The sequence below is a fragment of the Streptomyces sp. RKAG293 genome (assembly GCF_023701745.1).
Lineage (GTDB): Bacteria > Actinomycetota > Actinomycetes > Streptomycetales > Streptomycetaceae > Actinacidiphila.
The window spans coordinates 7,125,242-7,239,618 of sequence record NZ_JAJOZB010000001.1 but is presented as its reverse complement, the minus strand read 5'-3'; the positions used below and the strand labels follow the sequence as shown (position 1 = coordinate 7,239,618).

Here is a 114,377-nt window from a genome sequence, read left to right as displayed (position 1 = left end):
GTGCGAGACCTGCTCCGGACCTGGCACGGCGTCTCGCTCGACCAGACCCTGCGGACCGGCTACGCCCGCTACCGCTACTTCGGCGTCTCGGCGCTGGGCCGCACCCCTACCGCGGACTCCCGTGTGGCCAGAACCGGAATCCAGCCATACCGGGTCACCGAGCCGCTGCTCTGGCTGCTCAGCGAGTTCGGCTCAGTCCCCAAGCAGGGTCGGGGATGAGATGGCCTTTCAGCAGCTCTACTACACCTCTTGCGAGCACGGGTTGAGCGGCTTCTCCGGCTATCAGTTCAACGCTGTGAGCGAGCACGCGACCGAGGATGTCAGACGCAGGGTCGAGGCGCTGAGCCTCTACGAGCCGCCGAAGGCACTGGCCTACTCGGAGACCCCGGAGGAACTGGCGCGCTGCCCCGTCAACCTGTGCTTCGTCCCGGGAGACGAGGTCAGTGTGGCGACGTGCGTCCGCTACGTGGGCCAGGACCCGTCCCACCGGTTCGGCAACTACTTCGCCCATGCGCTGAGCAGTCCCGCGTTCGAGGCGGACCTGGGGTCGCTGCTGCCGATCGAGCTGTGGGACGCGCCCTTCTGGTCGTCCCTGCCGACCACGGACAGCCGTCTGCCGGAGTTGTCGGCGCCGCCGCCTTCCGGCCGGTTGACGCCCGGGAGCGTCCGGTGCTTCCTCGCCGGCCATTCCTGTCGCACCCTGCTGCCGCTGCTGCTCGCGGCGGTGATGGCGGCCTTCTCCGAGCAGCGGTCAGTACTCGTGGTGGACGCCACCACCGAAGACATCGCCCACTGGTTCGCCGCCGTCAGTTATCTGATGCCACCACGGCTGGCCCGCAGGCTCGCCTTCGCCACCTATCTCAGCAGGCCGGACCGCAGCCGACTGCACCTGATGGGGACGGTGCCCGGAGCCCGCTCCGGGATCGCCCCCGAGAACCGGTCGGAGTATTACGTCTTCGACTTCACCGCCGGATTGCACCCCGATCTCGCGATCCCCCCGCTGGCGCGGCTGCTCGCCGGGATCGACGTGGACGAGGCCCGCTCGTTCTGGTCCTGGACCGAGGAGTACGTCGACGGAACCGAGCGGGAGCCGGTGCACTGGTATCCCCCGGCGGTGGCCGCGGCCGCGGCCAGCAGCGCGGAGCTCGGCGCCGAGGACATCGCGGCCGTGGTGCACTGGCTGGCCGGGGCCGACCACCTGTCCGGGCCGATCAGAGCCGCAGTCGCCCTGGACGTCTACCGCCGCGGTGGGCTCACGGTCGCGCAGCTGGAACTGCTGGGCGCGGTCTGTCGCCGGGCCGGCGACCAGGCGCTGCTGGAGCAGGTGCAGTCGGACCTGCTGGAGATCCGACTGTGCCGCTACCTGGAGCGCTCCCCCGAGGCCGAACGGCCCACCCCGTACACGAACCCGTCACTGCGGGAGCTAGCACGCTCACGCTGGGGCGAACTCCTGGTTTCCGCACGGCCTGCGGAGGCGGTCCGCCTGCTGCACTGGGCCCTGCTGAGCGACCTCTGCCCGGACAACGCGCTGGTGGCCAGAGCCAGCGAGCAAGCCCTGCTGGGATTGCTGTCCACGGCGGTGACCGACGCAACGATCAAGCAACTCGCCGGCGAGCTGGGCGACCTAGCGCGGCAGTGGTCCGCGTTCCGCCGCGGCGTCGTCGGAGCGCTGGACCGGCAGTCCCTCGACCGACCGCACCAGTTCCCCGCGCTGTTCGACGAACTGCCGGAGGGGCTGCTACAGGAGGACGACTTCCAGGACCTGCCGACGCTGCGCGAGCAGTTCCTCATCGCCGGTGCAAAAGGAAGCGGCGCGAACCGGATGCGGCTGCTGATCCGGCTGCTCGGGCTGCGGCCGGCGGGCGTGCTCGAGCAGAAGACCCTGGAGCAGCTGTGGCCAAGGCAGCGCTGGACCCGCGCCGAAGCGCTGGCCCTGGCCCTGGAGCTGCCTTCGCACATCCGGCCCGGCAAGCTGGTGAACTGCTGGTTCTCCGCGGTCCTCCGGGCCGAGTCGCACGACGATGACGACCTTCGCACGGCCCTGGCCCTGTGCCGGGCCATGGCGCCCCGCTCCAAGGCCGACTGGCTGGACCAGGCAGGACGGCGGGCGGTCGAGGCGGTGATCGCCTGCGACGACCGGCTCGAGGGGGCCGCGAACGCGAGCGAGTTGCTTCCGGTGCTCAAGGAGCTGACGGCAACGGCAGCGCCGCTGGTGCGGTCACTGGTGGAAGCGCGCCTGCCCAGGGCCCTGCTCTCGCGGCCCGCCGAAGTGCAGGACATCCGACGACTGCTGACCAGTCAGCACCACACCGTCAGCCGGTCGTACCTGGAGCTGGCAGTAGATCTTCTGCGCGCGCCCGAGTATCCCTCCGTGGATCACGTGCTGGCCCTGGCGGACTGCCGCTGGTCTCCGATCGCTGGCGGCTCGGACGCGTCGGACATGCTCATCCGACAGATCCTGCTGAGAGTCGTGCCCACCTCATGGCCGCGCGACGCGCTCCTGGTCCTCGCGGGGCCGGCCGCCGGCATCCACCCCGAGTACGGCCAGTGGCTCAGGGACGCGGCCGCGCAACGGGGCCCCAAGCCGAAGCGCCTACACCTTCCCTCCTTCCCCTTTGGCCGCAAAGGGACGAAGCGGTCCGATCAGGCCGCCCCCGAGGAAGGATGACGACCGGATGGCCGAATTCCTGACGACTGTCCTGCTGGGCGCGCTCTACTGCGTCGGCCTCGCGCTCTTCGCCGCGTTCGCGCCGGTGCTGGTCCTGGGGCAGGCGCTGGTCCTCGTCGCCGTCCTGATGAACAACCACCGGCAGGTCGTGCACGGGGTGATCCGACTGCGGACGCCCAAGTTCGAGACGATCGCCCCCTACCTACCCGCGACCGAGGCCGAACCTGCCTTCCGCCAGTACTTCTTCGGACCGGCGACCCGCGACCTCCACCAGATCGCCACTCTGACCAGGATCCGCTACGGGCGCGAGGTCGACGACCAGTTCCGGAAGACGTACGCCCGCTATGTGCTGGACGACGACCTCTCGCCGCTGTGGGGCGTACCGGTCTGGACGGCCATGGTGCTGGGGCTGCTCCTCGGCGCCCTCGTCGGCGCAGTCCTGACCGCCCTGCTGGTCCTGGCCCAACTGCTCCTGGTGCTCCTGCTGCAAGGCGCCGCGAGGACCGCGGCCGGTTCGCTGCGCTCCCTGGACCGCGCGCTACTCAAGGCCAGGAGGCTGCATGAGGGACTGCTTTGTCCGCACTGCTACGAGCGGGTGCTGCTGCCGGTCTACCTCTGCTCGTCCTGCCCCAATCGGCATGCGGACCTCAGGCCCGGCCGCTATGGGATCGTCCGCCGGCGCTGCGGCTGCCGGGTCCTGCTGCCCACCACCACGGCCGGGGGCCGTCATCGGCTGCAGGGGTACTGCACCTGGTGCGACGAGCCGATGAGCGCCGAGGCGGGCGGTGTGGTCGAGTCGGTGCTGCCCCTGGTCGGCGGTCGCGCCGCAGGAAAGACCAGGCTGATGGCGGCGATGCTGACGTCCCTGCACGACACCGCCGCGGCCGGGGGCCGGGCCGTGGTGCCGGCCGACCGGGAGACCCTGGAGCACTACACGGTGCTGCGCGAGGTCCTTGCCATCAACGGGCACACCATGGGTACCCAGCGAACCCTCCCCTCGGCCCACTCCGTCCTGCTTGGCCAGCGCAGTTCCAAGCGGCTGGTGCATATCTTCGACGCGGCAGGCGAGTTGCTGACCACCAGGGAGGACTCGGACGCGCTGCGCTACTGCCGACACGCGCGGATCTTCCTGTTCGTTCTCGACCCCCTGGCCGTGGAGGCGTTCTGGAACGGGCTTTCGCCCGTCGAACGGTCCCGGGTCGACCCCACCCTGGCTTCCGACGTCCGACCTACGCTGATCTTCGAGCAGACGGTGAAAGCGGTCCTGTCGATGGGCACGGACCTGCGGCGGTGCCGGCTCGCCGTCGCCGTCAGCAAGCGGGACCTGCTGGTGGGGTCGGTACCGGAAGGCGGCCTCGACACCGACGGGGCCGTCGCCGACTGGCTCGACCACCGACTCGGTCTTGGGCCGCTGATCCGTTCCATGCGCCAGGAGTTCGGCGAGGTCCGCTTCTTCCTGACCGCCGCCGTGGTGGACCAGCAGGGCCTGACCGACTTCAGCATCAACGCCCTGGCCGCCTGGTGCCTTGACGGCAGACCGCCGACGGCACACCGCTGATTCCCCGGACAAGGAGCATCCCCACCACATGTCTGGCGAGCACGTGTCGGCGCACGACGCGAACATTCCCCCGGAACGGATCGAGGAGGTCCTGGCGGCGGACCGCAGGGCCCTGCTCCGCGCACCGGCCGGCGGGGGCCGCTTCACCGCGTTGGGCAATATGGCGATGAGTCACTATGCCCGCTACCAGATCCGGGGAAGCGCCCGCGACCTGGACTCCGCCATCGACTACACCCGGAGGGCACTGGCAGAACTGCCGCGTACGGCCGGTCTGCAGGAGCAGCGATGGGACGTCATGGAGAACCTCGGCAGCCTGCTGTCCACCCGCGATACTCCCGCGGACCGGCGGGAGGCCCGGCGGCTGTTCACCGAGTGCCTGCGCGGCAGGGCCGCGCCCGGCACCGAGGCCCACGCCCTGCTGCGCGGACAGCTCGGCCTGCTCGCGATGTCCGACCTGCTGGCCGACGGCGATCCGGCGGCAGCCGACCGCTGCGTCGACGACCTCAGGTACGCGGTGCGGTTCCTGCCCGGGGAGAGGCCGGAGCAGCTGATCTACCGCGCCAACCTGGCGACCGCGCTGCTGAACCGCTACCAGCGGGCGGAAGGTGCGGACGACGACCTGGACGCGTCGCTGGAGCTCTTCGACGGCATTGTCGCCGAAACCTCCGCGAGCAGCACCGTCGACCTCGACGGCCTGGTACCCGGCCTGGTTGCCTCGCTGCGGGTGAACCTCCCCGCGCTGCTCCATGTGCGCTACATGGTGCAGGGGCGTCCGGCCGACCTGGAACGTGCCAGGAGCCTGGCAGCGGGTGTGCCGGACTCGGCGGCCGGTGTCGGCGCCTGGCAGCTACAGGGGGAGGCGCTCAACCTGGAGGCGAACATCGCCTTGGCCGAGTACACCAGGACCGGCGGCATCAGCGAACTCGAACGGGCCCTGGTCGTCCAGCGCAGGGCGCTGGAGTCGCTGCGGCCGGGTGACCACCGGCTGGTGGACACGCTGCTCAACCTCAGCTTCCTGCACCACCGCAGGCACGGGGGGCTGCTCAGAACCGACAGGGTCCGGGCCCGAACGGATCTGGCCGAGGCCCTGGCCCTGGCCCGACGGGCCATGGACGCACCGCTCACCGCCAGGGAACTCCCACTCGTGCGCGGCATGCTGGGCAGCGTCCTGCTCAGCTGCTGGCTGCTCGGTTCCGTCCCGGAACCCGCCGCCCTCGACGAGGCAGAGGCCCTGGTGAGGTCCACGATCGAGGACCCGGCCTGCGACCACCGCACCCGGACGAGCATGCAGGGGACGCTGGCCGACATCCTGACGGCCCGTGCCGTCAGGGACGGCTCCACGGCCGACCTCGCTTCGGCGCTCGAACTGCTGTATGGGGTACGGGAGGAGAAGGAGGGCGCAGCGCAGGCCATGGCCACGGTCGGCATCGCCAAACTGCTCCTGGACCGGGCCGAGGCCACAACCCGCCCCGGGCACTGGGCGGAGGCCAGGGCGGAGGCCGCGGACGCCTGCCGGGCGCTCGCCGGGCGCTCCGCGTGGAACACCTTCGAGCTCGCTCGGAAGTGGGGGAACGCGGAATGGCGGGCCGCGGGCCGGGCGGTCGCCGGATCCGGACTGGTCGACCTGGACCATCTGGACCACGCCGGGGTCGCGTTCGGCCTGGCTGTCGAGTCCTTGCACCAGATCGCCGGCGCCCAGCTCCTCAGGGAGCACAAGGAACACTCGGCCCGCACCGCTGCGGGGGTGAGCCTCCGCTGCGCCTATGCCCAGGCGGCCGGAGGCTCCGCCGAGGGCCTGCGGCGCGCAGTGGTCACCCTGGAGACGGGCCGTGCCCTGATGCTGTCGGAGATGCTGGAGCGGGAACGGGGCGATCTGGAGCGCCTTCCCGGACTCGGCCACGGCGGCTTGCTGGCAGAGTACCGGTCCTGTGCCCGACTCCTCGCCGCGCTCGAAGGACAGATCCTGACCGGGCCCCCGCCCGCCGGGCCGGGACTGGCGGGGGCTGATCCGCTGCCGGCGCTGGACGAGGCGCGTCGAGCCCTGACCCGATCCGTCCAGCAGGTCCAGCAGGTGCTGGGGTACGAGGACTTCATGCGTCCGCCGCGGTTCGAGGCACTGGCCGCCGTCGCCCGCAACGCGGGTGAGCCGCTGGTCTATCTGGCCGCCACGGACCTCGGCGGAATGGCGCTGCTGCTCCGGCCCGAGGACCCGGACCGGGTCGTCCTGGTGGCGCTGCCGCACTTCACCTCAGACTTCGAGGAGGAAGTCGCCACGGCCTGGAGGTCGGCCACTGCGGAGGAGGCCGACGAGGACGCCGCGGAGGAGGTCTGCGACGCGCTCTCACTCAGGCTGTGGACGGGGGTCATGGGCCCAGTGGTGAAGGTGCTCGGCGGCTACGCGGGCGCGGTGCTGATCCCCACCGGTCGGCTCGCGACGGTCCCGCTGCACGCCGCAGGGACGTCCGATCCCGGCGCGGTCACCGGGCGCCGCCATGTGATCGACCATCTGGCGATCCGTTACGCACCCACCATCCGGGCTCTCGGCACGGCCCAGCAGAGGCTCCGGTGGCTGCCCGACCGTGAACTCCGACTCCTCGCCGTACAGGAACCCTCCGCCGCCGGTCTTCCCGCCCTGGACGCGGCCAACGACGAGGTGGCTGCGGTCTGCTCCTGGTTTCCCGGACGGGTGAGCGCGATGCTGGACGGCGGGTCCGCCACTCGGGAGCAGGTGCTGGCCGCCCTCGGCGACGCCACGGTCCACCACTTCGCTTGCCACGCCTTCTTCGACCCGGCCCACCCACTCGACGGTGGCCTGATGATGGCGGATGAGGAGCGGATCACCGTGCGCGACCTGCTGGCCTCTGGGAGGATCAGCAGCCGACTGGCCACGCTCTCGGCCTGCGCCACCGGCGTGGTCGACGGCGAACTGCCGGATGAGGTGGTGAGTCTGGCGACGGCTGTGCTCCAGGCCGGCGCGGCGGGAGTGCTCTCCTCGCTCTGGGAGGTCGACAGTTCGGCGACAACGGCGCTGATGACCCGGTTCTACGAGGGATGGCGACGCGACCGGCTCCCGCCGTCCCAGGCCTTGCGAAGGGCGCAGCTGTGGTTCCGCGACTCCGACAACGCTGCCAAGCACGCCGCCCTGCCCACGGTGGAGATCTTCGCACCGCCTGCCGACATGTCCGCGGAGACGCATGCCGCCTGGGGCGCGCAGCGCGAGGACTCCGGGCCGCTGTCCTGGTCGGCGTTCTTCCACACCGGAAGGTAGCCAATGATCATCTCCTACGCCGCCCTGTTCGTGGCCCTGGCCTTCGTCCTGCCAGGAGCGTTGTACACCTGGGGCTTCGAGCGGACGCTGAGCTCCTGGGGCGACGCCGCCACCGACCGGATCATCCGCTTCCTCGGCAGCTCGGCGGTCTTCCATGTCCTGGTGGCCCCGCTGAGCTGGTGTTTCTACCGCTACGAGATCTTCTCGGGGCGGCTGGCCCATGGGCAGGCGTCGCTGTGGCTGTGGCCGTCGGCCATGCTCTACCTGCTGCTTCCGACCGCGGCCGGCTGCGCCGTGGGGGTAGCCACCCGCCAGGGGGCGCGCTGGTCCCGGCTGATCACCGGGGACGCGCCGGCGCCGCGGGCCTGGGACCATGTGTTCTCCAGCGGGCGCAGCATCTGGCTGCGCATCAGGCTGAGCGACGCCACCGGGGACGACGGCGGGTGGATCTTCGGCCTCTACGCCCAGAAGTCGACCGAGCCGGGGCCTTTCACCTATGACTCCTTCGCATCTGGATCCGGTCAGGACCGTGATCTGTTTCTGACCGATATCGCCTGGCTTGACGGTACTTCTGGACAACCGCTCCGTAACCCCGACGGAATGCCTAGACTCCGGGGAGTCGGCATCCTCATCAACTGGGATCAGATCGTCTATACGGAGGTGATCTGGGGATGAGCACGGAGCACGAATCTTCCGAGGAGCCGCAGCAGCCCGCCGTCGATCCTGCCCCGGTGCCACGCCGTCGCAAGGACGGCAAGCGCGGGTACCGGGCACAGCAGGACCGGCGGGGTCTCCGTCCGCCGCCGCCGCTGACACCGCCGCCGCCCGTGCCGCCCGTGCCGCCCGGCGCACCCAACCCACCGCCACCGCCGCAGACCAACTGACGATCCCAGTTCCACAGCCGGTACGCCGCACCCGGACCGTCGGATGGAGCCGCCGATGACCACCACCCGGTACAGCCTGGACCGCGCCCGCGCACTGCTGCGCCAGGCCTCCTGGGGGCCCGGTGACGTCGAGGCGGCCGTCCTTGTCCACGACCTGCTGGAGGAGGCGGCGCCCGAGGCTGCGGCGCCCGAGGCCCGACAGCTCAGAAGCCGACTACTGCTCCAGCCTCCCGAACGCCTGGACGCGGTCGGCGGACCCCTGGCGACGTTCCGCAGGGCGTACTTCACCGATTCCTTCCTGGACGTTCCACCCGGCGCACTGAAGCTGATGCGTTCTCTCGCCTATCTCACCCTGATCCGGTACGGCCAGTTCGCCACCGGTGACCGGAGCTTCCTGGACACCGCCATCGGCCACGCCCGATGCTGCCGCGCGGTATGGGGGCAGGCCGCCGAATCCGATCGCAGGGCCTTCGGGGACACGATCGACCACGTCGCATTCGCCTTGGCCGCCGCCCTCAGCACCCGCTATGACCAGGACCGCGAACTCGAGGTCCTGCGGCAGGCCCAGCCGGGCCTGCCGGACGTGACCGAAGCCCTCTCCGTGCTGGACGAGGTGGTGACCCGCCACCGCAGCCGTCCGCTGCCACCGGATCCGGCCGTGCTCGCCCAGGCCGCCGCGATACGCGGACGACTGCTTCTCTACCGGTTCGAGGGCGGCTGGGAGGACCTGGACGGGGTCGAGATGGACCGGGCCGTCGACGACCTGACCGGGGCGAACGCCGCCGTCACCGCCCAGGACCCCGGATCCGACGCGACGCGGCTCGGCGGCAAGGCACTGCTGGCCGGCCTGCTCCTCTCCCGTCGGCGACCCGGGGACCCGAGGCGGGCCGAGCAGCTCCTGACCGAAGTGCTCGGAGCTCCGGGGGCCATCGACCCGGTCTTCTTCGCCGGAGTCCGGCTGAGCATGGCCACTGCGCAGATGCTCATCGCCGAACAGGAAGGGACCCCGGAGGCGCTGCGCAGGGCCCGGGAGGCCTACGCCAGGGCGGGTGCAGCGGGACTCAGGGCCCAACCGAAGGTCGCCTGGGACGCCGCCACTCAGCACGCCGGCTGGGCACGGTCGCGCGGAAGGGCGCTGGAGGCCGCTCGCGCCTACGCCGAGGCATTCCGCGTGATCCCCCTGCTCATCGCGGCCCAACTCACCAGGGAGGCCAAGGAACTGATGCTCTCCCTCGCGGCGGACGCTCTGTCGTACTGCGCGCGCGAGTTGATCCGCTCCCAGGACCCGGAGGACTGGACCGAAGCGGTGCTGGCCCTGGAAGGGGCACGGAGTGTCCTGCTCCGCGAGGCCATGGACTCCCCGGGCCCGCGCGCCGTCCTCGGACCGTCTGAAACGGCCGATGCCTCGGCGGCCCTGGACTACCTGGCCGAACTGCTCAGCGAAGCAGCCGAACTGCGGGCCGAGGAACTGTCCGGCATCGAGGCCTCGTCCGATCTGCGCCTGCGCATGGCACGCTGCCGGCAGGAGATCGAGCTGGCCGCGACCAGAACAGGGCAGCACGTCCCCGAGTGGACCGCGCCGAGCTGGCAGCAGGTGGTCAGCTCCGCTGCCGTTCCCCTGGTCTACCTGGTGGCAGCGCCTAGCGGCGGAGGCGCCCTGGTGGTGCGCGGAGGCGAAGGACCCGAGGCGGTCAGGCCCGTCCCCGTCGATCTGCCCGACCTGACCCGTGGAGCGGTACTGGAACTCCTGGCCGTGCTCCGGAAGGCCGAGGAGCTCGAAGACGATCAGGTGTCGCCGGAGTACGGCATGACATGGGACCAGCTGTCCCAGCGGGTCGTCCAGGAGCTCTGGGACCGGGGCATGCGCGCTGTCTCCGAGGCCCTGGGGCCATGCGACCGCGCCGTGCTGCTGCCCGGCGGACTGCTGGGTATGCTGCCCCTGCACGCGGCCGGGATGTGCTCCGGCGAGGACAGCTCCCGGTGGTGGTTCCTGCTGGAACGCACAGTACTGTCTTACGCCCCGCATGCCCGCGCACGGCAGGCCGCGGCAGCGGCCTGGTCTCCCCCGAAGAACATCCTGCTCGCCTACCCGGCTGCTCAGGGCGATCCGGGTGATCCGGATCAGCCGGTGGTGAACGCCGACGCGGAAATGGCGGCCGTCAAGGCGTGCTGCGCAGGACGGCTCGCCGTCACAACGCTGCTGCCGGAGCAGGTCTGCCGGAAGACGCTGCTGCACAGCGGCTTCCGGGGGCCGACGTGGTGCACTTCACGGGCCACGCCGGCGCCCTGCCCGATGATCCGCTGGAGAGCGCACTGAGCCTCGGCGAGGAGCAGCTCACGGTAAGGGACGTCCTGGCCGGGGGCAGCCTCAGGGCCCGGATGGCGGTTCTTTCGGCCTGTCAGACCTCCGTGATCGGCGACGCGCTTCCCGACGAGGCGGTCGGACTGCCCAGCGCGCTGCTCCAGGCCGGGCTGAGCGGCGTCGTCGCCACTCAGTGGGCCGCCTACGACTCCTTCACCCTTCCCTTGATCAGCGCCTTCTACGACGAATGGCTGCGCCGCGGCGCCCACCCGGCCGTCGCCCTGGCCCGCGCACAGCGGGCCTGCCTGCGCGGAGCCGGCGACCCGAGCCCGTTCGCCTGGGCCAACTTCAGCTACACCGGATTCTGACGCCGCGGGCGAGGTCACCCACCGAGCTTGTGGTCGTACTCCGCCGGGCTGAGCAGGACAAACTGGAACACGAGGCCCGCGACAGCCGGCTCCAGTAGCCGTGTCTGAGGACTGACGGGGCTGCGCCCTGGATGGAGGACACGGGTTTGTTTTGCTATGCGGCGGGTGTCAGGGTAGCTGAATTTCGCTGCTCGTCCCGGAATTCCGCTGATGCTCGGGGTTCCTCGCGGCAGTAACGGTGAGACCGGAGAGGATCTTCGGCAACATAACAGGTTAGGTGCAAAGGTCGTCGAAGTTGGGCGAAGCCAGGTGGAACAGCACGTCCACTGTTACGCTCCGGACCAGGCCCCTGACTATCAGTCAGCTTGATCGCCTGCGCTGGGGATTTTACATGAGTCCAGCTGAGATGCGGTCAAGGGTCGAAGAAATTCCGACTGAACTCGCGACGCTGAAAGCATTGCCAAGGCCGTCGTGCGAGATGGGCACGATGATGAGGGCGGCGCCAGACCGATCCGGCAACGAATCAACACGAATCCATGGAGGCAGTAATGGCTACGGCCGAAGAGTACGCCAGGGTCCTCGGCAAGGCGGAATTGGTCGGGCTCGGCAAACTCACCAAGAGCGAGCTTGAGCTGCTGCGACGCATCTACAAGGAGTCGGGGCCGCGCGGCAACCGCGCGCGGAAGGTCATCGACGGCTAGGAGGATGACCGGCGACGTGCGCGTGGAGGCGCTGCGGGCGGCGGAGGCTGCACGGTGTCAGGACTCTGCTCGCCACAGGTCCCCTTGAACGTCAACTCATATACGGAGAGCGATCGTTGACCGACGCCATCTGACCCCCCGCCACATTCGACAACCAGTATCGGCGACCCCGGTTCGACTTAGGGACCGCCGGCCATCTCGTGCGCAGCCTGGTGGCACACACTTCACGAGTACAGCGTTCGACGCGACGTCTCCACAGCAACGATTGCGTGACCTGGGGCGAGGAGAGAGCAATGGGATTGTTTTCGAGCGATGAGCAGATCAACCTGAGTCCTCCCGGACTCGTCCCGGTGAGTGCGTGGGTGAGCGAGCAACTACCCGATTCTGGCGAGTACTTGTTGGGCCTCCTCGGCTTCCTGTCACCGGAATCGTACGAGCTGGCCGCTGCGGAGATTCAACGCGTTCGGCACGCCAATGGGGCGATCACCGACCACGGAATGAAAGACATCAGGTTACGGGACTGGAAGAGCGGCCCGCTCACCCTCCTCGTCGGACTTCGAGTTAAGGAGTGGATCATCACCGGCGTCTGGGCGTCCTACGGCCTCGGAAGGAGGCAGCGCCGGGAGGTCACCACCATGGTCGAGAACCTCGTCCATGAGCAGGGCGTCCCCGCAGCCGCAACCTGGGCCGTCGCCAGTCGGCCCAACGGACCTGATGTGTCGTACCTCGCCGAGCAACTGTCCGCCGCGTACGACGAGGGAGCCAGTCACATTACGAACGGCGATGTCATCAAAGCATTCCGGAAGTGGCGCAGGTAGTCCCTCTTCTCGGCTGCCCGACCGGGGCGGCGACGATGTCAGGCTTCGGGGATCGACCGCCCGAAGTTCTCCGGGGTGATGCCCGTGGGCTCGGGCCCGCCGCGCACGCCGGTGTCGAGCGTGTCGAGGGCTGCGAACTATTCTGCGATGAGTTCGCCGAAGCCGTTGCTACGGTGCCTGACCTGCCCTAACTTCGCGAACCGCGATACTGCCTTCTACCGAACTTCGCAGAGGCGAGGTTGTCGGAGCCATCCGTCCCCACGGTGACCCTGGTCGGGGCACAGTGCGACAGACGCGCAAACGACGCTGCGCGAGGCGAGCACCTATTCGGCCCGGTTGAGGGTGGACTCCTCCGCCGCGTGTGCGATGCCAAGGACGCGGAGCATGTCCGCCGTGACCACACGGTAGGCGTTGCCGAGCTTCAACACCCGGCACGGGTAGGTTCCTCGCTTCGCGAGGGCGTAGCCGGCGGAGCGTCCGAGGGCGAAGGCGCGGTTGGCGGTGTCCAGGTCGATTGCCGCGGGGAGCCTCAGAAGCTCGTCCCGCGTGGCGGGACCTTGGGCCGTGGCCTGTGTACTCATGACGTGCTCCGCTTCGATCGGCCAGCTGCATGGGGAGGAATTTGTACCATGGAGTTGCAGTTACACATTTTTGCAGCATAAATTGTCCCCATGAAGCCTCTGGATTGGTCAGCGCAGCTCACCACCCGGGTCGCTGCAGCGATCCGCAGCGCCCGCAAGGCCGCGAAGCTCACCGTCGCGGAGCTGGCTGAGGGCTGTGCGGCTCTTGGTCTGCCCGTGGCGGGCACCACGATCACCAACTTGGAGAACGGCCGGCGACACTCGGTGGACCTGGCCGAATTTCTTGTCCTCGCAAGGGTGTTGGGCATCCCGCCGATCATCCTGCTGTACCCCCTCGGCACGGCGGGCACCGTGGAGGTGATGCCGGGCGAGGAGGTATCGACGTGGGATGCGGCAGCGTGGTTCACCGGCGAGGAGCCCATCGCCACGGCCGCTGCCCAGGGCACGCCACGCGACCTCCTCGACACCTTCCGGTCTCACAGCGATGCTGTCGTCGCCGCGCGCGTGTCGACGAATCTCGCGAAGGACAGGCGACAGAAGGCGAACGTCACGCTGGATCCCGCCCGGCGCGAGACCCTCCTGGAAACGGCCGCCGGCTACGAGCAGCTCGCGTTCGACGACTGTCGCGAGCTGCACCAGTTCCGTTCAACGATGCGCGAGCGCGGTCTCATGCCGCCGGACCTGCCTGCCGAGCTGGCCTTCATCGACGACGTTGACTCTGGGAGGGCCAAGTGAACCGCTGTCCGAGCCCCGCCCGTACGCGGGCGGTTGCACGGTCAAGGCCATGAGCTGGCCGCCGCACCTATGAACCGACGCTTCAACACGTCCACCTCTTCACGCGAGCTGCGCCCCCACCACAGCCGTGCCCCACCTGGCGCAGCTGCCGTGGCCGTACATCTCAGCACCAGGGAAGAGACGTGAAGGAACCCATACGCAAGATCACCCACAAGGACGGGCGCAGTCGCTATCGGCTTGTCGTGGACATCGGTCACGACGCCGAGGGAAAGCGGCAGCAGCTGACCCGGACCTTCGATACCAAGAAGGATGCCGTCACCGAACTCTCCCGCATCCGGCATCAGCGCGACGCCGGTACCTACGTCGCACCGAGCAAGATGACGCTCGGCGACCTTCTCGACATTTGGCTCAAATCCGCGACACGTGATGTCGAGGAAGGAACAGCCTCCAACTACGCCAACGCGATCCTTCCCGCGCGCGTCCACTTGGGGCACAAGGTGCTCCAGACGCTGACCGAGGAGGACATCGAGGGCTTCATCGACTGGATGGTCACCAGCGGACGGCGACGTGGTGGGAAGCCGGGCAGCGGTCTCGGGATCCGGGCCGTGCGTCTGACGCTGGGACGGCTGCGGGCGGCGCTGACCCTCGCCGTGCGGCGCGGGCTGGTCGTGCGAAATGTCGCCGAGCACGTCACCGTCTCACGGGAGGCGAGGCTCAAGGCGACCGCCCTCAAGGTGTCGTGTCCCCCGTGGAACGAAGTGGAGGTCAAGGCGTTCCTGGAGGCGATCAAGGACGATCGGCTGTTCGCCGCCATGATGCTGGCGCTGATCGCCGAGCGACCCGCGGAGGTGTGCGGAGCGCGTTGGGCCGAAGACGTGGATCTCGATGGCGCCGAGACCATTTCCGTCGGCAACACGCGGACCATCGTCTACGACCGGAGCCTGGCGAAGGGCGAGCGCAACAAGGTGGTGGAGAAGTCCACCAAGACGGAGGCGGGCAAGCGGACGCTTCCACTGCCGGCACCCGTCCTGAAAGCCCTCAAGGTGTTCCGTGATCTGCAGGCCAAGGAGAAGGCCGCGGCCGGCGCCACCTACGAGGACAGCGGCTACGTCCTCGTGGACGAGTTGGGGCGCCCGTGGAAGACGGACAAGCTGCGGCGTGAGGCGTACCGGTTGATGAAGCAGGCGGGCGTGCGCAAGGTCCGGCTGTACGACGCGCGGCACGCGTGTCTGTCGTGGATGGCGAACAACGGCGTGCCTGACACGGTGGTCTCGGCGTGGGCCGGGCACAGCGACCTGTCGTTCGCGAAGCGGTTCTACGTGCATCCCGATCCGCAGAGCCTCAAGGCAGGTTCGGAAAAGCTGGTCGAACTGCTGGGCTGATGCCGGCGGAAAACGGATGTGAGAAGTTGTGAGACGCACGCCCTTGAAAACGATCAAGGGCCCCGTCTCACCGAAGTGAAACAGGGCCCTGACCTGGGCTTGAAGCCCGCATGCACCGTCGGGACGACAGGATTTGAACCTGCGACCCCTTGACCCCCAGTCAAGTGCGCTACCAAGCTGCGCCACGTCCCGGTGCTCGGTCGTTCTGGGGTTGTTTCCCCGGGCTGACCGCGCATGAGAACAATACCGCACTTGGGGCGGTGTCTGCTCACGCCTTGGGGTCGGCGGGGCGATCTTGGTGGGGAGGGGGGTGGGGGGAAGTTTGAGTAGGTGTACTCATGTGGCGTGGGCCACAGTTGTTCAGGCTGGGGGCATGACGAATCCGATTCAGCAGCAGACGACGGCGGCGTACTTCGCGCAGGCGGCCATTTCGTTCGGGATCGCGCTGGGGAGCATGGGGCTGGGGGTGGCGTACCTGCCGGTCGGGGCTTGGGTGCGGGCGTTTCTGGGGGTGGGGCTGATGTATTTGGTGACCTCGGCGTTCACGCTGGCGAAGTGCGTGCGGGACCGGCAGGAGGTGGGGCAGGTGGTCAGCCGGGTGGATCAGGCGCGGCTGGACAAGCTGCTCGCGGAGCATGATCCGTTCCGGGTGGACGGGGTCTGAGGCCGGGCCGCCGCGGGCGGGCGGGCGTTTCCGGGGTGGGGGCCGGGGCAGACGCCCGTTCGACGAGGGAGGTCGGGCGTGGATGCTTCGATACGGCGGGCCCGGACTGCGGGCCGGGCCGCGGCAGGCGGTAGTGCGGTCGAGTGGGCGGCACGGTGGGGGATCGCCACGCGTGGCGTGATCTACGTACTGATCGGCGCGCTCGCGATCCAGGTCGCCTTGGGCGGCAACGGGAAGCAGGCGGACCGCGGCGGCGCCGTCGAGCAGATCGCCGGGCAGCCGTTCGGCAAGGTCATGGTGTGGGTGGTCGGGCTCGGGCTGGTGGGCATGGCGCTGTGGCGGCTGTCCGAGGCGCTCTTCGGGGCCGCCGGTCCTGACGGGCACAAGACGTCGAAGCGGCTCGCCTCGGGCGGGCGGTTCGTGTTCTACGGGCTGGCCGCGTATTCGGTGATCGCTTTCGCACTGGCGAAGAGCGCCTCCGAAGGCGCCAGCCAGGGCGGATCGAGCGACCAGCAGTCCAAGGACTGGACGGCGAAGGTGCTGGACCTCCCCCTGGGCCAGTGGCTCGTGGGCGCCGCCGGGGTGGCGCTCGCCGCGGCCGGTCTGTGGATCGTGGTCCGGGCCGGGCAGCGGAAGTTCCGTAAGCATCTGAAGCTGGGCGAGATGTCCCGGCGGACCCGTCAGGTCGTCGAGTTCCTGGGGGTCGCCGGCGGGGTCTGCCGCGGTGTCGTCTTCGCGACGGCCGGCGGGTTCGCCGTGGCGGCGGCCGTGAAGTACGACCCGGATCAGGCCAAGGGGCTCGACGACACCCTGCGCTCCTTCCGGGAGACGCCGGCCGGGCCCTGGCTCCTCGTCGCCATCGCGGTGGGGCTCGCCCTCTTCGGCGCGTTCTCGTTCGCCATGGCACGGTGGCGCAAGATCTGACATCTCCTCCAAGTCTCCGGTCCAAGTCTCCGGCCATCCTCTTGCGAGGCTCTGAGCTGCGGTGATCCATCTTCTGGCCAAGCGTTGCGATCCGGTGCGGGCTTCCGCACCGGGTCGCTTCCGCGTTGGCCGCCTGACCGCCGAGTACCTCTCGTGGCTGACGGCCCTCAGTCTCAAGAGGGGGGTTCCAACCGTTCTCGCGGGCGATCCGGTGGCGGTTCGCGGCGGCCAGGATGGGCAGGAAGAGCCCGGTACCCAGGGCGTCACCCAGGGAAGGACCTCTCCGCATGGCCACCAAGAAGCCCGTCGTCCTCGGACTCGCCGTCGGCGGCCTCGGCCTCCTCGTGGCGGCGGCGCTCACCATGCCGCAGGTTGTGGACTGGTACCAGGGGCGCCACCTGGCGGAGGCGGAGTACTCGTCGGGCAGCGAGGCGAAGAAGTCCCGGGACTCGGTTCCGCGCTGGCTGCCGGATGAGGCGACGGCCGTGAAGTACCGGATGTCGACCACGGGCGGCGACCGGCTGCTGAGGGCGACGCTCGCCGACGGGAAGTTGCCGGCCGGATGCAAGCAGGGCGCGGGCAGCGGGCGGGCGCACCTCCGGGCCGACTGGTTCCCGAAGGGGACGGACAAGGAGGGGACCGCGGCGTGCGGGGCCTACAACGTGGTGCTCAAGGGCACCGATCTGTATGCCTGGCAGGACCACGCCGATTGGGTGAAGGCGAAGCAGGCGGGATCCGACGCGCCGTAGGGAGCGGAGATTTCCTGTTTACGTCGGTATGTCCCGGGGCTATGTGGCCGCCGTCGATGCGGCTGAAGCACCCGAGGAGTTCCCGATGAGACGCGCACTGGCCGTGGCCGCCGCCCTGACGGCGGGCTGCTGATGCCCGGCACCATCACCTGCGCCAACACCTGCCCGGCCGTCCCACCGTGGATGCGGTGACGGGGGCGGGGCGGGGCGGGGGCCGGGGGCTGGGACGTCTGCTCAGGGTGTTTCCCGTGGGGCCGGGAGCGGCGTGCTTTCCGGTTCCGGCAGCGTCTTCGGGTCGGGCGCGCCTGGCGGAGCGGGTGCGCCCGACGGATCCGGGGCGGGCGGGCGTACGTCGTCGCCGGTCTGCGGGCCGGCCGGATCCGCGGGGCGGGCCCGCGTGCGGTTCGCGCGGCGGACGGCGTCGTCGGCACTGTTCTGGGCGCCGAGCGAGCCGAAGTAGAAGCCGGCGACGGTGGCGAGCACCGTCATCAGCGACGTGACGATCGTCTTGCGCAGGTCGCCGGAGTCGCCGCCCGAGGAGAGCATCGCGACCGCCAGGGCGAAGCTGACGAGGGCCAGGATCAGTACGGCGATGATGCTGCGGGTCAGGCCGCGCACACCGCGCGGTTCGCGCAGGTCCCGCAGCAGCTCACGGACGTCGCTGCTCGTGGCCGCCTGGCCGATCAGCTCGTCGGTGAGCTGCTGGCGCCAGGCGGTGGCCCGGCGGACGTCGATGATCAGGGGCAGCACCGCGATCACGGCGATGATGATGACGACCACCGCGATGAGAACGAAGGCCCATGGCCCCTTGAGGCCCGGGATCGGTTCGGCGGCCGCGAATTCCGCGCCCGCAAGTCCGTTCATCCGCATACCCGTTGCACTCATGCCCGCCCCGTACCCACCGTGATCGAACCCGTACCCCTGGTTCCCGGTGGGGGATGATCCCAGCGGCCGACATCAATCGTCAACCGCGCCACGGGAGTTGGCGCGCGGGTGCTGGCGTGCAGGGGGCTGGCGTGCAGGGGGCTGGTGCGTAGGGGTCTGGCGGGTAGGGGTCTGGTGTGGCCGGGGCTGGTGCGCGGCGAAGTACGCGGCCAGGTCGGCGGCGAGCGGCGGTACGGTGCGCGGGGTGCCGCCGTCACGGAGTGAAGCGGTGGCCTGGACTCCGGCGGCGACGCCATCCGGGCCGCGACGGGTGAGGTGTCGGTGGGTCCGCCGTCGCGCGCGAAGCGCAGGAACTCGTCGATGAGGAGTGGGTCGGCGCCGCCGTGGAAGGCGTTGTCCTGGAGATCGGGGACGGGGTGGACGGCGTCGGCCTCCGGGCGGTGTCCGGAGCGGCGCGCGTTCCAGACCTTGACCTCCGCTCCGGGCCCGTCGCCGAAGTTCTCGAGGCGGCCGGCATCGCCGATGACGGTGTAGTTGCGCCAGTAGTCGGGGGTGAAGTGGCACTGCTGATAGGCGGCGAGGACGCCGTTGTCGAGGCGCAGATTGACGAGGGAGACGTCTTCGACGTCGATCACGGGGTTGAGATTCCGCTGGGAGCGCGGCGGCCAGTTGTCGTCGTCGAGCCAGCCGGCCGCCTTGGGCTCGCCGGGGGCGCGGCGGTCGGCGTCCGGCGCGCCGTAGACCATGAGGTCGCCGAGCGCCTGGACCTGGCGGGTGTACCCGCCGGCGAGCCAGTGCAGGACGTCGAGGTCGTGTGCGGCTTTCTGCAGGAGCAGACCGGTGGTGCAGCGGCGTTCGGCGTGCCAGTCCTTGAAGTAGAAGTCGCCGCCGTGACCGACGAAGTGCCGTACCCAGACGGTCTTGACCTCGCCGATGTCCCCGCGGGTGATGAGGTCGCGCATGAGCCAGATGACGGGCATGTGGCGCATGTTGTGGCCGACGTAGAGGCGGGTGCCGGTCTCGTACGCCGTGCGCAGGATCGCGTCGCAGCGCTCGACGGTGATGTCCAGCGGCTTCTCGACGAGGACGGGCTTGCCGGCGCGCAGCGCCTCGCAGGTGAGGTCGGCGTGGGTGTGGTCGGGCGTGAGGACGAGGACCGCGTCGATGTCGGCGGAGCCGAGAATCGTACGGTGGTCGCCGGTCACGGCCGCGCCCGGGAAGCGGGCTGCCGCCTCGGCGCGGACGGCGGGGTCGAGGTCGGCGACGGCGGCCACGCGAGCTCCCGCGCCCGGCCGGTGCGCGGTTTCGGCGAGGCTGCCGCGCAGGCCCAGTCCGATGACGCCGATGCGGAGGTCGTCGTCCGGCCGGCGGGACCCAGGGGCGTTGGCGCGATGCGCGACCAGAGCCGGAGCGTTGCCGGGATGCGCGGCGGGGGCCGGAGCGTTGGCGCGATGCGCGGCGGGGGCTGGATCGCCCGGCGGTTGGGAGTTGGTCATGGGCGGTCCCTTCGGAAGAGCCCCGCGCGAGCCGGGCAGGAACGGGAACGACGAGAACGACAACGGCGAGAGCTGTGACGACGAGAACGGTGAAGACGAGAGGCGAGGGAACAGGAGGAGCGGGAACAGGAGGGACGGCCCACCCCCATCCGGCCGCGATTCGCAGTCGGCACATAGGGTTGGCCTCAACCTAGTAACCGCTTACCATCTCGGTCAACACCTCACCTCGGAGCTGATGTGACCTTGCCCCCCTTCCTCACGCTGCCCCCCACCGACCGCGTGCGTTCGCCCCGCACCGGCTGGACCCGCGCGCACTGGGAGGCGGTGGCGGACCGGATGCTCGACGGGCTGGTGCCTTACGCCTCCCCCGGCTTCGCGCAGTACCGGCTGCCCGGCCGCAACAGCTGGTCGGGGGTGGTGTCCGACGGACTGGAGGGCTACGCGCGCTCCTTCCTGCTGGCCGCTTTCCGGATCGCGGGGGCCGGCGGCGAGGTGGACGCGCGGCTCATCGAGCGGTACGCCGCCGGGCTCGCGGCCGGTACCGATCCGGACAGCGGTGAGGCCTGGCCCGCGCTGACCGACTGCTCGCAGCAGATGGTCGAGGCGGCGTCGGTGGCGATCGCGCTGCACGAGACGCGGCCGTGGATATGGGACCGGCTCGGCGAACGGGTCCAGGCGCGGGTCGTCGACTGGTTCTCCGGTTTCGTCGGGCACCGCACCCACGACAACAACTGGCGGCTCTTCCAGGTGGTGTCCGAGCAGTTCCTGGCCTCCGTCGGCGCACCGTTCAGCCAGTCCGACATCGACGGCGGGCTGGACCGCATCGAGGACTGGTACGTCGGAGACGGCTGGTACACCGACGGGGACGGCCGCAACTTCGACTACTACATCGGCTGGGCGATGCATCTGTACCCGCTGCTGTGGGCGCGGATCGCGGGGGAACCGGACGGGGAACGCGCCAAGGTCTACAAGGAGCGGCTGTCCCAGTTCCTGGCCACCTACCCGCACTTCTTCAGCGGCGACGGCGCCCCGGTCCACCAGGGGCGTTCGCTGACGTACCGATTCGCCTCCGTCGCCCCGGTGTGGATGGGGGCGCTCACCGATGCGACCCCGCTGGAGCCGGGAGTGACGCGGCGGCTCGCCTCCGGGGTGCTGCGGCACTTCGTGGAGCGCGGAGTGCCCGACGAACGCGGGCTGCTGTCGCTCGGCTGGCACGAGCCGTTCCTTCCCACCACGCAGGGGTACTCGGGCCCCGGGTCCCCGTACTGGGCGAGCAAGGGCTTCCTCGGACTGCTGCTGCCCGCCGATCACCCCGCGTGGACCGAGCGGGAGCTCGCGCTCCCGGTCGAGGAGGCCGACCAGTACACGGCACTCCCCGCGCCGGGCTGGCTGCTGCACGGCACGAAGCACGACGGGATCGTCCGGCTCGTCAACCACGGCAGCGACCACTACGGCTTCGAACCGTCCGGCGGCGCGGACGACCCGCACTACGCCCAGCTCGGCTACACCACGCACACCGCGCCGAACGCCGCCCCGCACGCCTGGCGGCACCGCGTCGACAGCCACCTCGCGCTGGTCTCCCCCGACGGCACGCCCTCCCACCGCGGACGGATCCACCCGCTGACGGCGACGGGCCGGACCGCGTCCTCCTGGCACACCGTCACCTTCCCGGCGGGCGACGGCGTCCCGGCCGACGGCGGGTCCAGAAGCGAAACCGAGCCCGGAACCGCGGAGTACCGGATCGAGACGGCGAGCGTTCTGCACGGACCGTGGGAGGTCCGCGTGCACCGCGTCGAAGCCCCGGCCGGGGTGACGGTCCGGGAGGGTGGTTACGCGGTCGCGGGGACGGAGCTGCCATGGGGCGAGAGCGGCCGGGGGTGGGCGTGCACCCGTACCGCGGACGGGCTGTCCAGCGCGCTGGTCGGACTGTACGGCTGGGACGAGGACGGTGAGGGGTCCGCCGCGGTGCACCGCGAGGTGGAGGCGAACGCGTTCGGTCCGCACTCGGCCGCCCCGTGCCTGAGCTCCGGGCCGCACCCCGGCGGGAGCAGCGTCCATGTCACCCTCGTCGCGCTGTCGGGCGACTCGGTCCATCCGCGGGCGCTGCGCGAGGCGGTCACCGTGACGGTCCTCGAGGGTGACGGCGGCACCGGCGTACGGGTCTCGTTCCCCGACGGAACCGTGCTCACGGTCTGACCCGCCGTCCACCGCACCGCACTGCACCCCGCCCACCCCACCTCACCCCAAGCCACCCCACGCCGTCCGGCTCGGCCGCCCGGCCCGCCGATTTCACCATCGGGTTCCGCTGCCGCCGACCGAGGGGGCAGGCTGGTCCTGTGCCCTCGATCGGTGGGCGGCGCGGGGGTCCATGCCCCGGGTCGTGCGGTCGTGCATGTCCGTTGTCATTGATGTCGATGATGTCGAAGTCCGGTGTCGTCCAGGTGAGGAGCAACTCCCATGCACGAGGCGCTGCGTCCCGCGGCTGTCCCCTACTACGAGGACCCCTCCCCCGGCAGCGGCGCGTTGCCGCCGCGCGCCTGGTGGAGTACGTCGGACGCGCGGTACGTGAGCCTGAACGGGGCGTGGCGGTTCCGGCTGTCGGAGACCGCCGACGCGCACGGTGACGACTTCGCCCGGCCGGAGTTCGACGCCACCCGCTGGGATCTGCTGCCGGTGCCGGCGCACTGGCCGCTGCAGGGACACGGCTCGCCCGCGTACACGAACGTGGTGTACCCGTTCCCCGTCGATCCGCCGCGCGTTCCGACCGAGAACCCGACGGGCGACCACCGGCGCTCCTTCGACCTGCCGGACGACTGGCCGGGCGGGGCGGCGCTGCTGCGCTTCGACGGTGTGGAGTCGTGCGCGCGGGTGTGGCTCAACGGTACGGAGCTGGGCACGTTCAAGGGCAGCCGGCTGCCGGTGGAGTTCGAGGTCGGGGAGCTGTTGCGGCCGCGGGGGAACGTACTGGCGGTGCGCGTCCACCAGTGGTCGTCCGGCAGTTATCTGGAGGACCAGGACATGTGGTGGCTCCCGGGGATCTTCCGGGAGGTGACGCTGATCGAGCGGCCGGAGGGTTCGGTCACGGACTTCTTCGTGCACGCCGACTACGACCACACCACCGGCACCGGAACGCTGCGCGTCGACTGCGAGCCCGGTGGCAGCGTCAGCGTCCCCGAGCTGGGCCTGGACCTGGCGACCGGGGAGAGCGCGACCGTGCCCGTCGAGCCGTGGTCCGCCGAGATCCCGCGCCTGTACGACGCGGAACTGGCCACGGAGGGCGAGCGGATCCCGCTCAGGATCGGCTTCCGGACGGTGACCGTCGGGGACGGCGTGTTCCAGGTCAACGGCCGCCGGATCCTCCTGCGGGGCGTCAACCGGCACGAGTTCCACCCCGATCACGGCCGGGTGCTGGATCTGGAGACGATGCGGCAGGACCTGGTGCTGATGAAACGGCACAACATCAACGCCGTCCGCACCAGCCACTACCCGCCGCATCCGGCCTTTCTCGACCTCTGCGACGAGTTGGGGATGTGGATCGTCGACGAGTGCGATCTGGAGACCCACGGCTTCGAGGTGATCGGCTGGCGCGGCAATCCGGTCGCCGACGAGCGCTGGACCCCGGCCTTGCTGGACCGGGCCGCGCGCATGGTCGAGCGCGACAAGAACCATCCGTCCGTCGTGATGTGGTCGCTCGGCAACGAATGCGGGACCGGGCGGGGGCTGTCGGCGATGGCGTCGTGGATCCGCGACCGCGATCCGGACCGTCCGATCCACTACGAGGGCGATCCGTCCTGCGCGGACACCGATGTGTACTCGCGGATGTACGCCGACCACGCCGAGGTCGCCCTCATCGGACGTCGCACCGAACTCCCTCTCCCCGATGCCGAGTTGGATGCGAAGCGTCGCTCCCTGCCGTTCGTTCTGTGCGAGTACGCGCACGCCATGGGCAACGGCCCCGGCGGGCTGAGCGAGTACCAGCGGCTCTTCGAGACGCACGAGCGCTGCCAGGGCGGGTTCGTCTGGGAGTGGATCGACCACGGGCTGCGGCAGCGCACCCGCGCCGGGGTGGAGTTCTTCGCCTACGGCGGCGACTTCGGCGAGGATCTGCACGACGGGAACTTCGTCTGCGACGGGCTGGTGTTCCCCGACCGCACTCCGTCGCCCGGTCTGATCGAGTACAAGAAGGTCATCGAGCCGGTCGGGATCGACGGGGACGGCGCGGCCGGCATCGTCCGGATCACCAACGGGTACGACTTCGCGGATCTGTCGTCGCTGTCGTTCCGCTGGACGTACGAGGTGGAGGGCGAGGCCGTCGACTCCGGTGATCTGGAGGTCCCGGCGCTGGCGCCCGGCGCGGCCGTCGAGCTGAAGCTGCCCCGGGCGCCGGGCGGCGGATCCGGCACCCCGGCAGGTGACGGTGAGGCCTGGTGGACGGTGCGGGCGGCGCTCGCCGACGACACGGGCTGGGCACCCGCCGGGCACGGGGTGGCCTGGGGCCAGTTCGCGGCAGCGGCGCCCGCGACCCCCGTGGCCCCTGCAGCCCCTGCAGCCCCTGCAGCCCCGACCGAAGCCGCACGCACCAAGGCACCGCGCCGTGCCGAGGGCGGTGTCGTGCTGCTCGGGCCCGGCACGTTCGACGCCGCCACCGGCGCGCTCAGGTACCTGGACCACTTCCAGATCGCCGGAGCGCCGCGGCTCGACGTGTGGCGTGCGCCGACCGACAACGACGCGGGTTCCGGCCGGCATCCGGACCTGCAGTTGGACCGGCGGTGGCGGGAGGCCGGTCTGCACCGGATGCGGCACCGGCTCGACGGGGTCACGGTCGGCGCCGACGCACTGACCGTCACCACCCGGGTCGCACCGGCGGCCGGGGACCTCGGCCTGCGCACCGTCTTCACCTGGACGGCGACCGACGACCGGCTGCGGCTCACGGTGGACGTCACCCCGGAGGGCGACTGGACCGTCCCGCTGCCGCGGATCGGGCTGCGCCTGGGCGTCTGCGGCAGCCTCGGCGGCGTCGAATGGTTCGGCGGCGGTCCCGGCGAGGCGTATCCCGACACGCGGGCCGCGTCCCGGATCGGGCGGTACACGAGCACGGTCGACGCGCTGCAGACGCCATACGTCAGGCCGCAGGAGAACGGCGCGCGGGCCGATGTCCGCTGGGCGCGGCTGCGCCGCGAGGACGGGCAGGGGCTGCTGATCACCGGCGACCCGGAGTTCTGGTTCTCCGCGCGGCGCTGGCCCGGGGAGCAGCTCGACACGGCGGAGCACACCTACGACCTCACGCCGTCCGAGACGATCTGGCTCAATCTGGACCATGGGCAGCAGGGCATCGGCAGCGGGTCCTGCGGGCCGGGGGCCCTACCGCAGCACTGGCTCACCGCTGCCCCGGTGACCTTCTCCTTCACGTTCGGCGCTCTGGAGACCACATGATCCGTCCCTACCGCCCCGCGGACCTGCCCGCGCTCTACGACATCTGCGTACGCACCGGCCAGGAGGGCGAGGACGCGCGGCCGTACTACCCCGACCGCGATCTGCTGGGGACGATCTTCGCGGCCCCGTACGCGCGGCTGGAGCCGGAGCTGACCTTCGTGGTGGACGACGGGCAGGGCACCGCGGTCGGCTACATCCTGGGGACGGCCGACACCGCCGCCTTCGTGAAACGGTTCCGCGGCGAATGGCTGCCGGAAGTCGCGGGCCGCTACCCGGAACTCACCGGCCCGGTGCCGGCCACCCCGCACGAAACGATGGTCGACCTGCTGCACCGGCCGGAGCGGATGCTCGTGCCCGAGCTGGCGCCGTATCCGGCGCATCTGCACATCGATCTGCTCCCCGAGCACCAGGGTGCGGGCCACGGGCGGGCGCTGATGGAGACGTTCCTCGGAGCGCTGGCGGCCGCGGGCGTCGGGTCGGTGCATCTGGGGATGGCCACGGCGAACGTCCGGGCCCGGTACTTCTACGACCGCATGGGCTTCCATGAGATCGCGGTACCGGACCCGGGGCCGCTCACCTACCTGGGGCGTGCCACTTCGTAGTCCTCGGCACCACCATCAGCACCGTCAGTACCGCCCGTTCCGTCAGCACCCTTGGTCTCAGTGTCCGAGGCCTTGGATGCTTCGGGTGCGGCATCCGGAGCCGCGTACTGCGGCCAGCCGCCCGCCGGCGGTACCGCGATCGAGCGCCACCACCAGTCGTCGGGGAGATCGGCCGAGGGCTCGAACGGCGCGCCGGGACGCGGGGTGGCGATCTTCGCGCCCCGCTCCCTGGCCGCCGCGAGCGTGCCCTCGGCGGGGTCGGCCCACGGGTGCGGGGCGAGGTTGAACGTGCCCCAGTGGATCGGCAGCATCGCTCCGTGGGGCGTGCCGCCGGACAGGTCCACGTGCGCCTGCATGCCTTCCGCGGGCGTCATGTGGATGTCGGGCCAGAACTCGCTGTAGGCGCCGATCTGGATCATCGTCGCGTCGAACGGGCCGTGCTGCTCGCCGATCTCGGCGAAGCCGGGGAAGTACCCCGTGTCGCCGCTGTGATAGATCCGGTGGTCACCGCTCGCCACCACCCAGGACGCCCACAGGGTCTGCTGGCGGCCGCGCAGGCCACGGCCGCAGAAGTGCCGGGCCGGGGTCGCGGTCAGCGTCAGACCGTCCACCTCGGTCGACTCGTTCCAGTCCAGTTCGTGCAGCCGCTTGGGGTCGATGCCCCAGTGCTCCAGGTGGGCGCCGACGCCGAGCGGCACGGCGAAGACCGTGTCCGTGCCGACCAGCGCCTGGATCGTGGGCATGTCGAGGTGGTCGTAGTGGTCGTGCGAGATGACCACCACGTCCACCGTGCCGAGCGACTTCAACGGGACCGGCACCGGGTGCACGCGCTTCGGACCGGCGAACGCGAACGGCGAGCAGCGGTCGCCCCACACCGGGTCGAAGAGCACCCGGCGGCCGTCGATCTCGGCCAGCACCGTCGAGTGGCCCATCCACGTCAGCCGCAGCCCCGACGCCGGCGGCGCCGCCAGGTCGGCGAGCGTCGTCGGATGGACCGGCACGGGGGCGGCGGGCCTGCGCAGCGCCCGCGCCTCCTTGCGCATGTTGCCGGGCAGCGCCTTGAGCAGGCCCCCGCTGGGCGTGGAGCGGGCACCCACCGGGTTCTGGAAGACGCCGTCGGCGTAGTTGGGTGACGCGAGAATCCGCTCCAGTCGCGCGCCGACCGGATCGGCGCCGAAAGCAGCAGGTCGCAGTGCGGTGAGGCGGGAACCGGTCACGGCACCTCCAGCAGGGGGGCGGTCAGTCGATGTCACCCTGCCAATTCTGCCTTGTCAGGCGTCCGTCCCGAAGCGGCGGCTCCCGCCGACCGACCACACATCGGTGATCAGGCCGTCGGAAACGGCCAGAATGTCGATACCGCTCACCGAGATCACACCCGCGCCGTCCGGGTCGGGACGGGTGGCGCTCCAGCGGCAGCAGACCTGGCCGGCCGGCCCGCCCTCGGCCGTGGCGGCGAGGTCCACGAGCGCTGCGCCATGCATGCGGTAGACCAGTCCCGGCTTGGCTTCCCGGTGGGCGGCGACGAACGGGACCAGGCCGCCGGGACCGCGCAGGGCGTCGGTGTCCGTTTGCGGAATGGCGTTGCCGAAGTGGATACGGAAGCCGGGGGTGAGGATGCGCTCGGCGACGGGGAAGTCGCCGTTCCACAGGTCCGTCCAGTCCTCGAACAGTCCGATGCCGAGCCGGCGGAAATCGGTGCCGGTGGTGTCGGTGGTTCCATTGGTCGCAGTGGTTCCGGTGGTGCTGGTGTTCAGGTCGACGGTCATGTCCGTGCCTTCCTTCTCGGTGTGATCACCATCTTCGAAGGGGCCGGCGACACCGTCCTGTCGGTGTTTACAACGTGCCGTCGGACTTTCCGGGACCGGTGCCGACCAGGTCCGCGAAGCCTTCGAGACCGATCAGCTCCCAGCCCAGACCGTCCAGCTCCGCGCGGTCGATCCGGCGCGGCGGCGCCGTCTCGTCCAGCGCCCGCACCTCCTGGATCCGGTCCATCCGGAACCCGCGCACCGCCTCGCGCAGCCGGCACCAGGCGATCAGGTACCACTGCTCGCCGCCGAGGAACCCGAGCGGCTCCACCAGCCGCTCGCTGGCCACGCCCTCCCGGTCCTCGTACGAGAGCCGCAGCACGCGGCGGCTGGCCAGCGCGTCCTGCAGGACGCGCGGAACGGTGGCGCGCCGTTCGTCGCGGGCCAGTACGTGCACGCGGTCGGCGAACTCGCCGGTCGCGGCGCGCTCCCGGGCGGGCATAACGGCCAGCACCTTCTGCAGCGCGCTGCGCGCGGCTCCTGCGAAGGGCGTGCCGTCCAGCGCGTGCAGACCCACCGCGAGGGCGGTCGCCTCCGCGGGGGTGATGGTCAGCGGCGGGAGCGTCTGCTCCTTGTCCAGGACGTATCCGCCGGTGCGGCCCGGTTCCGCGTAGATCGCCACGCCGGACTGCTGCAGCGCGCTCAGGTCACGTTCGATGGTGCGGCTGCTCACCTCGAAGCGCTCCGCGAGCCACCGGGCGCTGCGCGGGCGGGGCGCAACCGCGCGCAACTCCTCGACCAGGGCGTACAGCCGGTCGGTCCGGTTCACAGCGTGCCGCCCCGTCTCGGAGGTGTCATTCCACCACCGGACTGTAGGTCAGCCCGACATGGTCCTGCACCGGCAGGTAGCCCAGCCGCCGGTAGAGCGCGTTGCTGGTGGCGTTGGCCAGGTCGGTGAAGAGCAGCACCTCGTCCACTCCCGCGTCGCGAGCCGCCCCGCTGACCGCGGCGGTCACTCCGGCCGCGTAGCCGCGGCCCCGGTGCCCCGGCGGGGTGTAGACGGCGACGACGCGGACCATCCCCGCGAGCGGACGGGTGATTCCGGCCATCGACACGGGAGCGCCGTCGACCTCCCACACCGTGACGCCGCCATGGCTGAGGCGGTCGTCGACGAACGTGGCGGCGTTCAGGCCCTGTTCCTCGATCTCGGCGGCGAAGGCCTCGTACCACTCCACCAACAGCTCCCGGTCGCCCGTACCCGCGGTTCTGGCGCGGCCGGCCGGGGCGGGCTCCGGCGGCGCCAGCTCTCCGAGCCGGAACAGCCGCAGGTTCTTGTCGAGTTCGGCCGCCGCTCCGGTACGGGACCGCCAGGCATCGGCGAAGGCCGCGGCCGTGTCCCGTTCCCCCCGGATGCCGGTCAGCGCGCGCCCCATCCCGTCCCACACGCCCGCCAGCTCCGCGAGGGCGTCCGGCGGCCCCTGGGTCAGGAGCGGCGGCAGCGGCGGGGTCTGCAGGAAGGCTGCCGCGACGGTCCCGCCGGCGTCCTGCCACCACCCGAACAGCGGCGGGGTCTCCCCGTACGCGTCGAGGCCGCGGTGCCGCAGCCCTTCGGCGACGGTGATCAGTACGGTGTTCTCCACCGCGCGCGCCCGCAGGAAGCCGCTCGCGGCCGTCAGGAACGCGTCGAGATCGTGTGCCGTGTGCCAGCTCATGCCGCATCCTGCCCCGCGCGCCACCGCCCCCGCACCACGTTTTCGTTGCGCCGCGCGGTGGCAGATCTTCCGCCGCACGTGTCAAAGGTGCAGGTCAAAGGCGTTCACTCCGGCCGATTGGTGGCGCAACACAACGGCAACACCACTTCGACCCGACCCTCGGTATGGTCCCTGGGAACGCGGCGCACCGACACCGACACCGCCGCCGCCGCGGCCGTCGGACCGCAGACCGCGGACCCCCACAGTCCACAGACCGCAGATCCCGGAACCAAGACCTCAGACCGGAGAGCCCGATGCCCGCCGAGCGCACCCGTGAGCACACCGCACCGGTGGCCGCCGCGCGCCGTCGCCGGTTGCGGGCGGACCAGGCCCGGCAACTCGCCGACCTGCTGCGGCGGCAGGTGCTCCTGCAGGGGTTCCCGGCCGGGCTGCTGCCGCACGAGGACGCGCTCGGCACCGACTACGGCGTCTCCCGCAACACCGTCCGCCAGGCGCTCGACCTGCTGCGCGCCGAACAGCTGGTGGCGCGGGTGCCGGGCGTCGGCACCGTCGTGGTCGGCGCCAAGTACCCGCACGGTCTGGACCGGCTGATGGGCCTCGCGGAGACGCTGCACGAGCACGGGCGGGTCACCAACGAGGTCCGCACGATGGCGCCGGTCCCGGCGCCCGCGCCCGTCGCCGAACGGCTGCGCCTGGAGGGTCAGGACCCGGACGTGCTGTACATCGAACGGCTGCGGCGGCTCGACGGACTGCCGCTCTCCCTGGACCTGACCTACGTCCCGATGGACGTCGGCATCGAGCTGCTCAACGCCGACCTCGAGAACACCGACATCTTCCGGCTGCTCGAGGAGATCACCGGACAGCCGCTGGGCACCGCCGAGATCACCCTGGAGGCCGTCAACGCCGACGCGCACTCCGCCGCCGTGCTCCAGTCCCCGCGCGGCGCCGCCGTGCTGATGCTGGAACGGCTCACCCATCTGTCCGACGGCCGCCCGGTGGACCTGGAGTTCATCCGGTTCCGCGGCGACCGCATCACCATGCGCGGCCTGCTGCACCGCTCCGTCTGACCGCCCGCGCCCTTTCATCCTTTTCATCCTTCGTCCATCTTCCTGTTCTTCAGGTCCTCCGAGGAGACAGCCATGCCTGTCGTACCCCAGCGCGCCGACGTACCGGTGACGATCGACGAGTCCAGGTGCATAGACGGCTGCACGCTCTGCGTCGACATGTGCCCGCTCGATTCGCTCGCCATCAACCCGGACACCAACAAGGCCTTCATGCACGTGGACGAGTGCTGGTACTGCGGCCCCTGCGCCGCCCGCTGCCCCACGGACGCGGTCACCGTCAACATGCCGTACCTGCTGCGATGAGGGGTCTCACGATGAGAGGTCCCGCGACCAAGGGCTACGCGACGCGCGGACGGGTCCGTACGTATCTGACCGCGGTGGCCGTCACCGGCCTGCTGCTGCCGCTGGCCGGCTGCGGCGGGGACGCGGGCGCGGACGGTGGCAGGACCGTCACCGTCTCCGTCGGCTACCAGTCCAAGACGATCAACACGGTGACCGCCGGGACGCTGCTGCGTTCGCTCGGGTACTTCGAGCGCGCGCTGGGTGAGCTGGGCAAGCGCGACGGCGTGACGTACAAGGTCGACTGGCAGGACTACGCGACCGGTGCGCCGATCACCGCGCAGATGATGGCGGGGAAGGTCGACATCGGCTCGATGGGCGACTATCCGCTGCTGATCAACGCGGCGCGCGGCAAACAGATGAAGGCGCCGACCAAGCTGGTCTCCGTCACCGGGTACAACCTGCGCGGCGGCCTCAACATGGTGGTCACCAAGCCGGACTCGACACTGTCCTCGCTGGCGGACCTGCGCGGGAAGAAGGTCTCGACGAGCGTGGGGTCCGCCGCCGACGGCACGCTCGTACGGGCTCTGCAGAAGGCCGGCATCGACGCGGACAAGGACCTGCACAAGCTCAACCAGCAGCCCGCGGTGGGCGCGTCCGCCCTGCAGTCCGGCGGCGCCGACGCACTGTCGCAGTTCGTCGCCTGGCCGGGCCTGCTGGTCTTCCAGGGCAAGGCGAAGCCGCTGTACGACGGTGCCGCGCTCAACGTGCCGACCCTGCACGGCGTTACGGTCCGCGCGGCCTTCGCCGGCCAACGGCCCGCCGTCGTCGACGCGTTCCTCACCGCGCAGCTCCAGGCCACGCAATACCTGCACGAACACCCGCTGACGGCCGCGCAGCAGGTGGCGAAGGCGACCGGGCTGCCGCCCGAGGTCGTGTACCTCTACAACGGCGCCGGCGGTATCGCCACCTTCGACCCGACGCTGAAGCCGCAGCTGCTGAACGCGCTCAAGCAGGACGTGCCGGTGCTCGCCTCCGCCAAGCTCGTCGACTCCGTCGACGTGGACGGCTTCACCGACGACCGGTATCTGCGGCGGGTCTACGGCGCCGGATACGCCAAGTCCCTGGCGTCCACGGCCAATCCGGCGCCGGTCAGCGGCACCGACCCGGTGTGCGGGGGTCAGGCGACCGATCCGGCGACGGCGAGCGAGAGCTGGCTGTCGGGCGAGGACCGCACGACGGCGTTCACCACGCCGAGCTGCCTGCTGCGGTACGTCAAGCAGCACCCGGGGAAGGTGCGGGCGGGTTACGTTCCGGACGCGCTGACCGGCACCCGCTGGTTCGCCGACTCGTCGGTGTGGGCCGAGGACCCGGCCGCCGCTCCGAACGCCCGCTTCCAGCCGTTCACCACGCCTGCCGACGCCCATGACTGGATCGCCGGCCACCCCGGCACCCGGCTCGTCAGCTATGACGCCGCGCTGCGGGAGTCGCCATGACGACGGCGACGGCATCCGGGACGATGGCCGCGACGAAGCCGGCCGGGTCGGGACGAACCCGGGTCGGGCGGCTGCCGTGGGGGCGCTACTGCGTGCGCGTGGCCTCGCTGGTCGCGTTCCTCGGACTGTGGCAGCTGCTGACCGCCCGGCGCGTCCATCTGTGGGTGCACTTCGAGCAGTTGCCGACGGTCGTCCAGGTCGGGCGGGAGTTCGGCACCCGCCTGACGGGCGGACCGTACTGGCAGGACCTCGGCGACAGCCTGGTGCGGATCGTCACCGGTTTCGCCCTCGCCGCCGTGCTCGGTGTGACCGTCGGTACCGCGATCGCACGGTCACGGGTCGCCCGCGACGTCCTCGGCCCGGTGTTGGAGGTGCTGCGGCCGATCCCGGCGATCGCGCTGGTGCCCGTCGCGATCCTGCTGTTCCCGACCAATGAGCAAGGCATCGTCTTCATCACCTTCGCCGCCGCGTTCTTCCCGATCCTGGTCAGCACCCGGCACGCGGTGCGGGCGCTGACCCCGGTGTGGGAGGAGGCCGTGCTCACCATGGGCGGCGGCCGGTGGCGGGTGCTCGCTCAGGTGGTGCTCCCTGGCGCGCTGCCGGGCATTCTCGGCGGGCTGTCGGTGGGGATCGGGGTGTCGTGGATCTGTGTGATCTCCGCCGAGATGATCTCCGGTGAGTACGGGGTCGGCTACCGCACCTGGCAGGACTACACGGTCGTGGATTACCCGGGCGTACTGGTCGGCATGGCCACCATCGGCGTCCTGGGGTGGATCACCTCCGCCGCCGTGGAACTGCTCGGGCGACGGGTGACGCGCTGGCTTCCGCGGACCGAATCCGGCGACCACGACCGGACGGGCTGCCGGACCGGATACCGGGCTCCGGGCGCCCTGCGGCGGACGGCCGTGGCCGAGTCATCCGTTGCCGAACGTGAGAGCAGGAAGGTGCACCAGTGACCAACACCCGTGTCAGTGCGACTTCGCCGGACTCCCTGCCCAGTCCGGCGCCGCCCGGTGTCCGGCTGACGCTCGACGACGCCACGATCGGCCGCTCCGGCAGGCCCGTCCTGGCCGGGCTCGGGCTGGATGTCGCGCCGGGCGAACTGCTCACGGTCGTCGGCCCGTCCGGTTGCGGCAAGTCCACGCTGCTGCGCACGCTCGCGGGCCTGCTGCCCGTGCTGGCCGGGCGGGTGACGCAGGACGGCGTGCCGGTCGGCCGGCCCGGCGCCGACCGGGCGCTGGTCTTCCAGGAGGACGGCCTGCTGCCCTGGCGGACCGTTCGCCGGAACGTGGAACTGCCGCTCGCCATACGGCGGGTGGGGCGCGCGGAACGCCGTACCCGGGCGGCCGGCTGGCTCGGGCGCGTCGGGCTCACCGGCCGTGAGCAGGAGCTGCCGCACCGGCTCTCCGGCGGGCAGCGGCAGCGCGTCCAGCTGGCCCGCGCGCTGGCGGGTGAGCCGCGGGCGCTGCTGATGGACGAGCCGTTCGGCGCGCTGGACGCGCAGACCCGGGCCGGGATGCAGCAGTTGCTCGTCGAGGTGCTGCGGTCGTCGCATGCCACCGTCGTCTTCGTCACGCACGACGTGGACGAGGCGGTGTTCCTCGGCGACCGGATCGCCCTGCTCGGAACGGACGCCGACCGTCCGGTGCGGCTCCTGGACGTCCCGCACCCGCGCGAGCGCGCCGCCCACGGCGAGCCGGGGACCGTCGCGCTGCGGCGTCAGGTGCTGCAGTCCCTCGGCACGTGAACTCCGCCCGCAACGCCCCCGTACAGCACCCGCCCCGTACCTGAACCGCCCCTGAACCGGCATGTGAAAGGCCCCCGATGGACATCCCCGCACTCCACGACGCCGAGGAACTCCGCTGCGACGTTCTCGTCATCGGCGGTGGCACGGCCGGCACCATGGCGGCCCTGACCGCCGCAGAGAACGGCGCGTCCGTGCTGCTGCTGGAGAAGGCGCACGTCCGGCACTCGGGCGCGCTGGCGATGGGCATGGACGGCGTCAACAACGCCGTCATCCCGGGCAGTGCGGAACCCGACGACTACGTCGCCGAGATCACCCGCGCCAACGACGGCATCGTCAACCAGGTGACCGTCCGGCAGACCGCCACCCTCGGCTTCGCCATGGTGCAGCGTCTGGAGCGCTACGGCGTGAAGTTCGAGAAGGACGAGCACGGCGAGTACGCGGTCCGGCAGGTGCACCGGTCGGGGAAGTACGTGCTGCCGATGCCCGAGGGCAAGGACGTCAAGAAGGTCCTGTACCGGGTGCTGCGGCGGCGCGAGATGCGGGAGCGGATCCGGATCGAGAACCGCGTCATGCCGGTGCGGGTGCTGACGTCCGGCGGGCGGGCGGTCGGGGCCGCCGGGTTCAACACCCGGACCGGGCGGTTCGTGACGGTCAGGGCCGGCGCGGTGATCCTGGCGACCGGCGCGTGCGGCCGGCTCGGCCTGCCGGCCAGCGGCTATCTGTACGGCACCTACGAGAACCCGACGAACGCGGGTGACGGCCATGCGATGGCGTACCACGCGGGCGCCGAGCTCAGCGGGATCGAGTGCTTCCAGATCAACCCGCTCATCAAGGACTACAACGGGCCGGCCTGCGCCTATGTCGCCAATCCGTTCGGCGGTTACCAGGTCAACCGGCACGGTGAGCGCTTCGTCGACTCCGACTACTGGTCGGGCCAGATGATGGCCGAGTTCGCCCGTGAGGTGGCCTCGGAACGCGGGCCCGTCTATCTCAAGCTCAGCCATCTGCCCGAGGAGTCGGTGGCCGCGCTGGAGACGATCCTGCACACCACGGAACGGCCGACCCGCGGCACGTTCCACGCCGGGCGCGGGCACGACTACCGCACCCATGACGTGGAGATGCACATCTCCGAGATCGGGCTGTGCGGCGGCCATTCCGCCTCCGGCGTGTGGGTCGACGAGCACGCCCGCACGACCGTCCCCGGGCTGTACGCGGCCGGTGATCTGGCCTGCGTGCCGCACAACTACATGATCGGGGCGTTCGTCTACGGCGATCTGGCCGGCGCGGACGCGGCCACCGCGCACGAGGTCTTCGAGGGCGAGCTGCCGGCCGACCAGCTGCGGGCCGCGCACGAGCTCGTCTACCGTCCGCTGCGCCACCCCGACGGGCCGCCGCAGCCGCAGGTCGAGTACAAACTGCGCCGGTTCGTCAACGACTATGTCGCCCCGCCGAAGAGCGGCGCACGGCTGTCGCTCGCGGTGGAGACGTTCCAGCGGATGCACGGCGACATCGAGTCGATGGGGGCCAGGACCCCGCACGAGCTGATGCGCTGCGCGGAGGTGTCGTTCATCCGCGACTGCGCTGAGATGGCGGCCCGCTCCTCGCTGGCCCGTACCGAGAGCCGCTGGGGGCTGTACCACGAGCGCACGGACCATCCCGTGCGCGACGACGCGGACTGGCTGCACCACCTCAACCTGCGCAAGGGCGCGCGCGGCGAGATGGAGTTCCTGACCCGGCCGGTCGCTCCGTACCTCGTGCCGGTGGAGGGCTTCGAGCCGGACGGCGGGCGGGCGGTGCGGGTGATCGGCGAGGTGCATCCGGAGCAGGTGGCCACGGCGGGGCCCCGGGACGTGGCACCGGTGGGCTCGGGGGCCGCTCCGGTACGCGCCGGCGGGCCGGTCGCCGCGGCTCCGGCGGCCGGCGGCGGATCGCCCCGGATCCTGGATCTGCTCGCGCTGGCCGACGCGCAGCCCGGGCTGTCCGACATCGAGCCGTATCTGGCGGACCCCGATCCGGCCGTGCGGCGTACCGCCGTGACGACGTTGACCGAGACGTCGCCGGACGGCACCGGCCCGGCGCTGGCCCGCGCGCTGGCCGACCCCGACGCGGGGGTTCGGGAGGCGGCGGCCGCGTCGCTGCTGGAGCTGGTCGAGGTCCTTCCGGCGGATGAGCAACTGCGAACGCCGCTGGTGGACGCCCTGGGTGTGGACGATCCGCGGGTCAGGGCGGCCGCGCTGTACGTACTGCGGGCGCTGCGGCTCGGCGACACGGCACTGTTCGGTGGCACGCTCGACGACCCGGACATCGAGGTGCGGATCGAGACCGTCCGCGCCCTGCTGTCGGTCGACGCCGTCGACGTCCTGGCGCGCGCCGCCGCCGATCCCTCCCGCGAGGTACGGGTCGCGGTGGCCAAGGGCCTGGGGACGGCCGACGGCGCGCTGCCCACGCTGAAGGGGCTGATCCAGGACGGGGACCCGCTGGTGCGGGCCGCCGCCCTGGAGGCGCTGGCGGGCGCGGGCTGCCCGCCGCCGCTGGACTCCGCGGCGGCGGCCGCCCTCGACGACCCGTCCTGGCAGGTCCGCAGGGGCGCCGCCGCCGCGCTGGGCGCCGCGGATCCCGCGCTCGCGCTGCCCGCCCTGCTGGCCGCCGTCCGCGATCCGCACGCCGACGTCCGCAAGGCCGTCGTCCTCGCGCTGCTCCCGCACGGGGGCGGCCCGGGACCGGTCCTTGCGGCCCTGGCCGCCGCCGCGGACGACACCGACGCCGACGTACGCGCCTACGCCCGGCGGGCGACGGGAGCGGCCGTCTGAGGGCTTCTGCGGAAAGGCCTAGGGTCTGTCGTCTGGATCTCCGTGGGGGAAGGAGCGGTGTCCGGTGCGTGCAGCTGCAAGGCGGAGGAGGGAGGCGACGCGGAGCGTCGTCGACCGACGACAACGCGGCAGATGTGCGTGCTGGACACCGCGACGCCGCGGAGATCCAGACGACAGGCCCTAGCCCGGCAGCAGCCCCCGGCGCACCAGCAGCGGCTCGATCCTCGGCTCGCGGCCGCGGAAGTTGCGGTAGGTGGTGAGGGAGTCCACGCTGCCGCCCTTGGAGAGCAGTTCCCGCCGGAAGGTGTCACCATTCGCCCGGCGCATGCCGCCGTTCTCCTCGAACCAGTCGACGGTGTCCGCGTCCAGGACCTCGCTCCAGATGTACGAGTAGTAGCCCGCGCTGTAGCCGTTCGAGAAGACGTGGGAGAAGTAGGTCGAGCGGTAGCGCGGCGGGATCGCGGGGACGGCGATCCCGGCGGCCTTGAGGGCCGCGGCCTCGAACGCCTGGGCGTCGCCCGGGTCGCTGCCCGCCCCGATCGTGTGCCAGGCCCAGTCGAGGAGGGCGGCGCCCAGGTACTCGACGGTCCTGAAGCCCTGGCCGAACGCGTCGGCCTCCGCCATCCGCTCGATGAGCTCGGCCGGCAGCGGCTCGCCGGTCTCGTGGTGCTTGGCGTAGTTGGCAAGCACCTCGGGCCGCAGCGCCCACATCTCGTTGACCTGGGACGGGTACTCGACGAAGTCCCTGGGCACCGCGGTCCCGGCGAAGAACGGGTATTGGACGTCGGAGAACAGCCCGTGCAGCGCGTGCCCGAACTCGTGGAAGAGGGTGTTGACCTCGGCGAAGGTCAGGAGCGCCGGCTCACCGGGGGCGGGCTTGGCGATGTTGAGGTTGTTCACCACGACCGGGCGGGTGCCGAACAGTCCCGACTGACCGACCAGCGCGTTCATCCAGGCCCCGCCGCGCTTGGAGCCGCGCGCGAAGAGGTCGGCGAGGTAGAGGCCCAGCGGCGTCCCGTCCTCCTCGGACACCTCGAAGACCCGGACGTCGGGGTGGTAGCCGATGAGGTCGGTGCGCTCGGCGAAGCGCAGCCCGTAGACCTGCGAGGCGGCGAAGAACACCCCGTCGTGCAGGACCCGGTCGGCCTCGAAGTACGGGCGCATGACGGCGGCGTCGAAGGCGTACCGCTCCTTGCGCACCTGCTGCGAGCGGTACGCCCAGTCCCAGGCCTGGATGGGGCCGGTGTCGCTGACGGCGGCCAGCGCGGCGGCCTCCCGCTCGGCCATGGCGACGGCCGGCGGCACGAGCCGGTGCAGCATGCCGGTGACGGCCTCGGTGGTCAGCGCCGTCTGGTCGGCGACGACGTACGCGGCGTGGCTGTCGTAGCCGAGCAGCGCGGCCCGCTCGGCGCGGAGCGTCGCCATGCGGACGGCGAGCTTGCCGTTGCCCTTGGCGCCCCGGCCCAGTGAGCGCTCCAGGAGCCGCTCGCGCACCTCGCGGTCGTCGAGGGAGGCGAGTTCCGTCTGGTTGGAGAAGTTCTTCAGGCTGATGACGTACTTGCCGTCGTGTCCGCGGGCCCGGCCGTTCTCGGCGGCGGCCGAGACGGCGTCGTCCGAGAGCCCGGCGAGCTCCTCCGGGCCGTCCAGCACCAGGGCCGCGTCGCGGGTGTCGTCGAAGACGTTCTGCTGGAAGGAGGTGGCGGCGGTGGCGAGTTCGCCGTTCAGCTCACGCAGCCGCTGCTGGTCCTCGGGGGAGAGCTGGGCGCCGGCCCGCAGGAAGGTGGTGTGATACCGCTCCAGCAGCCGCAACGACTCCGCGTCCAGACCGAGTTCGGCGCGGTCGTCGTGGAGCGACGCGACCCGCGCGAACAGTCCGGCGTCGAGGTGGATCGCATCACTGTGCGCGGCGAGCCGTGGGTTGAGCTGCGCTTCCAGTTCCTGCACGGCCGGGTTGGTGTCGGCCGAGGACTGGTTGAAGAACACGTTTCTGACGCGCCGCAGCAGGGCCCCGGATCGCTCCAGCGCCACGATGGTGTTCTCGAAGGTGGGCGGCTCCTGGCTGCCCGACACCGCCGCGACCTCTTCCAGCTGCTCCGCGAGGCCTCGCTCGAACGCCGGGAGATAGTGCTCGTCGCGGATCTCGGCGAACGGCGGCAGCTCGTACGGAAGCGGGCTCGGGCTGAAGAATGGATTCGTCGTCACCCGTCCGACCCTACGCCGCCGCCCTGCTTCCACCGGAGGACGAGGGGGATCGTCCGGACACCCCTGTCAGGCAGATCCCCGACGGCCGTGGGGCGGGCTCGGGAAAACGAGCCCGCCCCACGGCCGTGGGCAAGGAAGGGTGCGGGTCGTACGGATCAGCCGCCGCTCTTGCGGCGGAACTCGCGCTGTCCGCCGGCTCGCCCGTGGGCACCGTGGATCTTCGAGCTGTCCGGCCCGCCGCCGGCGGCAGCGGCGCTCTTGTTGCCTCCGCGCTTGCGCTCCAGGGCTTCACGGAACTTGCGCTTGACCTCGTCCTCGGCCGGCTCGGCCGCGGCGGACGCGTCCGCAGTGTCGGGCACCTCGGTCGCCTCGGTCGCCTCTTGGTCTGATGCCTCGGCAGTCATGGGGGCCTCCTGGTTTCGTTCGGTTACGGCCCAAGCCTCGCATGCCCGGCCGCGTACGACACACTGCAATACCGGCGGCGCGACGCCGGACCGCTCTCAGGAAGGACGTGTTCCATGACCTGGATGCTGTACGGCGCCACCGGATATACCGGACGCCTGATCGCCCGGCGGGCCGCGGCCCGTGGTGAACGGGTGGTACTGGCCGGCCGCAGCATCGCCAAGGTAGCGCCGCTCGCGGCGGAACTCGGCCTCGAACACCGCATTTTCGGCCTTTCCGACCCGGTCGCCCTCCGGCGCGCACTGGAGGGCGTCGAGTCGGTCGCCCACTGCGCGGGCCCGTTCTCGGCTACGGCGCTGCCGATGGCGCTCGCCTGCATCGAGACCGGGACGCACTATCTGGACATCACCGGCGAGATCGATGTCTTCGAGCAGCTGCACGCCCTTGACGGGCGGGCCCGCGCCGCCCAGGTCGTCCTGCTGCCGGGCGCGGGCTTCGACGTCGTGCCGACCGACTGCCTGGCCGCCACCGTCGCCGCGGCCCTGCCCACCGCGAACCGCCTCGACCTGGCGATCCTGGTCGGCGGGACCGCGAGTCCCGGCACCGCCAGGACCGCGATCGAGGGGCTGCCCGACGGCGGGCGGGCCCGGATCGACGGCACGATCAGCGCGGTGCCGATGGGCTGGCGCCGTACCAGGGCGGCGTTCCCCTCCGGGCCGCGGATGGTCACCTCCATCCCCTGGGGTGACGTCAGTACCGCCTTCCACTCGACGGACATCCCCAACATCACCACCTACATGCCGCTGCCGCCCGGCGCCGCCGCCTTCAGCAAGGTGATGCGGCTGCGCCCGGCGCGGGTCCTGGCGCACGCCGCCGTCGGCGCTCTGGTGCGCGGACCCAGTGCGAAAGCGCTGGCCGGAACGCGTTCCGAGGCCTGGGCGCGGGCGAGCGACCCGGAGGGGCGCAGCGCCCAGGCGACGGTGACGATGCCGAACAGCTACGAGCTGACCGTCGAGTCGGTGCTGCGGATCATGCCCCGGCTGGCCGGTCTGCCGCACGGGTCGCAGACGCCGTCCCGGGCCCTCGGCGCCGGTTTCATCACCGAGTTCAGCGGCGTCACGCTCACGGAGTCGGGAGCCAAGCGCGGCTGATGACGGTGCGGCTCAGTTGCCGTGCGCGCCGAGTACGAACAGCAGCCAGATGAACCCGGCCAGCAGGTGCGCGACGACCACGTAGACGAGGACGCGCAGGACCACGGCCCGTTCCTTGCGCCGCTCGCTGCCCTCGCTGGTACGCAGCTCCGGGGCGAGCGGTTCGTGGCGCGGGCGGCCGGTGGCGGTGTTGGTGGCGGTGTCGGCGGCTGCGGCGCGGACCGGGGTGGTGCCGGTGCCGCTGGGGGTGGTTTCGGTGGGGGCGGTGTCGTTCATTTCGGGGCGTCCGCTCTCTTCGGGTCCTGCGTGTCCTGCGGGGTGATGCACAGGCCGGCCGCCTCGCTCTGCATGAGGGTGTGCAGGAAGAGCAGGTCGACCCCTTCGGGGGAGGCGGCGGCGAGGCGGTGCGGCACCAGCGAGTCGAAGTGCGCCGCGTCGCCGGCGTCCAGCAGGTGGGTGTTCTCCCCGAGGGAGAGCCGCAGCCGGCCGGCGGTGACGTAGAGCCACTCCTCACCGGGGTGCACGCGGACCAGCCGGTCCTGCGCCTCGGGCGGTACATGGACCCGCAGCGCCTGCATGGCCCGGCCGGTGCCGCCGGCCCGCCAGTAGGTCCAGCCTCCGGCGGGCACCGGTGCCATGCTGTCGCCGCGTACGATGGGGAACGGTTCTGCGGTCGTCTCCCCCAGCAGGTCCGAGACGGTCGTGCCGTACAGCCGGGCCAGCCCGAGCAGTACGGGAAGCGACGGCTGCCGGAGCCCGGATTCCATCCGCGACAGATGCGCGGCGGAGAGCTCGAGCCGCCGGGCGGCGGCCTCCAGGGTGAGGCCGGTACGACGGCGCTGTTCCTTCAGCCGGGGGGCGAGGAGCAGCGTCTCCGCGGACGCGATGTCGGTGTCCATGCCTTTGATGGAACAGCATGCCTTGCCTCTCGGGCAAATCTTTTGCCCGAGAGGCAAATCACCCCCGGCCGCTCCTCAGCCCCCTCAGGTCTGCCGCTCGGGCAGATAGCCGTCCGCGTCCAGCCCGAAGGTCCAGGCGACGCCCTCCCGGGCGGTCCTGGTCCGCGGCGGGACCCGCAGCCAGTACGTCCGGTGCGTGCCGTCCGGCTCCGGGGTGGAGTTGACCACCTCGACCATCACCACCGCCTCGTCGTCGTCCAGCTCGATCCGCCACAGGATCCCGGTCTCGTCCCGGGCCACCGGCCTGGCACCGGACTCCGCGAGATAGCGGTCGTAGCCGTAGTACTCCAGCATCACGCGGCGCAGCTCGGCGTTCTCCTCGGTCCGTATCCGGGCCGGGGTGAGGTCCGCGAGGCCGGCGAGGAATGCGGCCGGCACCGGCATACCGCGCCAGGCGTGCAGGGCGAAGCCGTCGGGGAAGGCGAGCGCGGGCCCGTCGCCCCGGTCCAGCCGGCCCGCCTCGTCCCGGTGCAGTTCCACCGGCCGCTCCGCTATCACCACGACCCGCTCGTACGGCCACCACCAGCCGGCGGCGCGGGCCACCGCCGAGACGCCTTCGAGCGTCCCGGCCTCCTCGTCGAAGGCGGCCAGCCACGCCGCGTCCTGCTGGCCGAGCACCGCGTCCAGCAGCACCAGGCGGACGGCGGCCGCGCCGGCCGGCTCCTCGCTGAGCGCCTCCACCACACCGGTGCGGATCCGGTCGGCGAGCGAAGCCGTCGAGTCCCACAGCTGGCCGCCGGTCAGCGCCCACCGCTCGGCCCAGCCCGCGGGGCCGAGCGCCGCGTGCCGGCGCTGCCGCTCCGCCGCCCACGGGCGCGTCCGCACCGCGTCCCGCACGCAGCGTCCCGTACCGTCCTCCGCCACCAGCCGCATCGCGGTCGCGGCGGCCTCCAGCGGCGAGCCGGTCCACACGACGCGCTCCGGTGCCGGGAGTCCGGCCTGCCAGTACGCGAGCTGTATCCCCGCCTCCGCCGCGGCGCGGTCCGCCGCCCCGGTCTCCGCCGCGATCGCCCGCCAGCGCGCCGCCGTCTCCAGTGCCGTCGTCATTCCGTCCGTCCCCGCCCCTCGTCCTCGGTCACTTGCACTCCCCCGCCGGTCGCGCGGCACCGCCGCGCACCGTCAGTCCGCCACGACGCGTACGGCGCCGGGCACGTACTCGCGCTGCCGCACCACCCGGAACCAGCCCTTGGGCAGCGGTATCGCCGCGTGCTCCTCGTGCACCACCCGCCCGCCGTCCGGGAGATGGAGGAACGCGTCGCCGAACGGCCCGGGCTCGCGGAGCAGGGTGCCGGGCCCGACGACCGCGTGCGCGTGCCCGGTCACCTCGCCGAGCGCGAGCACCAGCCGCCCCTTTCCGTCCCGTGGCTGGCGCGCCAACGCCTCGACTCCGCGCGGCGGTTCCCCCGCCTCCAACGGCATGATCAACACGTCCCCCTGCCGGTACACAGCACGCTCCCCTCCGCCGTCCGCACCCTGCGGCGGCCGATGTCCCGAAGCTACGTGGCCGGTCTGACAACGCCCGCCGTCCGCGTTGTCAGTGCGGCTTGGTAGAACTCTTCCCAGATCAGTCGTCAGACCCGTCCCGCCCGTGTCAGGAGACCCGCGTCATGTCAGCCGTAGAGCATCTGCAGGAGTTGCACGGCCTTCCTGCCTTCGACTTCCCCGGGCCCGACAGCAAGGACGAGCTGCCCGCGCCGGAGACCGTCGCCTGGCGGCTCGCCGCGGATCCCTACGACGACGACTCGGACGAGGAGTTCGGGGACGTCTGGGACCGGTTCCTGGACACGGTGGATCCCTCCCGGGTGCGGGCGATCATCATCGGCCAGTGGGGCGAGGCCTACGAGGAGGACTCCACCGGGATCGTCGAGGACCTCGTCGACGCCAAGGACCAGCTGACCGCGCTGGAGGCCGTGTTCATCGGTGACCTGGAGCAGGAGCAGGCCGAGATCTCCTGGATCGAGCAGTCCGACGTCACTCCCGTCCTGGCGGCCTATCCGGAGTTGCGGGAGTTCGGCGCCCGTGGCGGCACCGGTCTGCTGTTCCCGGCGGTGCGGCACGAGCACCTGCGCACCCTGACGTTCGAGGCCGGCGGCCTGCCCGCCGAGGTCGTCCGCGGTATCGCGGCGAGCGAGCTGCCCGCGCTGGAATACCTGGAACTGTGGCTCGGCGTCGAGGAGTACAGCGGCACCGCCACCGTCGCCGATCTCGCCCCGATACTGGCCGGCGGCGGCTTCCCCGCGCTGCACCATCTGGGGCTGCGCAACAGTGAGATCCAGGACGAGATCGCCGCCGCGGTCGCCGCCGCCCCGGTGGTGGCCCGGCTCAGCTCCCTCGACCTGTCCCTGGGCGTCCTCACCGACGAGGGTGCGACCGCGCTGCTGGAGGGCCAGCCCCTCACCCATCTGCAGTGGCTCGACCTGCACCACCACTTCCTCAGCGACCCGATCGCCGCGCGGCTGCGCGACACGCTGGTGCCCGCCGGCGTCGAGGTCGACCTGTCGGAACCGGGCCGCAGCTGGAACAACGACGGTGTCGTGCACCGCTTCACGGCGGTGGCGGAATGAGGGACACCTTCGCCGGCCTGCCGGTTCACGCCCTGACGCATCCGGCCGGCCCCGTGGACGGCCTGCCGGCCGCGGACAGCGTCGCCTGGGGGCTGGAATGCGGTTACGGCGCCGACACCGCGTTCCCCGAACTGTGGCGCGGCTTCCTGGACACGGTGGACACCGAGCGGGTCACCGCCCTGGTGATCGGCTCCTGGTGGGACGGCGACTACACGAGCCTGGGCCCGGTGGTGGAGCTGATCACCTCCGACGCGGCCCGGCTGCCCGGCCTGCGCGCGCTGTTCCTCGCCGATGTGGAGGGCGAGTCCTGCGAGATCTCCTGGCTGCGGATGGCCGACATCACCCCCGTGGTGGAGGCCTTCCCGCTCCTGGAGGAACTGGGAGTGCGCGGCGGCAACACCGGGGACGACGCCCTGGTCCTGTCGCCGGTGCGGCACACCGCGCTGCGCGTGCTGCGGTTCGAGTCCGGCGGGCTGCCGGGGAGCGTCGTGTGTGCCGTGGCCGCGAGTGAGCTTCCCGCCCTGGAGCACCTGGAATTGTGGCTGGGCGTCGAGGAGTACGGCGGGGACTCCACGGTCGCCGACCTCGCCCCGGTGCTGGCCGGCGGCCGCTTCCCGGCCCTGCGCCATCTCGGGCTGCAGAACAGCGAACTGCAGGACGAGATCGCCGCGGCCGTGGCCGCCGCCCCGGTCGTCGCCCAGCTCACCTCGCTCGGTCTCTCGATGGGTGTGCTCAGCGACGAAGGCGCCGCCGCCCTGCTCGGCGGGCAGCCGCTCACCCATCTGACCCGTCTCGACCTGAGTCACCACTACCTGAGCGACGCGGTCATGGAGCGCGTCAGCAGTGAACTGGGCGCCGCCGGGGTGACGGTGGACCTCTCCGAACAGGAGAGCGCGGAGGATGAGGACGAGGACGAGGAGTGGCGCTATGTCGCCGTCTCCGAGTAGCTCCACCGTCCGCTCCGACGTCCGCTTCGCCGTCGTCGGCAATCCCGGCAACCGCCGGGTGACGATGTTCGCCGACGCCGTGCGAGCCGCCGGACTCCCCGCGCCCCGGCTCGTGGCCTGGCGCGATGTGCTGCGCGGGGCGTACGGGTTCACGCCGGGCGAGATCGTGCGGGTGGACTCCCCCGGCGAGGACCCGGAGGTCGACCGGGCGCTGCGCGGCGGCGGCGATCCGACCCGTGTCGAGGGCAGTGCCGTCTGGTACCGGCGGTTCACCGGCGCCGTACGGGAAGTGGCGCGGGCCGCGGTGGAGGCGGGCGCCACGCTGCTCGACGATCCGCAGGACGTCGCCGTGCTGTTCGACAAACGGCGCTGCCACGCCCGGCTGCTGGCGGCCGGCGTCGCCGTACCGCCCGCGCTCACCGCGCCCGTGCGCGGCTGGGACGACCTCAGGGAGCAGTTGCGCGCGGCGCGCATGCCGCGCGCGTTCGTCAAGCCCGCGCATGGCTCGTCCGCGTCGGGCGTGATCGCCCTGGAGTTCGGCGGGCCCGGCCGGCTCCGGGCGACGACGTCGGTGGAGCGGACCACCGACGGACGGCTCTTCAACTCGCTGCGCGTTCGGCGCTACGAGGACGAGCGCGAGGTCGCCGCGCTGGTGGACGCGCTGGCCGGGGACGGGCTGCAGGTGGAGCGCTGGCTGCCCAAGGCGGCGCAGTACGGCAGGGCCGCCGATCTGCGGGTCGTCGTCGTGGACGGCAGGGCGACCCACGCGGTGGTGCGCACCAGCCGCTCCCCGATGACCAATCTCCATCTCGGCGGCGCCCGTGGGGACCTCGATGCGGCGCGCGCCGCCACCGAAGCGGCCGGACTCGGCTGGGAGAGGGTGACGGGCATCGCCGAACAGGCCGCGGCCTGCTTCCCCGGAACGCTCTGCGTCGGGGTCGACGTACTGCCCGGCACCGGCTGGCGGCGCTTCGCCGTCGGCGAGGTCAACGCCTTCGGCGACCTGCTGCCCCGTCTGACGGGCCTGCCCGGCAGCGGCGCCGAGGAGCAGGACACCTACGCCGCCCAGGTGGCCGCCGTCCTACGCAGGGAGCGCCACCGTGCCACAGCCGCCGCTTGAGATGAACGAGATCGTAGGCAGTCACGACCTGCTGCTCGTCACCCTGGACACCCTGCGCTTCGACGTGGCCCAGGAGCTGGCGGCCGCGGGCCGGATCCCGCATCTCGCCGCCCGTCTGCCCGTCGGCGGCTGGGAGCGGCGGCATGCGCCGGGCAGCTTCACGTACGCCTCCCACCAGGCCATCTTCGCCGGTTTCCTGCCGACTCCGGCCACCCCGGGACCGCATCCGCGGCTCTTCGCGGCCCGCTTCGCCGGCAGTGAGACGACAGCGGACGGCACCTATGTGTTCGACACACCCGACCTGGTGTCGGGTCTGGCGGCGGCCGGGTACCGGACGGTGTGCATCGGCGGCGTCGGCTTCTTCAACAAGCAGGCGCCCCTGGGGTCCGTGCTGCCCGGGATGTTCCAGGAGAGCCACTGGGAGCCGGAGTTCGGCGTGCCCTCCCCCACCTCCTTCGAGGCGCAGATCACCCGCGCCGAGGAGGTCGTCGCCGGGCTGCCCGACGAGCAGCGGCTCTTCCTCTTCGTGAACGTCTCGGCACTGCACCAGCCCAACTGGTTCCATCTGCCCGGCGCCACCCGCGAGGCGGGCGACTCCCGCGCGACGCACGCCGCGGCGCTGGAGTACGTGGACCGGCACATCGGCCGGCTGTTCACGGCGGCGAGCAGCCGCCGCCCCTGCTTCGCGATCGTCTGCTCCGACCATGGCACCACGTACGGCGACGACGGCTTCACCGGCCACCGGCTCGGCCATGAGGCCGTCTGGACCGTCCCCTACGCCCACTTCTTCCTTGAGGCCGAGGCACAGCGATGAGCACCACGACGATCGACCCCGCGACCTCCACCGACACCGGCACCGACACCGACACCGGCACCGGCACCGGCACCCGGCCGTACGAGAGCTACGTCTACGCCTACCCGCACAAGACCGCGTACCGGAAGCTGCGGGACCGGCCGCCGCTGCGCGACCTGTGGGCGGGCGAACCGGTGGGCGCGCTCTCCCTCTACGCCCACATACCGTTCTGCGAGGTGCGGTGCGGCTTCTGCAACCTCTTCACCCGGATCGGCGCCCCCGAGGGGCTCACCACCCGCTATCTCGACGCCCTGGAGCGCCAGGCGGGCGCGGTCCGCGAAGCGCTCGACGCGTCCGGCGGCGAACCGCGGTTCGCGGCGGCGGCCTTCGGCGGCGGGACACCGACGTTCCTGGACGCCGCCGAGCTGGAGCGGCTCTGCGACATCGCCGAACTGCGCATGGGCGCCGACCTGCGGGCGATCCCGCTGTCGGTCGAGGCGTCGCCGGCCACGGCGACCGCCGACCGGCTGGCGGTCCTCGCCGACCGCGGCACGACCCGACTCAGCCTCGGGGTGCAGAGCTTCGACGACACCGAGTCGCGCGCGGCGGTCCGCCCGCAGCGGCGCGCCGACGTCGAGGCGGCGCTGTCCCGGATCCGCGGCGCCCGCATCCCCGTCCTCAACATCGACCTGATCTACGGCATCGACGGCCAGACCGAGCGCAGCTGGCAGCGGTCCCTGGACGCCGCCCTCGCCTGGCAGCCCGAGGAGCTGTACCTCTACCCGCTCTACGTACGCCCGCTGACCGGCCTCGGCCGCCTGAGCAGCGGCATGGGTACTGACACGGCCGACGCGGAGACGGCGTGGGACGAGCAGCGGCTGCGCCTGTACCGGTTCGGCCGTGACCACCTCCTGGCCCAGGGCTACGAGCAGGTGTCGATGCGGATGTTCCGCCGCCGGGGCGCGCCCGCCACCGGCGGAGAGGACTACGCATGCCAGACCGACGGCATGATCGGCCTCGGCTGCGGCGCCCGCTCGTACACCTCCGCGCTGCACTACTCCTTCGACTACGCGGTCGGCATGAGTGAGATCCGGGGGATCATCGACGACTACACCACCCGCTCCACCCAGCAGTTCGCCGTCGCCGAGTTCGGCCGGCGAATGAACGGGGACGAGCCCCGCCGCCGCCATCTGCTGCAGTCGCTGCTCCAGGCCGGGGGCATGCCGGTGGACGACTACCGGGCACGCTTCGGCACCGGCCCTGAGCAGGACTTCCCCGTCGAGCTCGGCCGGTTCGCCGCCGCGGGCTGGCTCGACGGTACGGCCGCCCCCGAGCGGCTGCGGCTGTCCGCGGAAGGGCTGGCGCACTCCGACGCGGTCGGCCCCGCCCTGTTCTCGGACCCCGTCCGCGCCCTCATGGCCGAGTACGACGCGAAATGAGCACTCCCACGGCCGACCCGAACGACGCACCGACCCCGATGGACCTGTCGATCCTCTACCGCGGTCCGCTCGCGAGCTGCGACTACGACTGCCCCTACTGCCCGTTCGCCAAGCGCCGCGACAGCCGGGAGCAGTTGCGCGCCGACCGCGCCGCCCTGGAGCGCTTCGCCGGCTGGGCCACGGCACAGACCGGCGACCGGCTGTCGCTGCTCTTCACGCCCTGGGGCGAGGGCCTGGTGCGCTCCTGGTACCGGCGCACCCTCGCGGAGCTGAGCCACCTGCCGCACATCCGGCGGGTGGCGATCCAGACCAATCTCAGCTGCCGCACCGACTGGCTGGAGGACGCCGACCCCAACACCCTCGCACTGTGGTGCACCTACCACCCCGGCCAGACGCCGTACGACCGGTTCCTCGCCAAGTGCCGGGACCTGGCGGACCGCTCGGTCCGGCACAGCGTGGGCGTCGTCGGCCTCCCGGAGCATCTCGCCGAGGCCCGGCGGCTGCGCGCCGACCTTCCCGACCATGTCTATCTGTGGATCAACGCGGCCGAGGGGCACACGTACACGGACGCCGAAGCGGACGGGTGGACGGCCATCGACCCGCACTTCCCCTACAGCCGGCACCCGCACCGCAGCGCGGGACTGCCCTGCCGCACCGGCGAGTCGGTGATCTCGGTGGACGGCGAAGGCACCGTCCGCCGCTGTCACTTCGTACCCGCCGAGCTCGGCAACCTCTACGACGGCTCGTACCGCCGGGCGCTGCGGCCGCGGGCGTGCCCGCTCGCCGTCTGCGAGTGCCACATCGGCTACGTCCATCTGGAGTCGCTCCCGTTGTACGACACCTTCGCGGGCGGCGTGCTGGAACGGATCCCCGCGCCACGCGTTCAGCTCTTGCGGGCCACTCCGCCGTAGAACCCGACCCGGCTGACCTCATCGGCCGTCGGGCCCGCTCCGTCGGGCCGCCACAACGGGACCTGTACCAGGCCGGGTTCGAGAAGGTCGAATCCGTCGAAGAAGGGCTCGATGTCGACGCGCTTGCGCACGTTCAGGGTGGCGGTGGCCTTTTCGTAGATCTTGCTGACCTCGGGGAAGCTGCCACCGTGGAAGTCCGCCGTGGCGTGCGACATCACCAGGTAACTGCCCGCGGGCAGTGCGTCGCGCAGGGTGGCCACGATGCCGGCCGGGTCCTCCTCGTCGGTGACGAAGTGCAGGACGGCGATGAGCAGGACGGCGACCGGCTGGTCGAAGTCGATCAGTTTGCCGATGGCCGGGTGGTCCAGGATGGTGCGCGGCCGGCGCACGTCACCGAGGAAGAACTCGGTGTTCCCGCTGCCGGTCATCCTGGCGCCGGCGTGCGTGGCGACGATCGGGTCGTTGTCGACGTAGGCCACCCGCACATCGGGCGATACGGCCTGCGCCACCTCGTGGGTGTTCGGTGAGGTGGGAATGCCGGTGCCGATGTCGATGATCTGGCGGATGCCCCGCTCCGCCAGGAAGCGCACGCTCCGGTGGAGGAAGTGACGGTTGGCGCGCGCCCCCGGGATGATGTCGGGGAGGACGTCGATGACCCGCTGCGCGGCCATCCGGTCGACCTCGTAGTTGTCCCAGCCGCCGAGGTAGAAGTCGTACATGCGGGCCGGGTGCGGCATGCTGGTGTCTATCTCGTCGACGGGAAATCCCTGGTCGGTCACGCCGTCCTCCGGTTCGGTTCTGTTCGCCCGGCCGCGGCAGCGACGGCGGTGCGCATGATGGTCACGACCGTCACAGGAGGAAGTCCGCTTCGCCGGCCTTCGCGCCCTGGATGAACGTGGAGATCTCAAGATCGGTGTAGATCAGCGCCGGGCCGTCGGGGTCGGTGGACTGGCGCAGCGCCACCCGGCCGTCGTTCAGTTTCTTGGCTTCGACGCAGCTGCCGCCGTTGCCGCCGCTCCACGGCTTCCGCCAGCCCTCGTGACCGAGGTCCTTCGCGGGCATGCCGTTGTATATGCGACCCATGGGTCAGATCTCCTTGCGAATGCCACCGAGGATGGCCTTGGTGCTCTGTGCCGGCGCGGCCTGCGCGCACATCCGGTCCAGCGCCTCCAGAAAGGCCGACACGTCGTCGCGTTCGTCGAAGTACGCGCCACCGATCAGGCTCTCGGTGTAGGCGATGTCCGGGAGTTCCTGGATCTCGAACCGGAAGATGTGGAAGGGCCCGTACATCGCGGAGTGCGGGCCCGCCGTGAACGGCATCACCTGCAGCCGGACGTTGGGCAGCTCGGTGAGCTCGGCCAGGTGCGCGATCTGGGCGCGCATGACGTCCACGCCGCCGATGGGACGGCGCAGCACCGTCTCGTCCATCACGACCCACAGCAGGGGTGCCTTCTCCCGGGTGAGCAGCGCCTGGCGCTCCAGGCGCAGTGCCACCAGGCGGTCGATCTCGTCGACGGAGGCGTGCGGCAGGCCGGCCCACAGCACCGCACGCGTGTACTCCTCGGTCTGCAACAGCCCGGGTACGTAGTGCGGCTCGTAGGCGCGGATGATGCTGGCCTCGCCCTCCAGGCTGACGAAGGCGCTGAACCACTCCGGCAGGACGTCCCGGAAGCGGTGCCACCAGCCCGGCCGGTTCGCCTCGCGCGTGAGCGCGAGAAAGCCGCTGACCTCGGTGGGAGACGTGACTCCGTAGGTCTGCAGCAGCTTCTCGACGTAGGGCAGTTTGAGGCCGACCTCGGCCTTCTCCATCCTGCGGATCGTGGCATGAGTGACATCGAGAGCCAGACCGGCCTGCTCGTAGGAGAGGCCCGCCTTCTCCCGCAGGTCCTGGAGTCGTTTGCCGAGCACCACCCGCAGTACGGTCGGGGCGCCTCCCGGCCGTGCTTCCGCCACGAGTCTCCTCCTCCAACTTCCCTCGGTGGTACGCAGTGTGCCATGCCGTCAGTGGACCGAACAGACCGTACAGGCGATTGTGTAATTTACAGATCGGACCTTGCCATGTGTTCGGCGCGACCCTCATAGTTGCGGAGTGGCTGCTTCCCAAGACGCTCTCCGGGTAGCACGTCATGACGGCCCGGTCCATCCCGGCCGCCATGACGTCTTCCGGCTGCCCGCGCAGAACGCCTCCGTGGCGGACGCGCGCGGACGCGTCCGCGCGCGTCTGCGGGACTGGGGGGTGGATCTCGAAGTCACCGACGACGCGGGGCTGGTGGTGACGGAGCTGTTCACCAACGCCGTCCGCCACACCGACAGCGAGAAGATCACCTGTTCGCTGCTGGCTCTGGGCCGGGTGCTGCGCGTCGAGGTCACCGACCAGGGGCACGGGCGGACCGAGCCGCGCACCCGCACCGCCGATGTCGACGAGGAGTGCGGGCGCGGACTGCTGCTCGTCAGCGTTCTGGCGCAGTCCTGGGGGGTGGGCCCGGCCGAGGACGGCGAGGGGCGCGTGGTCTGGGCCGAGCTGCCCTGCCCGCCCGCCCGCCGGCACCCCTGACCGTCCCCACGCCGCTGCCCGACCGTTTCCCGAACCGCCGCCTCCGACCGCCCCGCTGCCGACGGCCCGTGGCGACTCCCGCCCACTGCCTACAGCGGCAGCAGGTCAGGACGCTTGGGCTCGACGTGGTCGCCGGAGGATTCGCCGCGCAGCCGGCGGCCGATCCACGGCACCAGGTGCTCGCGGGCCCAGTGGATGTTGTCGCGCCGTACCTCGCCCGGTGCGCGCACCGGCTCCGGCTCCCAGGCCTGCTCGGGATCGGCGCACACGGGGAGGCCCAGCACCTGCGCCGCGCGCAGCGCGACCAGGGTGTGGCCCTCCGGGGACAGATGGAGCCGGTCGCCGCTCCACGCCCGCCGGTCCTGCACCGAGCGCAGCGACCACAGGTCGAGCACCGGGCAGTCCTGGCGGTCCGCGATCGACCGGACGTGCGCCGTGTACGTCGCGATCTTGCCGCGCAGATGGCGCAGCACCGGGACGTCACGGGTGTCGAAGCCGGTGCAGATCAGCACCGTGCCGACCGAGGAGTTGAGGTCGGCGACGGCCGCCTCCAGCCGCTCGGCCACATCGTCCGGGTCGCTGCCCGGCCGGAGGATGTCGTTGCCGCCCGCGCAGAACGTCACCAGGTCCGGTGCGAGCTCCTTGGCGCGTGGTACCTGCTCGGCCACGATCTGGTCGAGCAGCCGGCCGCGCACGGCGAGGTTGGCATAGCGGAAGTCGTGTTCGGCTCGCCGATCGGCGAGTTGAACGGCCAGGCGGTCGGCCCAGCCGACGAAAGCGCCGTCAGGACCAGGGTCGCCGACGCCCTCGGTGAAGCTGTCCCCCACCGCGGTGTACGACCCGATCGCGCCACTGTTGTCTGTTTTCGAATCGTCAGCCACGGCAGCCCATACTCCCCTTCCGGAAGTGACCTACGCCATCGTAACCGGGGGTTGACGCGGCGTGATTTAGAACACGAGGTCATATTCCGCGCAGCCGGAATACGGCCGCGTCCAGGTCGCCGGCCAGCCCGGTCCGCAGTCCGCGGGTGGCCAGCACGGCGCCGCGGTGCACGGTTCCGGTGGCGGGATCCCGGTACGCGGACGCCGGGTCGAGGCCGCGCAGCCGCAGCGGCGGCTGCGGTTCGCCGAAGGACTGGGAGTGCAGCCAGGCGAGGACGACGATCTCGTCGCCGTGCACGTACTGCACGGCGCTGAGGCCGCCGTCGCCGGGCGCGCGCAGCCGGTACAGGTCGCCGTACTGCACGACGGGCCGGATCGCCTTGTAGAGCTCGACCCAGTCCGCGGCCTCGGCCAGCTCCCGCTCGCTCCACGCCGTCAGGTCGCCGCCGACGCCGAGCACCCCGGCCATGGCGCTCACGAAGCGGAAGCGCAGGCTGCTGACCCGGTGGTTGAGTATGCGGTTGGGGCTGTCGGTGACCCAGGCGGCCATCACCCGGGCGGGGTGCAGCTGACTCAACCCGTACTGGATCGGCAGCCGGTCCAGCGGGTCGGTGTTGTCCGAGGTCCACACCTGGTCGGTACGGGACAGGATCCCGAGGTCCACCCGGCCGCCGCCGCCCGAGCAGGACTCGAAGGCGACGCCGGGGTGCGCGGCCCGCAGCCGGTCGAGCAGCCCGTACAGCCCGTGCACATGGTCGACCCACAGCCGCTGCGGGTAGGGCTCACCGGGCCAGCCGGCGTCGGTGAAGCACCGGTTGAAGTCCCACTTCACGTAGTCGACGGGGGCGCTGTGCAGCAGCGCGTCCAACTGCTCCCAGAGGTACTCGCGCACGTCCTCGCGGGCGAGGTTGAGGACGAGCTGGTTGCGGAACTCGGTACGGCGCCGTCCGCTGTGGTGCTGCACCCAGTCCGGGTGCGCGCGGTACAGGTCGCTGTCGGCGTTGACCATCTCCGGTTCCACCCAGATGCCGAACCGCATGCCGAGGGCGTGCACCTCGTCGGCGAGCGGCTTGAGTCCGTTCGGGAACCGGTCGGGGTTGGCGGTCCAGTCGCCCAGTCCGGCGCGGTCGCTGGTCCTGGCGCCGAACCAGCCGTCGTCGACGACGAAGAGCTCGACGCCCATCGCAGCGGCCCGGCGGGCGAGTTCGCGCTGCTGCTCCTCGCCGACGTCGAAGCGGGTCGCCTCCCACGAGTTGTAGAGCACCGGCCGTGGCTGTTCGGCGTCCGGGATCACGTGGGCCAGCTGGTGGGCGTGCCAGGCGCGGCTCGCGGCGCCGAAGCCGCCGTCGGTGTAGAGCCCGGCGAAGACCGGGGTGGTGAAGGACTCCCCCGGCTCCAGCCGCAGCAGTCCCGCGTCGTCGTGTCCGGCGCCGCCGGTGGCCTGCACCCGGCCGTCGGGCAGTTGCTGCACGGCGATGCGCCAGGAGCCGGACCAGGCGAGCGCGGCGGTCCACACCTCGCCGTGCTCCTCGCCGGCGTCGCCCGCGTCGAGGCCGATCCACGGCAGGTGGTGGTGGCCGGTGTGGCCGCGCCGGCTGCCGATCATCTTCTCGCCCGCGGTGAGCCCGGTCCTGGCCAGCCGGGTCTCGGCCGCCCAGCGGCCGTGCAGGTGCGACAGCCGCCACCCGTCGCGTTCCGGCAGGGTCCAGGCGGCGGAATCGGCGCGCAGCAGCTCGACGGGGCCGGTGTGCCCGTTGGCCACGTGGGTGGCGGTGGTCCAGCGCTCGACGACGTCGGAGCCTGTGCGGACCCGGTAGTGCAGGGTCAGGTCGAGATGGTGGACGGAGTCGTGGAAGTGCAGCCGCAGCTCGTCGTCCTCGGTCTCGGCCTCCTCGAAGCACCATTCGGTGCCGCGCGCCGTGGCGTCACGGACCGACAGCGCGGGCCGGACGAAGCGCGGGCCGCCTTCGACGGGGTACTCCTCGTGGCCGTCGAGCGGTGACTCGAAGGAGCTCCCGCCGGGGAGCGGTTCGGCGGCCAGTGCCTCGGCGTCGGCGAGCTGGATCCGGGCGCCCCAGTGCAGGTGGAGCAGCTCGTCGCGCTCGGTCAGATGCACGGCGTAGCTGCTGCCGGGACCGGAGAGCAGCCACAGCCGCCCGGTTCCGCTCGTCTCAATCATCAGAACTCCCCTTTTCCGATCACGTCCGAACATCGTCACGCGCGCGGGAGCCGAAGGCAATGGCGCCGCGGACACATACCGGCCGGTACGTCAGCGGACCCGGTGTCGTATCGTCGGCTGAGGTTCAGCCCCGAGCTCTGAGCCGTGACCCGAAGGAGCGCCGGTGACCCAGCAGCTGCCGCAGACCCCCGCCACCGACACCGAAGCAGGGACCGGCACCGCGCCCGGTGCCGAGCCGGTACTGACCGGTGTCCGAAACTTCCGTGACGTGGGCGGTCTCCGGGCCGCCGACGGTCGCCGGGTCCGGCCGGGGAAGCTGTTCCGCAGCGGTCACCTCGCGCACACCACCGACGAGGACGCGGCCTTCCTGGCCACCCTCGGCCTGCACACGGTCTTCGACTTCCGCAACGCCGACGACATCAGGATGGAAGGCCCCGACGTCGATCTGCCGGGAGTCCGCAACGTCAACATGCCGCTCAGCGACCCGGCTCACGGCGCCGACTTCTGGCACACCGTCCGTGACGGCGACCTGGACGCGCTGCGCGACGCCCTCGGCGACGGCAAGGGCGCCGAGCGGATGACCACCGCCTACCGGCAGCTCATCCTGGACCGCACCGCCCAGCACAGCCGCATGCTGGAACTGCTCGCCGAGGAGCCCGCCGTCCCGGCCCTGCTGCACTGCGCCGCGGGCAAGGACCGGGCCGGCACGTCGATGGCGATCATCCTGCTCGCCCTCGGCGTGGAGCGCGCCGACATCGAGGCCGACTACCTGGAGAGCAACGCCGCCCACCGCCGCTACAAGGTCCAGCGCGGCGACGGCGCCACCGGCTCCGCCATCGACCCGGAGATCATGAAGCTCCTCAGCCCGCTCTTCGAGGCCCGGCTGGAGTACCTCGCCGCCGCCTTCGACACCATCGAAGAGCGCTGGGGCTCCGTCGACCGCTATCTGTCGGAGGGCCTGGGCTGTACGGAGGAGCGGCGCGCGCGACTGCGCGAGCTGCTCCTCACGGACGCCTGAGACGCGACCGCCGGGTCACCAGCCGCCCCGGCCCCACCGCTCGTCGATGACCGCGTCGTGCGGGTCGGTGACCCAGCCCGCGGTCAGCACCAGCCCGGTGGCTCGGTGCACGGCGAGGAAGCCGAAGGGGCGGTCGAAGGTCACGGCCACGAACTTCGCCTTCTGCTGCGGTACCCCGCCCGCGACCATGGAGAATGCGGTCACGGCCGCGGCCACGAAACCCTCCGCGCTGAACGAGGCCGTGATCGACTGCCGTGCGCCGCCCACCGCCAGCGGCACCTCGCTGACCCCCGGGAAGTGACCCCGGCTCGTGTCTCGGGCCGCTGCGAGACCGAACAACTCCGCACGCTGCAGCAGGTCGTGGTCGTCGCTGACGGTGAAGGCGGCGGTCGTCGTGTACAGCTGTGGGTCGGAGCTGAAACTGGTGATCTTCCGGATCGCGACTCCGGGCCCCGGGAGGCCCTCGGCCAGCCGCCCGCCGGGTACCACCTCGTACGCCCCGGCCAGCACCTCGGTACCCGCCCGGAGCACGTCCCCGGCCGCGGCGGTCTCCTCGCCGAGCAGCAGGCGGACGTCGATGCCGTTCGCACCCTTGACGTCCAGGACGGTGAGCGCTCCCGCCGGGGTCGCCGCGACGCCCAGCAGACCCAGATCGGACCCGGACCGGGACAGCCCCGCGACCTTGCGCTCCGCCCAGGGGCCGCGCTTCGGCTCCAACGTCCTCGGGGTGAACGGCTGCTGCCATTGGGTCTGTACGCACAGCGCGCTGGCGAGCACCATCAGCGTCGAGGCGTCCAGCTCGACGGGCATCTCCTCGATCAGGCCGTGGGTGTTACGGGCGGCCCAGGCGTCGAGTTCCTTGCGGTCCACGGCCGCGTCGCCGGTCAGCCGGCCGGCGACGCCGAGCGGAAGCCGCTCCACCCACTCCTCGCGCAGCGGCACCTCCCGCTTCGTCCACACACCCAGCGCCGTGTCGATGCCGTCGGCCGCGCCCAGCGCCTCCAGCAGCGCGCGGCCGTGCTCGACGGCCTGGTCCGCGGGCACGCCGAGCGCCTGCTCGAGCTCGGCGCGGGCCGGGCCGTCCGCCGCGCCGCCGAGGAAGGCCAGCAACGGCCAGACGCCGACCGCGCTGAACGCGGTGCCGTTCCCCGGCGTGACCGCCACCCCCGCCCATCGCGCCGTCAACGCGTTGACCGCCCGCACCGTCGCCGTGTCCATCACTCGCCACCCCGTTCTCACCGATTGGCGACCGCCTGCTTGACCAGCGTCCGCCCGAAGTCCCACATCAGCCCGCCGCCACCGTGCGCGTCGTCCATCACGGCGGTGAACGCCTCGACGAAGCGGTCCACGTCCGACTCGTCGATGATCAGCGGAGGGATCAGCTTAATGACTTCGAGGTGGTCGCCCGAGACCTGCGTGAGGATCCGGTGCCGCTGCAGCAGCGGGACCACCACCATCTGCGCGAACAGGCCCTTGCGGGCGGCCTGCAGCATCGCCCAGCGGCTGCGCAGGCCGAGTGAGGTCGGCTTGCCGAACTCGATCCCGATCATCAGGCCGCGCCCGCGCACCTCGCGCAGCAGCTCGTAATGGTCGACGAGGGCGGCCAGCCGGGTGCGCAACAGGTCGCCGGTGTGCCGGGCGTTGGCGACGACGCCCTCGTCGTCCATGACGGACAGGGTGGCGAGCCCGGCCGCCATCGCCTGGGCGTTGGAACCGAAGCTGGCGGAGTGCACCAGGACCCGGTCCATCGAGGAGTAGACCTTCTTGAAGATCCAGTCCTTGCCGAGTGTTGCGCTGACCGGCACATAGCCGCCCGACAGCGCCTTGGAGACGCACAGCAGGTCGGGCTCGACCCCGGCCTCGTGCTGGTAGGCGTAGAAGTCGCCGGTCCGTCCGAGGCCGGTCTGCACCTCGTCGGCGATCAGCAGCGCCTTGTGCTGGTGCAGCAGCTCCTGCGCCGCGCGGAGGTAGCCGGGCGGGGCCTCGTGGACGCCCTTGCCCTGGATGGGCTCCACGATCAGTCCGGCCACGTCGCCGCGCTTCAACTCCCGTTCCAGCGCGTCCAGATCGCCGAGCGGGATCGCGGTGTCGGGCAGCAGCGGGGCGAAGCCGTCGCGGAAGCCGTCCTCGCCGTTGACGGACAGCGAGCCCGTCGTCAGCCCGTGGAAGGCGTGCGAGCAGTACAGGATCCGCGGCCTGCCGGTGGCGTAGCGGGCGAACTTCAGCGCGGTCTCGACGGCCTCGGTACCGCTGTTGCCGAAGAACACCCGGTCCAGGTGCGGGCTGTAGGTGAGCAGCTTCTCGGCGAGCAGTCCTGGCAGCGGCTGGCAGTCGAAGCGGGTCAGGTCGGCGAGCCCCGCGTCCAGGACGTCGTGCAGCGCCTTGCGGACGACGGGGTGGTGCCGGCCCAGGCCCATCACCCCGAAGCCGGCGAGCATGTCGAGGTAGTCCTGGCCCTCGGCGTCCCAGAAGTGCGCGCCCTCGGCCCGCTCGTAGACCTTGTCGAAGCCGATGGTGTGCAGCATGCGCGGCAGTTGGTGGTTGAGGTGCCTGGTGTGCAGGTCGTAGCGCTCGCCGCCGCGTTCGGCGAGGAGGGTCGCGAGGTCGAAGCCCTTGGCCACGGGTGGTGGCTCTACGGGCTGCGACTCAGACGGTGTCATCGGGTGCCAGCTCCTTGATTGCGTCTCGCACGTCGCCGGCCCCGTTGCGGCGGGCGAGCGTGGCGCTGATCCGGCCGGCGATCTCGGCCGGGGTGAGTCCGATGTCGGCGAGCACTTCGCCGCGCTTGGCATGGGCCAGGAAGTCCTGCGGGATGCCGAAGTCGCGCAGCGGTACGTCGACGTCCGCGTCCCGCAGCGCCTGCGCGACGGCCGAACCGACGCCGCCGGTACGGCTGTTGTCCTCGACGACCGCCACCATGCGGAACCCGGCGGCGAGCGGTGGCAGCGCGGCGTCGACCGGTTTGACCCAGCGGGGGTCGACGACCGTGACGCCGAGGCCGCGCTCGTCCAGCAGGTCCGCGACCGCCAGGCAGGTGCCGGCGAGCGCCCCGACCGATACCAGCAGCACGTCCTGGCGAAGGCCGCGGCGCAGGACGTCGAGGCCGCCGATCCGCTCCAGGGACGGCACCGCCGCACCGACCGTCTCCTTGGGGAACCGGACGACGGTGGGCGCGTCATCGACGTCCACGGCCTCACGCAGCTGGGCGCACAGCTGGTCGGCGTCGCGCGGCGCGGCGATCCGCAGCCCGGGGACGACCTGGAGGATCGACATGTCCCACATGCCGTTGTGCGAGGCGCCGTCCACGCCGGTGACGCCCGCCCGGTCCAGCACGAACGTCACACCGCACTTGTGCAGCGCCACATCCATCAGCACCTGGTCGAACGCCCGGTTCAGGAACGTCGCGTACACGGCGACCACCGGGTGCAGGCCGCCGGTGGCCAGGCCCGCCGCCGAGACGGCGGCATGCTGCTCGGCGATGCCGACGTCGTAGACCCGCTGCGGGAACGCGGCGGCGAACGCGCCGAGCCCGACGGGTTGCAGCATGGCCGCGGTGATGGCGACGACGTCCGGGCGCTCCGCGCCGATCCGCAGCATCTCGGCGCCGAAGACCGAGGTCCACGAGGGGCCGCTGGACGGCGCGAGCGGCTCGCAGGTGAGCGGGTTCATGGCGCCGACGGTGTGGAAGCGGTCGGCCTCGTCCTGCTCCGCCGCCGCGTAGCCGCGGCCCTTCTGGGTCAGGCAGTGCACGAGCACCGGCCCGTGGAAGCGTGCGGCGCGGCGCAGCGCGGACTCGACGGCCGCGATGTCGTGCCCGTCGATCGGTCCGACGTACTTCAGCCCCAGGTCCTCGAACATGCCCTGCGGGGCGAAGGCGTCCTTGAAGCCCTTCTTCGCGCCGTGCAGGGACTCGTAGAGCGGCTGGCCCACCACCGGGGTCCGCTGCAGCAGGTCCTTGCCCCAGGCGAGGAAGCGCTCGTAGCCGTCGGTGGTGCGCAGCGTCGCCAGATGGTTGGCGAGGCCGCCGATCGTCGGCCCGTAGGAGCGCTCGTTGTCGTTGACGACGATGATCAGCGGCCGGTCCTTGGCCGCGGCGATGTTGTTCAGCGCCTCCCAGGCCATCCCGCCGGTCAGCGCGCCGTCACCGATGACCGCGACCACATGGTCGGGCCGGCCCAGCACCTGGTTGGCCTTGGCGAGGCCGTCGGCCCAGCCCAGCACCGTCGAGGCGTGGCTGTTCTCGATGACGTCGTGCTCGGACTCGGCGCGCGACGGATAGCCGGACAGGCCGCCCTTGCCGCGCAGCTTCGAGAAGTCCTGCCGCCCGGTGAGCAGCTTGTGGACGTAGGACTGGTGACCGGTGTCCCACAGGACGCGGTCGGCGGGCGAGTCGAAGACCCGGTGCAGGGCGATGGTCAGCTCGACCACGCCCAGGTTGGGTCCGAGATGGCCGCCGGTCCTGGCCACCGCCTGTACGAGGAAGTGGCGGATATCGGCGGCGAGTTCGTCGAGCCGGGATTCGGGCAGTGCCTTCAGGTCGCGCGGGCCCCGGATGTTCTCCAGTATCGACACGATGGACCTCGTTCCCCCCTACCGGGATTGCTGCGGTCAGCCGACAGTGACTTCCGGTACCCCGGAGAACGCGCCGTCGGATTCCATCTGCTCGGCGATCTTCATCGCCGGTTCGACCGGCGTGCCGGCCGCGGCCGCCGCCCTCGCGATCGTCGGGGCGCTGCCACCCAACGCGACCGGCCCGCTCCCGGTGCGCCGCGAGGGGCGGCGCATCGGGAGCGGGCGGGCCGGTACCCCGGGCAGGCCGAGCGCTACCGGCTCGATCCCCGACATCGCGGTCGTCACTTCCCGCGGTTTCCTGCCACCGTCTCGCGGGCGGCACGGAGCGACTCCTTCAGGGAGCCCATCGTCGCGAGTACGGCGGTCGGCTCGTAGCCGCAGTGCGCCATGCAGTTGGAGCAGCGCGGGTCCTTGCCGCGACCGTACTTGTCCCAGTCGGTCTCCTCGACGAGCTCCCGGTACGTCGGCACATACCCGTCACTCATCAGGTAGCAGGGGCGCTGCCAGCCGAAGAGCGAGTAGTTGGGGATGCCCCAGGCGGTGCACGGGAAGTCCACCTTGCCTTCCAGGAAGTCCAGGAAGAGCGGGCTGTGGTTGAGCCGCCACTTCCGGCGGTTGCCGTTCGCGAAGGACTTCTTGAACAGCTCCCTGGTCTGCTCGACGCCGAGGAAGTGCTCCTGGTCGGGTGCCTTCTCGTAGGCGTAGGCGGGCGAGATCATCATCTCGTCGACCTTCAGATCGTCATTGAGGTAGTCGAGGACCTCGATGATGCTCTGCGGGGTGTCGGTGTTGAAGAAGGTCGAGTTGGTGGTGACCCGGAAGCCGCGCTTCTTGGCCTCCTTGATCGCCTCGACCGCTTCCTCGAAGACGCCCTCCTTGGCGACCGACTCGTCGTGCCGCTCCTTCAGCCCGTCGATGTGCACGGTGAAGGCGAAGTACGGGGACGGCGTGAAGTTGTCCATCTTCTTGCGCATCAGCAGCGCGTTGGTGCAGAGGAAGACGTACTTCCGCTTGGCCACCAACTGGCGCACGATCTCGTGGATCTGGGGGTGCATCAGGGGCTCGCCACCGGCGATGGACACCATCGGGGCGCCGGACTCGAGCACCGCGCCGACCGCCTGGGCGACCGGCATGCGCTGCTTGAGGACTCCCGCCGGGTGCTGGATCTTTCCACAGCCCTCGCAGGCCAGGTTGCAGGCGAACAGCGGCTCCAGTTCCACGATCAAGGGGAACTTGTCACGGCGTCGGAGCTTCTGTTCCATGAGGTACGTTCCGACCCGGATGGACTGGCGGAGCGGCATAGCCATCTAGCTCACCTCCAGGAGAGCACAGCGGTAGTACGGTGCCATTCGAAAAAGGCAGGAAGAATAGCCCTTAGCACGCGGAATGCGGTAATTCCGGTGCGCAGCGTGCCGACACGGAGCAATTCATGCTCGGGAGTGTCGACAACAACGCGGACGGCGGCGACAGGCCGCGGTCCGTGCGCCAGGGCGGCATGGAGTATTGCGGTGGATTCCATATCGACCGCGATCGCTCCTGTCGACCGCAGAACGGAGCGTTCCGCGCCCCGTACGACATGGTCGGACCCGGCCAGGCGTCCGGTGTGAACGGTGTGCCCCGCCGCTTCGAGTGCGGCGGCCAGTTGTCCGGCCCCGTGGGTCTCGTCCGAGACCACCAGGTCGCCGGGGCGCATGCCGGGGCTGAGCCCGGCGCAGAATCCGGTGGCGAGCACCGCCGCGTCCCGCAGTTCCGGGGCGCGCAGTGCTTCGGTGACGGCCCGGCCGGCGGCCTGCGGTCCCATGCCGGTGCGCAGCAGGGCGACGGGCCCCGCGGCGCCGGTCCGGTCCCCGCCCCGCAGGGCGAACCGTTCGACGCCGAGGGCGCAGACGACGAGCAGAGCCGTCATCCGGCCGCCTTCCCCTTCGTCACGTTGCCGATGACTCCCAGCGGTTCATCGCGGGCGTAGCGCCCGAGCGCGGTGAGCGGGAAGACCATCCGGTACAGGTGGTAGTTGATCGAGAAGTCCCGGGGGAACCCGGTCCCGGTGAAGTACGGCTCGTCCCAGGAGCCGTCGGCCTTCTGGGTGTCGACGAGCCAGCGCACCCCGCGCTCCACCGCCGCACTGTCGCGCTCGCCCGCCGACAGCAGGGCGAGCAGCGCCCAGGCGGTCTGCGAGGCGGTCGAGACACCGCGGCCGATCCACTCGTGGTCGGAGTAGGAGCGCAGGTCCTCGCCCCAGCCGCCGTCCTGGTTCTGCACGCTCTGCAGCCAGCTGACGGCCCGTCGGACGGCGGGGTGGGTCACCGGGAGGCCGGCGGCCACCAGCGCGGGCACCGCCGAGCCGGTGCCGTAGATGTAGTTGACGCCCCAGCGGCCGAACCAGGCTCCGTTGTCCTCCTGTTCGGCCAGCAGCCAGTCGATGCCGCGCCGGGTGTGGGTGTCGTCCTCCAGGCCGAGCGAGGCGAGCATCTCCACCACGTGCGCGGTGACATCGGCGGACGGCGGGTCGATGACCTCACCGAAGTCGCAGAACGGCAGCCGGTTGGGGAACGCGCTGGTGTTGTCGGCGTCGAAGGCACCCCACGCGCCGTTCTTCGACTGCATGCCGATGTTCCAGCGGACGGCCTTCTCCACGGCGGCGTCGACCCGTCCCGGATCGGGGTGCTGGACCCGCAGCAGGGCCAGCACGACCTCGGCGGTGTCGTCGATGTCCGGGTAGTTGTCGTTGTGGAACTCGAACGCCCACCCGCCCGGCTGCAGCCCCGGCCGCTGGACCGACCAGTCGCCCGGCTTGGTGATCTGCTCGTCGAGCATCCAGTCGACCGCCTTGACCAGCGCCGGGTGGTCGGTCGCCACCCCGGCGTCGGCCAGCGCGATGGTGGCGAGGCAGGTGTCCCAGACCGGGGACTGACAGGCCTCGATCATCCGGGTGTCCTCGTCCGGCCACACGGCGAAACGATCCAGCGAGTCGAGCCCGGCACGCACCACCGGATGGTCGAGTTCATAGCCGAGCAGATGCAGGGCGATGACCGAGTACACGGCGGGCGGCTGGATCCCGCCCCAGCAGCCGTCGTCCTCCTGGCGATCGATGATCCAGCGCGCGCAGGCCTTGAGCGCGGTACGGCGCAGCGGTCGGACGCCGACCCTGCGGTACAGGTGCAGGGCCCGGTCCAGCCGCTGGAAGAGCCCGTCCCAGCTGGCGAGCGGTGCGGGCGGGCGCGGCGGATTGGGCTGCGCCGGGTCCTTGTGCAGTTCGCTGATCCCGAAGTGCGCCGGCCGGACCGGCCGGTGGGCGGCGACGACGGTGAGCGGGACGATGGTCTGCCGGGCCCAGCAGCCGAAGGCGTAGATGTTGAGCGGGAACCACTTGGGGAGGTAGATGATCTCCGGCGGCAGCTCGGGGAGGTCCTCCCACCGCCACCAGCCGAACAGGGCCAGCCAGATCCTGGTGAAGACCCGGGCCCCGACGACACCGCCGGCCTCGCGCACCCACGCCGAGGCGCTCGCCATGTGCGGCGCCTCCGGCGTGTCGCCCGCCAGCCGCAGCGCGACATACGCCTCGATCGTCGCGGACAGGTCCCCCGGCCCGCTGTGGAAGGTGGGCCAGGACCCGTCGTCGCGCTGCAGCGAGCGGATCCAGCGGGCGGCGGCCTGGGTGGTCCGCTCGTCCTGGATGCCGAGGAACTGACGGAGCAGCAGATCCTCGGAGTCCATGGTCACGTTGGTCTCGAGGTCGCCCTTCCACCACCCGTCGGGATGCTGGGCCGCCAGGAGATGGGCGGCGGCGCGTTGCGCGGCACGCTGCGCCGCCGCCTCGGCACCACCGACGTGTACGGGGTGCGGTGCCGAGGTGGTGCTGGCCGAAGGTGCCTGGGGGGCTGGGGCCCCCGGACCGCCGTCGGTCGTCGCTGTCATGGCTTCCCCTTTGCAGTTGAGACTTCTGCGGTGTTGGGGCTGCCGTCGACCGTTACACGTGCTTGGTCGGCGACGTGCTGCGCTCCACGTTAGATCTTTATTTCTCGCGAACCACCACAAAATCCGCCAGGCCTACGAGCTTACGTTGAATTTCGTCCGGCATGTCCATTTTATCCAGCGCGGCGATTGCAGTGGCGTATTGCCGGCGGGCTTCCTGGGACGTCCACTCCCGGCCTCCCGCCTCTTCGATCAACGCCGCCCGCAGGGCGAACTCTTCCTCACTGAACGCACCTGTTTCAGGATTCTTGGCATCTGCCGCCAGCAGTTCCCCGAGTTGTTCCGAAGCGCTGCCGCCGGCCGCCAGCGCGGCGACCACGGGCAGTGACTTCTTGCGCTGCCGCAGATCGCTCCAGGTCTGCTTGCCGGTCGCGGCCGGGTCACCCCAGATGCCGAGCAGATCGTCGATCGCCTGGAAGGCCAGCCCGAGGTGGTAGCCGTACTCCTCCAGCGCGTCGGCGTCGGAGTCCGACGCGCCGCCGAGCACCGCGCCGATGGAGGAGGCGCAGGCCAGCAGGGCACCGGTCTTGTTGCCCTCCATCTCCAGGCACTCCTCGACGGTGACCCGCTCGCGGTGCTCGAAGGAGATGTCCTGGGCCTGGCCGTCGATCAGCTTGCGGGTCGCGACGGTGAGCCGCCGGGTGGCGCGGCCCGCGTCCACGGTGCACTGCTCCAGCAGCACCTCGTTGGCGAGCGCGAACAGTGCGTCACCGACCAGGATCGCCTGGGCGGGACCGTGCACCTTCCATACGGTGTCGCGGTGCCGGCGCTGCTCGTCGCCGTCCATCAGGTCGTCGTGCAGCAGTGAGAAGTTGTGGACCAGCTCGACGGCGACCGCGCCGGGGATGCCGACCTCGGGCGGCACTCCCGCCGCCTCGGCGGACAGCAGGGCCAGCGCGGGGCGCACGGCCTTGCCGCCGTCGCCGTCGGCCGGCCGGCCGGCCGCGTCGATCCACCCGAAGTGGTAGGCGGCGACGGTGTCCATCGGTGGCGCGAGCCGTTCCACGGCCGAGCGGAGCACCGGTGTGGACAGGGTGCGGCCGCGCTCCAGCAGCTCAAGGACGCCGGCAGCGGTCACGTTTACTCCTCTGGTTGCACTGGCTGTGCTCATACGGCCCTCACAACATCGTTCTCGAACGGAAGGCCTAGTGCGGTCAAAGCTTCTCGGGAGGCGTGCAGTCCGCTGCGCACGGCGCTCTCCATGGTCGCGGGCCAGCCGGTGTCGGTCCACGCGCCGGCCAGGTACAGACCGGGGGCGCGGGTGGCCGCTCCCGGCCGCAGCCGGCCGACACCGGGAGCCGGGGCGAAGGTCGCCGTGCGCTCCCGGGTGACGAAGAAGTCCGTCACACCGGCCCCCCTGGCCGCGGGCAGCAGACGTTCCAGCTCCGGCAGATAGCGCTCCCGCAGCTCCGCGACCGGCAGATCGATCTCGTCCTCGACGGCGGACTGCGAGACGGCCAGGTACTGGCCGGGACCGGTCATCCCCGAGCTCCCGGTCCGGTCGAAGACCCACTGGACGGGGCTGCCGAGCGCGGCGAAGAACGGCTGGCGCAGCACCTGGCGGTCGTAGACGACGTGCACGTTCAGGATCGGCGCGGTGCCGATCCCCAGCAGCGCGTCCGGGTCGTCCAGCGCGCCCTCGGGCAGCAGCCCGTGGGTCTCGCGCTGCGGCAGGGCCATGACGACGGTGCCGGCGTCGAGCTGCTCGCCGCGCCCCGGCCCGGTCTCGGCGTCGACCAGCCAGCCGCCCCCGGCGGCCGGCTTGATGCCGGTCACCCGGGACCGCAGCATGATCCGGACGCCCGCCGCGTCCAGGGCCTTGCGGGCCCGGTCGTCGTGCAGCTCGCCGAGCGGCGCGGCGGCCCAGCCGATGTCGGCGGCGCCGGCCTCGGACAGCAGCCCGGTCTTGAAGACCATGGCGGCCAGCCCCAGCGAGGCGTTCGCCGCGGTGGCGTTGAGCGTCGCGACGCCCACCAGGTCCCACAGCGCCTCGATGGTGCGCGGGGACTGGCCCCGGTCCCGCAGCCAGCTCGCGAAGTCGGTGTCGTCCAGTGCCGGGTCCGCCAGGTCCAGGGCGCGCAGCGCCAGCGCGGCGCGGCCGACCGTGGCCCGCTCCCGGAGCGACAGGTGCGGATACGTGGCGAGGCTCGCCGCCAGGTGCAGCGGCACGGGCAGCGCGGCGCGGCGCAGCCGGCCCAGCCGCATGGTCGCCGCGTCCAGGACGGGCACGTCGAGCCGGTCCTGGAGGGTGACCAGGTCACGGGCCGCGATCCGGTCGACGAACCACTGGTAGGCGGTGCAGCAGCGCAGGAAGACATGCTGCCCGTTGTCGACGGTCAGCTCACCGCGCTTGAACGAGAACGCCAGTCCGCCCAGCCGGGGACGTGATTCGATCAGCGTCACCCGGAGCCCGGCGTCGGCCAGCTCCAGCGCCGCCGTGGTGCCGGCCAGCCCGCCGCCCACGACCACCGCGGCCGTCTCCGGAGGACGTCCGTACACCTCGGATCCGCTCATCCGCACTCCCCCCTTTCGCCGGCGCCCGACGCGACACGACGCTCCGTCACCGGCACTGACGCGCTGGGGACCTGACTGGTTGCTAGGAACGTCACCCGCGCCCCCGTGCCGAGCGGCGGGCGTCGAGACCGGCCAGACCGCGTACGGCTACGTACGCCTTCTGGTGACCCGGAAGCGAAACCCGGCCGCGCAGCACCGCCTCGGGATCCGCGGCGATCCGGTCCAGCAGTCTGCGGTAGATACCCGCCATCGCGGCCACACAGGCGCCGCTGCGGCGGTCGAGCATAGGTAGCAATTGGTAGCCGGTCGCGAACAGGGCGCGGGCCCGGCGTACTTCGTACTCGATCAGGCCGGCGAAATCCGAGCCGGGCGGCGGGGTGTCGGTGTGGAACCCCTCCGAGCAGCCGAACTTGGCGAGGTCCTGGGCGGGCAGATAGGTCCGGCCGTTGCCGGCGTCCTCCCGGACGTCCCGCAGGATGTTGGTGAGTTGCAGGGCGAGGCCGAGGGTGTCGGCGTACCCGGCGGCGCGCTCCATGTCGCCGGTGCCCCGTCGGCCGGGACCGACGGTGCCGAAGACGCCCAGCGAGAGCCGTCCGATGGCGCCCGCGACGCAGCGGCAGTACGCCGCCAGGTCGTCCCAGGTCTCGTACGTCTCGCCGTGCACGTCCATCAGGACGCCGTCGATCAGTTCGTCGAGTCCGCCGAGCGGCAGCGGAAAACGGCGTGCCGCGTCGGTGAGCGCCACCGCCACCGGGTCGGTGTCGTCCTCGCGGATCTCACCCGCGCGGATCCGGGCCAGCAGGGCCCGGGTCTCGTCGAGCCGGATCTGCTTGACCGCGGGGTCGAGGTCGCCGTCGCCGATGTCGTCGACGCGGCGGGAGAAGGCATAGAGGGCCGACATGGCCTGCCGCTTGGGGAGGGGCAGCAGGCGGATGCCGTAGGCGAAGTTGCGGGCCTCGTGCCCGGTCACGCTCTCGCAGTAACGGTAGGCGGCGAGAACCGGCCCGGACGTGTGGGCAGAACCGTTCACGGTCCGCCTCACCCCTTTCTTCGCAATGTCGACCCCACTTCGCGCAGCAGGCTTGGTCTGGTGGCTTTCGGCGGTCCCGGGAGCACGTCGTAGCCCGCACTCTCGACCGCCTTCAGCGCGGCACGCCCGCCGCCGACGAAGCCGGCGAGCAGAAGCCTGAGCCTGCCACGGACGCTACCCACCAATGGGGTGCCTTCATTCAGAAGGTCCCGGGCGCGTTCCGCTTCGAATGCCACCAGTGCGCGCACCTGTGCGCCAGCGGTGGGGGCGGCGAGGTCCGCTTCGGTGACTCCGAAGCGTTTCATGTCCTGTGCCGGCAGGTAGATACGGTCGCGGCCGAGGTCCTCGGTCACGTCCTGCAAGTGCTCGACGATCTGCAGCGCGGTGCAGACGGCGTCGGAGAGCCGGTTCCGCTCGGGTGTCGAGGTGCCCGTGATCCCCAGAACGAGCCGGCCCACCGGGTTGGCGGACAGCTCGCAGTAGGCGAGCAGGTCCTCGTACGTGTCGTAGCGCCGGACCCGCTGGTCCTGGCGGTTGGCCTCGATCAGACCCTCGAAGGGGCCGGGGGTCAGCCCGTGCCGGCGGACGGTGGGCTGCAGCGCCAGGAGCAGCGGATGGCGGGGGGTTCCGGCGAAGACCTTCCGCAGATCGTCCTCGAACGCGTCGAGCATGACGATCCGGTCCTCGGCGGCGTCCTGCGGAAGGCCGAGCCGGGCGGCGTCGTCGCGGCCGCCGTTGGCCAGATCGCCGTCGCCGATGTCGTCGACGAGCCGGGCGAAGCCGTAGACGGCCATCAGATCGCCGCGCCACGCCTTCGGCACGAAGAACGGAGCGACCGGGAAGTTCTCGCGGGCGGCCTTGTCGAGGACGGCGCGCGACTGCGCGTCGGCGGTCACCGCGGGCTTCCCGTCCCACGCGCGGCCGGCGCGCTGTGGAGCTGGATGGTCCCGATCTTCATGGCCGCCACACTCCCCGTTCTACACCGCTGGGAAGAATCTTCCCATTTCGGACACGCCGCGCCCACCCCGGAGCACCGCTACAGCTTACGTCGGGCAGGTCACCGGCGTACGCCGGGGGCGCGAGCGACCGGCGGGATTCCGTTCGGATTCCCCCCGTCCGCCGGCAATCGGGCTCCCGGCAGCGCCGGTTGGCGTCCCCGGAGAGGGGCGCACGGGATGTTCCAGGCGGGTGCCCGGGCCCCGGCGGCGGATCACGCGCGAAACGGACGGGCCCCCACCGGTTCTGCCCGGCGGGGGCCCGATCGTCCGTGCGGCGGCGCGGACCGCTGGTCCGGGCCGCCCGCCGGCTACTTGTTGCTGGCCTCTTCGTAAGCCTTCAGCACGTCGTCCGTCGGGCCGTCCATGAGGAGCTCGCCCTTCTCCAGCCACAGCACCCGGTCACAGGTGTCACGGATCGACTTGTTGTTGTGGCTGACCAGGAAGACGGTGCCGGCTTCCTTGCGCAGCTCACGAATGCGTTCCTCCGAGCGGCGCTGGAAGGAGCGGTCGCCGGTGGCCAGCGCCTCGTCGATCATCAGCACGTCGTGGTTCTTGGCCGCCGCGATCGAGAACCGCAGCCGGGCCGCCATGCCCGAGGAATACGTCCGCATCGGCAACGAGATGAAGTCACCCTTCTCGTTGATCCCGGAGAACTCCACGATGCCCTGGTACCGCTCGCGGATCTCCTCCTGCGACATGCCCATCGCCAGGCCGCCGAGTATGACGTTCCGCTCGCCGGTCAGGTCGTTCATCAGCGCCGCGTTGACGCCCAGCAGCGAGGGCTGGCCGTCGGTGTAGACCCGGCCGCTCTCCGGCGGCAGCAGACCCGCGATGGCCCGCAGCATCGTCGACTTGCCCGACCCGTTCGACCCGATCAGGCCGACCGCCTCACCCCGGTACGTAGTGAAACTCACCCCGCGCACGGCATGGACCAGCCGGACGTTGGGCGACGACTTGCGCGAGATTATGCGTCCCAGGGCAGCCGTCGCGCTGCCTTTGCTGTTTCCCGCGCCGTGCACCCGGTAGACGATGTGCACATCGTCCACGATCACGGTGGGGACACGGGTTTCAGTCTGCTCAGCCACGGCCGTACTTCTCCTCAGCCTTCCAGAAATACACATACCCGCCGACGCCCGCGAAGATCGCCCAGCCCACCGCGACCGCCCACACGTGCGGCGGCATCTGCTCGGCCGTCACGCTGTCGATCAACGCGAAGCGCATCAGGTCGATGTAGACGGCCACCGGGTTGATGTCGAGCAGGAGCTTCACGAAGTACGGTGCGTCCTTCGTGAAATTGGCGATGCTGTACATCACGCCGGAGGTGTACATCCACGTCCGCAGGATGAACGGCATCAGCTGCGCCAGGTCCGTCATCTTGCTGCCCAGCCGGGCCACCGCCAGCGCCACACCGGCGTTGAACACCGACTGGATGAACAGCGCCGGAATCGCCAGGAACCACGACCAGGTCGGCACCTCACCGGTCATCAGCACGATCGAGAACAGCACCAGCATCGACATCAGCAACTGCTGCAGCTGCATCAGCGTGAACGCCAGCGGCATCGACGCCCGCGGGAAGTGCAGCGCCCGGATCAGCCCCAGGTTCCCCGCCACCGCCTTCACACCGCTCATGATCGACGACTGGGTGAACGTGAAGATGAAGATGCCGGTCACCAGGAACGCGATGAAGTTGTCCACACCGCGGTCGGTACCCAGCAACAGCCCGAAGATCAGGTAGTACACCGCCGCGTTCAGCAACGGCGTCATCACCTGCCACAGCTGACCCAGCCGGGCATCGGTGTACTGCGCCTGCGTCCGCGCCTTCGCGAACTCGTTGATGAAGTGCCGCCGGCCCCACAACTGCCGGGTGTACTCGGCCAGGCCCGGCCGGGCACCACTGACCGACAGCCCGTACTTCGCCGCCAGCTCGGAAGCCGACAGCCCGCCGTCGGCCGGGGAGTCCGATGGGACACTCACGGCGACGGCGCCGTCGTGCGCTGTTCCGCTCACAGTAGACACTTTCGTCCTCAAGGTGCGCGTCCGGGGTAGGGGGGTCCCGGACTGCGACCGATGCTCTCAGGTTCGAGCTTGTCAGATGATCGGGGGTCGGCCCAGTCGGGTCAGCCGCCATACCGTGCGCCACTTCATGGGGCGCCGGGGGCCGCACGGTGTCGACCAGCCTTCCCGGAATCCACCGATCCAGGCCCGCAGGGCGGGACCGGAGGGGCGTCTGGCCAGGGTCAGCAGGATCCAGGTGCCGAGGTAGGCGGGCACCAGGGGCCAGGGCAGGTTCCGGCGCGCCAGCCACACCCGGTTGCGGGCCACCATCCGGTGGTAGACCGCGTGCCGGCTGGGCTCGGTGAGCGGGTGGTGCAGGACCATGTCCGACCGGTAGTCGATCATCCAGCCGGCGTCCAGCGCCCGCCAGGCCAGGTCCGTCTCCTCGTGCGCGTAGAAGAACTCGTCCGGCAGCCCGCCGACCTGCGCCAGCACCTTCGTACGGACCGCGCTGGCGCCGCCCAGGAAGGTGGTCACCCGCGAGGAGTGCATGGGGTCGGACGCCCGCAGCCGCGGCACGTGGCGGCGCTGGGTGGTGCCGGTCTCCGGGTCCGCGATCCGGAAGCTGACGATGCCCAGCTCCGGGTCGGCCGCGAAGGCCTGGCGGAGCAGCTCCCCGGTGTCGGTGCCGGGCAGCAGCCCGTCGTCGTCGAGGAACAGCACCACGTCGACGTCGGAGCCGTTCGGGCCGAAGAGCTCGACGCCGACGTTGCGGCCGCCGGGAATGCCCAGGTTCTCGGGCAGCTCGACGGTGCGCAGCCGCGGCGCGGACCCTGCCAGCTCGGGCAGCGGGGACCCGTTGCCGACCAGCGCGACCTCGATCGGCGGGCCGTCCTGCTTGGCGACGGAGTCCAGCAGGTCGCGCAGCTCCACGGGACGGTTGCCCATGGTGATGATCACCGCGCCGAGCTTCAGCGGCGTACTCACTTCAGCCTGCTCGACGCGAGGATGCTGACCAGGTGCAGGAGCGACTGCAGCAGCGCGATGCCGGCCAGCACGGCGATGCCGAGGCGCGAGAAGAACAGATCGCCCCTGACCTGGTCCAGGATCGCCAGGACCAGGATCAGCAGGGATGCCTCGATGCCGAGGACGAGCCGGTGGAACTTCAGCGCCGCGGCGGCCTTGCGGGCCAGCGCCATACCGGACGAACGCGGCTCGGACGCCGCCTCCTTGACCGGCGGCAGCCCGTGCTGGTGACGGGCGACGCCGACGAGATCGGTCTCCGCCTTGATCAGCACGGCGCCGAGGGCGGCCAGCGTGCCGAGGAAGGCCCACAGCCAGTCGATCCGCCCGGAGCCCCACAGGTCGGCGCCGCGCAGACCGAAACCGACCAGCACCGCGGCGTCGCACAGATAGGCGGCGACGCGGTCCAGGTACACCCCGCCCAGGGAGTACTGCTTCTTCCAGCGGGCGAGCTCGCCGTCGACACAGTCGAACAGCAGATACAGCTGGACCATCACCACGCCGAGCACGGCACCGGCGATCCCCGGCACCAGCAGAGCCGGGGCGGCGAGGACGGCGGCGACGGTCATCACGTACGTCACCTGGTTGGGCGTGACCCGCGTGTTCACCAGGTGCCGGTCGATGTGCAGCGAGAGCTCGCGCATGTAGAGCCGGCCGGCCCAGTGCTCGCCGCTCCGCCGGTCCTTCACCCCTGGGGGATGAACGACCGGGCGGAGTTCAGCTACTGATGGTTTTGGCATAGTCGGCGTATGCGTCCTTGATCTGGTCTGCGGACAGGTCGAGGTGTTCCAGGATCGTGTAGCGCCCGGGGCGGGTCTGCGGTGCGTACTCGACCGCCTTGACGAACTCCTCGTCGGAGAAGCCGATCTCGCCGGGTGTGACCGGCAGGCCGTGGCGTCGCAGCACCTCGGCGATCAGGCCGGACTCCTCGTGTGCCCCGCGCAGGTACATGGCGAAGGCGGCGCCCAGGCCGACCTGCTCGCCGTGCGCGGCGGCGCGCTTGGGGTACAGCAGGTCGAAGGCGTGGCTGATCTCGTGGCAGGCGCCGGACGACGGGCGGGTGTCCCCGCTGATCGACATGGCGATGCCGGAGAGCACCAGGCCCTCGGCGAGCGTGGTGAGGAACGCGTCGTCGCCCACCCCGCCCGGGTGCCGCAGTACGGACTCGCCGGCGGAGCGGGCCATGGCGGCGGCGAGACCGTCTATCGGCTCACCGGTCTCACGGTGCGACAGTTCCCAGTCCGCGATGGCGGAGAGGTTGGAGATCGCGTCGCCGATCCCGGAGCGCACGTAGCGCACCGGGGCCTCGCGGATCACGTCCAGGTCGATCACCAGCGCTATCGGGGTGGGCACCCCGTAGGAGCCGCGCCCGTTGTCGTTGTCCAGCGTGGAGACCGGCGAGCAGATGCCGTCGTGCGAGAGGTTGGTCGCGACGGCGACCATCGGCAGCCCGACCCGGGCGGCCGCGTACTTCGCGACGTCGATGATCTTGCCGCCGCCGAGGCCGACGACCGCGTCGTACCGCTTGCCGCGCATGGCGTCGGCGAGCTTGACGGCGGCGTCGATGGTGCCGCCGTCGACCGGGTACCAGTCGGCGCCGGGCAGCTCGGGAGCCAGCCGGTCGCGCAGCTTGAGGCCGGAGCCGCCGCTGACCGCGATGGCGAGCTTGCCCGAGCTGGAGATCCGCTGGTCGGCCAGGAGGCCGGCCAGATCGGCGAGAGCCCCGCCGTTGATGTCGACGACGACCGGCGAGGGGATCAGCCGAGTCAGTACTGGCACGCGATCCCCCGTGCCTTCTTCAGGTCGTCGTGGTTGTCGATCTCGACCCAGGCCACGTCGCCGATCGGCGCGGTGTCGATGGTGAAGCCGCGGTTCACGAGCTCCTGGTAGCCGTCCTCGTAGTAGAGGTCGGGGTCCTTCTCGAAGGTCGTCTTCAGCGCGTCGGCGAGGTCGGCGGCGGCCGACGACTCGATCAGCGTCACGCCGATGTACTCGCCGGTCGCGGTGGCCGGGTCCATCAGCTTGGTGATGCGCTGAACCCCCTTCGCCGGGTCGGTGATGACCTTCATCTCCTCGTCGGCGAGCTTCTTCACCGTGTCGAGGGCGAGGATGATCCGCCGGTCCTGGCCGCGGGCGGCCAGCAGGGTCTTCTCGACGGAGACCGGGTGCACGGTGTCGCCGTTGGCGAGGATCACACCCTCCGTGAGGATGTCCCGGGCGCACCACAGCGAGTAGGCGTTGTTCCAGGTCTCCGCCTTGTCGTTGTCGACGAGGTGCAGCTTGACGCCGTACTTCTTCTCCAGGGCGGCCTTGCGCTCGACGACGGCTTCGCCGCGGTAGCCGATCACGATCGCCGCGTCGGTGAGGCCGACCTCGGCGAAGTTGCCCAGGGTCAGGTCCAGGACGGTGGTGGTGCCCGCCCCCTCGGGATCCACCGGCACCAGAGCCTTGGGCAGGGTGTCGGTGTAGGGACGCAGACGCCGTCCGGCGCCGGCTGCCAGCACGAGGCCGATCATGCGGGTTCTCCTGATTCGTCGTGTACAGCGGGTGCGGCTGACGACACCCAGAAACGGATGCTCTCGGTGAGCACCACGAGTGTCAGCGCCCCGGCGATGACCGTCAGCGTGACGGTAAAACCTGTGTGGTGCGCGAGGGCGGCCGCCGCGGTGACCGCCAGCGCCCTGCCCTCGTGTCCGCCGATCGCGCGTACCAGGGCCCTCGGTGGCGCCCCGGTGCCGCCGCGGATGCGGTACACCGTGTCGTAGTGATGGTAGGCGACGGCGGCCACCAGGCCGAAAGCGGCGGGCAATGCGCCGTTCACGTCCGAGACGGCCGCCAGCGCGAGGATCGTGGTGTATTCGCCCGCCCGGAAGAACGGCGGGACCAGCCAGTCGAGCGCGCCCTTCAGCGGCCGGGCGACGGCCAGACCCGAGGTCAGGACGTATACGCCGGCGGCCAGCACCGGCCACCAGCTGCCCCACGGGGCCAGTGCCGCGGTGGCCACCAGTGCGGCGGAGCCGAGCAGGGCGACAGCGGGGGCGGTGAAGGACGGCAGCCTGCGGGCGAGCGGCCCGGTGGCGCGGGCGACGGCTTCGGCCAGCGGACCGCTGTCGGCCAGCTCGGCGAGCGCCTGGGCGGCCCGGTCGGTGCGGTTCGCCTTCCGGGTCAGCGAGCGCAGCACCCGGCCGGCGGTGGTGTAGCAGGCGGCGAGCGCGCAGCCGATGATCAGCACGGTCAGGGTGGTGCGCGGCGTGGTGACGGCGGTGAGGACCGCGATCATCGCCCAGCGCTCACCGATCGGCAGCACGATCATCCGGCGCACCCAGACCGTCCAGCCGACGCTGTCGAGCTTGTCGGACAGCGCGGCGGTCGGGCTCGTGTTGGCCGTCGCGTCGTGGTTGGCCTCGGTGAACGAGAAGTCGACGACGTGCCGGCAGGTCTGCAGCACCATCGCGCCGAGCGCCAGCGCCCACACGTCGTCACCGCCGCGGGCCGCGCCCAGCGCGAGGCCGGCGTAGTACGCGTATTCCTTGGCCCGGTCGAAGGTGGCGTCCAGCCAGGCGCCGAGCGTCGAGTACTGCAGCGAGTAGCGGGCCAGCTGCCCGTCGGTGCAGTCCAGGACGAACGAGGCGATCAGCAGGACACCGGCGGCGACGAAGCCGGGCCGGGTGCCGGTGGCCGCGCAGCCGGCCGCGATCAGCGCGACGAGCAGGGACGCGGTGGTGACCTGGTTCGGGGTCAGCCCGCGGCGGGCGCACCAGCGCGCGAGGTACCGGGAGTACGGGCTGATGCAGTAAGTGGTGAAGAAGCCGTCGCGCGCCTTGACGGCGTTGCGCAGCCGGACCTGCTCCCCGTCGACCGCGGCCACGGCCGCGGCGGCTTCGGCACGGTCGGCGTCCGAGGCGGGTACGGCGGCGACCAGGACACCGAGCTCAGGACGGTGCGGAGGCACGCCCTCGGCCTCGAGGGCGGTGGCGAGGGCGTCCGGCACCCGGCCGCCGGCCGGCCCGGCGGCGAGCGCCCTGACCAGCGCGGGACGCGCCGCGGCCTGTACGGCCAGCGCGCCGGGAACGGCGGAGGCGTCGAAGCGGGGGTCCGTGAGCGCCAGTCGCAGTGCGTGCGTGTGGCCGACGAAGCGCCGGTCGACGACGGCCACCCGGTCGGTGGCGGGCACCGCGGCGATACGTGCCGCGAGACCGCCGGCCGCCGCTTCGGATCCGCTTCCGGACTCCGGCGCTTCGATCACGTCGAATCCGAGCGACCTCAGGTCGCCCTCGAGCGGCGACGCCGGAGCCGGCGGGCCGGTGAGGATGGCGATCGGCAGAGGAACTCACTCCCTGGACATGTGGGGGTGCCGGCGAGGATGGCGGTCGGCGGGCCGGTGTGGACGGCGGTCGGCAGAGGCTATCGGATCCGCGGAAGCGGCCGTTCACCACCCGTTTGCTTGCCCGTGCGCTTGCCGGAGCCCTCCCCGCCATGCGAACCACGTGATCATCATGGTCGATCCGGGCCCCAGCAACAAACAGCGGCCGTGCGGTGGCCGCACTCGGCCGTCCGGGTGACGCCGCAGCGGCTCCCGGACGCTTCATCGCCGCAGCTCATCGCGGACGGCGGAGGTCACCGGTAGCGGCCGGCGCACTGTGCGTCACGCCGTCGCACCGGCAGCCGGCACACCGGGAACGCGCGTTCCACCGACCCCGTCCGGGTGACATGGAGCAGGCGGTGCAACCACTTCGGTGAGCGGCGCGTGAGGCAGACTGAGGACTTGTCGTCGAATGCGAAGGATGGACATGCCAACCAGTCCCGCCACCGGCCGGCCCGGCACCCCCGCGACGGATCCCTCCAGCAACGGGGTCGCGGAACCGATCATGCTGGAGCTGGTCGACGAGGCCGGTGTGACGATCGGCACCGCCGAGAAGCTGTCCGCGCACCTGGCCCCCGGCCGGCTGCACCGGGCCTTCTCCGTCTTCCTCTTCGACGACGAGGGCCGGCTGCTGCTCCAGCGCCGGGCGATGGGCAAGTACCACTCCCCCGGCGTCTGGTCGAACACCTGCTGCGGGCACCCGTACCCGGCGGAGCCGCCGTTCGTGGCCGCCGCCCGCCGCACCGCGGAGGAGCTGGGAACGGCTCCCGCGCTGCTGCGTGAGGCCGGCACCGTCCGCTACAACCACCCGGACCCGGAGTCCGGGCTGGTCGAGCAGGAGTTCAACCACTTGTTCGTCGGCCTCGTGCGGGCGCAGCTGCGGCCCGACCCCGAGGAGATCGGCGAGACCGCGTTCGTGACGCCGCCGGAGCTGGAGGAGATCCGCGAGCGCGGCCCGTTCTCCGCCTGGTTCGGAACGGTGTGGGACGCGTCGCTGCCCGCGATCCGCGAGCTGACCGGCGACGCCGGCTGGTAGGAACGTGCTGATCCGCCGGGGCGGCTCCACGGAGCGGCCCCGGCGGGCCGGCTCCACAGCGGTGAAGGTTCGTGATCGTCAGCGCTGGAGGGTCGTGACCGTCAGCGTTGAAGGTTCGTGATCGGCAGTGGCAGCAGCGCCCAGATCACCTTGCCGCCGGAGTCGGTGTGCGTCACGTCGCACATCCCGCCGGCTTCCGCCGTGATGGCCTTGACCAGCAGCAGGCCACGGCCGCCGGTGTCGCCGTACTCCGCTTCCAGCGCCTTGGGGCGGTACGGGTGGTTGTCCTCGACGCCGACCCGGATCCAGTCGGGGCCCACCGCGATCTCGATGGTGATCTGCGGTGACAGCAGCGCCGCGTGCCGGACCGCGTTGGTCACCAGCTCCGACACGATCAGCAGGATGCCGGCCATCAGATCGTCGCCGACGGGCACCCTCCGGTCGGTGATGAGATCCCGGACACCGTGCCGGACCTGGGGTACCGAGGAGTCCACCGCCGGTGCGGTGAAGCGCCACGCCCCGGCGTACGGCGGTGGCGCCGCGAACGGAGCGCCCGGCCCGCCCGAAGCGCCAGGACCACCCGGATCATCCGGATCGACCGGCACCTCGGCCGTCGCCGGATCGGGCGGGACGCTCCCGCGGACCTCCATGACGGCATCCACCATCGCCTTCGTGTGACGTGTCCCCGCAGTTCCCGCCACTGCCCGCTGTCGGGCCGACGACGAGATCCGCCTCACGGATCGAGTCTCCGGAGTGGGGGCAGTTCACCGGGCGGGTGCCCGTAAGTCCGCACTTTTCGGCGCTTCATGTCCATCGGCGAAAGACTTTGTCACTCGGGCGATTGATTCCGATCGCCTTGTTCCTGCTTCGTGGAATGTTCCACCATCGGGTCATTCGGCGGTCCCGCCGGCGCCGCGGCTTCCGGGCCCGGCCCCGCCACGCCCTCCCCCCGCGCTTCCCCCTGGGCCGCCGCCTCGGCGCGGGCGTCCGTGACCATGCCGACGACGCGCCGGCCGCCGATACCGCCGGCCATCAGCCCCAGGCCGTCGAAGAGCAGCATGAGGGAGAAGAAGAAGCCGAGGACGTACCGGCTGCTCTCCGGCCAGTTGGCCAGCACCAGGACGCCCAGCAGGATGCCGACCGCGCCCTGCAGCACGGTCGAGACCGTCTGCGGGCCGCGCACCACCAGTCCGCCGAACAGCCGGAACACCCCACCGGCCAGGAAGAGCAGGGCGGCGAACATCGTCAGTGCCGCGGCGGTGCCGTCCGGCCTGCGGATGACGACGACGCCGGCCGCCAGGTTCAGCGCGGCGACGACCAGCGCGAGCCAGAAGAAGTTCGTGTCGCGCGACTGGACGGCGTGCAGCAGGCCGACGAAGCCCCCGATCAGCAGCAGCCAGCCGAAGAGCAGCACCGAGGTGAGGGTGGCGAAGGCCGTGTAGGCGAGACCGAACAGCCCGCACAGCACCAGTACGGCGCCGAGTGCGGTGAGCCATCCGAAACTGCGGCTGATCCGGGCCTCCGGTCGCGGGTCCCGCTTCCTGAGTGCGGCCACGGCTGCCTCCTCGCCTCGATCGAATGGATGTGCCCTATGGCCTTTTTACCCCTATTCGGTCGCGGATAGGATCCGATGATCGGCCACCTGCGCACAGCACGCGCGCCGCGCGGGACATGCGGAACATACGGAAGGGGAGCCCGGATGCCCGAGCCCGGCCCGAAGCCCGGCCCACAGCCCGGACTGCTGCTGGACATCGCGGACGGCACCGCCACGGTGACGATCAGCAATCCGGCGAAGCGGAACGCCATGACCACGCAGATGTGGGAGGCGCTCCCCGGCCTGCTGGACGGGCTCGCCTCCGATCCGGCCGTCCGGGTCCTGGTGCTCACCGGGGCGGACGGCACCTTCTGCGCGGGCGCGGACATCTCGGGGCTGCGGGAGGCCGGCAGCGGCTCCGCCCGGACGCAGGACGCGGCGGTCCGGGCCGAGGAGGCCCTGGCCGCCTTCCCGAAGCCGACGATCGCGGCCGTGCGCGGCTTCTGTGTGGGCGGCGGCTGCCAGCTCGCCGCCGCCTGCGATCTGCGGTTCGCGGCCGAGGGGGCGCGCTTCGGCGTCACCCCGGCCCGGCTCGGCATCGTCTACGCCGCCTCGTCCACCCGGCGGCTGGTCGGCCTGGTCGGGCCCGCGACCGCCAAGTACCTGCTGTTCTCGGCCGAGTTGATCGACCATGAGCGGGCACTGCGGACCGGGCTCGTCGACGAGGTGCTCCCGGACGGGCAACTCGACAAGCGGGTCGCGGAGTTCACCGCCGTCCTGGCCTCGCGCTCGCAGCTCACCCAGGCCGCGGCGAAGGAGTTCGCGGCGCCCGGCCTGGACCCGTCGCGGATCGAGCACTGGGAGCGGCAGGCGCGCGCGAGCGAGGACACGGCCGAGGGCGTCGCCGCCTTCCTGGAGGGCCGGCCGGCCCGGTTCGCCTGGTCGCCGACGGCCGGCTGACCCGGCCCGGAGGGCCGGTCCTGAAGGCCGGCCCCGGGAGGCCTTCAGGACCGGCCCCGGAGATCAGCCCGGCAGATCAGCCGGCGTGCCCGCCCGCTCCGCGACGTGCGGCGGGAGCGGGATGCCGGCTCGCAGGGCCGGGTCAGGCTCGGGCTCGCCCCAGGTGTGGAGCAGCGGCAGCACCCCGGCCCATACCGGCAGTTCGCCGTCGGGGCCGTCGGCGTCGTCGGTGTGGCCGGTGCTGGTCTTCACCGAGGCCTCGTCGATCCCGAGCGCGAGCAGCGTGGTGGCGGCGAGCTCCTTGCGGGACGGGCCGCGCGCGTAGTCCCACCGGCCGGGCGCGGACTGCTCGGCCAGGACGCGCAGCCCGTGCAGCTTCTCGTCGGGATCGGTGACGGCGCGCGGCACCCCGAGCACCATCGCGCTGCGGTAGTTGACGCTGTGCTCGAAGACGGACCGGGCCAGCACCAGTCCGTCGATGTGGGTGACGGTGACGCAGACGGACGCCCCGGGCGACTGCACCAGGCTGCGGCTGGCGGCCGAGCCGTGCAGATAGAGCGTGTCGGCGGCGGCGTCGAATCCGTAGACGGTGGGGACCGCCAGCGGCGAGCCGTCCACCACCACGGCGAGGTGGCAGACGAAGCCGGCGCCCAGCACCGCGTCCAGGTCGTCGCGGGACACACTGCCCTGCTCCCGCAGCCGCCGATGACGGGTCCGATCCGTGACCGGGAGCATGCGCGCGGGTATGTCGGTGGACATCAGGGCCTCCGTAGGACGTACAGCGGACACCTCAATACTATCGATCTCATCACTTTGCCGCCGCTCCTTCCACCGATTCATGATCCTGGAACTTCTCGTACAACGTTTTCCGTCGCTATGGCCGGAACGTGTGCACGTCTCTCGGCAGCATGCTGACCGGTCGGTAACCTGGGTTCATGACTACTACCGCTTCGGACCCCCGCGCGTCGCGCCGCTGTCAGAACACTCTCAACCCGCTGCACTCCAGTACGTACTTCTCGCCCGAGTTCGCCGCCGAACTCTCCCGGCTCGGCCTCGAGCCCGGCAGCATGACGTACTTCGCGGGCCGGGCGGCGCCGCTGGGGGCCGTCGGAGCCGGTACGGTCACCGCGACCTTCTACAACTTCAACCACGACCTGGTGGCCCGGCACATCCCGCGCGCCTGGACGATCGCCACCCCCGAGGCCGTCATCGACGCCCGGCTGCGCGCCGTCGACACCGCGCTCACCCGGCTGCTCGGCGCGGACACCGTCGCCTCGCCGGAGATGGCGGAGGCCGCCGCCCTGGCGCTGCGCGCCACCGAGGCCTGCGACCGGGCCGCCCGCCCGCTCTACGCCGCCAACGCCGACCTGCCGGTGCCCACGGAACCGCACCTCGCGCTCTGGCACGCCGCCACGCTGCTGCGCGAGCACCGCGGCGACGGGCACCTCGCCGCGCTGGTCGCGGCCGAGCTCGACGGCCTGGAGGCCATCGTCAGCCACACCGCGACCGGCAAGGGCTTCACCCCCCGCTTCGTCCAGGCCAGCAGGGGCTGGACGGCCGAGCAGTGGGCCGCCGCCCAGGACCGGCTGCGGGAGCGCGGGCTGCTCGACGCGGCGGGCGAGCTGACCGACGCGGGCGTCGAGCTGCGGCGGGACATCGAAGCCGGCACCGACCGCGTCGACCGGGCCCCGTACGAGCACCTCGGCGCCACCGGCGTCGCCCGTCTCACCGAACTGGCCGGATCCTTCACCCAGACCGCCCTGGCGTCCGGCGCCTTCCCGCTGGAGCACTTCGGCAAGGGGTGACACGGCCGCTCGGCAGCGGGAGGAACGGGCCGTTCGTGATCGGATGCACAAGCGCTGGGCGGCGGGTGCGGCAGGATGGGATCCATGCCGGAACTGACGCCCGCCCAGGTGCGGTCCTGGCGCGTCCACGCCCAGGGGCTGGCCGGCCCGCGCGACGGGGCCGGGGTCGTCGACGCGGCGCGCCGGGCCGGCGCGCTGCAGGCACAGGACGCCAAGGCGTGCCGGTTGCAGGTGCGCGCCAGGACCTCGGGGCTCACCGCCGGGGACGTCGACGCGGCGTGCGGCGCCGGTGACCGGTCGCTGGTCCGTACGTGGCTGATGCGCGGCACCCTGCACGCCGCCCCGGCGGCGGACGTGCGCTGGATGACGTCGCTGCTGGGCCCGCGTGCCGCCGCCGCGCAGCGCGGCAGACGACTGCGGCTCGGCCTGGACGAGGAGACCTGCGCCCGCGCGCTTCCCGCGCTGGAGAAGGTGCTGGCCGGGCGCCCGCCGATGCTCCGCGACGACCTCGTGCGCGGCCTCGGCGAGCTCGGCCTGGCCCTGGATCCGCGCAGCCAGGCGCCGGCCCATCTGCTGCTGTACGCGGCGGCGACGGGTCTGGTGTGCCGGGGGCCCGAGACCGAGGGCGACAAGTCGACTTATGTGCTGCGCGAGGAGTGGCTCGACGGGGTCGCCGGACCGGACCTGTCGGGGACCGAGGCGCTGGCCGCGCTCGCCGAGCGATATGTCTCGGCCTACGGACCCACGGCCGAGAAGGACTTCGCCAAGTGGTCGGGCCTGCCCGCCGGCCAGGCCCGGCGCGGCTTCCAGGCGGCCGGGGAGAAGCTGGCGGAGATCGCGGGACCGGTCGGCCCGCTGCGGGTGGCGGCCGGCACGGACGCGCCGCGGCCACCGGAACCGGCCGTCCGGCTGATCGGGCACTTCGACCCGTATCTGCTCGGCTACCACGACCGGGATCTGCTGCTGGATCCGTCCTTCGCCCGGCTCGTCGCGACCGGCGGCGGGTTCCTCACCCCGTGCGTGCTGGTCGACGGTGAGGTGGTCGGCGTCTGGCGGCACGAGCGGGGCAGCGGCGGCCGGCTCACCGTCCGCGTCGACCCGTTCCGGCCGCCGCTCGACGCCGTCGTCGCGCGCGGTATCGAGGCCGAGGTCGCCGATCTGGGGCGGTTCCTCGAGGTCGACGCCGGCTGGGACCGGGATTGAGCGCCAGGTAGGGCCGCAGCAGCACTCCACTCAGCGGCGCGACCCTCAGCTCGCGCTCGCCGTGGGTTCCTTCTCCGGCTGGCCGTCGGACTGCGCGCACGGCATCGCCGGGTGCCGTCCCAGCAGCACCACCCCCACCGTGATCGCCGCGAGCCCGGCCGCCTCCCAGGCCAGCGCCCCGGGTGTCACCCGCAAGCGGTCCCCGAGGAAGCCGATGCCGCAGGCGATGCCCGCCAGCGGCTGGGCGGCCGTCAGGGCGGGCAGCGACATCCGCAGCGGGGCGGTCTCGAAGGCGCTCTGGACGAGGACGAGCCCGGTGAGCCCGATCGCCGCGACCACGTACGGCTGCCAGTGCACCGCCAGTATCTGGACGCCGTCCTCCCGGGCCAGCTCACCGCAGATCCGCGTCAGCGCGTCCTGCAGCCCGTAGAGCAGGCCGGCCGCCAGCGCCAGCAGGGTCGCCTCGGACGAGGCGGGCAGCCGTTTGGCGCAGGCCACCAGCAGCAGCGCGAGTCCGACGACGATCCCCAGCACCAGCCAGTGGCGCAGCGCTCCCGCCTCCGGGCCACCGCCGGCCGGCTGCCCGGCGACGATGAACGCCGTCACACCGAGGGCCAGCAGCGCCACTCCCGCCCAGCCGCTCCGGCCCAGCGGCTGCCCCGACAGCCATCTGGACAGCGCCAGGGCGAACAGCAGGTTCGTGGCGAGGAGCGGTTCGACGAGGGAGACCTCGCCGCGCGCCAGGGCCAGCGCCCCGAGCACCTGGCCGCCGATCATGAGGGCCATGCCCAGCAGCCACTGGGGCATCTTGATCAGGTCGAGGAGGAGTCGGAAGGAGAGGAAGTCCGCGAGCGGGGCACGCTGCGCCGCGCGCTGCTGCAGTACGAAGCCCAGTCCGAGGCAGCAGGCGGCACCGACTCCGAGCAGGAACACGGCCACGCGGCCACTTTAACTCCAGTGACGCGCGACCGAACGCGTCCCGGCCACCCCGGCGGGGGGACGCTCGCGACGGCCCGGCGACCCCGGCCCGGTCAGAGCCCGGCGCCGCTCACGACGGCGGATCCGTGGGCCGTGTCTCGGCGCTCCCCCATACGGTCAGGAAGGCGAGGCGCAGACAGCCCGCGAGGGCCGGGTGTTCGATGAAGAGCGCGGTGGTGGAGCCGGTTCCGGCCACCGGGTCGGGCATGTCGCACAGCACCAGCGAGGCGTCCGCGATGATCAGCTTCATCGGCAGCTCGGCGGCGAACCGCGCCTCCTCCCCCGCCTCGCCGAACCGGCGGACGTTCTCCAGGACTTCCGCGTCGCCGAGCGCGTCGTGCGTGTAGATCGCCCGGACCGTTCCCCCGGCCTTGCGCAGCCTGCGGACCACCTTGATGCCCTCGGTGTTGGCGGCGGGGGCGACGAAGGGCGGCTTGCAGAAGCTGAGCAGCTCGTACCCGGCCTGCTCCTGGATGTCCGCGAACCGCTCGGCGATCACCTTCGGGTCGCGCAGCACCTCGATGTAGTCGAGCGGATCGGTGTGCGTCCGCCCGTCGGTCCAGATCGGCAGCAGCGCGGAGGCGAGCCCGGCCGAGACCCGGTCCAGCCGTTCCAGCGACTCCCGCTGGAGGGCCATCAGCCGGGCGATGGCCAGTTCCGGCGCGATCGCGGAGAACGTCGCCACCCGGCCGGGCCGGGCGACGGCGAGCCGTCGGCGCACGAGCGCGTCGAGGACGTCGTAGACCCGCTGCCGGGGGACGTCCGCCTCGCGGGCCACCTCGGCGGCGGTGTACGACTCGCGTCTGACGAGCGCGAGGTAGACGCGTGCCTCGTACCGCGCGAGCCCCAGCGCCACAAGGTCGTTGACCGGACCCTCTTCGAACTCCATGAGCGCTCAAGCTATACGCCCGAGATCACCTACCGAAAGGAAGACTTTGCCATTGCCCGGTAGTCCCTTGGGGGCAGGTGTCACTACGTTCAGCGTTGGCCACCACTGAACGGGGTGGCAGTTCTTCCCCCCAGCGTCGGCGTCACCCTCGCCGCGCATTCCTCACCAATGAACGTGCGCCACTCGAAGCCCTGCGGCGTTCCCTTCATCAGGTCATGTCATGACCATGACATTGACCTGGACGGTTGCCCGCCGCCGGGAACCGATCCCCCCATGGAGGGCTGTTCATTGCCATCGAGAACCCCCACCCGCGCCAGACGCCTCACCCGCCGCGGCGTCACCGCCGTCCTGTCCGCGGCGGCCCTGGCCTCCGCCGGCATGCTGGCCGTCGCCGGCCCGGCAGCCGCGTCGGCCACCCCCGCAACGGCCGCCCCGGCCGCGGCGAGCAGCACCACCGCCCACACCGAGCGGCTCTGCTCGGAACCCACCCAGGCCGGCTACATGGCCTGTCACGCGCTGGCCCGCACCGACCTGGTCCAGCACCTGACCCTCGCCCCGAACGCGCTCCCGTCCGGCTACGGCCCCACTGACCTGCAGAGCGCGTACGCCCTGCCCTCGGCCGGTGCCGGTGCGACCGTCGCGATCATCGACGCCAACGACGACCCCAAGGCCGAGGCGGACCTCGGCTCGTACCGCAGCACGTACGGCCTGCCGGCCTGCACCACCGCCAACGGCTGCTTCAAGAAGGTCGACCAGAACGGCGGCAGCAACTACCCGGCGGCCGACGCCGGCTGGGCGGGTGAGATCTCGCTCGACGTCGACATGGTCAGCGCCGTCTGCCCGCAGTGCCACATCCTGCTCGTCGAGGCGACCACGGCGTCCATGGAGGACCTGGGCGCCGCGGTGAACCGCGCGGTCACGATGGGCGCCAAGTACGTCTCCAACAGCTACGGCGGCGACGAGGACTCCACCGACCCCAGTTCGGACGCCGCGTACTTCAACCACCCCGGCGTCGCGATCACCGTCAGCTCCGGTGACAGCGGCTACGGCGTCGAGTACCCGGCCGCCTCGCAGTACGTCACCTCGGTCGGCGGCACCTCGCTCAGCCGCTCCAGCACCCCGCGCGGCTGGACCGAGAAGGTCTGGGGCGCCACCAGCGGCGACGGCGCCGGCTCCGGCTGCTCCGCCTACGACCCCAAGCCCTCCTGGCAGACCGACACCGGCTGCGCCAAGCGCACCGTCGCCGATGTCTCGGCGGTCGCCGACCCGGCCACCGGCCTCGCGGTCTACGACAGCTACCAGGCGAGCGGCTGGAACGTGTACGGCGGCACCAGCGCCTCCGCGCCGATCATCGCCTCCGTCTACGCCCTCGCCGGCACCCCGGCCGCGGGCACCAGCCCGGCCTCGTACCCGTACGCCCACACCTCGTCGCTCAACGACGTGACCACGGGCACCAACGGCTCCTGCGGCAGCAGCTACCTGTGCACCGCCAAGGCCGGCTACGACGGCCCGACCGGTCTCGGCACCCCCAACGGCACCGCCGCCTTCACCAACGGCTCGACCGGCGGCAACACCGTCACCGTGACGAACCCGGGCAGCCAGTCGAGCACCGTCAACACCGCGGTCTCGCTGCAGATCCAGGCCTCCGACTCGGGCAGCGGACAGACCCTCACCTACAGCGCCACCGGCCTTCCGCCGGGCGTCACGATCAACCCCTCCACCGGCCTGATCAGCGGCACGCCCACCACCGCCGGGACCTACAACGTGACGGTGACCGCCAAGGACGGCACCAACGCCACCGGCAGCGCGTCCTTCACCTGGGTCGTGAACCCGGTCGGCGGCGGCTGCGGCACCTCGCAGCTCTTCGGCAACCCGGGCTTCGAGACCGGCACCGCCAGTCCCTGGACCGCCACCGCGGGCGTGGTCGACAACAGCGCCAGTGAGGCCGCCCACTCCGGTTCCTGGAAGGCCTGGCTCAACGGCTACGGCTCCACCCACACCGACTCGCTCGCCCAGACGGTGACGGTCCCCAGCGGCTGCCACGCCACCCTGACGTTCTGGGTGCACATCGACACCGCAGAGACGACCACCTCGACCGCCTACGACAAGCTGACGGTGAAGGCCGGCACCACCACGCTGGCCACGTACTCCAACCTCAACAAGAACACCGGCTACGCGCAGAAGTCCTTCGACCTCTCCTCGTTCGCGGGGCAGTCGGTGAAGGTCACCTTCACCGGTACCGAGGACTCCAGCCTGCAGACGAGCTTCGTGCTCGACGACACGGCCCTCAACATCAGCTGAACCACCGCTGGTTGAGGTAGTCCCGCATCCCGCGAAGAAGTCAGACGGACCCGGGCAGGCCCCCACAGCCTGTCCGGGTCCGTGTCTATGGCTGCCGCACGTCGACCGTCACGGTCCATGCCTGCAGGGCGTGGCAGGAGACCATGCCGGGTGCGGAGGGCGCGGGGCAGGCCTTCCGGGCGGTGGCCAGCTTCACCGAGCCGGGGGCGGACGCGCGGAAGGAGTCGGCGGAGACCTCGGTCAGGCCGGCGCCGGACGTGGTCACCGGGCCCCACCCGGCACCCGGCAGCGCGACGCGGACCGAGCTGCCCACGTCGAGGCAGAGGTGGTTGCCGTCCGACGACTCGGTCACGACGGTGGACCCGCAGCGGGGCGCGCCGGCCTTCCCCTTCTGCGGTTGATCCGCACCGCAGCCGACCGCACTCAGCAGCGCCAGCACGGCAACTGCCCCTGCCCATACGCGCATCCGGCGGCCTCCCGGTCTCCCGGTTCCTGAACGGTCACGGGTTGGACGTGGCCCGCGGCATTCCGGTTCCGCCCGGCTGGCCCCGGCCGGGAGCAGGCCCTGGACCAAGCCCGGATCAGGCCCGGATCAGGCTTCGGAGACCCGGCCGTCCGCGACCTCGATGCGCCGCGTGGTGCTCACCGCGTCCAGCATCCGCCGGTCGTGCGTGACCAGCAGCAGCGTGCCGTTGTACGAGGCGAGCGCCGACTCCAGCTGCTCGATCGCGGGCAGGTCCAGGTGGTTGGTCGGCTCGTCGAGGACCAGCAGATTGACGCCGCGGGCCTGCAGCAGGGCCAGCGCGGCGCGGGTCCGCTCCCCCGGCGACAGCGTCGCCGCGGGGCGCAGCACGTGCGCGGCCTTGAGGCCGAACTTGGCGAGCAGCGTCCGCACGTCGGCGGGCTCCAGGTCGGGGACCGACAGCGAGAACGCGTCCATCAGCGGTTCGTCGCCGAAGAACAGTCCGCGGGCCTGGTCCACCTCGCCCACGACGACGCCCGGGCCGAGTGCGGCGTTGCCGGCGTCCAGCGGGAGCCGGCCGAGCAGCGCGGCGAGCAGCGTGGACTTGCCGGAGCCGTTGGCGCCGGTGATCGCGACCCGGTCCGCCCAGTCGATCTGCAGGTCCACCGGGCCGAACGTGAAGTCCCCGCGGCGGACCTCGGCGCCGCGCAGCGTCGCCACCACGGCCCCGGACCGGGGCGCCGCGGCGATCTCCATCTTGAGCTCCCACTCCTTGCGGGGCTCTTCGACGACGTCGAGGCGTTCGATCATGCGCTGCGTCTGGCGGGCCTTCGCGGCCTGCTTCTCGGATGCCTCGCTGCGGAACTTGCGACCGATCTTGTCGTTGTCCGTGGCCTTGCGGCGGGCGTTCTTGACGCCCTGGTCCATCCACGAGCGCTGCATCTGTCCGCGCGCTTCGAGAGAGGACTTCTTGTCGGCGAACTCGTCGTACTCCTCGCGGGCGTGCCGGCGGGAGACCTCCCGCTCCTCCAGGTACGCCTCGTAGCCGCCGCCGTAGATGTTCACCTGCTGCTGGGCCAGGTCGAGTTCGACGACCTTGGTGACGGTGCGGGTGAGGAACTCGCGGTCGTGGCTGACGACGACGGTGCCGGCGCGCAGCCCCTTGACGAACTTCTCCAGCCGGTCGAGGCCGTCGAGGTCCAGGTCGTTGGTGGGCTCGTCGAGCAGGAACACGTCGTAGCGGCTGAGCAGCAGCGAGGCGAGGCCGGCGCGGGCGGCCTGGCCGCCGGAGAGCGAGGTCATCTGCTGGTCGAGGCCGATGGACAGCCCCAGCGAGGCGGCGACCTCCTCGGAGCGCTCCTCCAGGTCCGCGCCGCCGAGGTCGAGCCAGCGCTCCAGGCCGGTGGAGTACGCGTCGTCGGCGCCGGGCGCCTCGTCGACCAGGGCCTGGGTGGCGGCGTCGAGCGCGCTCTGCGCGGCGGCGACGCCGGTACGGCGGGCCAGGAAGTCCCGTACGGTCTCCCCGGGACGCCGCTCCGGCTCCTGGGGCAGATGGCCGACGGCGGCGCTGGGCGGGCTCAGCCGCAGCACCCCCTGCTCGGGGGTGTCGAGCCCGGCGAGCAGCCGCAGCAGCGTCGACTTGCCGGCGCCGTTGGCACCGACCAGGCCGATGACATCGCCGGGGGCGACGACGAGTTCGAGGCCGGAGAACAGGACTCGGTCCCCGTGTCCTGCGGCAAGATCCTTGGCAACAAGAGTGGCACTCATCAGGGAGCAGATCCTATATGCCCAGCAAGAAGGCGATCGTCCGCCGTCCCAGTCCGCGCCTGGCCGAGGGCCTGGTCACGCACATCGAGCGCTCGCCGGTCGATGCCGCCCTCGCGCTGCGGCAGTGGGAGCGCTACACCGCCGTCCTCGCCGAGCACGGCTGGGAGACCACCGAGGCCGCCCCGGCGGACGACTGCCCGGACGGAGTGTTCGTCGAGGACACCATGGTCGTGTTCCGGAACGTGGCGCTGATCTCACGCCCCGGTGCCCCCTCGCGGCGGCCCGAGACGGCCGGCGCCGAGGCGGCCGCGGTCGCGCTCGGCTGCTCGGTGCAACGGATCCTGGAGCCCGGAACGCTGGAGGGCGGCGACGTCCTGAAGGTCGGGGAGACCGTCTACGTCGGCCAGGGCGGGCGCACCAACGCCGAGGGCCTGCGGCAGCTGCGTGCGGCCTTCGAGCCGCTGGGCGCCCGGGTGGTCGGCGTCCCGGTGGCGAAGGTGCTGCACCTGAAATCGGCGGTGACGGCCCTGCCGGACGGAACGATCATCGGCTATCCGCCATTGGTCGACGATCCGGCCATCTTTACGCACTTCCGACCGATGCCGGAGGAGGCTGGGTCACACGTGGTGCTCCTCGGCGGAAACGCGCTGCTCATGGCCGCGAGCGCTCCCCGGAGCGCGGAGCTGCTGAGCGGCCTGGGATACCGGCCGGCGCTGGTCGACATCAGCGAATTCGAGAAGCTGGAGGGCTGCGTCACGTGCTTGTCCGTGCGGCTGCGCGAGCTGTCCGCGCGGAGCTAGCCATTCCGTATCTGTCCGTAGCTGTTCCATACACCCAGCGGGGCGACGGTTGCCTTTTCGGCGACTCATAACCTACGGTTGCGTAACTTACGTCCCCGTAGGTGCCTTGCCAGCCATCAGGAGCCACCGTGACCATCACCGAATCCCACCGTCCCGGATCGGACACATGGAGTGACGCGCGGCTGCTGTACGCCCTGGAAGAGGTCGTGGAGACCGAGCTCAACCGTCACCTCTCCGTAGCCAAGGAATGGATGCCGCACGAGTACGTGCCGTGGAGCGACGGCCGTAACTTCGACGGGATCATGGGCGGCGACGCCTGGGCCCCGGAGCAGTCCAAGGTCACCGACATCGGCCGGATCGCGCTCGTCGTGAACCTGCTCACCGAGGACAACCTCCCGAGCTACCACCACGAGATCGCCTCGCTCTTCGGCCGCGACGGCGCCTGGGGCACCTGGGTGCACCGCTGGACCGCCGAAGAGGGCCGGCACGGCATCGTCATGCGCGACTACCTGCTGACCAGCCGTGCCGTGGACCCGGTCGAGCTGGAGCGCTTCCGCATGATGCACATGTCGGAGGGCTTCGAGTCCGACAACCGGCACAGCATGCTGCACTCGGTGGCGTACGTGGCCTTCCAGGAGCTGGCCACCCGCGTCTCGCACCGCAACACCGGACACCAGTCGGGGGACCCGGTCTGTGACCGGATGCTGGCCCGGATCGCGACCGACGAGAACCTGCACATGGTCTTCTACCGCAACCTGCTGGCGGCGGCGCTGCAGCTCGCTCCGGACCTGACGATGCAGGCCATCCGCGACGTCGTCGTGCAGTTCCGGATGCCCGGTCACGGCATGCCCGGCTTCGAGCGGGCGGCGGCCCGGATGGCCATCGGCGGCATCTACAACCTGCGCATCCACCATGACGACGTGCTGCAGCCGGTGCTGCGCCACCTCAAGGTCCTCGAGGTCAGCGGCCTGAGCCCGGAGGGACTGCGGGCACAGGAAGAGCTGGGCATGTTCATGGGCGGCCTCAACGACCAGGCCGTGAAGTTCGACGAGCGCAAGCTCGCGCTCGAGGCACGCCGGGCGGCCCGCGCCTCCTGACGCCCGGCCGGGTGGCGGCGCGGCAACCACCCCTCGGATCAGCGCGTGAACGCGACACCGCTCGCACCGTCGCATGAACGCGACACCGCTCGCACCGCCCATCGCCCCTGCGTATCAGCGCGGGGGCGATGGGCGGTTTTCGTGCGCGGTCAGAAAATCATGCATGCACGCTTGATTGTTCTTGGCGGCACTGCCAGTCTCTGACCCACAACGTTGCTGACCGGGTGTCAACAAGGGGTGGTCATGGCCGATCCACTGTCCGTGCTCGTCGACCTGCGGGCCGAGAGCGAAGACCTCGACCGGCTGGTGGCGCCGCTCCCGGCGGCCCGCTGGGCGGCGCCCACCCCCGCCGAGGGCTGGACGATCGCCCACCAGATCGCCCACCTCGCCTGGACCGACGGCGTCGCGCTGCTCTCGGTAACCAACCCAGAGGAGTTCGCCCGGGAGACCGAGCTGGCCGCCGCGACCTTCGAGACGTTCGTCGACGACGAGGCCCGCAAGGGCGCGTCGCTGCCGCCGGCCGAGCTGCTGAACCGCTGGCGCACCGGACGCCAGGCCCTGCTCGACGCCCTGGCCGCCCAGCCGCCCGGCACCCGTTTCCCCTGGTACGGGCCCCCGATGAGCGCCGCTTCGATGGCCACCGGACGGCTGATGGAGACCTGGGCACACGGCCAGGACGTCGCCGACGGCCTGGACGTCCGGCGCGAGCCGACCGGCCGGCTGCGGCACGTGGCCCGGATCGGCGTGCGGGCCCGCGACTACGCGTACTTCGTCCGGGGATTGAAGCCGCCCGCCGAGGAGTTCCGGGTCGAGCTGACGGCGCCCGACGGCGAGCTGTGGACGTACGGGCCGGAGGACGCCGCGCAGCGGGTGACCGGTCCCCTGATCGACTTCTGTCTGCTGGCCACCCAGCGCAGGCACCGCGACGACCTCGCCGTACGCGCCGAGGGTGAGGACGCGGACCGGTGGCTGGAGATCGCTCAGGCCTTCGCGGGCCCGGCAGGACCGGGGCGGCAGCCGGAGTCCCCGACGCGGCCGCGGCCCGTGGACCGGCCCGGAGCCGTGGACGCGCCGGGGTCGGCGGACACCGCGGCCGGGGACGGGGCCGGCGCATGACCCTCCTGGACACCGCGGACGAGGAGTACACGGCGAACCGCGCGACCATGCTCGCCCGGCTCGCGGAGGTCGACGCCGCGCACACCACCGCGATCGGCGGCGGCGGAGCGAAGTACGTGGAGCGGCACCGCAAGCGCGGCAAGCTGCTCGCCCGCGAGCGCATCGAGCTGCTGCTCGACCCGGACACCCCGTTCCTCGAACTCTCACCGCTGGCCGCCTGGGGCAGCGACTACCCGGTGGGCGCTTCGCTGGTCACGGGCATCGGCGTCGTGGAGGGCGTCGAGTGCCTGATCACCGCCAGCGACCCGACCGTGCGCGGCGGCGCCAGCAACCCGTGGACGCTGAAGAAGGCGCTGCGCGCCAACGAGATCGCCTTCGCCAACCGGTTGCCGGTGATCAGTCTCGTCGAGTCCGGCGGCGCCGATCTCCCCAGCCAGAAGGAGATCTTCATACCCGGCGGCGCGCTGTTCCGGGATCTGACGCGGCTGTCGGCCGCCGGCATCCCGACCATCGCCGTCGTCTTCGGCAACTCGACCGCCGGCGGCGCGTACATCCCCGGCATGTCGGACCACGTGATCATGGTCAAGGACCGGTCGAAGGTCTTCCTCGGCGGGCCGCCGCTGGTCAAGATGGCGACCGGCGAGGAGAGCGACGACGAGTCGCTGGGCGGCGCCGACATGCACGCCCGGGTCTCCGGCCTCGCCGACTACTACGCCCTCGACGAGCCCGACGCCCTGCGCACCGCGCGCCGCGTCGTCTCCCGGCTCAACTGGCACAAGCAGGGCCCGGCCCCACGGGCGTCCGTCGAGCCGCCGCTGCACGACGAGGACGAGCTGCTCGGCATCGTCCCCGGCGATCTGCGGACGCCCTTCGATCCGCGCGAGGTGATCACCCGCGTCGTCGACGGTTCGCGGTTCGACGAGTTCAAGCCGCTGTACGGGCCGAGCCTGGCCACCGGCTGGGCCGAGGTGCACGGCTACCCCGTCGGGATCCTCGCCAACGCGCAGGGCGTGCTGTTCAGCGCCGAGTCGCAGAAGGCGGCGCAGTTCATCCAGCTCGCCAACCAGCGGGACATCCCGCTGCTCTTCCTGCACAACACCACCGGCTACATGGTCGGCAAGGAGTACGAGCAGGCCGGGATCATCAAGCACGGCGCCATGATGATCAACGCGGTCGCCAACTCCAGGGTCCCGCATCTGTCGGTCCTGATGGGCGCGAGTTACGGCGCCGGCCACTACGGCATGTGCGGCCGGGCCTTCGACCCGCGCTTCCTCTTCGCGTGGCCCAGCGCCAAGTCCGCCGTGATGGGGCCCGCCCAGCTCGCCGGGGTGCTCTCGATCGTCGCCCGCCAGTCGGCGGCGGCGAAGGGGATGCCGTACGACGACGAGGCGGACGCCGCGCTGCGCGCCATGGTCGAGCAGCAGATCGAGTCCGAGTCACTCCCGATGTTCCTGTCCGGACGGCTCTACGACGACGGCGTCATCGACCCGCGCGACACGCGGACCGTACTCGGCCTGTGCCTGTCCGCCGTGCACGGCGCGCCCGTCGAGGGCGCGCGTGGCGGCTTCGGCGTCTTCCGGATGTGAGGGCAGCGATGCCGGATGTGAGGGCAGTGATGATCGAGTCCGTTCTGGTGGCCAACCGCGGCGAAATCGCCCGGCGGGTCTTCCGCACCTGCCGTGACCTGGGGATCGCCACGGTCGCGGTGTACTCCGACGCGGACGCCGGCGCCCCGCACGTACGGGAGGCCGACACCGCCGTACGCCTGCCGGGGAACGCTCCCGCCGACACGTATCTGCGCGGCGATCTGATCATCGCGGCCGCCAAGGCGGCGGGCGCGGACGCCGTCCACCCCGGATACGGCTTCCTCTCCGAGAACGCCGGCTTCGCCCAGGCCGTGCTCGACGCGGGGCTGGTCTGGATCGGCCCGACCCCCGGCGTGATCGAGGCCATGGGGTCCAAGACCCGCGCCAAGAGCATCATGTCGGCGGCCTCCGTTCCGGTGCTGACCGGCCTGCGGCCCGAGTCGATCGGCCCGGACGACCTCCCGGTGCTGGTGAAGGCGGCGGCCGGCGGCGGCGGGCGCGGCATGCGCATCGTGCGGGATCTCGCGCTGCTGGAGGAGGAGTTGGCCGCGGCGCGTGCCGAGGCGGCCTCGGCCTTCGGCGACGGTGAGGTCTTCGTCGAACCGTTCGTGGAGACGGGCCGGCACATCGAGGTGCAGGTCCTCGCGGACACCCATGGAACGGTGTGGACGCTCGGCGAACGCGACTGTTCGGTGCAGCGGCGGCACCAGAAGGTGATCGAGGAGACCCCGGCTCCCGGCATCGGCGACGAGCTGCGCCGTACGCTGCACGACGCCGCCGCGGCGGCCGCCCGGGCGATCGGCTACACCGGCGCCGGGACCGTCGAGTTCCTGGTGGCGCCGGGCGGCCGGCCGTTCTTCCTGGAGGTGAACACCCGCCTCCAGGTCGAACACCCGGTCACCGAATGTGTGACTGGACTCGACCTCGTACAGCTCCAGTTGCGGATCGCCGAGGGCGCCGCGCTGCCGGCGGAGCCGCCCGCTCCGCAGGGCCACGCGATCGAGGCCCGCCTGTACGCCGAGGACCCGGCACGCGGCTGGCAGCCGCAGTCCGGCGTCCTGCACCGGATCGAACTGCCCGAACTCCCCGGGCTGCGGCTCGACTCAGGAGTGGAGAGCGGCGACACCGTCGGGGTGCACTACGACCCGATGCTCGCCAAGGTCATCGCCTGGGCCGGCACCCGGGACGAGGCCGTACGGCTGCTCGCCCGCGCCCTGGAACGGGCCCGGCTGCACGGCCCGGTCACCAACCGGGAGCTGCTGGTGCGCGTGCTGCGGCACCCGGAGTTCGCGGCGGGCCGGCACTCCACCGCGTTCCTGGAACAGCACAGCTCGGTCCTGGCCGGGGACGGCGCGGACACCGGTCAGGTACGGCTGGCGGCGCTCGCCGCCGCGCTGTCCGACGCCTCGGGCCGCTCCGCGTTCGGCGGCTGGCGAAACGTCCCTTCCCGGCCGCAGACCAAGAGCTACGCGACGGTGCCCGGCGCCGAGCCGTACGAGGTCCGGTACCGCCTCACCCGCTCCGGCCTGGACGCCCCGGACCATCCGGGGGTGCGGCTGCTGCACGCGGAGCGCGGGCACGTCGTCCTGGCGGCGGACGGGGTACGCCGCGCGTTCGACGTGGCGGTCTACGGCGACCGGGTCCATGTCGACTGCGCCCTCGGCGCGTTCGCGTTCACCGCGCTGCCGCGCTTCCCGGAACCGGTCAGCGGCACCGAGCCGGGCTCACTGCTCGCTCCCATGCCCGGCACCGTCATCCGGATCGGTGAATTCGCCGTCGGCGACCACGTCGAAGCGGGCCGCCCGCTGCTCTGGCTCGAGGCGATGAAGATGGAGCACCGGATCACCGCTCCCGCCTCGGGAACGCTCACCGCACTGAACGCCGAGGTCGGCCGCCAGGTCGACGTCGGCGCCGTACTCGCCGTCGTCAAGGAGGAAGCACGCCCATGACCACCAGCCAAGGCACCTTCGACAGCGCACTCCTGGAAAGCGACGAGCGGCGCGCCCTGCGTGCCGCCGTCGGGGATCTCGGCCGCCGCTACGGCCGTGACTACTTCACCGCGGCCGTTCGCGCGGGGAAGCAGACCGACGAGCTGTGGCGGGAGGCGGGCGCGCTCGGCTATCTCGGGGTGAACCTCCCCGAGGAGTACGGCGGCGGAGGCGGTGGCATGGCCGAACTCTCCATAGTCCTGGAGGAGTTGGGCGCGGCCGGCTGCCCGCTGCTGCTGCTCATCGTCTCCCCCGCCATCTGCGGCACCGTCATCGCCCGCTTCGGCACCGAGGAGCAGAAGCGCCGCTGGCTGCCGGGGCTGTCGGACGGGTCGCTGCGGATGGCCTTCGGCATCACCGAGCCCGAGGCCGGCTCCAACTCGCACCGCATCACCACCACCGCCCGCCGCGACGGTGACGACTGGCTGCTGACCGGGCGCAAGGTCTTCATCTCGGGTGTGGACATCGCGGACGCCACGCTCATCGTCGGCCGCACCGAGGACGCGCGCACCGGCAAGCTCAAGCCGTGTCTGTTCATCGTCGACCGCGAGACACCGGGGTTCGAGTACCGGCAGATAGAGATGGAACTCGGCGCTCCCGAGAAGCAGTTCCAGCTCTTCCTCGACGATGTACGGCTGCCGGCCGACGCCCTCGTCGGCGATGAGGACGCCGGGCTGCTGCAGCTGTTCGCGGGCCTCAACCCGGAGCGGATCATGACCGCCGCGTTCTCGCTGGGCATGGGCCGGTTCGCCCTGGACAAGGCCGTCGAGTACGCCCGCACCCGCCAGGTGTGGCAGTCCCCCATCGGCGCCCACCAGGCGATAGCCCACCCGCTCGCGGTCGCCCACATCGAGCTGGAACTCGCCCGGCTGATGATGCAGAAGGCCGCCTACCTCTACGACGCGGGTGACGACATGGGGGCGGGCGAGGCCGCCAACATGGCGAAGTACGCGGCCGCCGAGGCCGGGGCCAAGGCCGTCGACCAGGCCGTGCACACACTCGGCGGCAACGGGCTCACCACGGAGTACGGGCTGGCCGCCCTGCTCACCGCGTCCCGCGTGGGCCGGATCGCTCCGGTCAGCCGTGAGATGATCCTCAACTTCGTCTCGCACCACACCCTGGGCCTGCCCAAGTCCTACTGACATCCACCCATCCACGGTGATTCGCACCGAGTCCGGGGCCCGGAGTCCTTCCGGGCCCGACGAGTCCTTCCGGGCCCGACGAGTCCCGCCGGGCCCGACGAGTCCCGCCGGGCCCGACGCGGCCTGCCGATCCGCATGGAGGAGACCGATCGTGTCCGACGCGCCCTTCGTACGCCGCGACCACCAGCGCGGTATCGCCCTGCTCACCCTGGACTCGCCGCACAACCGCAACGCCCTGTCGGCCCGGCTGGTCACCGAGCTGCGCGAAGGGCTCGACGAGGCGGTCAAGGACCCCGGCGTCCGCGCGATCCTGCTCACCCACACCGGGAGCACGTTCTGCGCGGGCGCCGACCTCAAGGACCCGACGGCCGGCGGGCCGCTCGGCCTGGCGGAGCTGCTGCGGAGCATCGTCGAGTCGCCCAAGCCCGTGGTCGCCGAGGTCACCGGCCACGCACGGGCCGGCGGTCTCGGGCTGCTCGCGGCGTGCGACATATCGGTGGCCGGCGAGGGAGCGAGCTTCGCCTTCACCGAGGCGCGGCTCGGCCTGGCCCCGGCCGTCATCTCGCTCACGGTGCTGCCCCGCACCGACCCGCGTGCCGCCGCCCGCTACTACCTGACGGGCGAGGTCTTCGACGCGGCGGAGGCCGTCAGGATCGGCCTGGTGAGCGCGACCGCCGACGCGCTGGACGGCATCCTCGACGGTCTGCGGGCCGCCTCGCCGCAGGGTCTCGCCGAGTCCAAACGGCTCACCACCGCCGAGGTGCTGCGCACCTTCGACCGGGACACGGCGGCGCTGGCAGAACGGTCCGCCCGCCTCTTCGCCTCGCCCGAGGCGGCGGAGGGGATACGGTCCTTCGCCGAACGCCGGAGCCCGTCATGGGTGTGGTGACCACCCGGGCCCCCAAGCAGGACCGCAGCCGCGCCACCCGGCGGAAGCTGCTGGAGGCGGCCGTGTCCTGCCTGGCGGAACGCGGCTGGAGCGGCAGCACCGTCTCCGCCGTGGCGGAACGCGCCGGGGTCACCCGGGGCGCGGCCCAGCACCACTTCCCGACCCGGGAGGACCTCTTCACCGCCGCGATCGAGCATGTCGCGGAGGAGTGGCTGGACGCCGTCCGGGAGCGGGCCCGCGCGCTGCCCCGTGACGGTGCGTCCCGTACCCGCGCCGTCGTCGACATGCTCGTCGGCGTCTACACCGGCCCGCTGTTCCGCGCCGCGCTCCACCTGTGGGTCGCGGCCGCGGACGAGGAACAGCTACGGCCCCGGGTCAACGCCCTGGAGGCCCGGATAGGCCGTGAGGCCCACCGGCTCGCGGTGGAGTTCCTGGACGCCGACGAATCCGTCGAGGGCGTCCGTGAATCCGTCCAGGCGACCCTGGACATGGCCCGTGGCCTCGGCCTCGCCAACCTGCTCAGCGACGACTCGGCACGCCGCGCGGGCATCGTCCGGCAGTGGTCGCGCATCCTGGACACGGTCATCCACACCCGGCCGGAGCAGCCGCCGGGGTCCTGATGCCGCCGCACCGGCTCCGGCGGGTGATCACGGGCATGGGCGCGCACGGCAGGCGGGCTGTCGAACCCCGGCCCTACCATCGATCACAGACAGCCACGGCCCGCCGCCGAGCCCCTGGAGTCGCCATGCCCCGCCGCGCCCACGATCCGCTCGCCGTCCGCGGAAAGGTCCGCGAGTTCGCCCTGCGGCTGCCGGAGGCGGTCGAGGAGTTCCCCTGGGGCGAGTCCGTCATCAAGGTCAACAAGAAGGTCTTCGTCTTCCTCGGCGTCGAGGACGGCAGCTATCCGCCGGCCATCACCGTGAAGCTCAAGGACGAGGACGTGCACGCCCACGCGATGACCGCTCCCGGCGCGGAACCGGCCGGCTACGGCCTGGGCAAGGCGGGCTGGGTCCGGATCCCGCTGGACGAGGGCGTCCCGTCCGCGGAGCTGTTGTCGGACTGGACGGAGGAGAGCTATCGCGTGATCGCCCCCAAGCGGCTCGTCAAGGAGCTGGACGGGCCGCCGGCCCCGTGACGGCGTCGACGAGCGCGGTGAGTGCCCGCACCACGGCGGACAGACCGTCGGTGGGCGCTCCGCCCGGCTCGGTCATATAGAGGTCCCGGCGGACCTCGATCATGAGCGCGGACACCTCGGTGCGGTGGCCGTAGTGCTTGAGCGGGACGTAGCAGCCGGCGAACGGGGTGTTGAGGCCGAGCTCACCGCAGTCCGCGAAGGCCCGGCGGGCGGCGTCGAGCAGCCAGGGCGGGGTGTGGTGCTCGTCGGTGCCCAGACACACGGCGGGGCGGGCGCCGGCCGCGTGCAGTTCGTAGGGCAGCGGCCGGGACGGGTACGAGTGCACGTCGATGATGACGGCGCGGCCGGTGGCGGCGAGGCGGTCGTCGATCAGCTCGGTGAACGCGGCCGCGTACGGGTCGAAGTGCTCGGCGAGCAGCTCCCGTTCGTGACCGGGGTCCTCGTTGCGCAGCCGCCCGCGCTGCGAGGTGCCGGTGTAGACCGCGCCCATGCCCACCGCCCGCATCTCCTCCCGCTCGTCGGGGAATCGCTCGGGGTCGACGACGAGGCGCGAGAGCAGATTGGCGTGCGTCCAGGGCGTGACGGCGGCGCCGTCCGCCGCCCGGCCGGCGATGAGGTCGGTATGGGCGTCCGTCATGTGGTCCAGCTCCCGCGACAGCTGGGCGTCGTCCAGCAGAACGCTCCCTCGTGCGGCGGGAGTCAGCGTCCGTGAACTGTGCGGGACATGGAGGACGACGGGCGATCGGTCGGCACCGGGGCTCTGCTCATACATCGGTCCGGTATATCCCAACGGATCTTCCCGATCAGCTGCTTTGCGGCGTCGCCACCCACCCAGCACCGGCACATGACAAAGCAGCAGGCCCGGTGCTTGCGCACCGGGCCTGCTGTGTGAGTAGCGGGAACAGGATTTGAACCTGTGACCTCTGGGTTATGAGCCCAGCGAGCTACCGAGCTGCTCCACCCCGCGTCGGTAAACCTGACTCTACGCGTTGGGTGACGCAGGACCAAATCATTATCCGCGCGGTGCCACGCAACCCGCGCGGTGCTCCCCGGGAGCCGGTACAACCGGCCCGGCCGGTCAGAGCCGGACCACGACCTGGTCGAGATCCTTGCGGTGGATGTCCGGGACCCGGGCGCCTTCCGCCGGGTACCCGACCGGGATGACGTACGAGGCGCGCTCCTCGGGCGGGCGGTCGCAGACGTCGTTCAGGAAGCGCATCGGGCTGGGGGTGTGGGTGAGGGTGGCCAGACCCGCCTGGTGGAGGGAGGCCAGCAGCAGGCCGACGGCGATCCCCACCGACTCCTTGGTGTAGTAGGGCCGGGGCGATTCCGGGCCCTTGTGGACCTCGAAGACGACGATGACGGCCGGGGCGTCCTCGAGGAACGGCTTGTGCCAGTCGGTGCCGATCGGGGCGAGGGCCGTCAGCCACTCCTCGGAGGCCCGGCGCTCGTAGAACTCGCGCTCCTCGGCCTCCGCGGCCTCGCGCAGGGTGCGTTTGCGCTCCGGGTCGGTGAGGACGACGAAACGCCAGGGCTGCACGTTCGCCCCGCTCGGGGCGGTGGCCGCGGTGCGGATCGCCCATTCGACGACGCCCTGCGGGATCGGCCGGGAGGAGAAGTCCCGCACGGTCCGCCGGCTCGCCATGACCTCGTGGAAGGTGCGGCTGCGCGCCTCCGCCTCGTGGGCGGGGACCGTGTGGGGGTGGAGCGGCACCGTGGGATATGCGGAGTCGTCAACCATGGGCATCACCTCAGCACATCGCGCGCCGCCACGGAAGAAGGCATCCGCGACCCCCGACCCCCGGGCGGCGGGCGGCGGGCGGAAAAGGCGTTGCCCGCCCACCACCCCCGGCGTAACGTCGTCGTCGGCCCTGTTGTCGTCGATCGGAGAAGGCCGTTGCGCGTCTGAGGTCATGAGACACCGTGCCCGTGGGATTCCCGCGTGCCCGAGTGCGACCTCGGCAGTGTGACCCGCCTTCCGTTCCGCCAGGGCGTCACCACCCAGCCATCTCCCCTCCGGGGTCGAGCCGCGTCGCGTTCCGGTGTCTCCGCAGTTGCCCTCTCATCCAGCAACCAGGAGGCCCTCATGGCATTCACCCCCCTTTCCATCAGCTGCTCCCGTCTCTCCTTCTCCTGGCCGGACGGCACCCCCGTGCTCGACGACTTCGACTTCGCCGCCGGCCCCGGCCGCACCGGCCTGATCGGACTCAACGGCTCGGGGAAGTCGACGCTGCTCCGGCTCATCGCCGGTGAACTGCGCCCGGCCGAGGGGACGGTGCGGGTCTCCGGCGAGATCGGCTACCTGCCGCAGAACGTCTCGCTCGACACGTCCGTCAGGGTCGACACCGCGCTCGGCATCGACGTGACCCGCGCCGCCCTGCACGCGATCGAGGGCGGCGACGCGAGCGAGGAGCACTTCGCCGCGGTCGGCGACGACTGGGATGTGGAGGAACGCGCCCTCGCCACCCTCGACCAGCTCGGCCTCGGTCACATCACCCTCGACCGCACCATCGGCGAGGTGTCGGGCGGCGAGTCGGTGCTGCTGCGGCTGGCCGCGCTGCTGCTGCGCCGGCCGGACGTCCTGCTGCTCGACGAGCCGACCAACAATCTGGACCTGGACGCCCGGCGCCGCCTCCATGAGGCCGTCGCGTCCTGGTCCGGGCTGCTGCTCGTGGTCAGCCACGACCGGGAGCTGCTGGAGCTGGTCGACCGGATCGCCGATCTGCGCGGCGGCGAGACGCACTGGTACGGCGGGAACTTCTCGGCGTACGAGGAGGCGCTCGCCGTCGAGCAGGAGGCCGCGGAACGGATGGTGCGGGTGGCCGGGACCGAGATGCGCCGGCAGAAGCGCGACCTGGCCGAGGCCCGGATCAAGCTGGCCCACCGGGCCCGCTACGGCCAGAAGATGTCCGACCGGAAGCGCGAGCCGAAGATCGTGATGAACCAGCGCAAGCGCGACGCCCAGGTCTCCGCCGGCAAGCACCGCATCATGCACACCGAGAAGCTGGAGGAGGCCAAGGAGCGGTTCGACGAGGCCGTCGAGGCGGTCAGGGACGACGACGAGATCCGCATCGACCTGCCGCACACCGCCGTCCCCGCCGGCCGGACCGTACTGACCCTGCGCGGGCTGGAGGTCCGCTACGGCGCCCGCGCCGACCTGGACGTGCACGGCCCGGAGCGGATCGCGCTCCTGGGCCGCAACGGGGCGGGCAAGTCCACCCTGCTGCGGACGATCGCCGGGCAGCTCGAGCCGGTGGCGGGCGAGGCGGTGGCGCACGTACCGATGCGGTACCTGCCGCAGCGGCTCGACCTGCTCGACGACGGGCTGACGGTCGCGGGCAATGTCGCCCGCTTCGCGCCCGGCGCGACCGACAACCAGATCAGGGCGCGGCTGGCCCGTTTCCTCTTCCGGGGCGGGCGCGCGGACCAACCGGTCGGCACCCTCTCGGGCGGTGAACGGTTCCGCGCGTCGCTCGCCGCGCTGATGCTCGCCGATCCCGCTCCACAGCTGCTGATGCTCGACGAGCCGACGAACAATCTGGACCTGGCCAGCGTGCGCCGGCTCACGGCGGCCCTGGCCTCGTACCAGGGAGCGCTGATCGTGGCCGGACACGATCTTCCGTTCCTGCACGGCATCGGCATCACCCGCTGGGTGCGGCTCGACGGCGAGCTGACGGGCATCGATCCGCCCACCGCCGGCGGGGAGCCGGAGCGGGAGGCGTGGAGGGAGGTGTGAGCTGGAGGTTTGGGAACGCCGGCGGTCCGACAGGAATGAGAGATGGACCCTCGTACAGTCGTTCCCTCCTCGCTGTCCCTTGCGCTCTCCGACGAAGTGCGGGACGCCCTCGACCGGCGCGCGCCGGTGGTGGCCCTCGAATCGACGATCATCGCCCACGGTCTCCCCCGGCCCCGCAACCTCCGGGTGGCCGTGGAACTGGAGGAGATCGTCCGCGCCGCGGGCGCCGTCCCGGCGACCGTCGCCGTCCTCGACGGGACCGCGCACATCGGGCTCGGCAAGGATCAGCTGGAGCGGGTCGCGAGCGACCAGGGCCTGCGCAAACTCGGCTTCCGTGACCTCGCCCCGGCGCTCGCCACCGGCGCCAGCGGCGCGACGACGGTCTCCGGCACGGCGTTCCTGGCCGCGCGTGCCGGGATCCGGGTCTTCGCCACCGGCGGTCTCGGCGGGGTGCACCGGGACTGGGTCAGCCATCAGGACGAGTCCGCGGACCTCAAGCTGCTCGCCCGCACCCGCATCACGGTCGTCTGCGCGGGTGTGAAGTCGATACTCGACGTGCCGGCCACCCTGCAGCGGCTGGAGACGCTCGGCGTCGGCGTCCTCGGCTTCCGCACCGGCACCTTCCCCGGCTTCTACCTGACGAGTTCCGGTGAGCCACTCGACTGGACGCTGCAGGAACCCTCCGAGGTCGCCGCCGTGATGCGCGCCCAGGACGCGCTGGGCGGTCCGGGCGCCGCGCTGATCGTGGCCAATCCCGTACCGGAGGCGGAGCAGCTCGATCCCGCGCTGCACGACCGCGTACTGGTCGAGGCCCATGAGGCGGCTCGCGCGGCGGGCGTCACCGGGCAGGCCATCACGCCGTTTCTGCTCGCGTACTTCGCCGAACACACCGGCGGCGCCTCCCTGGAGGCGAATCTGGCGGCGGTGCGGGGCAATGTCCGGCTCGCCTCCGCGATCGCCGCGGACTGGTCGCGGCACATATGACGGCGGCCGCCGCCGGGACGTCCCTGCTGGTCATCGGTGACGTCGTCACCGACATCGTGGCGCGGCACCACAAGCCGCTCGCGCCCGACACCGACACCTCCGCCAGGATCGCGGTCAGGCCCGGCGGGTCCGGCGCCAACACCGCTTCGTGGGCTGCCCGTTCGGGGGCCGACGTGCGGCTGCTGGCCCGTGCCGGGGCGGATTCCGCCGACTGGCACCGGGATGTGTTGCGGCGCTGCGGGGTACAGCCGCATGTGCGCGTCGACCCGTCGCTGCCGACCGCCGTCGTGATCGCCCTGGTCGACGCGGCGGCGGAGCGCACCCTGGTCACCGACAGCGGCGCGAGCGTGCGGCTCGGCCCGGAGGACTGGGACGCGGCGCTGCTCGACGGCGCCGGCCGGCTGCACCTTTCCGGCTATCTGTTCTTCAACGAGCCCGGCCGGGAACTCGCCGCGCTGGCCATGGCCGCGGCCCGCGCCCGGCACATCCCGGTGAGCGTGGATCCCGCCTCCACCGGCTTCCTCCAGCAGCTCGGCGTCCGCCGTTTCCTGGACGCCGTCGCGGGCGCCGACCTGCTGCTGCCGAATCTCGCGGAGGCCCGGTTGCTGACCGGCGACCCCGATCCCGTGCGCGCCGCCGAGCGGTTGAGCGCCGCCCATGGAGTGGCGGTGGTCAAACTCGGCGGCGCCGGTGCGCTGGTCGCCGAGCGGGGAAAGGTCACCGCCCGCGTGCCCGGAGTCGCGGCGGACGCCGTCGACACCACGGGGGCCGGCGACGCCTTCGCCGGCGGGTTCCTGGCGGCCCGGCTCACCGGCGCGGACCTGGCGGGAGCGGCCGCCGCGGGCTGCCGTACGGGCGCGGCGGCGGTCGCCGCGGTGGGCGGCCGGCCGGAATATTCATGAGCCCCTGCGCACTGTCATACGGCAAGGTGATGATCGTCGCCGATCACGCAGCGGGGCGGTTCCGCGGTCCGTCGATCCCGCGACCGGCCGACTCCGCCGCCGTCCGAAGGAGCAGCACCCATGCGCACCACCACACTCGGCAGCAAGGGCCCCGCCGTGGGCGTCGTCGGACTCGGCTGCATGGGCATGACCCATGCCTACGACCCGAGCGGCCGTGACGACACCGTGTCCGTCGACGTCGTCCGGCGCGCCCTCGACCTGGGTGTGACGCTCATCGACACCGCCGACGCCTACGGTCCCTACACCAACGAGGAGTTGGTCGGCCGAGCGCTCGCGGGCCCCTACCGGGAGCGGGCCGTACTGGCCACCAAAGTGGGCCTGGTGCTGACCGGCACCGACGAGGGACGGCCCGTCTACGGCCGGAACGGGCGCCCGGAGCACATCAAGGCGTCGATCGACGCGAGCCTGCGCCGGCTGGGCACCGATCACGTCGACCTCTACCAGCTGCACCGCATCGACACCGAGGTCCCGGTCGAGGAGACCTGGGGCGCCCTCGCGGAGGTGGTGGCCGCGGGAAAGGCCCGCAGGATCGGCCTGTCCGAGGCCTCGGTCGAGGAGATCGAGCGGGCCCACGCCGTCCACCCGGTCGCCTCCGTCCAGTCCGAGCTGTCGCTGTGGACCCGCGACGCGCTGGCGGACGTCCTGCCCCACTGCGAACGCGAGGGCATCGCCTTCCTGCCGTTCTCCCCGCTGGGCCGCGGCTTCCTCGCCGGCCGCTTCAGCTCGTACGACGACCTCCCCGCCGACGACATGCGCCGCAACCTCCCCCGCTTCCAGCAGGAGGCGCTGCGCACCAACCTCGCCATGGTCGGCACGGTCCGCGCCATCGCCGAGCGCACCGGCTCCACCCCCGCCCAGGTCGCCCTCGCCTGGGTCCTCGCGCAGGGCCGCTACGTCGTCCCCATCCCCGGCACCAAGACCCCGAAGTACCTCACGGACAACGCGGGCGCCGCCGACCTCACCCTCTCCCCCGCCGACCTCACCGAATTGAACGACCTCCCGGCCGCCACGGGCACCCGGTACTGACCCGCGGCGCCCTGCCGGCCCGGAGAGTCAACGGGCGGCGGAAAATCACCGGGCGGCCGCCGCGCGCCCGATGGCGGTAACGGCGGACCGCGAGGAAGGTGGTCAGCGGGGGATACACACACGCCCGGGCGCCGCCCGCGGCGGACCACCGCTGGGAGACGCCAGATGTCCGAAGTCACCGCTCCGTACGAACCCGGAACACCGTGCTGGATCGACCTGATGGTTCCGGACCAGCAGGCCGCCCTGGACTTCTACCGGGACCTCTTCGGCTGGCAGGGCGAGGTCGGCGCCGAGGAGTTCGGCGGCTACTCGATCTGCACGCTGAAGGGCAAGCCGGTCGCCGGGATCATGAAGGCGATGTCGATGGGCGACGAGCCCGCACCGCCACCCAACTGGACCAGCTACTTCTCCACCGCCGACGCCGACGCCACGCAGGCCGCGATCAGCGCGAACGGCGGCACGGTGATGGCCCCCGCGATGGACGTCGGCGAGACGGGCCGGATGCTGGTCGCCGTGGACCCGCAGGGCGCGGTGTTCGGCGTCTGGCAGCCGAAGGAGTTCCCCGGCGCGCAGATCGTCAACGAGCCCGGCGCCCTGGTCTGGAACCAGCTCGCCACCCCCGACCCGAAGGCGGCCGGCACCTTCTACGAGGCGGCGCTGGGGCTGGCGGCCGGCCCGATGCCGGACATGCCGGAGTTCACCGGCTTCCAGGTCAAGGGCCGCACCATCGGCGGCATGCAGGGCATGGAGAACATGCCGGAAGGCGTCCCGCCGCACTGGCTGGTGAACTTCGCCGTGGACGACGTCGACAGCACGGTCGACGCCCTGGTCCGCGCCGGCGGCTCCGTGATGGCGCCCCCCTTCGACATGGACAAGGTCGGCCGGATGGCAGTCGTGGTGGACCCGCAGGGCGCCGCCTTCGCCGTGGTAGCGACCACGGCCCCCGCACAGTCCTGATCAAGCCCGTGCCGGGCGCGTTCGTCGCGCCCGGCCCCGGCCCTATTCGGGTGCCGTCGCCAGCAGCAGCGCCTCGTCCCGGACGTCCGGGTGCGGGTGGCGGCGCAGCAGCCGCAGCTGCTCGCGCCAGGACTCCGACCACTGTGTGCGTCTGCCGCCCACCTCGGTGAGGGCGACGGCGAGCAGCCCCGCGAGACAGCCGTCCGCCGTGGACAGCCGGCGGGCCGCGTGCAGCAGGCCGTCCGGGGTGCCCGGCTGCCCCGCGGTCTTCAGCCGTCCGCGCAGGATCTGGGCGGTCCGTACCGCGAGCGCGGGCCGGCCCTCGATCAGCGGCACCAGCCGGACGAGGGCGGCCGTGAGCACCGCCGGCTCGGCGTCCAGATCCACGGCGCTCACCAGGATGTGGGCCGCGTCGGGTACGAACGCGTCGAATCCGGCGAGGAGCTCGCCGGCCGCCTTGGCGGCGGGCCGGGTGGCACCCGGCGCCATCCGGGCGTGGACGGCGAGGTGCTCGGCGAGGGCCCGGACCCGGCGGCGCGCCGGGCGGTCACGGTCGGGGGCGGCGTCCGGCTCGTCCGGCAGAGCCGCGGCGGCCACGAGCGAGGCCAGGGCGCGGGCCAGCGGGTCGCCCTGCCCCGAGCCGGCCGATACGGCCGATCCGGAGATCGCCAGGGCGATCAGCGCCCCGGCCGCGGCACTCCACGTCTCCCGGTTGTCGAGATCGGTGACGGCGGACACCACCACCTCTGCCGCCTCGGGCGCCCAGAGGGCCCATTGCGGAAGTGCCCCGAACGCACGCAGGGCGGTTTCCGGATCAGCGCTTTCGCACACGGCGGTGACGAGCCGCGCGTAGCGCCCGCGGTACCGGTCCGCGATGTCGAGCGGCTGGGTGCGCAGCACGGCCTGCCGGACTTCCGGCCCTCCGGTCGCCGCCGCCTCCAGCAGCTCCCAGGCCGGTTCGCAGCCGAGCAGCCCCGTCGTGAAGGCCACGCACGCAGCCCGCACGTCATGGTGCTGGCCGGCCCGCCGGTAGGCGTCGGCGAGCAGGGCGGCCGCGTCCGCCAGGGGAAGCCGGGTGGCGGCCAGCCTGGCCGCCTCCTTACGGCTCGTCACCTTCGTGGGGGCGGTCTCGTCGGGCAGCAGTACGGCGCGCAGGTGGGCCTGCAGCCGGGACGGCTCGACGTACAGCGTCGCGCGGGCCGCCGCGTAGGCGGCCACCCGGGCGCGGTCGCCCCCGACGTGGGCGAGCAGCTCCGGCAGTGCCTCCCCCGGCCGGTCCGTCCACACCAGCGCGCCGAGCGCGGCTTCGGCGAGCGGCACGCTGGAAGACCCGGTGAAGCGGCGGACCAGGCCGGAGCCGAGTTCCGGGATGACGGCGGCCTGGGCTATCGCCGCGGTGCGCTCGTGCATCGGCAGGGAGGCGTCAGCCGCGCGCCGGGCCAGCAGCCGCGCGGCGGCGGCCTGGTGGCGGGGCAGCCAGCCGTTCACCGAGCTGCCGATCCACGGCATCCATGGGGCCCCCTCGACGAGGAAGCGGCCGTAGGGCGGGGTGTCGCCCAGAACGGCGTCGAGCAGATCGGTGCGGTGCTCGGTCAGTATGTGCAGAACAGGCTGCAGCACGGCCGTCGACGGTTCGAGTTCGAGGATCGCGAGCACCTCGGTGTCCCGGTCCGGAGAACCCTCCAGCCAGTACCCGATGGCTTGCTCCACCGTCGCGTTGTCACCGAACCGGATGGCCTGCCACAGCAGTTCGCGCAGCTGCGGCATGGCGCGGGCGCGCCGGCCGAGCGAGCGGGTGAGGGCGAACGTCAGGCTGTGATCGGCTTTCGCAGCGCCCGCCTCCAGCCACGGCCGCAGCGCAGCGAACACCTCGTGTTCCTGACCGCGGCGCAGCCCCTCGTCCAGCCGGCCCAGATCGACGCCGCCGGTGTGCCCGTGCAGCCGCTCCAAGGTGCTGAGGGCCCAGCCGACCAGCCGCTGTTCCCGCGTGGTGGCATGTTCGCGCAGCAGGTTCACGGCGAGCGTGCGCAGGGCATGGTGGGTCTTCCAGGACGAGTCGCGGGCCTCGATCGCGTCGGTGGTGATGCGCTCCAGGGCATCCGCGTCGCCATCCGTGAAGAGCCGGGCAGGCGTCTCCGCGAGCGCCGCGAGCGCGGCGGATCGCACAGGGTCCTGCTCATTGCGCAGGCGCTCCATCGTGCCCAGCACCGCGGTGGCCCGCGCGGGCTCGCCGGAACGGGCCGCGTTGCGCACCAGCAGCGGCCACGCCTGGGCCCGGTCCTCGGCGGCCGGCCGACGGGTCGCGGCCGTCAGCTCCTCGACCGCCTCGGCGACCGGCAGGAAGGACACCGCGGTCAGCACCGCGGTCCAGGACTCCCCGCGCTCCCGCGCCTGAGCGGCCATCCGCCGCGCCTCGGACTCACGCCGCGCGTGAGGGAGGACCGCGAGCAGCACCGGGTCCAGAACCGCCCGGCCCAGGTCCTGTCCGCTGGTGAACGCATCGAACAGCACGTTGCGACGGGACGGCGGCAGCGCCTTGAGCAGCTTGGCGAGAGCTGCGTGGTCCTGACTCATGGCCCGGCCGAGATCGACGAGTTCCGGCGGGTCCAGGCGTACGAGACGTCCCAGAGTGGAGCGCTTGAGGCCCCGTCGTAGCAGTGCGCCGGTCCGTTCGGGGGCCAGCAGGTAGCGCAGGGTACGGCCGGGCTCCGCCGACACGAGATCGTCGATCCGGTCCAGGATCCGGGCCGGGGGCGGCCCGGGACACAGCCGCTCCAGCAGATCGAGCACGCGCTCCGGCTCCGCCGACACGGCCGCCGCCACCCCCGCCGCCCGCCCTTCCCACCAGGCGTCGCGCATCGTCTCCGGCAGCGCTTCGAGCTGGCGTCCCGCCTCGTCCAGCACCTCTACGGGGTGCCGCAGCCCCAGCAGCGCCCATCCCCTGACCGCGTGGGACAGTTCCGGCAGCAGCCGTACGACGGTCGCCGTACCGCACGCGGCCAGCAGCCGTGCCGCCTCCTCGTCGCCCCAGCACGTCCGGTAGGGATCGATCAGCCGGTCGGCGAGCGCGGAGCGCCGGTCGGCGACCACCGCGCGAACCACCTGCCGGCGTACGGCCGCGGGGGCGTCGTCGAGGACCTCGACGACCGCGGCATCAGGGATGTGCCCGCGTTCGACGGCCTTGACCGCATACCCGCGCACGAGCGCGTCCGGGTCCGCGAGCCTGACCTGCAGATAACCGACGTCACGTCCAACGGCAGCCGCAGCGGCGGCCAGCCGCCGTTCGTAGGCGCCACGGCCCGACAGCCCCCGCAGCAGCACACCCAGGTCACCGCGCGCGGCGGCGCCCCGTGCGCGCCGAGCGAGCTCACGCATGCGCGCCGGATAGGGCAGCGGGTCCAGCGCCGTGAGTAGGGCGTCGGCGAGGGATCCGGAATCGTGCGGGGTGCGGGCCATGAGGGCGATCATGCCGGGCCGGATACGTCCCTCACCAGCGGATTTCCCGTGCGGGACAAGGAGCGCCGGGCCAACAACGTGGCGGGCGCCACCAACGCAAACAGTGCCGGCCGATGATCGGCCGGCACTGGAGAAGTACTGCTGGTGTCCGAGGGGGGACTTGAACCCCCACGCCCGATAAAGGGCACTAGCACCTCAAGCTAGCGCGTCTGCCATTCCGCCACCCGGACAGGGTGTGTGCCGAGGTTTCCCGCGGCGACATGGACAACGATACCAAGGAATCGGAGTGCTTCTCACCTGCATAAGACGCCGTGCTGGGCGCCGTGCCGGGGGCCGTGCGCGAGGGTGGGCAGGGTCCCGGGTTCGGGGGGTGGGAGGACGTAGGGTCCGGGTGTGAGCGATATGTCACCTTTGGTTACACACCGTGAAAGCCGCAGGCCACGGGCGCTTTCGCCGCTGCGGGAGCATCTGCGGGACACGTTCTGGTTCGCGCCGGCCGTGGGGCTGGTCGGGGCGCTGGTGCTGGCGGGTGCGGTCGGGGAGCTGGACGCCTGGCTGATCGGGGCGCTGCAGGACGAGGGCGACTACGACTCGGTCACGTCGTTGATCAAAATCGCGGACGACGCGAAGTCGGTCGTGACGACGGTGGGCTCGGCGATGCTGACGTTCATCGGTGTGGTCTTCAGCATCTCGCTGGTCGCCTTGCAGATGGCGAGCAGCCAGTTCTCGCCGCGAGTGGTGCGGCTGTATGTGCGCAGCCGGATCACCAAGGGGACGTTCGCGGTGTTCCTCGCGACGTTCCTGTTCTCGCTGGCGGGCCAAGCGTCGTACGACGGGGAGCAGGATCCGAAGCTCGTCACCAGCGTGCCGGTGTTCACGCTGCTGACGGCGGTGCTGCTGGTGCTGATCAGCCTGGGGCTGTTCGTGGCGTACGTGAACGCCACGATCCGGCTGATGCGGGTCAGCTATGTGATCGACCGGATCACCCGGGAGTCGTTCCGGGTGCTGGGGGCGTATCCGCTGCGGTCCCCCGAGGGGGCGCTGCCGCTGCCGGCGGAGGTCTCGGTGATCACGCACCGGGGGCGGGCGGGAGTGCTGCGGGACGTGAACATCGCGCGGCTGTGCCGGATCGCGCGGCGGGGCGGGACGGTGCTGCGGCTGGTGCCGCGGATCGGGGACTTCGTGGTGCCGGGGACGCCGCTGCTGACGGTGCACGGCCCCAGCGAGGGCCGGCTGCCGGTGCGGCTGCTGCGGTCCACGGTGTCGGTGGGGGTGGAGCGGACGTTCCACCAGGATCTGGGGTTCGGGCTGCGGCAGCTGGCGGACATCGGGCTGCGGGCGCTGTCGTCGGCCATCAACGATCCGACGACGGCGGTGCAGTGCCTGGACCGGATCGTGCAGTTCCTGGCGGCGGTGGCGGACCGGCCGCTGGGCGCGGTGCACCACACCGACCGTTCGGGGACGGTGCGGCTGGTGCAGGATCTGCCGTCCTGGGGTGATCTGGTGGATCTGGGGTTCACCGAGATCCGGCTGTGCGCGACCACCAGCCCGCAGGTCACCCGGAGGCTGCTGGCCGGTCTCGACGATCTGCTGCTGCTCGTGCCGCCGGACCGGCGCAGGCCGCTGGAGCGGCATCGCGCGCTGGTGGAGCAGTCCGTGGAGCGTGAGGTGCCGGACGCCGCGGACCGTGAGTTCGCGCTGCTCGCCGACCATCAGGGCATCGGGTGACCTGCCCCGGTGGCGACGGCGAGTGCCGTCACCACCGGGACCGGCCGCGGATCAGCTGGGCTGGAGCCGGTAGCCCGGGAAGTTGCCGGGCAGCCGCTCGTCGGCCGCCCCCTCGGTGACGGCGCGGACCAGCAGTTCGCCGCCGACGAAGGCACCGCGCCAGGAGGCGCCGAAGCCGCCGAAGAGCTCTTCGCGGTCACCGCGCGAACGCGGCTTGCTGTGACCGACCTTGAAGGCCCTGATCTGCGGGGCGAGCCGGTCGAAGGCGCCCTGGTCGTCGGTGGCGAGGGTCGCCACCAGCGCGCCGTTGCTGGCGTTCATCGCGGCCAGCAGTTCGGCCTCGGTGTCGACCAGGACGAGGGTGTCGACCGGGCCGAACGGTTCCGCGTGGTGCAGCGGTGAGGTCGAGGGCGGGTTGAGCAGGGTGACCGGCGGCAGGTACGCGGAGGTGTCCTGGCCGGGCAGGAAGCGTCCCTCGGCGAGCGAGCCGTGGTGCAGCGGGACCGCGCCGCGGCTGATGGCCTCGGAGACCAGGTCGCCGAGTTCCTTCGCCTTGGCCGCGTTGATCAGCGGCCCGAAGTCCAGCTCGGGCAGGTCGTCGTCGGGGTGCTCGACGGCCAGCGGGTGGCCGAAGGTGACGGCCTGGACGCCCGGCAGGTACGCGGTCAGGAACTGGTCGAACGTCTCGCGCTGCACGACGAACCGCGGGTAGGCGGTGCAGCGCTGCTTGGCGTAGTCGAAGGTCTTGCGGATGTGCCCGGTCAGGGTGGGCCAGTCGGTGTAGTTCCACACACCCCAGGCGTTGAGGCCCTCCTGCTCCAGGATGTGCCGCTTGCCGAGGTCGGCGACGGAGGCGGCGACCCGGCCGCCCGCGTCGCGGCCGCCGACGAAAGAGACGCAGCCGATCTCCGGGGCCCTGACCAGCGCCTCGGACAGCTCGCCGCCGCTGCCGCTGACCAGCGTGACGGGCAGGCCCTCGCGGGCGGCCAGCGCGGTGGCGAGGGTGAGACAGGCGAGACCGCCGTCGGTGGGGGTCTTGGCGATGACGGCGTTGCCGGCCAGCGCCTGCACCAGCATGGCGTGGACCAGGACGCTCATCGGGTAGTTCCAGCTGGCGATGTTGCTGACCGGTCCGGGCAGCGGGGTCCGGCCCTCGACCATCCGGTCGATCTCGCCGACGTACCAGCGCACGCCGTCGATGGCCCGGTCCACGTCCGCCTGGGCGAGCCGCCAGGGCTTGCCGATCTCCCAGACGAGCAGCAGCGCGAGGAGTTCACGGTGCTCGGTGAGCGCGTCCAGGGTCGCGCTCACCCGCGCCTTGCGGTCGGCGAGCGGCACCTCCCGCCACGCCCGGTGCTGATCGAGCGACGCCCGTACGGCCAGATGGGCGCTGGCCGCGTCCAATCGGGGGAGGGCGGCGAGGGGAGAACCGTCGACGGGCGAGGTGGTCGGCAGCAGCCGGCCGTCCGCCTGCCAGCGGCCGTTCCAGTGGTTGAGTACGCGGTCTTCGTGGAACGCCTCGGGGGCGACCTCGACGCAACGCCGCCAGGCGTCGGACCAGGCCGTGCCGGGCTTGAGGATGAGGGTCATCAGTTCTCCGCTCGTTCGGGGCGGATCTCGCGCGGAGCACCACCGCGCGTGGAGACGAAGCCGCGCACCACATCGGTATGGGGCAGCTCTTGGTTGTCACGGAGCCGGATCAGACACGCCCGTAGATCATCGGCGGGATCACCGAGAGCCGCACAGTCCTCGTGGTGCACCAGCAGGATTTCACTGGTCCCGCCTACAGTCTGACTCAAGCGCAGCGAGTGGAGGGTGTCGTCATTGACGCATCCGCCCGCATTGCGGATGACATGGGCGTCGCCCGGCCGCAGTCCGGACATCGTCCCGACGCCCAGGCGGGCGTCGCTGCGGGCGACGATAGCGACCCCGGTTCCGGGAAGCTCCGACTTCGGAGGAAGTGCGGTGAGCGCCACACCCCCGGTCCAGGCGACTCCGTCGCCCTCGCCCGTGCCCGCGCTCTAGCCTTCGCCCTCGCCCGTGCCGGAGCTCTCGCCCGCGTCCTCGGTGGAGCGTCCGGCGATCACTTTGTGGTGCCGAACGACCTCGCCGATGATGAAGTTCAGCATCTTCTCGGCGAAGGCCGGGTCCAGCCGGGCGTCCTCGGCCAGTTCACGCAGCCGGGCGATCTGGGCTGCCTCGCGGGCCGGGTCGGCCGGCGGCAGGTCGTGGGCGGCCTTCAACTCGCCGACCTGCTGGGTGCACTTGAACCGCTCGGCGAGCAGGTGCACCAGGGCCGCGTCCAGATTGTCGATACTGCCGCGCAGGTACAGCAGTCGCGCTCTGACGTCCTCGTCCGCGACAAAGGTGCCCGAAGCGGT

Annotated in this window: 100 protein-coding genes, 3 tRNA genes and 1 pseudogene (2 of these 104 running past the window's edge); 52 read left to right on the top strand and 52 right to left on the bottom strand. The window is 71.7% G+C overall.

The genetic code is table 11. The features are described 5' to 3' along the window. From LNW72_RS32070 to LNW72_RS32030, 9 genes are all read left to right on the top strand, one after another. On the top strand, window positions 1-219 hold the end of the coding sequence (locus LNW72_RS32070) for a hypothetical protein (RefSeq protein WP_250978560.1). The gene continues 1,002 nt to the left of window position 1, outside the view; the window shows 219 of its 1,221 coding nt (coding positions 1,003-1,221); its start codon lies off the left edge, out of view; it ends in the stop codon at window positions 217-219. 1 nt (window position 220) lies between these two features. Further along, entirely contained in the window at window positions 221-2,668 is a 2,448-nt protein-coding gene (locus tag LNW72_RS32065; RefSeq protein WP_250978559.1) for a GTPase-associated protein 1-related protein, read from the top strand. 7 nt (window positions 2,669-2,675) lie between these two features. Continuing rightward, window positions 2,676-4,226 (top strand): hypothetical protein, encoded by a 1,551-nt coding sequence (locus LNW72_RS32060; RefSeq protein ID WP_250978558.1) that lies wholly within the window; start codon window positions 2,676-2,678, stop codon window positions 4,224-4,226. 28 nt (window positions 4,227-4,254) lie between these two features. Continuing rightward, window positions 4,255-7,494, top strand: a complete 3,240-nt coding sequence (locus LNW72_RS32055; RefSeq protein ID WP_250978557.1) for a CHAT domain-containing protein — start codon at window positions 4,255-4,257, stop codon at window positions 7,492-7,494. 3 nt (window positions 7,495-7,497) lie between these two features. Beyond that, entirely contained in the window at window positions 7,498-8,169 is a 672-nt protein-coding gene (locus tag LNW72_RS32050; RefSeq protein WP_250978556.1) for a DUF6338 family protein, read from the top strand. Between the two features lie 264 nt (window positions 8,170-8,433). Then, complete coding sequence (locus LNW72_RS32045) at window positions 8,434-10,695, top strand: hypothetical protein (RefSeq protein WP_250978555.1); 2,262 nt, start codon at window positions 8,434-8,436, stop codon at window positions 10,693-10,695. Next, window positions 10,635-11,048, top strand: a complete 414-nt coding sequence (locus LNW72_RS32040; RefSeq protein WP_250978554.1) for a CHAT domain-containing protein — start codon at window positions 10,635-10,637, stop codon at window positions 11,046-11,048. The genes LNW72_RS32045 and LNW72_RS32040 overlap by 61 nt, the downstream gene beginning before the upstream one ends. Window positions 11,049-11,596: 548 nt before the next feature. Further along, entirely contained in the window at window positions 11,597-11,749 is a 153-nt protein-coding gene (locus LNW72_RS32035) for a hypothetical protein (RefSeq protein ID WP_250978553.1), read from the top strand. Window positions 11,750-12,042: 293 nt separating this feature from the next. Further along, a complete protein-coding gene (locus LNW72_RS32030) occupies window positions 12,043-12,567 on the top strand; it encodes a hypothetical protein (RefSeq protein ID WP_250978552.1) in 525 nt (174 codons plus the stop codon). A 323-nt stretch (window positions 12,568-12,890) separates the two neighbouring features. Here LNW72_RS32030 and LNW72_RS32025 read toward each other — a convergent pair whose 3' ends face one another. Continuing rightward, window positions 12,891-13,148 (bottom strand): integrase, encoded by a 258-nt coding sequence (locus tag LNW72_RS32025; RefSeq protein ID WP_250978551.1) that lies wholly within the window; start codon window positions 13,146-13,148, stop codon window positions 12,891-12,893. A gap of 90 nt (window positions 13,149-13,238) precedes the next feature. Between LNW72_RS32025 and LNW72_RS32020 the strand changes: the two genes are divergently transcribed. Both LNW72_RS32020 and LNW72_RS32015 read left to right on the top strand, forming a co-directional pair. Further along, entirely contained in the window at window positions 13,239-13,883 is a 645-nt protein-coding gene (locus LNW72_RS32020; protein WP_250978550.1) for a helix-turn-helix transcriptional regulator, read from the top strand. A 182-nt stretch (window positions 13,884-14,065) separates the two neighbouring features. Next, the gene (locus LNW72_RS32015; RefSeq protein ID WP_250978549.1) at window positions 14,066-15,265 is read left to right on the top strand and encodes a site-specific integrase; all 1,200 of its coding nucleotides are present in this window, start codon (window positions 14,066-14,068) and stop codon (window positions 15,263-15,265) included. A 118-nt stretch (window positions 15,266-15,383) separates the two neighbouring features. On the opposite strand, the gene LNW72_RS32010 is transcribed toward LNW72_RS32015, so the two are convergent. Continuing rightward, window positions 15,384-15,457, bottom strand: a tRNA-Pro gene (locus LNW72_RS32010). Between the two features lie 181 nt (window positions 15,458-15,638). Here LNW72_RS32010 and LNW72_RS32005 point away from each other — a divergent pair. From LNW72_RS32005 to LNW72_RS31995, 3 genes are all read left to right on the top strand, one after another. After that, window positions 15,639-15,929, top strand: a complete 291-nt coding sequence (locus LNW72_RS32005; protein ID WP_138358286.1) for a YiaA/YiaB family inner membrane protein — start codon at window positions 15,639-15,641, stop codon at window positions 15,927-15,929. Window positions 15,930-16,007: 78 nt separating this feature from the next. Further along, a complete protein-coding gene (locus LNW72_RS32000; RefSeq protein WP_250978548.1) occupies window positions 16,008-16,853 on the top strand; it encodes a DUF1206 domain-containing protein in 846 nt (281 codons plus the stop codon). 287 nt (window positions 16,854-17,140) lie between these two features. Beyond that, entirely contained in the window at window positions 17,141-17,602 is a 462-nt protein-coding gene (locus tag LNW72_RS31995; protein WP_250978547.1) for a hypothetical protein, read from the top strand. 234 nt (window positions 17,603-17,836) lie between these two features. On the opposite strand, the gene LNW72_RS41315 is transcribed toward LNW72_RS31995, so the two are convergent. Together LNW72_RS41315 and LNW72_RS31985 are read right to left on the bottom strand one after the other, a co-directional pair. Next, window positions 17,837-18,487: a hypothetical protein gene (locus LNW72_RS41315; protein WP_285369842.1), complete on the bottom strand. Its 651-nt coding sequence runs from the start codon at window positions 18,485-18,487 to the stop codon at window positions 17,837-17,839. A 72-nt stretch (window positions 18,488-18,559) separates the two neighbouring features. Beyond that, a pseudogene (locus LNW72_RS31985) lies at window positions 18,560-19,890 on the bottom strand (Gfo/Idh/MocA family protein). Between the two features lie 330 nt (window positions 19,891-20,220). On the opposite strand from LNW72_RS31985, the gene LNW72_RS31980 reads away from it, so the two are divergent. The 3 genes from LNW72_RS31980 (at window position 20,221) to LNW72_RS31970 (ending at window position 26,018) form a co-directional block, all read left to right on the top strand. Further along, window positions 20,221-22,179 (top strand): DUF2264 domain-containing protein, encoded by a 1,959-nt coding sequence (locus tag LNW72_RS31980; RefSeq protein ID WP_250978546.1) that lies wholly within the window; start codon window positions 20,221-20,223, stop codon window positions 22,177-22,179. Between the two features lie 261 nt (window positions 22,180-22,440). Then, window positions 22,441-25,416, top strand: coding sequence for a glycoside hydrolase family 2 TIM barrel-domain containing protein (locus LNW72_RS31975; protein ID WP_250978545.1), 2,976 nt, complete (start codon window positions 22,441-22,443; stop codon window positions 25,414-25,416). Next, complete coding sequence (locus LNW72_RS31970; RefSeq protein ID WP_250978544.1) at window positions 25,413-26,018, top strand: GNAT family N-acetyltransferase; 606 nt, start codon at window positions 25,413-25,415, stop codon at window positions 26,016-26,018. The genes LNW72_RS31975 and LNW72_RS31970 overlap by 4 nt, the downstream gene beginning before the upstream one ends. Here LNW72_RS31970 and LNW72_RS31965 read toward each other — a convergent pair. From LNW72_RS31965 to LNW72_RS31950, 4 genes are all read right to left on the bottom strand, one after another. Then, on the bottom strand, window positions 25,994-27,235 hold the full coding sequence (locus tag LNW72_RS31965; protein ID WP_250978543.1) for an MBL fold metallo-hydrolase: 1,242 nt from the start codon (window positions 27,233-27,235) through the stop codon (window positions 25,994-25,996). The genes LNW72_RS31970 and LNW72_RS31965 overlap by 25 nt on opposite strands. A 54-nt stretch (window positions 27,236-27,289) precedes the next feature. After that, entirely contained in the window at window positions 27,290-27,784 is a 495-nt protein-coding gene (locus LNW72_RS31960; protein WP_250978542.1) for a nuclear transport factor 2 family protein, read from the bottom strand. A gap of 67 nt (window positions 27,785-27,851) precedes the next feature. Next, window positions 27,852-28,592, bottom strand: a complete 741-nt coding sequence (locus LNW72_RS31955) for a YafY family protein (RefSeq protein WP_250978541.1) — start codon at window positions 28,590-28,592, stop codon at window positions 27,852-27,854. 25 nt (window positions 28,593-28,617) lie between these two features. After that, a complete protein-coding gene (locus LNW72_RS31950) occupies window positions 28,618-29,475 on the bottom strand; it encodes a GNAT family N-acetyltransferase (protein ID WP_250978540.1) in 858 nt (285 codons plus the stop codon). Window positions 29,476-29,768: 293 nt separating this feature from the next. Here LNW72_RS31950 and LNW72_RS31945 point away from each other — a divergent pair, with 293 nt between their 5' ends. The 6 genes from LNW72_RS31945 to LNW72_RS31920 all read left to right on the top strand — a co-directional run bounded on the left by LNW72_RS31945 (window position 29,769) and on the right by LNW72_RS31920 (window position 36,871). Beyond that, window positions 29,769-30,542, top strand: a complete 774-nt coding sequence (locus LNW72_RS31945; protein WP_250978539.1) for a GntR family transcriptional regulator — start codon at window positions 29,769-29,771, stop codon at window positions 30,540-30,542. A 72-nt stretch (window positions 30,543-30,614) separates the two neighbouring features. Next, window positions 30,615-30,842, top strand: coding sequence for a ferredoxin family protein (locus tag LNW72_RS31940; RefSeq protein WP_250978538.1), 228 nt, complete (start codon window positions 30,615-30,617; stop codon window positions 30,840-30,842). An 11-nt stretch (window positions 30,843-30,853) separates the two neighbouring features. Continuing rightward, a complete protein-coding gene (locus LNW72_RS31935; RefSeq protein WP_250978537.1) occupies window positions 30,854-32,314 on the top strand; it encodes an ABC transporter substrate-binding protein in 1,461 nt (486 codons plus the stop codon). Between the two features lie 23 nt (window positions 32,315-32,337). After that, window positions 32,338-33,270 carry an ABC transporter permease gene (locus LNW72_RS31930; protein ID WP_250980401.1) on the top strand — a complete coding sequence of 311 codons (933 nt, stop codon included), beginning with the start codon at window positions 32,338-32,340 and terminating at the stop codon, window positions 33,268-33,270. Next, on the top strand, window positions 33,267-34,061 hold the full coding sequence (locus tag LNW72_RS31925; protein ID WP_250978536.1) for an ABC transporter ATP-binding protein: 795 nt from the start codon (window positions 33,267-33,269) through the stop codon (window positions 34,059-34,061). Before LNW72_RS31930 ends, LNW72_RS31925 begins: the two co-directional genes overlap by 4 nt. A gap of 77 nt (window positions 34,062-34,138) precedes the next feature. Then, complete coding sequence (locus LNW72_RS31920) at window positions 34,139-36,871, top strand: fumarate reductase/succinate dehydrogenase flavoprotein subunit (protein ID WP_250978535.1); 2,733 nt, start codon at window positions 34,139-34,141, stop codon at window positions 36,869-36,871. Between the two features lie 180 nt (window positions 36,872-37,051). Here LNW72_RS31920 and LNW72_RS31915 read toward each other — a convergent pair whose 3' ends face one another. Together LNW72_RS31915 and LNW72_RS31910 are read right to left on the bottom strand one after the other, a co-directional pair. Next, window positions 37,052-39,073, bottom strand: coding sequence for a M3 family metallopeptidase (locus tag LNW72_RS31915; protein WP_250978534.1), 2,022 nt, complete (start codon window positions 39,071-39,073; stop codon window positions 37,052-37,054). 155 nt (window positions 39,074-39,228) lie between these two features. Then, complete coding sequence (locus tag LNW72_RS31910; RefSeq protein ID WP_250978533.1) at window positions 39,229-39,477, bottom strand: DUF5302 domain-containing protein; 249 nt, start codon at window positions 39,475-39,477, stop codon at window positions 39,229-39,231. 114 nt (window positions 39,478-39,591) lie between these two features. Here LNW72_RS31910 and LNW72_RS31905 point away from each other — a divergent pair, with 114 nt between their 5' ends. Continuing rightward, window positions 39,592-40,626, top strand: coding sequence for a trans-acting enoyl reductase family protein (locus LNW72_RS31905; protein ID WP_250978532.1), 1,035 nt, complete (start codon window positions 39,592-39,594; stop codon window positions 40,624-40,626). Window positions 40,627-40,638: 12 nt separating this feature from the next. Here the strand turns inward: LNW72_RS31905 and LNW72_RS31900 are convergent, their stop codons facing one another. The 4 genes from LNW72_RS31900 to LNW72_RS31885 form a co-directional block, all read right to left on the bottom strand. Beyond that, window positions 40,639-40,902 carry a DUF6126 family protein gene (locus LNW72_RS31900; protein ID WP_250978531.1) on the bottom strand — a complete coding sequence of 88 codons (264 nt, stop codon included), beginning with the start codon at window positions 40,900-40,902 and terminating at the stop codon, window positions 40,639-40,641. Further along, complete coding sequence (locus tag LNW72_RS31895; protein ID WP_250978530.1) at window positions 40,899-41,525, bottom strand: XRE family transcriptional regulator; 627 nt, start codon at window positions 41,523-41,525, stop codon at window positions 40,899-40,901. The genes LNW72_RS31900 and LNW72_RS31895 overlap by 4 nt, the downstream gene beginning before the upstream one ends. Window positions 41,526-41,609: 84 nt before the next feature. After that, on the bottom strand, window positions 41,610-42,632 hold the full coding sequence (locus LNW72_RS31890) for a DUF6745 domain-containing protein (RefSeq protein ID WP_250978529.1): 1,023 nt from the start codon (window positions 42,630-42,632) through the stop codon (window positions 41,610-41,612). A gap of 72 nt (window positions 42,633-42,704) precedes the next feature. Beyond that, window positions 42,705-43,031: a hypothetical protein gene (locus LNW72_RS31885; RefSeq protein WP_250978528.1), complete on the bottom strand. Its 327-nt coding sequence runs from the start codon at window positions 43,029-43,031 to the stop codon at window positions 42,705-42,707. Window positions 43,032-43,192: 161 nt separating this feature from the next. Between LNW72_RS31885 and LNW72_RS31880 the strand changes: the two genes are divergently transcribed. Genes LNW72_RS31880 through LNW72_RS31855 form a run of 6 tightly spaced genes read left to right on the top strand, consistent with a single transcriptional unit; the run spans window position 43,193 to window position 49,359 of the window. Further along, complete coding sequence (locus tag LNW72_RS31880; protein ID WP_250978527.1) at window positions 43,193-44,149, top strand: STM4015 family protein; 957 nt, start codon at window positions 43,193-43,195, stop codon at window positions 44,147-44,149. Beyond that, window positions 44,146-45,096 carry an STM4015 family protein gene (locus LNW72_RS31875; protein WP_250978526.1) on the top strand — a complete coding sequence of 317 codons (951 nt, stop codon included), beginning with the start codon at window positions 44,146-44,148 and terminating at the stop codon, window positions 45,094-45,096. The genes LNW72_RS31880 and LNW72_RS31875 overlap by 4 nt, the downstream gene beginning before the upstream one ends. After that, entirely contained in the window at window positions 45,077-46,216 is a 1,140-nt protein-coding gene (locus tag LNW72_RS31870) for an STM4014 family protein (RefSeq protein ID WP_250978525.1), read from the top strand. Before LNW72_RS31875 ends, LNW72_RS31870 begins: the two co-directional genes overlap by 20 nt. A gap of 1 nt (window position 46,217) precedes the next feature. After that, window positions 46,218-47,030, top strand: a complete 813-nt coding sequence (locus LNW72_RS31865) for an STM4013/SEN3800 family hydrolase (RefSeq protein WP_250978524.1) — start codon at window positions 46,218-46,220, stop codon at window positions 47,028-47,030. Beyond that, entirely contained in the window at window positions 47,027-48,448 is a 1,422-nt protein-coding gene (locus LNW72_RS31860) for an STM4012 family radical SAM protein (RefSeq protein WP_250978523.1), read from the top strand. The genes LNW72_RS31865 and LNW72_RS31860 overlap by 4 nt, the downstream gene beginning before the upstream one ends. 38 nt (window positions 48,449-48,486) lie before the next feature. Beyond that, window positions 48,487-49,359 (top strand): STM4011 family radical SAM protein, encoded by an 873-nt coding sequence (locus tag LNW72_RS31855; protein ID WP_250980400.1) that lies wholly within the window; start codon window positions 48,487-48,489, stop codon window positions 49,357-49,359. Here LNW72_RS31855 and LNW72_RS31850 read toward each other — a convergent pair. The 3 genes from LNW72_RS31850 to LNW72_RS31840 all read right to left on the bottom strand — a co-directional run bounded on the left by LNW72_RS31850 (window position 49,332) and on the right by LNW72_RS31840 (window position 51,312). Continuing rightward, window positions 49,332-50,138: an SAM-dependent methyltransferase gene (locus LNW72_RS31850; RefSeq protein WP_250978522.1), complete on the bottom strand. Its 807-nt coding sequence runs from the start codon at window positions 50,136-50,138 to the stop codon at window positions 49,332-49,334. The two genes, LNW72_RS31855 and LNW72_RS31850, sit on opposite strands and share 28 nt — an antisense overlap. A 70-nt stretch (window positions 50,139-50,208) precedes the next feature. Continuing rightward, window positions 50,209-50,442, bottom strand: coding sequence for a DUF397 domain-containing protein (locus LNW72_RS31845; protein ID WP_250978521.1), 234 nt, complete (start codon window positions 50,440-50,442; stop codon window positions 50,209-50,211). Between the two features lie 3 nt (window positions 50,443-50,445). Then, a complete protein-coding gene (locus LNW72_RS31840; RefSeq protein WP_250978520.1) occupies window positions 50,446-51,312 on the bottom strand; it encodes a helix-turn-helix transcriptional regulator in 867 nt (288 codons plus the stop codon). Between the two features lie 136 nt (window positions 51,313-51,448). Here LNW72_RS31840 and LNW72_RS31835 point away from each other — a divergent pair, with 136 nt between their 5' ends. Further along, window positions 51,449-51,913, top strand: a complete 465-nt coding sequence (locus LNW72_RS31835; RefSeq protein ID WP_250978519.1) for an ATP-binding protein — start codon at window positions 51,449-51,451, stop codon at window positions 51,911-51,913. 89 nt (window positions 51,914-52,002) lie between these two features. Here LNW72_RS31835 and LNW72_RS31830 read toward each other — a convergent pair whose 3' ends face one another. Both LNW72_RS31830 and LNW72_RS31825 read right to left on the bottom strand, forming a co-directional pair. Next, window positions 52,003-52,794: an SGNH/GDSL hydrolase family protein gene (locus LNW72_RS31830; protein ID WP_250978518.1), complete on the bottom strand. Its 792-nt coding sequence runs from the start codon at window positions 52,792-52,794 to the stop codon at window positions 52,003-52,005. A gap of 79 nt (window positions 52,795-52,873) precedes the next feature. After that, the gene (locus tag LNW72_RS31825) at window positions 52,874-54,973 is read right to left on the bottom strand and encodes an alpha-galactosidase (protein WP_250978517.1); all 2,100 of its coding nucleotides are present in this window, start codon (window positions 54,971-54,973) and stop codon (window positions 52,874-52,876) included. Between the two features lie 163 nt (window positions 54,974-55,136). Here LNW72_RS31825 and LNW72_RS31820 point away from each other — a divergent pair, with 163 nt between their 5' ends. Next, complete coding sequence (locus LNW72_RS31820) at window positions 55,137-55,991, top strand: tyrosine-protein phosphatase (RefSeq protein ID WP_374117364.1); 855 nt, start codon at window positions 55,137-55,139, stop codon at window positions 55,989-55,991. A 15-nt stretch (window positions 55,992-56,006) separates the two neighbouring features. Here LNW72_RS31820 and LNW72_RS31815 read toward each other — a convergent pair whose 3' ends face one another. From LNW72_RS31815 to LNW72_RS31730, 18 genes are all read right to left on the bottom strand, one after another. Continuing rightward, entirely contained in the window at window positions 56,007-57,209 is a 1,203-nt protein-coding gene (locus LNW72_RS31815; protein ID WP_250978516.1) for a serpin family protein, read from the bottom strand. Window positions 57,210-57,226: 17 nt separating this feature from the next. After that, the gene (locus LNW72_RS31810) at window positions 57,227-58,651 is read right to left on the bottom strand and encodes an aspartate aminotransferase family protein (RefSeq protein ID WP_250978515.1); all 1,425 of its coding nucleotides are present in this window, start codon (window positions 58,649-58,651) and stop codon (window positions 57,227-57,229) included. Then, window positions 58,638-60,563, bottom strand: coding sequence for a 1-deoxy-D-xylulose-5-phosphate synthase (gene dxs, locus LNW72_RS31805; RefSeq protein WP_250978514.1), 1,926 nt, complete (start codon window positions 60,561-60,563; stop codon window positions 58,638-58,640). The genes LNW72_RS31810 and dxs overlap by 14 nt, the downstream gene beginning before the upstream one ends. A 36-nt stretch (window positions 60,564-60,599) precedes the next feature. Beyond that, entirely contained in the window at window positions 60,600-60,848 is a 249-nt protein-coding gene (locus LNW72_RS31800; protein WP_250978513.1) for a hypothetical protein, read from the bottom strand. Further along, on the bottom strand, window positions 60,845-61,870 hold the full coding sequence (gene hpnH / locus LNW72_RS31795) for an adenosyl-hopene transferase HpnH (RefSeq protein WP_250978512.1): 1,026 nt from the start codon (window positions 61,868-61,870) through the stop codon (window positions 60,845-60,847). The genes LNW72_RS31800 and hpnH overlap by 4 nt, the downstream gene beginning before the upstream one ends. Window positions 61,871-61,875: 5 nt before the next feature. After that, window positions 61,876-62,469: a 1-hydroxy-2-methyl-2-butenyl 4-diphosphate reductase gene (locus LNW72_RS31790; RefSeq protein ID WP_250978511.1), complete on the bottom strand. Its 594-nt coding sequence runs from the start codon at window positions 62,467-62,469 to the stop codon at window positions 61,876-61,878. Beyond that, window positions 62,466-64,478, bottom strand: a complete 2,013-nt coding sequence (shc, locus tag LNW72_RS31785; protein ID WP_250978510.1) for a squalene--hopene cyclase — start codon at window positions 64,476-64,478, stop codon at window positions 62,466-62,468. The genes LNW72_RS31790 and shc overlap by 4 nt, the downstream gene beginning before the upstream one ends. Before the next feature lie 97 nt (window positions 64,479-64,575). Beyond that, the gene (locus LNW72_RS31780; RefSeq protein ID WP_138358814.1) at window positions 64,576-65,646 is read right to left on the bottom strand and encodes a polyprenyl synthetase family protein; all 1,071 of its coding nucleotides are present in this window, start codon (window positions 65,644-65,646) and stop codon (window positions 64,576-64,578) included. After that, on the bottom strand, window positions 65,643-67,049 hold the full coding sequence (gene hpnE, locus LNW72_RS31775) for a hydroxysqualene dehydroxylase HpnE (protein WP_250978509.1): 1,407 nt from the start codon (window positions 67,047-67,049) through the stop codon (window positions 65,643-65,645). Before hpnE ends, LNW72_RS31780 begins: the two co-directional genes overlap by 4 nt. 91 nt (window positions 67,050-67,140) lie before the next feature. Then, window positions 67,141-68,091: a presqualene diphosphate synthase HpnD gene (gene hpnD / locus LNW72_RS31770; RefSeq protein ID WP_374117363.1), complete on the bottom strand. Its 951-nt coding sequence runs from the start codon at window positions 68,089-68,091 to the stop codon at window positions 67,141-67,143. Next, window positions 68,088-68,975 (bottom strand): squalene synthase HpnC, encoded by an 888-nt coding sequence (gene hpnC, locus LNW72_RS31765; RefSeq protein WP_250978507.1) that lies wholly within the window; start codon window positions 68,973-68,975, stop codon window positions 68,088-68,090. Before hpnC ends, hpnD begins: the two co-directional genes overlap by 4 nt. Before the next feature lie 410 nt (window positions 68,976-69,385). After that, window positions 69,386-70,198, bottom strand: coding sequence for an ABC transporter ATP-binding protein (locus LNW72_RS31760; protein WP_250978506.1), 813 nt, complete (start codon window positions 70,196-70,198; stop codon window positions 69,386-69,388). Beyond that, a complete protein-coding gene (locus LNW72_RS31755) occupies window positions 70,155-71,084 on the bottom strand; it encodes an ABC transporter permease (RefSeq protein WP_250978505.1) in 930 nt (309 codons plus the stop codon). The genes LNW72_RS31760 and LNW72_RS31755 overlap by 44 nt, the downstream gene beginning before the upstream one ends. Window positions 71,085-71,165: 81 nt before the next feature. Further along, a complete protein-coding gene (locus LNW72_RS31750) occupies window positions 71,166-72,059 on the bottom strand; it encodes a glycosyltransferase family 2 protein (RefSeq protein WP_250978504.1) in 894 nt (297 codons plus the stop codon). Then, window positions 72,056-72,835: a CDP-alcohol phosphatidyltransferase family protein gene (locus LNW72_RS31745; RefSeq protein WP_250978503.1), complete on the bottom strand. Its 780-nt coding sequence runs from the start codon at window positions 72,833-72,835 to the stop codon at window positions 72,056-72,058. The genes LNW72_RS31750 and LNW72_RS31745 overlap by 4 nt, the downstream gene beginning before the upstream one ends. Next, on the bottom strand, window positions 72,813-73,874 hold the full coding sequence (locus tag LNW72_RS31740) for an iron-containing alcohol dehydrogenase family protein (protein WP_250978502.1): 1,062 nt from the start codon (window positions 73,872-73,874) through the stop codon (window positions 72,813-72,815). Before LNW72_RS31740 ends, LNW72_RS31745 begins: the two co-directional genes overlap by 23 nt. Continuing rightward, window positions 73,862-74,611 (bottom strand): sugar phosphate nucleotidyltransferase, encoded by a 750-nt coding sequence (locus LNW72_RS31735; protein WP_138355760.1) that lies wholly within the window; start codon window positions 74,609-74,611, stop codon window positions 73,862-73,864. Before LNW72_RS31735 ends, LNW72_RS31740 begins: the two co-directional genes overlap by 13 nt. Next, window positions 74,608-76,419: a DUF5941 domain-containing protein gene (locus LNW72_RS31730; protein WP_250980398.1), complete on the bottom strand. Its 1,812-nt coding sequence runs from the start codon at window positions 76,417-76,419 to the stop codon at window positions 74,608-74,610. The genes LNW72_RS31735 and LNW72_RS31730 overlap by 4 nt, the downstream gene beginning before the upstream one ends. A 466-nt stretch (window positions 76,420-76,885) precedes the next feature. Between LNW72_RS31730 and idi the strand changes: the two genes are divergently transcribed. Further along, on the top strand, window positions 76,886-77,494 hold the full coding sequence (idi, locus tag LNW72_RS31725) for an isopentenyl-diphosphate Delta-isomerase (protein ID WP_250978501.1): 609 nt from the start codon (window positions 76,886-76,888) through the stop codon (window positions 77,492-77,494). Between the two features lie 101 nt (window positions 77,495-77,595). Here the strand turns inward: idi and LNW72_RS31720 are convergent, their stop codons facing one another. Next, window positions 77,596-78,144 carry an ATP-binding protein gene (locus LNW72_RS31720; protein ID WP_374117432.1) on the bottom strand — a complete coding sequence of 183 codons (549 nt, stop codon included), beginning with the start codon at window positions 78,142-78,144 and terminating at the stop codon, window positions 77,596-77,598. Between the two features lie 179 nt (window positions 78,145-78,323). Then, the gene (locus tag LNW72_RS31715) at window positions 78,324-79,049 is read right to left on the bottom strand and encodes an HdeD family acid-resistance protein (protein WP_250978499.1); all 726 of its coding nucleotides are present in this window, start codon (window positions 79,047-79,049) and stop codon (window positions 78,324-78,326) included. A 144-nt stretch (window positions 79,050-79,193) separates the two neighbouring features. Between LNW72_RS31715 and LNW72_RS31710 the strand changes: the two genes are divergently transcribed. After that, a complete protein-coding gene (locus LNW72_RS31710; protein ID WP_250978498.1) occupies window positions 79,194-79,988 on the top strand; it encodes an enoyl-CoA hydratase/isomerase family protein in 795 nt (264 codons plus the stop codon). A 63-nt stretch (window positions 79,989-80,051) separates the two neighbouring features. Here the strand turns inward: LNW72_RS31710 and LNW72_RS31705 are convergent, their stop codons facing one another. Further along, entirely contained in the window at window positions 80,052-80,747 is a 696-nt protein-coding gene (locus LNW72_RS31705; RefSeq protein WP_250978497.1) for a pyridoxamine 5'-phosphate oxidase family protein, read from the bottom strand. Between the two features lie 176 nt (window positions 80,748-80,923). Here LNW72_RS31705 and LNW72_RS31700 point away from each other — a divergent pair, with 176 nt between their 5' ends. Next, complete coding sequence (locus LNW72_RS31700) at window positions 80,924-81,793, top strand: hypothetical protein (protein WP_250978496.1); 870 nt, start codon at window positions 80,924-80,926, stop codon at window positions 81,791-81,793. Window positions 81,794-81,877: 84 nt separating this feature from the next. Next, window positions 81,878-82,996 carry a winged helix DNA-binding domain-containing protein gene (locus tag LNW72_RS31695; RefSeq protein WP_250978495.1) on the top strand — a complete coding sequence of 373 codons (1,119 nt, stop codon included), beginning with the start codon at window positions 81,878-81,880 and terminating at the stop codon, window positions 82,994-82,996. A 45-nt stretch (window positions 82,997-83,041) separates the two neighbouring features. Here the strand turns inward: LNW72_RS31695 and LNW72_RS31690 are convergent, their stop codons facing one another. Together LNW72_RS31690 and LNW72_RS31685 are read right to left on the bottom strand one after the other, a co-directional pair. Next, on the bottom strand, window positions 83,042-83,935 hold the full coding sequence (locus LNW72_RS31690) for a DMT family transporter (RefSeq protein WP_250978494.1): 894 nt from the start codon (window positions 83,933-83,935) through the stop codon (window positions 83,042-83,044). 109 nt (window positions 83,936-84,044) lie between these two features. Beyond that, a complete protein-coding gene (locus tag LNW72_RS31685) occupies window positions 84,045-84,863 on the bottom strand; it encodes a TrmB family transcriptional regulator (protein ID WP_250978493.1) in 819 nt (272 codons plus the stop codon). A gap of 288 nt (window positions 84,864-85,151) precedes the next feature. Between LNW72_RS31685 and LNW72_RS31680 the strand changes: the two genes are divergently transcribed. Then, entirely contained in the window at window positions 85,152-87,164 is a 2,013-nt protein-coding gene (locus tag LNW72_RS31680; RefSeq protein WP_374117362.1) for a putative Ig domain-containing protein, read from the top strand. A gap of 85 nt (window positions 87,165-87,249) precedes the next feature. Here LNW72_RS31680 and LNW72_RS31675 read toward each other — a convergent pair whose 3' ends face one another. Both LNW72_RS31675 and LNW72_RS31670 read right to left on the bottom strand, forming a co-directional pair. Beyond that, on the bottom strand, window positions 87,250-87,630 hold the full coding sequence (locus LNW72_RS31675) for a hypothetical protein (protein WP_250978492.1): 381 nt from the start codon (window positions 87,628-87,630) through the stop codon (window positions 87,250-87,252). A gap of 126 nt (window positions 87,631-87,756) precedes the next feature. Further along, complete coding sequence (locus tag LNW72_RS31670; RefSeq protein WP_250978491.1) at window positions 87,757-89,394, bottom strand: ABC-F family ATP-binding cassette domain-containing protein; 1,638 nt, start codon at window positions 89,392-89,394, stop codon at window positions 87,757-87,759. 17 nt (window positions 89,395-89,411) lie between these two features. On the opposite strand from LNW72_RS31670, the gene ddaH reads away from it, so the two are divergent. From ddaH to LNW72_RS31625, 9 genes are all read left to right on the top strand, one after another. Beyond that, window positions 89,412-90,194 (top strand): dimethylargininase, encoded by a 783-nt coding sequence (gene ddaH, locus LNW72_RS31665; protein WP_250978490.1) that lies wholly within the window; start codon window positions 89,412-89,414, stop codon window positions 90,192-90,194. Between the two features lie 128 nt (window positions 90,195-90,322). Then, window positions 90,323-91,291, top strand: a complete 969-nt coding sequence (locus LNW72_RS31660; RefSeq protein WP_250978489.1) for an acyl-ACP desaturase — start codon at window positions 90,323-90,325, stop codon at window positions 91,289-91,291. A gap of 243 nt (window positions 91,292-91,534) precedes the next feature. After that, window positions 91,535-92,407, top strand: a complete 873-nt coding sequence (locus LNW72_RS31655) for a TIGR03084 family metal-binding protein (RefSeq protein ID WP_250978488.1) — start codon at window positions 91,535-91,537, stop codon at window positions 92,405-92,407. Beyond that, window positions 92,404-93,993, top strand: a complete 1,590-nt coding sequence (locus tag LNW72_RS31650; RefSeq protein WP_250978487.1) for a carboxyl transferase domain-containing protein — start codon at window positions 92,404-92,406, stop codon at window positions 93,991-93,993. Before LNW72_RS31655 ends, LNW72_RS31650 begins: the two co-directional genes overlap by 4 nt. Before the next feature lie 29 nt (window positions 93,994-94,022). After that, entirely contained in the window at window positions 94,023-95,942 is a 1,920-nt protein-coding gene (locus LNW72_RS31645) for a biotin carboxylase N-terminal domain-containing protein (RefSeq protein WP_250978486.1), read from the top strand. Next, on the top strand, window positions 95,939-97,123 hold the full coding sequence (locus LNW72_RS31640) for an acyl-CoA dehydrogenase family protein (RefSeq protein ID WP_138355743.1): 1,185 nt from the start codon (window positions 95,939-95,941) through the stop codon (window positions 97,121-97,123). The genes LNW72_RS31645 and LNW72_RS31640 overlap by 4 nt, the downstream gene beginning before the upstream one ends. A gap of 151 nt (window positions 97,124-97,274) precedes the next feature. After that, window positions 97,275-98,012 carry an enoyl-CoA hydratase family protein gene (locus tag LNW72_RS31635; protein ID WP_250978485.1) on the top strand — a complete coding sequence of 246 codons (738 nt, stop codon included), beginning with the start codon at window positions 97,275-97,277 and terminating at the stop codon, window positions 98,010-98,012. After that, window positions 98,000-98,632 carry a TetR/AcrR family transcriptional regulator gene (locus LNW72_RS31630; protein WP_250978484.1) on the top strand — a complete coding sequence of 211 codons (633 nt, stop codon included), beginning with the start codon at window positions 98,000-98,002 and terminating at the stop codon, window positions 98,630-98,632. Before LNW72_RS31635 ends, LNW72_RS31630 begins: the two co-directional genes overlap by 13 nt. 125 nt (window positions 98,633-98,757) lie before the next feature. After that, a complete protein-coding gene (locus LNW72_RS31625; protein WP_250978483.1) occupies window positions 98,758-99,147 on the top strand; it encodes an MmcQ/YjbR family DNA-binding protein in 390 nt (129 codons plus the stop codon). Here the strand turns inward: LNW72_RS31625 and LNW72_RS31620 are convergent. The 3 genes from LNW72_RS31620 to LNW72_RS31610 form a co-directional block, all read right to left on the bottom strand. Continuing rightward, window positions 99,116-99,919 (bottom strand): N-formylglutamate amidohydrolase, encoded by an 804-nt coding sequence (locus LNW72_RS31620; protein WP_250978482.1) that lies wholly within the window; start codon window positions 99,917-99,919, stop codon window positions 99,116-99,118. The two genes, LNW72_RS31625 and LNW72_RS31620, sit on opposite strands and share 32 nt — an antisense overlap. Window positions 99,920-100,040: 121 nt before the next feature. After that, window positions 100,041-100,114: transfer RNA gene (locus LNW72_RS31615), tRNA-Met, on the bottom strand. Between the two features lie 111 nt (window positions 100,115-100,225). Next, complete coding sequence (locus LNW72_RS31610; protein WP_250978481.1) at window positions 100,226-100,894, bottom strand: nitroreductase family protein; 669 nt, start codon at window positions 100,892-100,894, stop codon at window positions 100,226-100,228. Between the two features lie 339 nt (window positions 100,895-101,233). Here LNW72_RS31610 and LNW72_RS31605 point away from each other — a divergent pair, with 339 nt between their 5' ends. The 5 genes from LNW72_RS31605 (at window position 101,234) to LNW72_RS31585 (ending at window position 106,812) form a co-directional block, all read left to right on the top strand. After that, on the top strand, window positions 101,234-102,883 hold the full coding sequence (locus tag LNW72_RS31605) for an ABC-F family ATP-binding cassette domain-containing protein (RefSeq protein WP_250978480.1): 1,650 nt from the start codon (window positions 101,234-101,236) through the stop codon (window positions 102,881-102,883). 42 nt (window positions 102,884-102,925) lie between these two features. Then, window positions 102,926-103,867 carry a pseudouridine-5'-phosphate glycosidase gene (locus LNW72_RS31600; protein ID WP_250978479.1) on the top strand — a complete coding sequence of 314 codons (942 nt, stop codon included), beginning with the start codon at window positions 102,926-102,928 and terminating at the stop codon, window positions 103,865-103,867. Continuing rightward, a complete protein-coding gene (locus tag LNW72_RS31595) occupies window positions 103,864-104,769 on the top strand; it encodes a PfkB family carbohydrate kinase (protein ID WP_250978478.1) in 906 nt (301 codons plus the stop codon). Before LNW72_RS31600 ends, LNW72_RS31595 begins: the two co-directional genes overlap by 4 nt. A 120-nt stretch (window positions 104,770-104,889) precedes the next feature. Continuing rightward, window positions 104,890-105,855: an aldo/keto reductase gene (locus LNW72_RS31590; RefSeq protein ID WP_250978477.1), complete on the top strand. Its 966-nt coding sequence runs from the start codon at window positions 104,890-104,892 to the stop codon at window positions 105,853-105,855. A 165-nt stretch (window positions 105,856-106,020) separates the two neighbouring features. Beyond that, on the top strand, window positions 106,021-106,812 hold the full coding sequence (locus LNW72_RS31585) for a VOC family protein (protein WP_250978476.1): 792 nt from the start codon (window positions 106,021-106,023) through the stop codon (window positions 106,810-106,812). A 42-nt stretch (window positions 106,813-106,854) separates the two neighbouring features. Here the strand turns inward: LNW72_RS31585 and LNW72_RS31580 are convergent, their stop codons facing one another. Then, entirely contained in the window at window positions 106,855-110,280 is a 3,426-nt protein-coding gene (locus LNW72_RS31580) for a hypothetical protein (protein ID WP_250978475.1), read from the bottom strand. A gap of 130 nt (window positions 110,281-110,410) precedes the next feature. Then, window positions 110,411-110,498 (bottom strand) — tRNA-Leu (locus LNW72_RS31575). Window positions 110,499-110,670: 172 nt separating this feature from the next. Here LNW72_RS31575 and LNW72_RS31570 point away from each other — a divergent pair. Then, window positions 110,671-111,996, top strand: a complete 1,326-nt coding sequence (locus LNW72_RS31570; protein ID WP_250980396.1) for a DUF2254 domain-containing protein — start codon at window positions 110,671-110,673, stop codon at window positions 111,994-111,996. Between the two features lie 51 nt (window positions 111,997-112,047). Here LNW72_RS31570 and LNW72_RS31565 read toward each other — a convergent pair whose 3' ends face one another. The 3 genes in view from LNW72_RS31565 to LNW72_RS31555 are tightly spaced (at most 45 nt apart) and all read right to left on the bottom strand, a layout consistent with a single transcriptional unit that may run on beyond the window. After that, complete coding sequence (locus LNW72_RS31565) at window positions 112,048-113,586, bottom strand: aldehyde dehydrogenase family protein (protein WP_250978474.1); 1,539 nt, start codon at window positions 113,584-113,586, stop codon at window positions 112,048-112,050. Beyond that, a complete protein-coding gene (locus tag LNW72_RS31560) occupies window positions 113,586-113,972 on the bottom strand; it encodes a carbonic anhydrase (RefSeq protein WP_250978473.1) in 387 nt (128 codons plus the stop codon). The genes LNW72_RS31565 and LNW72_RS31560 overlap by 1 nt, the downstream gene beginning before the upstream one ends. A gap of 45 nt (window positions 113,973-114,017) precedes the next feature. Beyond that, window positions 114,018-114,377 carry the 3' portion of a chorismate mutase gene (locus LNW72_RS31555; protein ID WP_250978472.1) on the bottom strand. The gene runs 15 nt beyond the window's last position, so the window shows 360 of its 375 coding nt (coding positions 16-375); its start codon lies off the right edge, out of view; it ends in the stop codon at window positions 114,018-114,020.

Excerpts from the sequence above, each read along its gene's own strand:
- LNW72_RS32065 (WP_250978559.1), top strand. The coding sequence starts at position 221 with ATGGCCTTTCAGCAGCTCTACTACACCTCTTGCGAGCACGGGTTGAGC.
- LNW72_RS32060 (WP_250978558.1), top strand. The coding sequence starts at position 2,676 with ATGGCCGAATTCCTGACGACTGTCCTGCTGGGCGCGCTCTACTGCGTC.
- LNW72_RS32055 (WP_250978557.1), top strand. The coding sequence starts at position 4,255 with ATGTCTGGCGAGCACGTGTCGGCGCACGACGCGAACATTCCCCCGGAA.
- LNW72_RS32050 (WP_250978556.1), top strand. The coding sequence starts at position 7,498 with ATGATCATCTCCTACGCCGCCCTGTTCGTGGCCCTGGCCTTCGTCCTG.
- LNW72_RS32045 (WP_250978555.1), top strand. The coding sequence starts at position 8,434 with ATGACCACCACCCGGTACAGCCTGGACCGCGCCCGCGCACTGCTGCGC.
- LNW72_RS32035 (WP_250978553.1), top strand. The coding sequence starts at position 11,597 with ATGGCTACGGCCGAAGAGTACGCCAGGGTCCTCGGCAAGGCGGAATTG.
- LNW72_RS32030 (WP_250978552.1), top strand. The coding sequence starts at position 12,043 with ATGGGATTGTTTTCGAGCGATGAGCAGATCAACCTGAGTCCTCCCGGA.
- LNW72_RS32025 (WP_250978551.1), bottom strand. The coding sequence starts at position 13,148 with ATGAGTACACAGGCCACGGCCCAAGGTCCCGCCACGCGGGACGAGCTT.
- LNW72_RS32020 (WP_250978550.1), top strand. The coding sequence starts at position 13,239 with ATGAAGCCTCTGGATTGGTCAGCGCAGCTCACCACCCGGGTCGCTGCA.
- LNW72_RS32005 (WP_138358286.1), top strand. The coding sequence starts at position 15,639 with ATGACGAATCCGATTCAGCAGCAGACGACGGCGGCGTACTTCGCGCAG.
- LNW72_RS31995 (WP_250978547.1), top strand. The coding sequence starts at position 17,141 with ATGGCCACCAAGAAGCCCGTCGTCCTCGGACTCGCCGTCGGCGGCCTC.
- LNW72_RS41315 (WP_285369842.1), bottom strand. The coding sequence starts at position 18,487 with ATGAGTGCAACGGGTATGCGGATGAACGGACTTGCGGGCGCGGAATTC.
- LNW72_RS31975 (WP_250978545.1), top strand. The coding sequence starts at position 22,441 with ATGCACGAGGCGCTGCGTCCCGCGGCTGTCCCCTACTACGAGGACCCC.
- LNW72_RS31970 (WP_250978544.1), top strand. The coding sequence starts at position 25,413 with ATGATCCGTCCCTACCGCCCCGCGGACCTGCCCGCGCTCTACGACATC.
- LNW72_RS31960 (WP_250978542.1), bottom strand. The coding sequence starts at position 27,784 with ATGACCGTCGACCTGAACACCAGCACCACCGGAACCACTGCGACCAAT.
- LNW72_RS31950 (WP_250978540.1), bottom strand. The coding sequence starts at position 29,475 with ATGAGCTGGCACACGGCACACGATCTCGACGCGTTCCTGACGGCCGCG.
- LNW72_RS31945 (WP_250978539.1), top strand. The coding sequence starts at position 29,769 with ATGCCCGCCGAGCGCACCCGTGAGCACACCGCACCGGTGGCCGCCGCG.
- LNW72_RS31940 (WP_250978538.1), top strand. The coding sequence starts at position 30,615 with ATGCCTGTCGTACCCCAGCGCGCCGACGTACCGGTGACGATCGACGAG.
- LNW72_RS31935 (WP_250978537.1), top strand. The coding sequence starts at position 30,854 with ATGAGAGGTCCCGCGACCAAGGGCTACGCGACGCGCGGACGGGTCCGT.
- LNW72_RS31930 (WP_250980401.1), top strand. The coding sequence starts at position 32,338 with ATGGCCGCGACGAAGCCGGCCGGGTCGGGACGAACCCGGGTCGGGCGG.
- LNW72_RS31920 (WP_250978535.1), top strand. The coding sequence starts at position 34,139 with ATGGACATCCCCGCACTCCACGACGCCGAGGAACTCCGCTGCGACGTT.
- LNW72_RS31910 (WP_250978533.1), bottom strand. The coding sequence starts at position 39,477 with ATGACTGCCGAGGCATCAGACCAAGAGGCGACCGAGGCGACCGAGGTG.
- LNW72_RS31905 (WP_250978532.1), top strand. The coding sequence starts at position 39,592 with ATGACCTGGATGCTGTACGGCGCCACCGGATATACCGGACGCCTGATC.
- LNW72_RS31900 (WP_250978531.1), bottom strand. The coding sequence starts at position 40,902 with ATGAACGACACCGCCCCCACCGAAACCACCCCCAGCGGCACCGGCACC.
- LNW72_RS31895 (WP_250978530.1), bottom strand. The coding sequence starts at position 41,525 with ATGGACACCGACATCGCGTCCGCGGAGACGCTGCTCCTCGCCCCCCGG.
- LNW72_RS31890 (WP_250978529.1), bottom strand. The coding sequence starts at position 42,632 with ATGACGACGGCACTGGAGACGGCGGCGCGCTGGCGGGCGATCGCGGCG.
- LNW72_RS31880 (WP_250978527.1), top strand. The coding sequence starts at position 43,193 with ATGTCAGCCGTAGAGCATCTGCAGGAGTTGCACGGCCTTCCTGCCTTC.
- LNW72_RS31875 (WP_250978526.1), top strand. The coding sequence starts at position 44,146 with ATGAGGGACACCTTCGCCGGCCTGCCGGTTCACGCCCTGACGCATCCG.
- LNW72_RS31870 (WP_250978525.1), top strand. The coding sequence starts at position 45,077 with ATGTCGCCGTCTCCGAGTAGCTCCACCGTCCGCTCCGACGTCCGCTTC.
- LNW72_RS31865 (WP_250978524.1), top strand. The coding sequence starts at position 46,218 with ATGAACGAGATCGTAGGCAGTCACGACCTGCTGCTCGTCACCCTGGAC.
- LNW72_RS31860 (WP_250978523.1), top strand. The coding sequence starts at position 47,027 with ATGAGCACCACGACGATCGACCCCGCGACCTCCACCGACACCGGCACC.
- LNW72_RS31855 (WP_250980400.1), top strand. The coding sequence starts at position 48,487 with ATGGACCTGTCGATCCTCTACCGCGGTCCGCTCGCGAGCTGCGACTAC.
- LNW72_RS31845 (WP_250978521.1), bottom strand. The coding sequence starts at position 50,442 with ATGGGTCGCATATACAACGGCATGCCCGCGAAGGACCTCGGTCACGAG.
- LNW72_RS31825 (WP_250978517.1), bottom strand. The coding sequence starts at position 54,973 with ATGATTGAGACGAGCGGAACCGGGCGGCTGTGGCTGCTCTCCGGTCCC.
- LNW72_RS31815 (WP_250978516.1), bottom strand. The coding sequence starts at position 57,209 with ATGGACACGGCGACGGTGCGGGCGGTCAACGCGTTGACGGCGCGATGG.
- LNW72_RS31810 (WP_250978515.1), bottom strand. The coding sequence starts at position 58,651 with ATGACACCGTCTGAGTCGCAGCCCGTAGAGCCACCACCCGTGGCCAAG.
- hpnH (WP_250978512.1), bottom strand. The coding sequence starts at position 61,870 with ATGGCTATGCCGCTCCGCCAGTCCATCCGGGTCGGAACGTACCTCATG.
- LNW72_RS31790 (WP_250978511.1), bottom strand. The coding sequence starts at position 62,469 with ATGACGGCTCTGCTCGTCGTCTGCGCCCTCGGCGTCGAACGGTTCGCC.
- shc (WP_250978510.1), bottom strand. The coding sequence starts at position 64,478 with ATGACAGCGACGACCGACGGCGGTCCGGGGGCCCCAGCCCCCCAGGCA.
- LNW72_RS31780 (WP_138358814.1), bottom strand. The coding sequence starts at position 65,646 with ATGAGCACAGCCAGTGCAACCAGAGGAGTAAACGTGACCGCTGCCGGC.
- hpnE (WP_250978509.1), bottom strand. The coding sequence starts at position 67,049 with ATGAGCGGATCCGAGGTGTACGGACGTCCTCCGGAGACGGCCGCGGTG.
- LNW72_RS31760 (WP_250978506.1), bottom strand. The coding sequence starts at position 70,198 with ATGTGTATTTCTGGAAGGCTGAGGAGAAGTACGGCCGTGGCTGAGCAG.
- LNW72_RS31745 (WP_250978503.1), bottom strand. The coding sequence starts at position 72,835 with ATGCCAAAACCATCAGTAGCTGAACTCCGCCCGGTCGTTCATCCCCCA.
- LNW72_RS31735 (WP_138355760.1), bottom strand. The coding sequence starts at position 74,611 with ATGATCGGCCTCGTGCTGGCAGCCGGCGCCGGACGGCGTCTGCGTCCC.
- idi (WP_250978501.1), top strand. The coding sequence starts at position 76,886 with ATGCCAACCAGTCCCGCCACCGGCCGGCCCGGCACCCCCGCGACGGAT.
- LNW72_RS31720 (WP_374117432.1), bottom strand. The coding sequence starts at position 78,144 with ATGGAGGTCCGCGGGAGCGTCCCGCCCGATCCGGCGACGGCCGAGGTG.
- LNW72_RS31710 (WP_250978498.1), top strand. The coding sequence starts at position 79,194 with ATGCCCGAGCCCGGCCCGAAGCCCGGCCCACAGCCCGGACTGCTGCTG.
- LNW72_RS31705 (WP_250978497.1), bottom strand. The coding sequence starts at position 80,747 with ATGTCCACCGACATACCCGCGCGCATGCTCCCGGTCACGGATCGGACC.
- LNW72_RS31700 (WP_250978496.1), top strand. The coding sequence starts at position 80,924 with ATGACTACTACCGCTTCGGACCCCCGCGCGTCGCGCCGCTGTCAGAAC.
- LNW72_RS31695 (WP_250978495.1), top strand. The coding sequence starts at position 81,878 with ATGCCGGAACTGACGCCCGCCCAGGTGCGGTCCTGGCGCGTCCACGCC.
- LNW72_RS31685 (WP_250978493.1), bottom strand. The coding sequence starts at position 84,863 with ATGGAGTTCGAAGAGGGTCCGGTCAACGACCTTGTGGCGCTGGGGCTC.
- LNW72_RS31675 (WP_250978492.1), bottom strand. The coding sequence starts at position 87,630 with ATGCGCGTATGGGCAGGGGCAGTTGCCGTGCTGGCGCTGCTGAGTGCG.
- LNW72_RS31670 (WP_250978491.1), bottom strand. The coding sequence starts at position 89,394 with ATGAGTGCCACTCTTGTTGCCAAGGATCTTGCCGCAGGACACGGGGAC.
- ddaH (WP_250978490.1), top strand. The coding sequence starts at position 89,412 with ATGCCCAGCAAGAAGGCGATCGTCCGCCGTCCCAGTCCGCGCCTGGCC.
- LNW72_RS31655 (WP_250978488.1), top strand. The coding sequence starts at position 91,535 with ATGGCCGATCCACTGTCCGTGCTCGTCGACCTGCGGGCCGAGAGCGAA.
- LNW72_RS31650 (WP_250978487.1), top strand. The coding sequence starts at position 92,404 with ATGACCCTCCTGGACACCGCGGACGAGGAGTACACGGCGAACCGCGCG.
- LNW72_RS31645 (WP_250978486.1), top strand. The coding sequence starts at position 94,023 with ATGATCGAGTCCGTTCTGGTGGCCAACCGCGGCGAAATCGCCCGGCGG.
- LNW72_RS31640 (WP_138355743.1), top strand. The coding sequence starts at position 95,939 with ATGACCACCAGCCAAGGCACCTTCGACAGCGCACTCCTGGAAAGCGAC.
- LNW72_RS31630 (WP_250978484.1), top strand. The coding sequence starts at position 98,000 with ATGGGTGTGGTGACCACCCGGGCCCCCAAGCAGGACCGCAGCCGCGCC.
- LNW72_RS31625 (WP_250978483.1), top strand. The coding sequence starts at position 98,758 with ATGCCCCGCCGCGCCCACGATCCGCTCGCCGTCCGCGGAAAGGTCCGC.
- LNW72_RS31620 (WP_250978482.1), bottom strand. The coding sequence starts at position 99,919 with ATGTATGAGCAGAGCCCCGGTGCCGACCGATCGCCCGTCGTCCTCCAT.
- LNW72_RS31610 (WP_250978481.1), bottom strand. The coding sequence starts at position 100,894 with ATGCCCATGGTTGACGACTCCGCATATCCCACGGTGCCGCTCCACCCC.
- LNW72_RS31605 (WP_250978480.1), top strand. The coding sequence starts at position 101,234 with ATGGCATTCACCCCCCTTTCCATCAGCTGCTCCCGTCTCTCCTTCTCC.
- LNW72_RS31600 (WP_250978479.1), top strand. The coding sequence starts at position 102,926 with ATGGACCCTCGTACAGTCGTTCCCTCCTCGCTGTCCCTTGCGCTCTCC.
- LNW72_RS31595 (WP_250978478.1), top strand. The coding sequence starts at position 103,864 with ATGACGGCGGCCGCCGCCGGGACGTCCCTGCTGGTCATCGGTGACGTC.
- LNW72_RS31590 (WP_250978477.1), top strand. The coding sequence starts at position 104,890 with ATGCGCACCACCACACTCGGCAGCAAGGGCCCCGCCGTGGGCGTCGTC.
- LNW72_RS31585 (WP_250978476.1), top strand. The coding sequence starts at position 106,021 with ATGTCCGAAGTCACCGCTCCGTACGAACCCGGAACACCGTGCTGGATC.
- LNW72_RS31580 (WP_250978475.1), bottom strand. The coding sequence starts at position 110,280 with ATGATCGCCCTCATGGCCCGCACCCCGCACGATTCCGGATCCCTCGCC.
- LNW72_RS31570 (WP_250980396.1), top strand. The coding sequence starts at position 110,671 with ATGTCACCTTTGGTTACACACCGTGAAAGCCGCAGGCCACGGGCGCTT.
- LNW72_RS31565 (WP_250978474.1), bottom strand. The coding sequence starts at position 113,586 with ATGACCCTCATCCTCAAGCCCGGCACGGCCTGGTCCGACGCCTGGCGG.